Here is an 85,197-nt window from a genome sequence, read left to right on the forward strand (position 1 = left end):
ATACCCCGAGCCTGATTTGCGTTCGGTACGTGCCAGCGCATACTCTTCCCGGGTTTGCGGATGCAGAAACACGGGAAAATCGCGGCCTACCTGCTGGTAGCCCGCGTCGAGCATCTCTTGCGGCGTGGCGCCGACAACAACCCAATCTTTATCTTTAATCGGTAGCCCTAATAACGCATCCCGAACAGCACCACCGACCAGATAAATCTTCACGCCACTTTCCTTTTGAAATTATGATCCCTTAATCATATGTCAGTGCGGCGGAGAAGGCGATTCAGTTCATCCAGCGATCTTTGCGTTTACGGCTGGGGATCATGTGTGGCAGAACCAGGCCGAGCAACAAACCAAGACCTAGCACGCCGCCGCCGTACATAAACCACTGCATGATGATGGTGCGCTGTTTGTCATCAAGCTGAAGGTTGGCTGCGCTGACCTTCTTTTGCGCCACGATAAGCTCGTTCCTCAGCTTCTGGTTTTCTTGTTTCAGCCTGTCGATTACGCTGTCGCTTTGCGACACTTTTTGCTGCATATCGGCGGTGCGCTGATTCCACGTGGTGTCGATATTATTGAGCTTATCGGTCAAGGTCTTGACCTGGTTTTCCAGATCGGGAACGCGGGTACGCAGGCTCGGCGTACTGTTCAGCTCTTTCAGTGGGATCCAGGCGGTACGTCCGGTGCTGTCTTTCACCTGGGCGTAGTTAGTGTTGGCATCGGTCTGTAATAGCGTGACTTCCTCGCCGGCGTTAACCGTACCCACGAGGCGATAATTATCTCCCGGACCGCTGCGGACCCAGGTGTTCAGTTCGTCAGAAACATAGCGCTTTTCTTCGGCATGAGAGACTGCAGTGGCGCTAAGTGCGAGTAAAGTTAATCCAATCAGGCGTAATTTTGGCATCAGGCTGTCGTTATTGTCATAGAAAGTGGAACGATAGTAGTGGCATCAGTGTCTCTACGCAAAGCATTCGACATCAATCGGAATCATCTGTGTCCTTTTTGCCACCACTCGAAACTTTTACGCCCGTCAAATTGCTCGTTGCATGGCAATTTGGCGCAAAATACTATCTACTGACCATAAAGAACGAGCTTAGTTCGCAGTCAGTTTTCTCAACTGTGACATAACCCATAAGTACAAGACCATGGCCCAGGAAATCGAATTAAAATTTATCGTCAATAGTGACGCTGTAGATGCGCTACGTGAACGTCTGAATACGCTGGGGGGAGAGCATCATGCGCCCAGCCAGTTGCTGAATATCTACTACGAAACGCCGGATGCGTGGCTGCGTGGTCACGATATGGGGCTGCGTATTCGCGGTGAGAACGGTCATTACGAAATGACCATGAAAATTGCCGGACGAGTGACGGGTGGCCTGCATCAGCGGCCGGAGTTTAACGTTGCGCTAAACGCGCCAGAGTTGGATCTCTCCCTGTTTCCAACGGAAGTCTGGCCTGATGGCAAACTGCCCGCTGAACTTGCCTCTCAGGTACAGCCGCTCTTCAGCACCGATTTTTACCGTGAGAAATGGCACCTTGATATCGACGGTAGCCGCATTGAAATGGCCCTCGATCTCGGGGAAGTGAAAGCGGGCGAGTTGGCTGAACCTATCTGTGAGCTTGAACTGGAGCTGTTAAGCGGCGATACCCGTGCGGTATTGAAGCTGGCAAACCAGCTGGTATCGCAAACCGGTTTACGCCAGGGCAGCCTGAGTAAAGCGGCGCGCGGCTATCATCTGGCTCAGGGGAATGCACCGCGTGAACTCAAACCGACGCGCATTTTGAAGGTTCCGGCAAAAGCGAGTATTGAGCAAGGGTTGGAAGCGGCGCTGGAGCTGGCACTATCACAGTGGCAGTACCATGAAGAGCTGTGGGTGCGCGGCGTCAAAGGGGCGAAAGCCGAGGTGCTGGCTGCGATGGGCTTGGTGCGTCACATTCTGATGCTGTTTGGCGGTAATGTGCCGCGAAAAGCGAGTGCTCACTTACGTGATTTGCTGACCCAGTCGGAAGCGATCATTGCGTCTGACGTTTCTGCCGTTTCCGCGGTTTACAGCACGCAAACGGCGATGGCCAAGCTGGCGCTGACCGAATGGCTGGTGACCAAAGGGTGGCAGCCGTTCCTTGATGCGAAGGCGCAGGGTAAAATAGCCGACTCCTTTAAGCGTTTCTCAGATACCCATCTCTCGCGCCATGCCGCTGAACTGAAAACAGCTTTTGCTCAGCCGCTGGGCGATCAGTACGCCGATCAACTTCCGCGCCTGACGCGCAATATTGATAGCATGTTGATGCTGGCGGGATACTACGACGAAAAGGTCGCATCGGAATGGATCGCCACCTGGCAGGGTTTACGTCACGCCATTGCGGCTAACCAATACATTGAAATTGAACACTTCCGCAACGAGGCGATTGCTTTGGAACCGTTCTGGCTGCACAGCGGAAAACGATAATCAGGGTGAGGCCGGGATGCCTGATGGCGCTGCGCTTATCAGGCTTACGCGATGGGCGGAAGCGTCATGCAGGCTGGATAAGGCAACATGCCGCTGCCCGGTACTATTCAAAGGATAATCCATAAATGAAGCAGCTCTCTTCACCGTTACAGCAGTACTGGCCGACCGTTGTTGAGCGGCTGCCAGCAGCAATATCTGAGTCCTCGCTTAGCATTCAGGCGAAGTCAGTGCTTACATTCAGTGATTTTTTTCGCGACAGCATTATTGCCCATCCCGAATGGCTGGTCGAACTGGAAAGCACGCCACCCGAGGCGGATGAATGGCAACACTATGCTGATTGGTTACAGCAAGCATTGGTCGACGTTAGCGATGAAAACACGCTGATGCGTGAGCTGCGCCTGTTTCGCCGTCGCATCATGGTGCGTATCGCCTGGGCGCAGACGCTGTCGCTGGTGACGGAAGAGAGTATCTTGCAGCAGCTAAGCCATTTGGCTGAAACGTTGATCGTCGCCGCGCGTGACTGGTTATACGCCGCCTGCTGTCGTGAATGGGGTACGCCCTGTAATCCACAAGGTGTTGCGCAACCGCTGCTGATTTTAGGCATGGGGAAACTGGGTGGCGGCGAACTGAATTTTTCCTCTGATATCGATCTGATTTTTGCCTGGCCGGAGCACGGCAGTACGCAGGGTGGACGTCGCGAGCTGGATAACGCGCAGTTCTTTACCCGTATGGGCCAGCGGCTCATCAAAGTGCTGGATCAGCCCACAATGGATGGATTTGTCTATCGGGTGGATATGCGTTTACGCCCGTTTGGCGACAGCGGCCCGCTGGTGCTGAGCTTCTCCGCGCTGGAGGATTATTACCAGGAACAAGGGCGCGACTGGGAACGCTATGCGATGGTCAAGGCCCGCATTATGGGCGATTGCGACGGTACTTACGTCAGTGAGCTTCGCGCTATGCTGCGGCCTTTTGTCTTCCGCCGCTATATTGATTTCAGCGTGATCCAGTCTCTGCGTAACATGAAAGGAATGATTGCCCGCGAAGTGCGCCGCCGTGGTCTGAAAGACAACATTAAGTTGGGCGCGGGCGGTATTCGTGAAATCGAATTTATCGTGCAGGTATTCCAGCTTATTCGCGGTGGGCGCGAGCCGTCATTGCAATCCCGCTCGCTGTTACCCACGCTCAGCGCCATCAATGCGTTGCACCTGCTGTCAGACACCGACGCGGAACAACTGCGCGCAGCCTATCTCTATTTACGTCGTCTGGAGAACCTGCTGCAAAGTATCAATGATGAGCAGACCCAGACGTTGCCAGGCGATGAACTGAATCGCGCGCGGCTGGCGTGGGGGATGAACGTCGATGACTGGCAGCAGCTAACCGATGTGCTGGCCAGTCATATGGACAACGTGCGCCGGGTGTTTAACGAGTTGATTGGCGATGACGAAGCAGAAACCCAGGAAGAGTCGCTCTCAGAACAGTGGCGTGAACTGTGGCAGGACGCATTACAGGAAGATGACACCACGCCGGTGCTGACGCATCTGGCGGATGACGATCGCCGGCGCGTGCTGTCTCTGATTGCCGATTTTCGCAAAGAGCTGGATAAACGCACCATTGGCCCACGCGGACGCCAGGTGCTGGATCACTTAATGCCACATCTGCTGAGCGATGTCTGTTCGCGTGACGACGCCTCAGTCCCGCTGTCGCGCATCACACCGCTGCTGGTAGGCATAGTGACCCGTACGACCTATCTGGAGCTGCTGAGCGAATTCCCCGGAGCGCTTAAGCATCTGATTTCGTTATGTGCCGCCTCGCCGATGATCGCCAGCCAGCTGGCGCGGTATCCGCTGTTGCTCGATGAACTGCTGGATCCGAACACCTTGTATCAACCCACTGCGACGGATGCCTACCGTGATGAACTGCGTCAGTATTTGCTGCGCGTGCCGGAAGATGACGAAGAGCAGCAGTTGGAAGCGCTGCGTCAGTTTAAGCAAACGCAGTTGCTGCGCATTGCCGCGGCAGATATCGCTGGTACGCTGCCGGTGATGAAGGTGAGCGACCACTTAACCTGGCTGGCGGAAGCTATTATTGATGCGGTAGTCCAGCAGGCGTGGATGCAGATGGTCGCTCGCTACGGGCAACCCACTCATCTTGACGGGCGCGAGGGGCGCGGTTTTGCCGTCGTCGGGTATGGCAAACTGGGCGGCTGGGAGCTGGGCTACAGTTCGGATCTTGATTTGATCTTCCTGCATGACTGTCCTATGGACGTGATGACGGATGGTGAGCGTGAGATTGACGGGCGACAGTTCTATTTGCGTCTGTCGCAGCGCATTATGCACCTTTTCAGCACCCGCACCTCATCCGGTATTTTGTATGAAGTGGATGCGCGGTTGCGTCCGTCCGGCGCGGCGGGAATGCTGGTGACATCAACCGAGGCTTTCGCTGATTACCAGCGCAACGAAGCCTGGACGTGGGAGCATCAAGCGCTGGTGCGCGCTCGAGTGGTGTACGGCGACCCACGGTTGACCTCTCAGTTTGATGCGATTCGTCGCGATATCATGACCCTCGTCCGCGATGCGAAAACCTTGCAGACCGATGTGCGCGAAATGCGTGAGAAAATGCGTGCCCATTTGGGCAATAAGCATCGCGATCGTTTTGATATTAAAGCGGATGAAGGCGGCATCACCGACATTGAGTTTATTACGCAATACCTGGTGCTGCGCTATGCGCATGAAAAACCGAAGCTGACGCGCTGGTCGGATAACGTGCGCATTCTGGAGTTACTGGCGCAAAACGACATTATGGATGAGCAGGAAGCGCTGGCGCTTACCCGTGCTTATACGACGCTGCGCGATGAACTTCATCATCTTGCATTGCAGGAACTTCCGGGCCATGTGGCGCCGGAGCACTTCGACGCTGAACGTATGCTGGTGCGTGACAGCTGGCAGAAGTGGCTGGTTGCCGAGTGAAGTGTGCTATTATCGCGCGCAAATTTTAAGACCCTCAGAGAATCTCTCAGGAGACAGGAATGAAAGTAACGCTGCCAGAGTTTGAACGTGCAGGAGTCATGGTTGTCGGTGATGTGATGCTAGATCGCTACTGGTACGGTCCTACCAGCCGTATTTCACCTGAAGCGCCGGTTCCGGTGGTGAAGGTTGATACCATTGAAGAACGTCCCGGTGGCGCAGCAAACGTGGCGATGAACATTGCCTCTCTGGGAGCGAATTCGCGTCTGGTGGGCCTGACTGGGATTGACGACGCGGCGCGTGCGCTGAGCAAAACGCTGGCGGATGTGAACGTAAAATGTGACTTCGTTTCTGTGCCAACTCATCCGACGATCACCAAACTGCGCGTGCTTTCCCGCAACCAGCAACTGATTCGCCTGGATTTCGAAGAAGGTTTTGAAGGCGTGGATCCGCAGCCACTGCATGAGCGTATTAACCAGGCTCTGGGCTCCATTGGCGCTTTGGTGCTCTCCGATTACGCCAAAGGCGCGCTGGCAAGCGTGCAGCAGATGATTGCTCTGGCGCGTAAGGCTGGGGTGCCGGTGCTTATCGATCCGAAAGGGACCGATTTTGAACGCTATCGTGGCGCAACGCTGCTGACGCCGAATTTGTCTGAATTTGAAGCGGTGGCCGGTAAGTGCAAAAGCGAAGATGAACTGGTTGAGCGCGGCATGAAAGTGATTGCAGATTTCGACCTTTCCGCGCTGCTGATCACGCGTTCCGAACAGGGTATGACGCTGCTGCAACCGGGCAAATCGCCACTGCATATGCCGACGCAGGCGCAGGAAGTGTATGACGTGACGGGTGCGGGCGATACGGTGATCGGCGTGTTGGCAGCGACGCTGGCGGCGGGGAACACTCTGGAAGAGGCGTGCTATTTTGCTAATGCCGCAGCGGGTGTTGTCGTCGGTAAACTGGGGACTTCCACCGTTTCCCCGATTGAACTGGAAAACGCCGTGCGCGGTCGGGCCGACACTGGCTTTGGCGTGATGAGCGAGTCTGAGCTGAAACAGGCCGTAGCCAGCGCCCGCAAGCGCGGTGAGAAAGTGGTGATGACCAACGGCGTGTTCGACATCCTGCATGCGGGCCACGTTTCCTATCTGGCGAATGCGCGCAAGCTGGGCGATCGTCTGATCGTGGCGGTAAACAGCGATGCTTCGACCAAACGTCTGAAAGGCGAAACGCGCCCGGTCAACCCGCTGGAACAACGCATGATCGTGCTGGGCGCGCTGGAAGCCGTCGACTGGGTGGTCTCTTTTGAAGAAGACACACCACAGCGTCTGATTGCCGGCATCCTGCCGGATCTGCTGGTAAAAGGCGGCGACTATAAGCCGGAAGATATTGCGGGCAGCAAAGAAGTGTGGGCGAACGGCGGTGAAGTGCTGGTGCTAAACTTTGAAGATGGCTGCTCAACGACCAATATCATCAAGAAGATCCAAAAAGACAGCGATAAATAACAAATGCTGGAAACGTATCGAACTTTTGGATTCGATACGTTTCTTGCTATTGATGCTGCTGTTTTCTTCAACCTAAAGTAAAGGAATAAGGGGAGAAGGGATTTCTCCCCCCGATTTACTTTTACATGACGTTACAATCAGCGTGCGTCACGCTGACCTTAAATCCGACCCCTCTTAGATTTCGTGGGAAACTGTGAACCAGCGCAGTGGTTTTGCGCACAATATGTACAGAATAACTTCGCATCCAGGGAAATACTGAAATTAGAAAAAGCATATGGCCTTAACAGATATTCAATAACTGGAGGGTATGCTCATGAACAGCAATATGTATTCAATGAACAATTTCGATTTCCTGGCCCGTAGTTTTGCCAGGATGCAAGCTGAGGGCCATCCCGTAGATATCCAGGCGATAACTGGGAATATGGATGAAGAACATCGTAGCTGGTTTTGCAAACGCTATGCGCTGTACTGCCAGCAGGCGACGGAGGCCAGGAAGCTAGAGCTGGAACACTAACAGAAAAAACGGGCCTTGCGGCCCGTTGTCGTTTTTACTCTTGCGGATCGACTGACGGGATCGCGGGAGCAGGCTTAACTTCTGCCGTTTTTTCACGCGATTCCAGCTCAGTCAGACGTTGCTCAAGCAGCGCCAGCTTTTCACGGGTACGCAGCAAAACCTGAGTCTGTACATCAAACTCTTCACGGCTTACCAGATCCAGACGGGTCAGTTGTGACTGCAGCGTTTGACGAATTTTCTTCTCGACGTCTTCGCCAAACTCGCGGATCCCTTTCGGCATCGACTCGTGAACCTGACGAGCAATCTGCTCAATTTTTTTCGGGTCAATCATTGTGGTTTCCCTGAACTGGTACGTGTTGTTGCCTATTGTAGTGCGAACTGGCACAGGCATAAACCAGAATTGTGTGAAGCTAAGACGAGTAAAGGCGTTGATGAAGGTAATCAATAGCGTTATAGTTAACCCGCTTATTCTCAGGGCGGGGCGAAATTCCCCACCGGCGGTAAATCAACTCAGGTTGAAAGCCCGCGAGCGCTTTGGGTGCAAACTCAAAGGTCAGCAGATCCGGTGTAATTCCGGGGCCGACGGTTAGAGTCCGGATGGGAGAGAGTAACGATCCAGTCGGGCATGGACCCGCTCACGTTATTTTTTTGCCGCTTAGACGGTACTCCTAAGACTGCCCTGATTCTGGTAACCATAATTTTAGTGAGGTTTTTTTACCATGAATCAGACGCTACTTTCCTCTTTTGGTACGCCTTTCGAACGTGTTGAACTTGCGCTGTCTGCGCTGCGTGAAGGACGCGGTGTGATGGTGCTTGACGACGAAGATCGTGAAAACGAAGGCGATATGATTTTCCCGGCAGAAACCATGACCGTTGAACAGATGGCTCTGACCATTCGTCACGGCAGCGGTATTGTATGCCTGTGCATCACTGAAGACCGACGCAAACAGCTCGATCTGCCAATGATGGTGGAAAATAACACCAGCGCTTACGGTACCGGTTTTACCGTGACCATTGAAGCAGCAGAAGGCGTGACCACCGGCGTTTCCGCTGCGGACCGTGTTACTACGGTGCGTGCGGCAATTCAGGATGGCGCTAAACCTTCCGATCTTAACCGTCCGGGGCACGTTTTTCCGCTGCGTGCTCAGGCAGGTGGCGTGTTGACCCGCGGTGGTCACACTGAAGCAACCATCGACCTGATGACACTGGCAGGGTTTAAACCGGCAGGCGTGCTGTGCGAACTGACCAATGACGATGGCACCATGGCGCGTGCGCCAGAATGTATCGAATTTGCCGGCAAGCATAATATGGCGGTAGTTACTATCGAAGACCTGGTGGCTTACCGTCAGGCGCATGAGCGCAAAGCCAGCTAATCGCAAATTACCACGTTAGTCGCGGTAAGCATAAAAAACCGAAGCCATCTTCCAGGCTTCGGTTTTTTTGTTTCTTGCTCCGATTATTTGGTTCTCACCCGCTTTAATGCCCATGCGCCGCTCATAATGACGAGCAACAGTAAGCACAAACTAAAGGCCAACAAACAGGCCTGCGCCATGTTCATAAAATGCCAAGGCGGGATCAGATACCAGCCTTCTGACTGCTGGTACAGATCGACAAACCACTTTTGTGTACTGCTGAGCGCCACGCCGTCAGGAACAATGGGAGCGTCATAGCCGCAATCTCCTGTGGGTTTAAACCACTCCGGTGCCCAGTTGGCCAGAGGCAAATTAAAAGGGAATGTCGGATCGGTGGAACATCCCTGTACGCCAAACAGCGAATCCGGGTCCGGGTTATGTACAGCATAATGAATGCCGTTAAGTTTGATGGAGAACTTAATGCCCATGATGCTGCCGTAAAATGCCGCGATACAACCGATGAGCTTCAGAACAACATTTTTGGGGTTGATTGCCGCAATCAATCCGCCAAAAACCATCACCAGCATGGCAAAGCGAATATAGACACATTGCTCGCAGGGGGCCATGTAGAGATAGATTTGGAAGAACGAGTGCGCCAGAATAATCAATCCACCCATTGCGCAAGCCATCAACAGCCACAGAAAGCGCTGTTCCTGCCATCTCACCAGGGTATCAACCGGTGTATTGCGTAAGTCTCGCCACGATCCTTTTATGAAAGCCATAGCCGGGTCCCTGTTTATTTTTTCGCGAGCTCTCTGACAAGCTCAGCCATGGAATCAATAGATTTGATATTTTTGGTGTAGATCAGGTATTTACCATTGACGACGTAAGCCGGAACGCCCTGGATTTTGGCGACATCATATGCTGCTTTCCATTTCTCCAGCGTTTGCTGGACGGCAGGATCCTTCAATGCCGCGTCAAAATCAGCCTGGCCCATGCCCGCTGCATCCAACCCTGTTTTGATGAATGAGGTGGGATCTTTACCCTCTGACCAGCGCTCTTTCTTATCGTGGTAGGCGGCGTAATAAGCGAACTTGGCTTTTTTAAACTGTGATTTGGCGTCAAACAATGTAATACCTGCAGCCATGTCCCTGGCAATCATTACGGCAAAGATTTCACTGGCCTGCTTACCGTATTCCCCTTTGGTTTCCAGATGAAACGGAGTGAAAGTAACGACATCGGAGACTTTGTCTGACACGGGCCCTGTCACGGCTTTATCATATTTGTAGCAAAATGGGCAGGCGTAACTGAATACTTTGATCAACGTCTTATCAGCATTGGGAATTGGTTTTTCCAGAACCATATAGTCAGTGCCTTCAGTAAACGCTGATGCTGCAAACGGTGAGGCAAGCGCGGCGGTTAATACCACACTTTTAAATAATGAAGTGATCCATTTAGATGACATAATTAATCCTTAATCTAACGTAATTATTTAAACATTTGGCGTGGATGAACCAGCAATGCACGGTAGTGAGTTTGATTTGGCTTATCGGACAGGACATTAATTTCGACTTTGACTTCTTTTGTTTTGTAGTCAATTTCGTTGATTTTGCCGATGGTTGGCTGTCCAACGTCAAATAAATTAATCGAACCACCAAAGCCAAACATGGTGTCGCGATCCTTTTGATATTCGATAACCGAGGTGATAGGGCTATAAAAATCATAACCGCGCTCTTTTCCGTATTCCCAAATTTGCTGGACGGTCCCTTTTTTCTCGTCAATTTTATATTCGACGAAACGGGAGTATTTCATCGTTGGTAACGCCGGTTGTTCGAGTCCGCGGCCATCGCCGTTGTCAAAAATGGTGAGCGTTCCTTTGCTGGAGAGCCATGCGGTGTGTTGAGTGTAGGTAAAATCGAAATCGGTATTCTCGCACTTGCCATTTTCATCACATTTCAGTGCGTTGCCTTTATCATCAACCGGTTTTAACAGCTTGCTTGCCAGCGCCTTATTCCAGCCTTTAGACGGTGCAAGGATCCACTTAACCTGTTTATCGCGACCGATTTTGACAACCCCCTGATGGCGGGAAGAGATAATGATGGCGTCATCTTTGGCATCAAAGGCGATAGAGTTAACGTGCGCCCAGTTACGACCCGCACCCACGCCGAGGGCATCACCGTAGGGGGTATCTGGCTCCAGTTTTGCCTGCTGGCCGGCATGAGCGAGGTCCACGTTGACGCACACCGCGCCCGCATCTAACGCACCCAGCAGTGCATCACGCATCGGATCGAGAATTTTTGTCAGATCCCACACGTCGACAACACGACCGGATTTGTCGACTTCAATAATCTGGTCGCGAATAGTTTGTACGTGAATGCCATCTTCCTTGCGATAGTCGCGTTTACCCACGCGAAGCAGTACGGTGCCGTTCACCGTTTCGACGGACTCATGCGATGCGTCGAGGAATCCGCGCGGCAGCTTATGGTCGGCCAGAATCTGGCCCATCATATCGAACTCATACCAGTGCTGGCCCTGTACGGCGGTGAAGGTGCCGCGCGGTGTCTCCCGTATGCCCATCAGGTAACCGCGCTTATTGATATCCATGTCATGGCCGTCATAGAAAGTGTCCTGATCCAGCCACCAACGATATTCGCCTTCCGTATCAACGACAAAGGTAAAGGGTGCGATATCAAAGGGTAATGCGCCACCGGCCGGACCAGCATCCAGGATACCGGCATTTTTATCTTTTTCACCATGCCAGTGGAATTCTGCGCCCTGCGCGGTAAAGGTGTGGGTATTCACCAGATAGAGACGGTCTTCAAAGCCAGGTGCGACCTTAATAACGTTTGTTTGCTGTAAATCGGAAATAGAACGGTTATCCATGTAGTGATTAACGATGGCAGATGTTTGCACCACGTAATCTTCCTTGATGGCCTTGCCATTTTCTTTATATTCAACAGTGACCTTATTAGCGAACTTTTGATAAAGGCCAAAAATAGGAACCCCATCGTAGGTGGCGAGGGATTCTTTGCCGACGGTATAGGTAATTGGGACTCCTTTTTCACCTTTACCATGAACGGTAACTTTAACATCCGAAATAACGTGACTATCTAATTCAACCAGTGCGGTAAGAGGGGCGTTTCCGTATGGGTCAACGACTATCGCACCCAATTTTCCTGCGGGCTGGGCTGGTTGGAAACCTGCGGCAAATGAATTCCCTGCGGCAAAGCCAAACGTCAGTGCAAGCGTTCCGGCTAGAAGTGTTTTTCGGTACTGTGTAAACATGGATATATCTCCTTATATTATCTTTAAATATAACAGTGCTGAATATATTATGTTTTTACGATGTGAATATAATAAAAAATGGTATTGCTGATGCTACTTTTATGGTGAATATATTAATATTGATGAAATGTATTATTTTGCAGGTGCTAATTTTTATTATTTTTTGGATGGTATGAGTGCGTTATTTTAAGGGCAATATTTATTATTGCGCAGTGTGATCTTGTCGACATTGTTTTATTTTTTATAACGGTGTTAACTATTTGCATAGCTGCTGGTTTATATGATCGAAATCATATATTTGTTTCTGGAATATGCCACTATAGGAGTATGTCAGAATAAGGTTGTGTAAAATTTTAACGTTAAATGTTTAATGATGTTAAATTTTAAGGGTAAAAGAATGTTTATCGCCTGGTACTGGATTGTATTAATTGCACTCGTTGCAGTTGGTTATTATTGCCATATGAAGCGTTATTGTCGGGCATTTCGGCAAGACCGGGATGCATTACTCGAGGCGCGAAACAAACTCTTTCGTCATTCTGGCGAAGATAACAGCGCGGTTAAGGAACAGGAATAGTCCTTCACGTTCTGCTATGGATGAGCGGATGCTGTAAATTAGCAGGGTGGCATCCGCCCTCTGAATTAGCCGATCCCCATGGACTGGAGGATGACAAGACTTAACCCCATCACCGACATTCCACAAAGTACCCCATAGCTGGGATTATTATTCGGGTCGATCTCTTTTGCCAACGGCATTAGCTCATCGACGGACAGCGCCACCATAATTCCTGCGACTGCTGCCATTATTGCCGCCATCACTACCGGTGAGATCAGGCTCCCCAGAATTAACCACGCCAGTACGCCGCCCAGGATTTCCGCCATGCCCGAGATTCCGGCCCAGAATATCGCCGTACGTTTGGAGCCCGTGGCTGCATAGACTGGACCCGCAACGGCTAATCCTTCAGGAATATTGTGTAATGCGACGGCAAGGGCAATACCAAAGCCCAGCTCGAGGTTGCTGCTGGCGGTAACAAACGTCGCTATCCCTTCCGGGAAGTTGTGCAGGCTAATGCCGAGCGTTAATAAAATCGCGGTACGTTTAATGGAGCCGGGCAGAGGCCGCGTGGTTTTCTGTACCAGATCCTGAGGGTGCGCGTGCGGCAATAGGCGGTCCAGGCCAAAGTATCCCAGTAAGCCAACGATAAACATTCCGTAGCCCAATATCGGCGACATACCTTCAGCAGCCAGTGCGGCTGGGAGCATCTCCATCAGTGAGATCAGTAACATAATCCCTGCGGCGAAGCCTAACGAAAAGGCGAGCACGCGGTTGGAGGGTTTTTGCCCTAACACGCCGAGAAATGCGCCGATAAACGTGGCGGCGCCTGCCAGTAAAGTCAGAAGTAAAGGTACTGACATCGACAAATAAAACTCCTTATCAATCTGCTGTCCGGGTTGGATCGTCAAAATAACTGATGATCTTCATCATGGTTATCTGAGTTCTTCATCAGCCGAATAAGCGTATTGTGGTGGTATCAAAATGACTCCCTCAGTAAGGATATCATCATGTCTTCAACTCGTATGCCAGCATTGTTTTTGGGCCACGGTAGCCCGATGAATGTTCTGGAAGATAACGTTTATACCCGCGCCTGGCAGCAACTGGGGGAAACGTTGCCGCGCCCGAAAGCTATTGTGGTGGTCTCGGCGCATTGGTTCACTCGTGGCACGGGCGTGACGGCGATGGAAGCGCCTAAAACAATCCACGATTTTGGCGGTTTTCCACAGGCGCTGTATGACACCCATTACCCGGCTCCTGGATCACCGGAACTGGCGCAGCATCTGGTTGACTTGCTGGCCCCGGCGCCCGTTACCTTAGACAAAGAGGCGTGGGGTTTTGACCACGGTTCATGGGGCGTGCTGATCAAGATGTACCCGCATGCGGATATTCCGATGGTGCAGCTGAGCATTGACAGTACCAAACCTGCAGCCTGGCATTTTGAAATTGGCCGCAAGCTGGCGGCACTGCGTGATGAGGGCATTATGCTGGTAGCCAGCGGTAACGTGGTGCATAACCTGCGCACTGCGCGTTGGCACGGTGAGAACACGCCATATCCGTGGGCGACCTCATTCAACGAATATGTTAAAGCAAACCTGACATGGCAGGGACCGGTTGAACAGCACCCGCTGGTGAACTATCTCGATCATGAAGGGGGATCGTTATCGAACCCGACACCGGATCACTATCTGCCGCTGCTGTATGTATTAGGTGCCTGGGATGGCAAAGAGCCGGTGACTATTCCTGTTGACGGTATTGAGATGGGAAGTTTGAGTATGTTGTCGGTGCAGGTCGGATGATAAATGCGCCCGATGGCGCTGCGCTTATCGAGCCTACAGTTCATGCTGTAGGCCGGGTAAGACGCAGCCACCACCCGGCACTCTCAGTCATTCGACAAAAATATGCGGATAGAAACGCGAGAGATCCTGCGTGATCAACGCGCGGTCTTCGCGAATGCCGATGCCAGCTGGTTGATCGTTGATTAGCCAGCTGCCGATCAACATATAGCTGTCGCCAAACTTCGGTAGCTGATGGAATTGCTGCACGATCATACCTTCTTCGCCGTACGGCCCTTCCACTGCTTCGATCGTTTTACCGTTTTCGATAATGGAAACGTTCGCGCCTTCACGTGAGAAGATCGGCTTTACGACGAATTTATCCATCTGAGGATAGTCATCTTCGGCGAAATACGCAGGCAGCAGATTCGGATGATCCGGGAACATTTCCCACAACAGCGGTAATAACGCTTTGTTGGAGATGATGCTCTTCCAGGCTGGTTCCAGCCAGCGAACGCCAGCGTCTTCCAGCTTGGTGGAGAACATTTCGCGCAGCATGAATTCCCACGGATAGAGCTTGAACAGGTTAGCAATGACCTGATCTTGCATATCCGTGAACTGACCTTTTTCACCAAGACCAATATCTTCGACATAGAGGAATTCAGTGGCGATTTCAGCTTCGGCAGCGCAATCCTGCAGATACTGGATGGTTCCGCGGTCTTCCACCGTATCGCGACAACAGGTCAGATGTAGCAACTGAAAACCATACTGCTCACGCAGCTCGGCGAAACGCTCGATCAGCTTTTCCTGCAGACTGTTGAATTGATCGCTGCCTTCCGGCAGGTTGCCTGCATTGAGTTGGTCTTCCAGCCAGATCCACTGGAAAAACGCAGCTTCGTACAGAGAGGTTGGCGTATCGGCGTTGTTTTCTAACAGCTTAGGCTCGCCCGTGCCGTCCCACACCAGATCGAGACGCGAATAGAGCGACGGTTGCTGTGTCTGCCAGGACTGGCGGACAAAGCCCCAGGTATGCTTCGGAATGCGAAACTTGGTCATCAGCTCATCGCTGGCGATGACCCTTTCCACCACTTTGAGGCACATTTGATGCAGCTCTGCGGTGACCTCTTCCAGCTTTTCGACCTGAGCAAGCGTGAGCTTATAATACGCATCCTCACACCAGTACGGCTCGCCGTACATAGTGTGAAAGTTGAAACCGTATTCGGTGGCTTTATCGCGCCAGTCCGGGCGCTCAACAATACTGACTCTTTCCATGACGGTCAGCCGCCCATTGAACGTGTGGTAGTACCGCTTGCGCTACGCTGCATGGTGCTCTGTTTAGCCACAGATTCGCCAAATCCACCGCGGGTTACGGTAGAGGTGGTAGCCGGTTTCGGCGCCATGGCGGTTTTCGGTACGGTCATGGTGCGACCCGGCGTTGCGGCGCCGTAATTTTTGCCGCCAGCATCCGTATATTTGCCGTATGCCGGGCTGGCCGGATTTTTCGAGCTGAACAGCGGCTGCTGAGCGCCCATACCGCCACCCATCATGCGGCCCATCATATAGCCTGCCATCAGCGGCATCCAGAAGCTGCCGCTGCTTTGATTCTGCGCCTGAGCCTGGCCTTCACCGGTCGGCGCCATGCCCGCTTGTGCAGGTGCCTGTTGGCACTGGCCTTCGCCGAATTCAGCGATACAGTCTTCGCGAGTGGCGTATTTTGGCGCGGTGCGTTCAGCTTCTTTCAGCGCATTGTTAAACGCGGTGGTACATTCGGCGCTTTTACCCGGATTAGCTGCAGAGCAGTCGTCCGCGTTCTGATAAAGCGAAACCGTTTCGTCACTCTTTTCACAGCCCGCGAGCATAAAAACAGCGGTAACTGCCAGAGCGACAGGAGTCAGGTGGCGCGCGCTCCAGCTTTTGCGGAACGAGGCGTGATGTATAGATTTTGTCCGTTTCATTTATGTCTTCCAGGACCCAGTGGTAACTCTGCTCAGAATAGAGGATGACTGGTCGAAATTGAAGCGGGAAGAGGCGAGAATGCGGAGGAAGGGGCGGATCTTTACGTTGTCTTACGTTCAGACGGGGCCGAAGCCCCGTCATCAGCATCAGTTACGGAACGGGTTGTTACCGTTGCTGCTGGTTGAACGTGCAGCCGTTGGTTGAGCCGCAGGCATATTGCCGTTGCTGTTAAAGTCATTCACAGCGGCATCTTGCTGCGGATTTTGCGGCGCTACGTTATCCGGAGAAGTCGGAATCGGTTTACCCAGCGTATTATTCAGCGCCACCAGATCCTGCTCGTTCAGCGTACCGAGCGCAGATTTGACGTTAAGCTGGTTGATAAGATAGGTATAACGCGCATTCGCCAGTTGCTGCTTGGCGTTGTACAGCGTGGTGGTGGCATCCAACACATCCACGATGGTACGGGTACCTACGGAATAGCCTGCTTCCATCGCATCTAAAGAGCTTTGGGCAGAGACAACCGCTTGTTTGTACGCGTTAATGCTACTGATAGAAGCATTAATGTTGTTGAACGAAGAACGCACGGTTTGCACCACGCTGCGGTGTGCGCTTTCCAGTTGTTCGCTCGCGCCAACAAAGTTGTACTGCGCTTGTTTCACCTGCGAGTTAACCATCCCACCCTGGTACAGCGGCAGCGAGAAGTTCAGACCGATTTTGTTCTGGCCCATGTTGCTGTCGTCGTACTGGGAGGTGTTGGTTTTCGACCCGTTGTAGGAGGTGTCAGAAACGCCGGTAGAGGCGGTCAAACCCAGCGTCGGTAAGTGACCATCCTGCGCCAGACGAATCTGTTCACGCGCCAGATCCTGGCTCAAACGCGCCTGCAATAATGAGAGGTTGCGGTTTTCTGCTTCTTTCAGCAGCGCGTTCACCGCTTGCGGTTTGTTGGTTTTAAAGCCATCAATGTTCAGCGAAGCCAGTTCCGGGTAGTAGTTACCGGTCACCTGGCGCAGCTGTTCTACCGCGTTGTCGAGATTGTTACGCGCGGTAACTTCGTTCGCCAGTACGGTATCGTATTGTGAACGGGCGTTCTGTACGTCAGTGATGGCGACCAGGCCCACGTTAAAACGCTGTGTGGTCTGATCTAACTGACGATAGACCGCATCTTTCTGTGCCTGAGTGTAAGACAGCACGTCAATCGCGTTCAGTACGTTAAAATAAGCGGTAGCGGTATTCAGGATCAGCGTTTGCTGATCGGTCTGATACGTTACGTCCTGGATGCCTGCTGATTTTTCTTGCAGCGTCAGGGCACGCCATTTAGACATGTCGAACAACGTCTGAGTCAATTGTAATGACGCGCTGGTTGCGTTGGAGTTGACGCCATTTGCATCACGGTAGCCATTGCTGTAGGTGTAATCGGCACCTAAACCTAGTTGCGGCAGTAATGGGCTACGCGCTTCGTTAATTTTTTCGAATGCAGCATCGCGATCGGCGGCGGATTTACGCAATTCCGGGTTGCTCAGGCGTGCTTGCTGATAAACCTGCATCAGGTTTTCTGCCTGGCTCAAAGTAGTGAACCCCGACAGGCTCAGGCCGATAAGGATGGGGAGCAATTTCTTCATTTGCATTCCTTGTTGTGAAGCAGTATTTAGCGCTGATCAAATTGTAAAAATATTTGCTGATTCTAGCAGAATCCGCCACTTCAAAAAGTTGGCGTTACGTGCCATACGGCGTTAATTTGCATCAATTTAACACAAGGGCGTTCAAACATCAGTCAAACGACCTTGAAATTCACATTTTAATCACTATTGGTTTCAGGACAGCACAATGCGTAAACCAGACAACTTGCCAATGACTTTCACTAAAAATGATGTAGAAATTATTGCACGAGAAACGCTATACCGCGGTTTTTTTTCACTGGATCTTTATCGGTTCCGCCATCGCCTGTTTAACGGTGGTATGAGCGGTGAGGTAAAGCGCGAAATTTTTGAGCGCGGACACGCGGCAGTCTTGCTACCCTTTGACCCTGAGCGGGACGAAGTTGTTCTGGTCGAGCAGATCCGTATCGCGGCGTTTGATACCAGCGAAAGCCCGTGGCTCCTGGAAATGGTGGCCGGAATGATTGAAGAGGGCGAAACCGTTGAGGATGTGGCTCGTCGTGAAGCGATGGAGGAGGCTGGGCTGGAAGTTAAACGTACCAAGCCCGTTCTGAGCTATCTGGCAAGCCCTGGCGGCACCAGTGAGCGCCTGTCTATTTTAGTTGGCGAAGTGGACGCCACGACCGCGAGCGGGATCCACGGTCTGGCTGATGAAAACGAAGATATTCGTGTTCATGTGGTGAGCCGGGAGCAGGCTTATCAATGGGTTGAAGAGGGGAAAATCGACAACGCGGCTTCTGTCATCGCCTTGCAATGGTTACAGCTGCACTATCAAGAGTTAAAAACTGAGTGGAAAAAATGAAGCGTTACACACCTGACTTCCCTGAAATGATGCGCCTGTGCGAAACCAACTATTCGCAATTGCGCCGCCTGCTGCCACGTAATGATGCAGCCGGTGAAACAGTGAGCTATCAGGTAGCAAACGCACAATATCGGTTAACGATCGTTGAATCGACCCGATACACTACGCTTGTCGCGATCGAACAAACGGCACCCGCGGTCACTTACTGGAGCCTGCCGTCATTGACAGTCCGCCTGTATCATGACGCGAGGGTGGCCGAAGTGTGTTCGAGTCAGCAGATCTTTCGCTTCAAAGCGCGGTATGATTATCCAAATAAAAAGTTGCATCAACGCGACGAAAAGCATCAAATTAATCAGTTTCTGGCCGACTGGTTACGGTACTGTTTAGCACATGGAGCGATGGCGATTCCGGTTTATTAGCGTCGTGAAACCTAAGGACACCATTTGGAAAGCCTGTTAACCCTTCCTTTGGCTGGTGAGGCCAGAGTCAGGATCTTACAAATTACAGACACTCACCTGTTTGCCGAAAAGCATGAAACGCTGCTGGGTGTAAACACCTGGGATAGCTATCAATCCGTACTGGATGCAATACATGCAGAGTCGCCTGAATACGATCTGATCGTCGCGACTGGTGATTTGGCGCAGGATCAATCCGCTGCGGCCTATCAGCATTTTGCTGAGGGCATCGCAAGCTTTCGTGCGCCCTGCGTTTGGCTACCGGGCAATCACGATTTTCAGCCGGCAATGTACAGCGCGCTACAGGACGCGGGGATCTCACCCGCTAAACGCGTTTTTATTGGTGAACAGTGGCAAATCCTGTTGCTGGACAGCCAGGTATTCGGCGTTCCCCACGGTGAATTAAGCGAATTTCAGCTCGAATGGCTGGAACGTAAACTTGCCGATGCGCCTGAGCGCAATACTTTGCTGCTTCTGCATCATCATCCTCTGCCAGCAGGTTGTAGCTGGCTCGATCAGCATAGCCTGCGTAATGCCGCAGAGCTGGATAACGTGCTGGTGAATTATCCTCGTGCCAAGTATTTGTTGTGTGGGCATATTCATCAGGAACTGGATTTGGACTGGAACGGACGCCGCCTGCTGGCGACGCCGTCGACCTGTGTGCAGTTTAAGCCACACTGTTCCAACTTCACGTTAGATACCATCAGCCCCGGCTGGCGGACGCTGGAGCTTTTTGCTGACGGGACGTTGCAGACTCAGGTACGCCGTCTGCAGGGTAATCGGTTCCACCCTGATACCGCTTCAGAAGGCTACTGATGTCTACGCTTCTTTATCTTCACGGATTTAATAGTTCTCCTCGTTCGGCGAAGGCATGTTTGCTGAAAAACTGGCTGGCGGAGCATCATCCGCACGTTGAGATGATCGTACCCCAACTGCCACCGTATCCGGCCCAAGCCGCAGAGATGCTGGAATCGATCATTCTTGAACATGGCGGAGAGTCGCTGGGAATTGTCGGTTCCTCACTAGGAGGCTATTACGCCACCTGGCTGTCGCAATGTTTTATGCTGCCCGCGGTGGTGGTGAACCCTGCTGTCCGACCTTATGAACTGCTGGTCGACTATCTCGGTCAAAACGAGAACCCCTACACGGGGCAGCAATATGTGCTAGAGTCACGCCATATTTACGATCTTAAAGTCATGCAGATTGACCCGCTGGAAGCGCCGGATTTGATCTGGCTGCTTCAACAAACGGGCGATGAAGTGTTGGACTACCGCCAGGCGGTGGCGTATTACGCCTCCTGCCGCCAGACAGTTATTGAGGGCGGAAACCACGCATTCACGGGCTTCGAAGATTATTTCAACCCGATTGTCGATTTCCTTGGACTGCACAGTTTCTGACGATCAATTCGAATTGCTTATTTAAACCATGACGCAAACTTATAACGCTGATGCCATTGAGGTACTCACTGGGCTTGAGCCGGTACGCCGTCGCCCGGGGATGTACACCGATACAACCCGTCCGAACCATCTTGGACAGGAAGTGATTGATAACAGTGTGGATGAAGCACTGGCGGGCCACGCAAAACGCGTGGACGTGATTTTACATGCCGACCAGTCTCTGGAAGTTATTGATGATGGCCGCGGCATGCCGGTAGACATTCACCCTGAAGAGGGCGTTCCGGCGGTAGAGCTGATCCTCTGTCGTCTGCACGCAGGCGGTAAGTTCTCCAACAAAAACTATCAGTTCTCTGGTGGTTTACATGGGGTGGGGATCTCCGTGGTCAACGCCCTGTCGAAGCGTGTGGAAGTGAATGTGCGCCGCGACGGGCAGGTGTACAACATCGCGTTTGAGAACGGCGATAAGGTGCAAGATTTACAGGTTGTCGGTACCTGCGGTAAACGCAATACCGGAACCAGCGTGCACTTCTGGCCGGATGAAAGCTTCTTTGACAGCCCGCGTTTTTCCGTTTCGCGCTTAACGCACGTACTGAAAGCCAAAGCTGTGCTGTGCCCAGGCGTTGAGATCACCTTTAAGGATGAGGTCAATAACAGTGAACAGCGCTGGTGCTACCAGGATGGCCTGAATGACTATCTGAGCGAAGCGGTAAATGGCCTGCCGACGCTGCCGGAAAAACCGTTTATCGGTAATTTCAGCGGTGAAACAGAAACCGTGGACTGGGCGCTGCTCTGGCTGCCGGAAGGCGGCGAGCTGCTGACTGAAAGCTATGTGAACCTGATCCCAACCATGCAGGGCGGTACGCACGTTAACGGCCTGCGCCAGGGTTTGCTGGATGCAATGCGCGAGTTCTGTGAATACCGCAATATTCTGCCGCGCGGTGTGAAGCTGTCGGCGGAAGATATCTGGGATCGCTGTGCTTACGTGCTGTCAGTAAAAATGCAGGATCCGCAGTTTGCCGGACAAACCAAAGAGCGCCTCTCTTCGCGGCAGTGCGCGGCATTCGTCTCTGGCGTGGTGAAAGATGCTTTCAGCCTGTGGCTGAACCAGAACGTGCAATCAGCCGAACTGCTGGCTGAGATGGCGATTTCCAGCGCCCAGCGTCGTCTGCGGGCGGCGAAAAAAGTGGTGCGTAAAAAGTTGACCAGCGGTCCGGCGTTGCCGGGGAAACTGGCGGACTGTACCGCACAGGATCTTAATCGCACCGAACTGTTCCTCGTCGAAGGTGACTCGGCGGGCGGATCGGCTAAACAGGCGCGCGATCGTGAATATCAGGCGATCATGCCGCTGAAAGGTAAGATCCTCAACACCTGGGAAGTCTCTTCCGATGAAGTGTTGGCCTCGCAGGAAGTTCACGATATTTCGGTGGCGATCGGCATCGATCCGGACAGTGATGATCTGAGCCAGCTGCGCTACGGTAAGATCTGTATTCTGGCGGATGCGGACTCCGATGGTTTGCACATCGCCACGCTGCTGTGCGCGCTGTTTGTGAAACACTTCCGTACGCTGGTGAAACACGGTCACGTCTATGTGGCGCTGCCGCCGTTATACCGTATCGACCTCGGTAAAGAGGTGTATTACGCGCTGACGGAAGAAGAGAAAGCGGGCGTGCTGGAGCAGTTAAAGCGCAAGAAAGGCAAGCCGAACGTGCAGCGCTTTAAAGGTCTGGGTGAAATGAACCCGATGCAGCTGCGTGAAACCACGCTGGATCCGAATACCCGCCGCCTGGTGCAGCTCATCATCGATGACGAAGACGATCAGCGTACCAACGCAATGATGGATATGCTGCTGGCCAAGAAGCGTTCTGAAGATCGCCGTAACTGGTTGCAGGAGAAAGGCGACCTGGCGGATCTCGAAGGGTAATTGACCGTGAATGCCTGGTGGCGCTGGGCTTACCAGGCCTGAGGATTGCAATATAAGCCGGATACGTCTGTTTATGGCGTTATCCGGCAAATCGACAATCTTAAATGCCAGACTCCAGAATACGAATACTCATGTCCAGCACGTCGCCTTTCACGGCTTCGCTATAGGCTTTCATATGCGGTGTCTGCAAATGCGCTTCAAGATGCGCAATGCTTTCCCACTGTTCAACCATCACGATTGAGTCCGGGGCTGTGGTCTGAAAACTGACGCCAGCAGCATGATCGACCATCGGCGCGTAGCCGTGGCAGCCTTCTTCTTTCAATACGGTTGGAACGATTTTAGCGAATTGATCCAGTACCGCCTGGCGGTGATGTTGACCTGGACGTGTACGGATTTCTGCAATAACGGTAAGCATGGTTAACTCCTTCTAATTCCAGGTTACCAGTTAACCAAAAATTTCGTTCAGATGCTTGCGATATTCTGCGATATAACGCGGGACGTCCGGCATTTTAATCACGTCATTGGTGATAAAGGTCGGCAGCGCTTCCATTCCCAGGAACTGGTTTGCTTTATGGAACGGGAGATAAACGCCATCAACGCCAACGCCATGGAAGAACTGATCTTTTTCAGTAAAAGCTTCCATCGGTGCGTTCCAGGTCAGTGACAGCATGTATTTTTTGCCCTGAATCAGCCCACCGGAGCCGTATTTTTTAGACGCATCTGAACGCGTGCGACCATCGCTGGCGTACAGCGTACCGTGACCTTCGGTAAACACGTCATCAATGTATTTTTTCACGGTCCACGGCGCACCCATCCACCAGCCAGGCATTTGCCAGATAACCACATCGGCCCAGACGAAGTTCTGTACTTCATCAGGAATGTCATAGTCGCTGTCGGCGCGCACGATTTTAACATCATGCCCGAGGTCGCGCAGAAGGCCATCCGCGACCTCGGTCAGGGTGTCGTTTAACTGACCGTTGGAGTGGGCGAATTTTTTCGCACCATTGATAATCAGAATGTTGCTCATTTTGTGTCCTTAGGGAAATACGTTTGAAGACGATTTTACCCCTACCAGCGACGCGGTGAAATTAGCAAAATGTGCAAAGTCTTTTGCTATTTGAGCAATAATAACGCAATTACCAACTGACCTTCGCTTCAAAGCCACCTTGCGGAGCGTTGCCAAACGAGGCTGACATTCCATGCAATATTGCGATACGGCGGACAATCGATAGGCCGAGACCGCTGCCGGTCACGCTTTGTCCCGGTGGACGATAAAAGCGTTCCCCGATGTGCATAAGGACCTCTGGCGCAACGCCAGGACCATTATCCTTGACGCTAAAATTCCGGGCGTTGAGCGTCACTTCCACAATGCTACCCCGGGGGCTGTAGCGGATCGCATTATCCAGTAGATTTCGTACCATCAGGCTCAGCAACAGCGGCTGTCCTGTGCGCATGATGTTGTGCGCGTTAATCTGCAAACGCACGTCGATGTGCGCCTGCTGGGCTGGATGGTAGATATCCATCACCGCGGATTGCAAAAGCTCCTCCAGCGAGATTTTCGCCACATCCTGAAGATTGTCGAGGGAGTCGAGGCGTGAAAGCGTCAGTAACTGATCGACCAGTCGGGTGGCGCGTTCAATTCCCGCATGCAACTGTACCAGCGCTTTTTCCCGCGTTTGCGGGTCGTCGTCTGACAGTTGCACCACTTCCGTTTGTACTTTAAGCGCGGTCAACGGGCTGCGCAGCTCGTGGGCAGCATCAGAAGTGAAGCGCCGTTCGCGGACCATCATGGAATGGGTGCGGGTAAACAACTGATTGAGCGATTCAACCAACGGGCGCACTTCGCTAGGTACACCTTTCGGATCGAGCGGCTCTTCCGATTCCGGTGAGCGCCAGCGCAGAGCCTGCGCCAGTTTTTTCAGCGGCCTGAGTTCACGGCTAATCATGACCACCAGGATTAGCAACATCAGCGGCAGCGCAATCAACCACGGTGTTAACTGGGCGGTGACGATCGACAGCGCCATATCCTCTCGATACTCCCACTCCTGGCCTACCACAATGCGGTATTTGCCGTCAGCGGAATTCAGCCACAGAAAACGCCATGCGTCGTTGTCCCCCTTGAGTTGGCCATCGGTAAAGCCTTCGCGGGTGTAGCTGTAGGGAATGTCCTGGCCGTTGTCGCCATCGTGCAATACCATTTTGCCGTCGATGGTGAAGATGGCAAACGTCAGCGCGTCGTCATCAATATGGCCGTGCTTGAGCTTCTTCGGCGTGCGAGCCATATTGCTTGAGGTGGTGACGTCGCTGATATCCAACGTGCTAAGCCGCTTGGCGAACAACATCAGTTGGGTATCAAACAGCTCATCGACATTGTCGGTGGTCTGCTTCCAGGCTACAAAGCTCGAAACGGCCCAGGTTGCTGATGCCAGAATCAGAAAAATAAGCGTTAGCCTGACGCGCAGGCTGAGGCGTTGTGTGAGTTTCATGCGTCACCCAGGGTGTAGCCAATGCCATGCACGGTACGGATAAAGTCGCTGCCGAGCTTACGGCGTAAGTGATGGACGTGTACCTCAATCGCATTGCTGGAGACGGTTTCGTCCCAGGTATACAGTTTTTCTTCAATCAGTTTGCGGGGCAGGACGCGACCCTTATTGCGCATCAGCAGCTCCAGTAGAGCGAACTCTTTGGGTTTGAGAGACAAAGGCTCATCTGCCGCCGTGGCAACCAGCGCGCCGGGATCGAGCGTCACCTGACCATGGCGCAATATGTTGCTCGCCTGGCCGCTGGCACGGCGCACCAGCGCCTCCAGTCTGGCGGCAACTTCGATCAGCGCAAAGGGTTTGCACAGATAGTCATCCGCGCCGAGACGCAGACCCTCAACGCGTTCCGCCAGCGCGTCGCGAGCGGTCAGAATCAGCACTGGCTCCTGCTTCCCGTTGGCTCGCCATTCGCGCAAGATGTCCCGTCCGTCGATGCCTGGCAGCGTCAGGTCGAGGATCACCGCATCATAAGGGGCGCTGTAGAGCGCTTCTTTCCCCTGGCGACCCTCGGTAAACCAGTCGATGCTGAAACCCATTTTACTCAGACCTGTTTTCAGGCCGTCGCCGATCAATGTGTCATCTTCGATCAGTAAAATACGCATATGTTCTTCCCTGCAGCCGCGCTCATTAGCGTCAGTAAACCTTGTGACTACAGCCTCTGTACAGCAAAAAAAGTATCTTTTTTTGCCTTAAGAACTTGTTAAGGATTAACTTATTTAATAGTCGTAAACCAAAATGAAAGGGAGACATGACGATGAAAAAATTAGCTGCAATGGTTGCCGTAATGGCACTGTGTTCCGCACCTGTTCTGGCAGCGCAGCAGGGCGGTTTCTCTGGACCGACAACCACCACGCAAAGCCAAAATGGCGGATTTGTCGGCCCGAATGGTAGCAGCGCGACGGTAGAAAGCGCCAAATCACTGCGTGATGACACTTGGGTTACCCTGCGCGGGAACATCGTTGAGCGTATTTCCGACGACCTGTATGTGTTTAAAGATGCGACCGGCACAGTGAATGTGGATATCGACCACAAGCGCTGGAACGGCGTAACCGTCACACCGCAGGATGTGGTTGAAATCCAGGGGGAAGTGGATAAAGACTGGAACTCCGTTGAAATCGACGTGAAACAGATTACCAAAGTTGCCAAATAATCCCCATCAGGGCCGCACTCGTGGCCCTTTTCTTTGTGACTCAACACGCCAGATAGGGTAGTATCTGCGGCAATATTGCCCTTCAATAGAGGGGTACAAAGTTGAGGAACCACGATTAATGAGCGATATGGCAGAGCGCCTGGCGCTGCATGAATTCACGGAAACCGCCTATCTGAACTACTCCATGTACGTCATCATGGACAGGGCGTTGCCGTTTATTGGCGATGGTTTGAAACCCGTTCAGCGTCGCATCGTGTACGCGATGTCCGAACTGGGGCTGAATGCCAGCGCCAAATTTAAAAAATCCGCCCGTACCGTCGGTGACGTACTGGGTAAATACCACCCACACGGCGACAGCGCTTGTTATGAAGCGATGGTGCTGATGGCGCAGCCTTTCTCTTACCGCTATCCGCTGGTCGACGGGCAGGGGAACTGGGGGGCGCCGGACGATCCGAAATCCTTCGCGGCGATGCGTTATACCGAATCCCGCCTGTCTAAATATGCGGAAGTTCTGCTGGGTGAACTCGGCCAGGGAACGTCGGACTGGGTGCCAAACTTCGACGGCACCATGCAGGAACCGAAGATGCTGCCTGCGCGTCTGCCAAATATTCTGTTGAACGGCACGACCGGTATTGCCGTTGGTATGGCGACGGACATTCCGCCACACAACCTGCGTGAAGTGGCGAAAGCGGCGATTACCCTGATTGAGCAGCCGAAAACGACGCTGGATCAGTTGCTGGACATCGTGCAGGGGCCGGATTACCCGACCGAAGCGGAGATCATTACCTCGCGGGCAGAGATTCGTAAGATTTACGAAAACGGACGTGGCTCCGTACGTATGCGTGCGGTATGGACGAAAGAAGACGGCGCGGTGGTGATTTCCGCACTGCCGCATCAGGTTTCCGGGGCAAAAGTGCTGGAGCAGATCGCCGCTCAAATGCGCAATAAAAAGCTGCCGATGGTAGACGACCTGCGCGACGAATCGGATCACGAAAACCCGACCCGTCTGGTGATTGTCCCGCGCTCCAATCGTGTGGATATGGAGCAGGTGATGAACCACCTGTTTGCCACCACCGATCTGGAAAAAAGCTACCGCATCAATCTGAATATGATCGGTCTTGATGGTCGTCCGGCGGTGAAAAATCTGCTGGAGATCCTCACCGAATGGCTGGCGTTCCGCCGCGATACCGTACGTCGTCGCCTGAACTATCGTCTGGAAAAAGTGCTTAAACGCTTGCATATCCTTGAAGGTTTGCTGGTGGCGTTCCTCAACATTGACGAAGTGATCGAAATTATTCGTCATGAGGATGAACCTAAGCCCGAGCTGATGTCGCGGTTTGGCATTTCTGAAACCCAGGCTGAAGCCATTCTTGAGCTGAAATTGCGCCACCTTGCCAAACTCGAAGAGATGAAAATCCGCGGCGAGCAGGATGAGCTGGCGAAAGAGCGCGATCAGCTGCAAGGCATTCTGGCTTCCGAGCGTAAAATGAGTAACCTGCTGAAGAAAGAGCTGCAGGCTGATGCCGAGGCCTATGGCGACGAACGCCGCTCTCCGCTGCAGGAACGTGAAGAAGCGAAGGCGATGAGCGAGCACGACATGCTGCCGTCAGAGCCAGTGACCATTGTGCTGTCTCAGAGTGGTTGGGTGCGTAGCGCGAAAGGCCACGACATTGATGCGCCGGGATTAAGCTATAAAGCGGGCGACAGCTTTAAGTCTGCGGTGAAGGGTAAGAGCAACCAGCCGGTGGTGTTCGTGGACTCGACCGGACGCAGCTACGCCATCGACCCGATTACGCTGCCGTCGGCGCGTGGACAGGGTGAACCGCTGACCGGGAAGCTCACGCTGCCGCCGGGCGCGACGGTTGAGCACATGCTGATGGAAGGCGACGATCAGAAACTGCTGATGGCATCCGATGCGGGTTACGGTTTTGTCTGCACCTTCAACGACCTGGTAGCTCGTAACCGTGCTGGTAAAGCATTGATTACGCTGCCAGAAAATGCGCGCGTTATGCCGCCGGTTGTGATTGAAGATGAAACCGATATGCTGCTGGCAATCACCCAGGCCGGTCGCATGTTGATGTTCCCGGTAAGCGATTTGCCGCAATTGTCAAAAGGCAAAGGGAACAAGATTATCAATATCCCTTCAGCGGAAGCGGCGAAAGGCGAAGATGGCCTGGCGCAGCTCTACGTGCTGCCGCCACAAAGCACGCTGACTATCCACGTCGGTAAGCGCAAAATTAAACTGCGTCCTGAAGAGTTGCAGAAAGTGACCGGCGAGCGTGGCCGTCGCGGTACGCTAATGCGTGGTCTGCAGCGTATCGATCGCATTGACATTGACTCGCCTCGACGCGCCAGTCACGGCGACAGCGAAGAATAACGCTACCGTCCGGCTCTCCCTGTTTTAGCCCGGGGAGAGCCAACGTTAAAAATTCCCGTGAAACCGTTGTTTATTCGTGCGTTGCGATTAACAATACGCTTTTCCAGAGAGCCGCCCTTAACAAAGCCCTAACCTGATACTGCGTGATGAATCAGGTGACGTAAAATGCCAGGCTCTTAGGCCTCAGAGGTTGTTATGCTATATATTTTTCGTTTAATCATTACTGTTATTTACTGCGTTCTGGTCTGTATTTTCGGTTGCATATACTGTCTGTTCAGCCCACGAAATCCAAAACACGTCGCAACGTTCGGTCATATGTTTGGCCGCCTGGCTCCCCTTTATGGCCTGAAGGTTGAGTGCCGCATGCCGGCAGACGCGCAGAACTATGGTAATGCTATCTATATTTGTAATCATCAGAACAACTATGACATGGTTACCGCTGCGAATATTGTTCAGCCGCCGACGGTGACGGTAGGTAAAAAAAGCCTGTTGTGGATCCCATTCTTCGGGCTGCTGTACTGGTTAACCGGCAACCTGCTGATTGACAGAAACAACCGTACCAAAGCGCACAGCACCATTGCGGCGGTGGTGAATCATTTCAAAAAACGTCGTATTTCTATCTGGATGTTCCCGGAAGGAACGCGCAGCCGTGGTCGCGGTCTGCTGCCGTTTAAAACCGGCGCGTTTCATGCGGCGATTGCGGCGGGTGTCCCGGTTATTCCGGTGTGCGTTTCAACTACCTCGAACAAGATAAAACTCAACCGACTCAATAATGGTCTGGCGATTGTAGAGATGTTGCCACCGGTAGATATTAGCCATTTTGGGAAAGATCAGGTTCGTGAACTGGCAGCGCATTGTCGTACGCTGATGGAACAAAAAATCGCAGAACTCGATAAAGAAGTTGCTGAGCGGGAAGCCGCCGGTAAGGTTTAATCCGCGCAATTCGGGTTTGTTACAGGAAAAGATTTCCTGCGTGTTAATCGCCAGTTTTTCATGGAGTTTATATGTCATTCAGTCGGCGTCAGTTCATTCAGGCATCGGGGATCGCACTGTGTGCAGGTGCTGTTCCGCTGAAGGCTAATGCTGCCGGTCAGCAACAACCGTTACCCGTACCTCCGCTGCTGGAGTCCCGTCGGGGGCAGCCGTTATTTATGACGCTGCAACGCGCCCACTGGTCCTTCACGCAAGGCACGCGCGCACCTGTCTGGGGGATTAACGGTCGCTACCTGGGACCGACGATCCGCGTCTGGAAAGGGGATGACGTCAAACTTATCTACAGCAACCGTCTGACTGAAAATGTCTCGATGACTGTCGCTGGATTACAGGTGCCAGGCCCGCTGATGGGCGGCCCGGCGCGCATGATGTCCCCTAATGCAGACTGGGCACCAGTGCTGCCGATTCGTCAGAATGCCGCTACGCTGTGGTATCACGCCAATACGCCAAATCGTACTGCCCAGCAGGTTTATAACGGTCTTGCCGGGATGTGGCTGATTGAAGATGAAGTGAGTAAATCACTGTCTATTCCCAACCACTACGGCGTGGATGATTTTCCGATCATTATCCAGGACAAGCGTCTGGACAACTTTGGTACGCCGGAGTACAGCGAACCCGGCAGCGGTGGTTTTGTCGGTGATACGCTGCTGGTCAACGGGGCGCAAAGCCCGTATGTCGAAGTCTCTCGCGGCTGGGTGCGTTTGCGTTTGCTGAACGCTTCAAACTCGCGTCGTTACCAGTTGCAAATGAGCGATGGCCGCGCGCTGCATGTGATTTCCAGCGATCAGGGCTTTTTACCTGCGCCCGTTTCGGTGAAGCAGCTCTCGCTGGCGCCTGGCGAGCGCCGTGAGATCCTGGTGGATATGACTAACGGAAATGAGGTCTCTATCACCTGTGGTGAGGCGGCCAGCATTGTCGACAGGATCCGCGGATTCTTTGAGCCTTCCAGTATTCTCATCTCCACGCTGGTATTGACGCTGCGCCCGACCGGTCTCCTGCCGCTGGTGACCGACAGTCTGCCAATGCGCCTGCTGCCAACGGAAATCCTCAGTGGTTCACCGATTCGCAGCCGTGATATCAGTCTGGATGACGATCCCGGCATCAACGGTCAGCTGTGGGACGTCAACCGCATGGATATTACCGCTCAGCAGGGCTCCTGGGAGCGCTGGACGGTACGGGCGGATATGCCTCAGTCTTTCCATATCGAAGGCGTCTCGTTCCTGATCCGTAATGTGAATGGCGCAATGCCGTTCCCGGAAGACCGGGGCTGGAAAGATACCGTCTGGGTCGACGGCCAGGTTGAATTACTGGTCTACTATGGACAACCTTCCTGGGCTCATTTCCCGTTCTACTTTAACAGTCAGACGCTGGAAATGGCGGATCGTGGCTCGATCGGACAGATGTTGGTGAACCCGGCGCCGTAATGCGCCGGAGTTTCCGTTACGCCCGCCAGAACATGCGCGAGAACAGGATCAGAATGGGGTAAATCTCCAGACGCCCCATGATCATGGCCGCGCACATCAGAAGTTTTGCCTCCTCGTTTAAGGTGCCAAACGTCGTTGCGGTGATGCCAAATCCCAGCCCCATGTTATTGATGCAGGCGGCAACGGTGGCGAAAGAGGAGAAGAGATCGTAGCCCATCAGATTGAGCGCCCAGATAAAAAAGCTGGTAAATAAAACGTAGAGAAAGAAAAAGCTCCATACCGAACGCACTACTCGGTCACTTACCACGTTATTGCCCACTTTGATATTCAGCAGGGCGCGAGGATGCGCGAGCTGATGTAACTCCTGACGGCATTGCTTGAACATAATCAAAAAACGCAGCACCTTAATCCCCCCGCAGGTCGAGCCGACACAACCGCCGAAGAAACTGGCGCTGAGCAGCATGAATATCGTGTGCGAAGGCCACTGCGCATAATCCGCCGTCGACAGGCCATTATCTGTCAGCATGGAGCTGGCCAGAAAAAAGGCATGCACCAGGCTGTCCGTGATCCCGTACATACCCGCCCGCCAGACCTGCCAGGTAGCGATCAAGGTGACAACTAGCGCAATAAGCAGAAAGAAACGCAGCTCGGCATTACGACGAAAGGGCTTAAAGGTACGTTTCACAATAGCTACGTACCAGAGGGTGAAGTTAAACGCAGACAGCAGTGAAAACAGTCCGGCGACTAACTCAATAGCGTGGCTGTTATAAAAGCCGATGCTCTCACTACGGGTGGAAAATCCGCCGAGAGAGACCGTCGACAGCCCGTGGCATAAGGCATCGAAAAACGACATCCCGGCAATCCAGTAGGCCAGAGTACAAATAAGGCCGAGAATGACGTAGGTCAGCCACAGCGTACGTGCGGTATCAGCAAGCCTTGGCGTGAGGCGTTCTTCTTTAAAGGGACCTGGCATTTCAGACTGATACAGCTTCATACCACCAATACCCAGCAGGGGTAATACCGCCACGGCAAGGACAATAACCCCCAGACCGCCAATAAAATTGAGCTGAGCCCGATAGTACAGATACGATTTCGGCAAGGCGCTGACGTCGTCAATTACCGTAGCGCCAGTGGTGGTTATCCCGGAAACCCCTTCGAACAGGGCATCGGCAAAGGAGAGATTTAAGCCATCGTCCATCCACATCGGCATGGCGCTGATAAACGAAAACAGCAGCCAGAACAGGACGATAATGACGAAGCCATCCCGGGTTCGTAGTTGAATTCCTGCATGTTTGGTTGCCAGCCACGCTCCACCGCCGAGGGTAAAGAACGTCATAAATGTGCTGAAAAAGGCGAAAAAGCTCCGCTCTTTATTTAACAGAGCAATGGTCATCGGCGGCAGCATGGAGAAGCTGTAGAGAAGAACCAGAAATCCGCATAGGTGAACAACTACCCGTAACTGGGAAATATGCAGTGAATCGTTGAGTCGCAATGAAAAATCCCCCGCCGAAAAAGAGTTATCTCAGCTGGCCGGCATGGTGTTAATTATGAATGATAAAAATGGGCGTCGTAAAATTTAACAATTTAAATCACTTTCTACTTGTCTGACTCAGACTCCACTTCATTTCTTGCCGACATACAGCGTATAATCCCCGGCCTTTGATTATTTTTTTACCATTTTTGGAAGCACTATGAGCGCAATATCCCTGATCCAGCCGGACAGAGACCTTTTCTCCTGGCCGCAGTACTGGGCTGCCTGTTTTGGCCCGGCACCATTTTTGCCGATGTCACGCGACGAAATGGACCAACTTGGCTGGGATAGCTGCGACATCATTCTGGTTACCGGCGATGCATACGTCGATCATCCCAGCTTTGGCATGGCAATTTGCGGCCGTATGCTGGAAGCGCAGGGCTTTCGTGTTGGGATTATCGCCCAGCCGGAGTGGAACAACAAAGACGATTTTATGCGTTTGGGTAAACCGAACCTGTTCTTTGGTGTAACCGCAGGCAACATGGATTCGATGATCAACCGTTATACCGCCGATCGCCGACTGCGCCATGACGATGCATATACGCCAGACAACGTGGCGGGCAAACGCCCGGACCGCGCGACGCTGGTCTATACCCAGCGCTGTAAGGAAGCATGGAAAGATGTGCCGGTTATTCTCGGCGGTATTGAGGCCAGCCTGCGCCGTACCGCGCACTACGACTACTGGTCTGATACCGTTCGTCGCTCCGTGCTGGTGGATTCAAAAGCCGACATGCTGATGTTCGGTAACGGCGAACGTCCGTTGGTGGAAGTGGCGCATCGTCTGGCGATGGGTGAAACTATCGATCAGATCCGCGACGTGCGTAACACCGCGATTATGGTTAAAGAAGCGCTGCCGGGCTGGAGTGGGGTGGATTCCACGCGTCTCGACACGCCGGGCAAAATTGACCCGATCCCGCATCCGTACGGCGAGGATTTGCCGTGTGCCGACAACAAACCTGTCGCACCGAAAAAGCAGGAAGCGAAAGCGGTAACTGTACAGCCGCCGCGCCCGAAACCGTGGGAAAAAACCTACGTGCTGCTGCCGTCCTTCGAAAAAGTGAAGGGCGATAAAGTGCTGTATGCACATGCGTCGCGTATCCTGCACCACGAAACCAACCCAGGCTGTGCGCGCGCGCTGATGCAAAAGCATGGCGATCGCTACATCTGGATCAACCCGCCAGCCATTCCGCTCTCTACCGAAGAAATGGACAGCGTCTTTGCGCTGCCGTACAAGCGCGTGCCGCATCCGGCGTATGGCGACAGCCGCATTCCGGCCTACGAGATGATCCGTTTCTCGATCAACATTATGCGTGGCTGTTTTGGCGGCTGCTCGTTCTGTTCGATCACCGAGCACGAAGGCCGCATTATCCAGAGCCGCTCTGAAGACTCGATCATCAATGAAATCGAAGCTATTCGCGACACCGTTCCGGGCTTTACCGGCGTGATTTCCGATCTCGGCGGCCCAACGGCGAACATGTATATGCTGCGCTGTAAGTCACCGCGTGCGGAGCAAACCTGCCGTCGTTTGTCATGCGTCTACCCGGATATCTGTCCGCATATGGATACCAACCACGAGCCGACGATTAACCTCTATCGCCGTGCGCGTGATTTGAAAGGCATTAAAAAGATCCTTATCGCTTCAGGTGTGCGCTATGACATCGCGGTCGAAGATCCGCGCTATATCAAAGAGCTGGCGACCCACCACGTGGGCGGCTATCTGAAGATTGCGCCAGAGCATACTGAAGAAGGCCCGCTGTCGAAGATGATGAAGCCGGGGATGGGCAGCTACGATCGCTTTAAGGAATTGTTTGACACTTACTCTAAACAGGCCGGTAAAGAGCAGTACCTGATCCCGTACTTTATTTCTGCGCATCCTGGGACGCGTGACGAGGATATGGTGAATCTGGCGCTGTGGCTGAAGCAACGTCGTTTCCGTCTGGATCAGGTGCAGAACTTCTATCCATCACCATTGGCGAACTCCACAACCATGTATTACACCGGGAAAAACCCGCTGGGTAAAATTGGTTACAAGAGTGAAGACGTGGTGGTGCCGAAAGGTGATAAACAGCGTCGTCTGCATAAAGCGCTGCTGCGTTACCACGACCCAGCCAACTGGCCGTTAATCCGCCAGGCGCTGGAAGATATGGGGAAAAAGCATCTGATCGGTGGCCGTCGCGAATGTCTGGTTCCGGCGCCTACGCTGGAAGAGATGCGCGAAGCGCGTCGCCAGAACCGTCATACCCGTCCGGCGTTGACCAAGCACACGCCTGTGGCGCATCAGCGCCAGACGCCTGCCGCGAACAAAAAACGTGGGAAAGTAGCAGGGCGCTAATCTGTCATGCCCGGGAGTGAAATGTTTACCGGGCCTGAAAGACCGTCGGCCGGATAAGGTGCCATCTGGCAGAAGTGCTCAGTAATTATGCCTCACGAATTCTGGCCGCTAATGCGGCCAGTTTTGCATCATCCGCCCGTTCACGATCGTGTGACGACAAATATCCTTCATACTGCTCGAAAAATTGGTTCTGCTGCGATTCAATCGGCTTCCAGTGGGGCAGATCTGTGCACGTGGTCTACGTCGAAATTCAAATCAGTAAAGGCCCGACGAGAGGTCGGGCAGGAGAGAAGGGGTTAACCGCCGAACTGGTCCGGGTCTGGTCCCAGACGTTTGCCCTGATCGAGCTTTGCGATTTCGCCTAATTCATCTTTATCCAGGCGGAAGTCCCAGACGTTAAAGTTTTCTGCGATACGCGCAGGGGTGACTGATTTCGGAATAACCACCAGGCCGCTATCCAGATGCCAGCGGATGACAATCTGCGCCGGTGATTTGCCATATTTCTCTGCGAGATCGCGGATGATCTTTTGATCAAAGACGTCTTTGCCGCCCTGCGCCAGCGGGCTCCAGGATTCGGTCTGGATTTTATGCGTTGCGTTCCAGGCGTGCAGTTGGCGCTGTTGCATAAGCGGATGAAGTTCTATCTGGTTAATCACCGGTGGTACGCCGGTTTCATCCATCAGTCGCTGGAGATGATTGATCTGAAAGTTACACACGCCGATGCTCTTAATCAGCCCTTCTTTTTGCAGATCGATCATGCTTTCCCACGCTTCAACGTAGTGGTCGATCGCCGGAACCGGCCAGTGCATCAGATAAAGATCGAGGTAATCGAGCCGGAGTTTCTCCATGCTTTCGAGCAAGGCTTCCCGAGGGCGTTTCTGGTCATCATTCCATAGCTTGGTGGTGATGAATAACTCTTCCCGCGGTACGCCCGCATCGCGTATTGCTTTGCCGACACCTTCTTCGTTTTTGTACGCCGCAGCGGTATCAATTGAGCGATACCCCACTTCCAGCGCTTTATGAATGGCGGTGATGACCTCTTCATTACTTGCCTTCCAGACCCCCAGGCCCAGCTGCGGCATGACGTTACCATCCTGTAGTTTAATAATGGTTGGACCGGTCATAATTCCTCCCCTGAATTGAGTTTACCGAGGCAAGCCCCGGTAAGTTAGGTGTGACTTAAGTCTGGCCTATCCTCGTCATACTTCAAGCTGCATATGCGTTGGCTTTATTACGTGGCCCATCCATGGGCCTCGCCCTTTCAGGGCCGCTGCAAGCAGCGTTCAAATCTGCTCCCGGCAGGTTTGTCGTTTCACCCCCAGTCACTGACTTATGTAAGCTCCTGGGGATTCTCTCCTTTGCCGCCTTTATGCAACTCGAAATATTTAGAATATAAATACCCAAAAATGAAAGGCGGAGGTGAAAAAAACTTAGCGGGCAGCTTCGTAAATCCGACGGCTGACCTCGAGCGTAATGTCCTGATGTTCGCCCAGTTTCGTACCGCCGTGCGCTTGCAGTTTTTCCAGTAGCGCTGGGATGGAGCTACCGTCCAGGCCGTAGTCAGACAGACGAGTCGGTACGCCCATTTGTTCGAAGAAAGCGCGGGTTGCGGCAATAGCGGCGTCGATGCGTTGGTCATCGGAACCTTCGGTGATATTCCAGATACGCTCTGCGTATTGCAGCAGTTTGGCACGTTTGGTATCGCGTTTTTCATTCCACAGCGCTGGCAGAACGATAGCCAATGTTTGAGCATGATCCAGACCGTGCATTGCGGTCAGTTCGTGGCCCAGCATATGCGTTGCCCAGTCCTGTGGCACGCCTGCGCCAATCAGGCCGTTCAGCGCCTGGGTTGCCGCCCACATAACGTTCGCACGCACGTTGTAATTTTCCGGCTCCTGCAATGCTTTCGGGCCTTCTTCTACCAGCGTAAGCAGAATACCTTCAGCAAAGCGATCCTGAATTTTCCCGTCTACCGGATAAGTCACATACTGCTCAACGGTATGTACGAAGGCATCTACGACGCCGTTCGCAACCTGACGCGGCGGCAGGGTATAGGTGTAAACCGGATCCAGCACGGCGAATACCGGCTGCACAAATGGGGTCATAAAGGCCAGCTTATCGCCGGTGGTTTTACGCGAAATGACCGCGCCGGAGTTAGATTCAGAGCCGGTTGCTGGCAGGGTTAATACGGAGCCCATCGGGATAGCGCTTGTTACGTCGTTGCCGTGGGTTTCCAGAATGCGCCATGGATCGATGCCGTCAGCGTATTGTGCCGCAGCCGCGATGAATTTGGTGCCATCCAGCACCGAACCGCCGCCTACCGCCAGCAGGAACGTCACTTTCTCATCACGCACGATTTTTACCGCGTTCATCAGCGTTTCATAAGACGGGTTCGGCTCAATACCGCCAAACTCCAGCACGTCCAGGCCTTTCAGCGCATCCTGAACCTGTGCCAGGACACCGGTTTTTTTCACGCTACCGCCGCCATAGGTAACCAATACGCGAGCATCCTGAGGGATTTGATCGCGCAGCTCAGCAATCGCACCTTTACCAAACAGAATGCGGGTTGGGGTATGGAGATTAAAGTTGTTCATTGCTCGTTCCCTTATGTGGGTAAAAAAAGAGGGCAGGAGAGTGTCTGCCGGATGATGAACATTGTGGTCGTCAGCCGCGCTGCTCTCAATGCTCATTTCTGCCGATGTCTTGCCCATTTCTACAGACTGCTGGAGAAAACGGATAAATCTGCGCATTATGTCATGGTTGCAAACCGATGATGAAATGGTGCTCTATGAACCGTGATGAGATCTGCCTCCTGCTGACAGATAAAATTAAGCAGCTGAAAAACAATGAAAATAAACTCAGCGAACTGCTGCCAGATGTCCGCCTGCTGCACGGCACTGAGCCGGCAGCGCGTACACCGGTAATGTATCAGCCAGGAATCATATTTCTCTTTTCGGGACATAAAATTGGTTATATCAATGAACGTGTATTTCGTTATGACGCCAACGAATACCTGTTGCTAACCGTACCGTTACCCTTTGAATGTGAAACGTATGCAACGCCGGAGGTTCCCCTGGCCGGTATCTACCTGAATGTCGATATTCTGCAATTGCAGGAGCTGTTGATGGACATTGGGGAAGATGAGCTGTTCCAGCCCGCCATGGCGGCCAGCGGGATCAACTCCGCGACGCTTTCTGACGAAATTCTTTGCGCCGCTGAGCGCCTGCTGGATGTGATGGAGCGACCGCTGGATGCGCGTATTCTGGGGAAACAGATTATTCGCGAGATCCTCTACCATGTGCTGACCGGGCCGCGCGGCGGCGCATTACTGGCGCTGGTTAGCCGCCAGACGCATTTCAGTTTGATAAGCCGTGTGCTAAAGCGCATTGAAACCAAATACACCGAAAATCTCAATGTCGAACAGCTGGCGGCAGAAGCGAACATGAGCGTGTCGGCGTTTCATCATAATTTTAAAGCGGTGACCAGCACGTCGCCGCTGCAATACCTGAAGAGCTATCGTCTGCATAAAGCACGGATGATGATGATCCACGACGGGATGAAGGCCAGTGCGGCTGCCATGCGCGTCGGCTATGAGAGCGCATCGCAATTCAGTCGGGAATTCAAACGTTTCTTTGGCGTAACGCAGGGGGAGGATGCAGCCAGAATTCGAATGATGCAGGGGAGTTAAACTTGCTCAGCGCTGGCCTGATAAGCGAAACGTCATCAGGCGAAAATGCCGGGGGAACCCCGGCCTACGGTTAATACTCAGGCGCTACAGTATTTTTTTTTAATCACGACAAACAGGGTACCCAACAGACCCGCGGTTAACAGGGCAATCGGCAGGATCATTAAAAAGGTCATCACCTGATCTTCATGGCGTTTGACGAACGGGATCATGCTCAGCGCATAGCCAAAGCCGGTGACGACGGTGACCCACAGCAGACCGCTCAGCCAGTTAAAAAACTGGAACCGACGGTTTGGCAGGCCCGAAATTCCCGCCATTGTTGGCAGCAAGGTACGAACGAATGCCAGGAAACGCCCAGCCAGCAGTGCCATCAGCCCGTGTTGGTCAAACATGCAGGTAGCGCGCTGATGATATTTATCAGGTAATTGCGCCAGCCAGCCTTTTACCGTCCGTGTGTTGCCCAGCCAGCGTCCCTGAATGTAGCTCAGCCAGCAGCCCAGACTGGCTGCGGCAGTCAGAATAGCTATGGTAGGTATAAAACTCATCACGTCCTGAGCGATCAGCGCCCCTGCCAGCAATAACAGGCTGTCTCCGGGTAAAAAGGAGGCAGGCAGCAGGCCATTTTCTAAAAACAGTGTGGCGAACATTACGAAGTACACCACGCTCACAACGTGCGGATCCGCCAACGCGGCAAAATCGTGTTGCCAAAGCGCGGAGACAATATCTTGAATGACTACCATGGACTTTCCTGTGGAACAGCGTTTATGTGTGGATTGTACTCCTGAATTGTCCGGGATGCCTTGATCCCGGACGCAACAATTGCAGACTTTTCCACCAGAAGTGTCTGCATATATGTCCATCTATGGCAATTTTACTCGATTCGGGCAAATCCTGCGGCCAAATCGGCAATCAGATCGTCAACATTCTCTAAACCGATATGCAAACGGATGAGCGTTCCACTGAAGTCCACCTCGCCTTGGGGACGGATTGCCGCAATGTGTTCCGGCTGATTTGCGAGAATCAGCGACTCAAAACCGCCCCAGGAGTAGGCCATGCTGAACAGGCTGAAGTGGTCCAGATACGCGGCCAGCTCTTCATGATTTAGTTTCTTATTCAATACAAATGAGAACAGACCGCTGCTGCCGGTGAAATCACGCTTCCAGAATTCGTGGCCTTTACTGCCGGGCAGCGCGGGGTGGTTCACGCGGGCGACCTGCGGATGGCTGGCCAGCCACTCTGCGACCTTTAAGCTGCTTTCATGATGTTGGCGCAGGCGAACGCTTAGCGTACGCAGTCCGCGGCTGGTCATATAGGCGGTATCGGCGTCCAGCATTTGCCCCATCAGATAGGCATTTTCGCGCAGTTGATCCCAGCAACGGGCATTAGCCACCGCAGTGCCGACCATGGCGTCGGAATGGCCAATCAGATATTTGGTGCCAGCCTGAATAGAAATATCGATGCCAAAATCCAGCGCTTTGAACAACACCCCGGCAGCCCAGGTGTTATCAATTATGATGATCGCATCCGGCGCGACGCTTCTGACGGCGGCAACAATAGCAGGAACATCATGTACTTCCATGGTGACAGAGCCGGGAGATTCCAGAAATACGACTTTAGTGTTCGGCTGTATGTGCTTCACAATATCGGCACCAACCAGCGGATCGAACCATCCGGTGGACACGCCGAGTTTGCCGAGAATTTTGGTGCAGAAATCCTGGCTGGGTTCATAGGCGGTGTTGGTCATCAGCACATGATCCCCTTGTTCCACAAAGGCGAGGATGGTGTTGGCAACGGCCGCCGCGCCGCAGGGGAACAACGCGCAACCCGCGCCGCCTTCCAGTTCACACATTGCCTCCTGCAGGGAAAAATGCGTCAGGGTTCCGCGACGTCCATAGAAAAGCGCACCGTTAGCACGGTTGTGTGTAGCCTGCTTTTTGGCCTCTACGGTGTCAAACACTAGCGAAGAAGCGCGCTGGATCACGCTATTTACCGCGCCCAGCGTGTACTTTTTACTGCGTCCTGCGTGAACGAGTTTGGTTTCAAGTTGCTTATCTGCCATGTCGTCTTACCTGTTTTTATACGTCTGGATGTCTAAACTACCATGAATCAAAGATGACGCATCCTGCAGAACGGTCATACAGTAGAAAATAATCTCAAAATGCTTCTGGTGACTTTTTTACTGCGTAAGCGCAAGGAAAAGAAACCAAAGGTGCGGCAATATGTAAATAGTAATGAGAACGACTATCAATTCGACGTCGTTTTGATATCATTACGCTCAGATTTTGTGATTTGCGTCCTGGAGATACAGAGTGGGTAATAATTTGATGCAGACGGATCTTTCCGTCTGGGGTATGTATCAGCACGCCGATATCGTGGTTAAGTGCGTGATGATTGGGCTGATTTTGGCATCAGTGGTCACCTGGGCTATCTTCTTTAGTAAGAGCCTTGAGTTCTTTACTCAGAAACGCCGCCTTAAGCGTGAACAGCAACTGCTGGCGGACGCCCGCTCTTTAGACCAGGCAAATGAGATTGCTGCAGGATTTGATGGCAAAAGCCTGGGCGCACAGTTGATTTACGAAGCGCAGAACGAACTGGAATTGTCAGAAGGCAGCGACGACAACGAAGGTATTAAAGAGCGTACCGGCTTCCGTCTGGAGCGTCGTGTGGCGGCGGTAGGTCGTCATATGGGACGTGGTAACGGCTACCTGGCCACCATCGGGGCTATCTCTCCATTTGTGGGTCTGTTCGGTACTGTATGGGGCATCATGAATAGCTTCATCGGGATTGCACAAACCCAAACGACCAACCTGGCCGTTGTTGCGCCGGGTATCGCAGAAGCTCTGTTAGCGACGGCGATCGGTCTGGTCGCGGCAATTCCTGCGGTCGTTATCTACAACATTTTCGCACGTCAGATTGGCAGCTATAAAGCGATGCTGGGCGATGTCGCGGCACAGGTATTGTTGCTGCAAAGTCGCGATCTGGACCTGAACGCTAGCGCTTCTGCCCATCCGGTACGTGCTGCGCAGAAATTACGTGTAGGATAATGTTCCATGGCAATGAGCTTTAATGAAAACCTGGACGATAACGGTGAAATGCATGAAATCAACGTGACGCCGTTTATCGATGTTATGTTGGTTTTATTGATCATCTTTATGGTGGCCGCACCGTTGGCAACGGTGGATGTGAAGGTGAATCTCCCGGCTTCCACCAGTACGCCGCAGCCGCGTCCGGAAAAACCGGTTTACCTGTCTGTTAAAGCCGATAAGAGTATGTTTATTGGCAACAATCAGGTGACGGATGACACCATGATTAGCGAATTAAATACGCTGACCGATGGGAAGAAAGACACCACGATTTTCTTCCGTGCGGATAAAACCGTCGATTATGAAACCATGATGAAAGTTATGGATACGCTGCATCAGGCGGGTTTCCTGAAGATTGGTCTGGTCGGTGAAGAGACCGTGAAAGCGAAGTAATCCTGATTGCCGGGTAATGGTTGTTGCCTTACCCGGCCTTCCTCTCCTGATTTAACTCTCCCCACACGCCCTTATCTGTCCTCATCCAGTGCGACTGCCGTTATCCTGGTGGGTTCGTAGTTCCCTTCAGACAGTTTACGCGTCAGGCGTAAGGTGGCTGTTTCTCGCTTGAGTATATGCTGGTATGTGCTCTCCAGCCGGGCCATGATTTTGTCCCGTAGTTCTGGTTGCTGCTCCATAATGGCTTCAATCGCGGCGCCATAGATCTCTTCTTTAGCCTGTAGCGCATAAATTTCGCGACGATTTTGCCATTTCATCCGCACCAGCGCGGCGGGAATAGAGACCATCTCCTGGGCAACGCTTTCCAACGTCGCATTTTTATTGGCAATCAATACGGCCAAATTTTGCTTTAAGACAAACTCATCGCTTTTATGGTCATCTAAAGCCAAATAAACATTATTATCCTCAACATCTTTCATTTTATTTCTCTTCCAGAGAATAAAAAATAGGATCGCTGGTCTCACGCGTAATTAAATTAAGCCAAATTTTATTGCCCTGTTCATTTACGCTGGCTGTTTTTGTAGATAAAATTTTACTTAATTCTTGAGCGTTAATGTCGCCTTCCGCTTGTAGTGAATTGAGCAGGCGAGTGAAGGACTCAATTTTCGCGGCACGAAACAGGCGCTCTTTTAAATGGCGATCGCACTCTTCAAATAACATATTGCGCGCCTGGCCGTTAGCTGTAGAGCTAATCAAAATATCGGGTTCGTAATCGCTTAATGTTCTCTTTCCCTGAGTCAAATTTTCACTATTATCTGTGGGACTGGTATTAGTAGATGAGCTGGATAAGTGAAAACGCGAGGGAACAAGATGCTCGGGAAGCATGTTGAAATATCCTTTGATGCCAATGATATGTTGTTCTAAATAAACCAGGCTGCGTTGACAATAGCATGGCGTAATTTTAAAATCAAAAAAAATGGAGCCAGTATATGAACAGTATATTTTATTCTGTTATTACCCTGCTATTGCTTACCTGCGGGGTACTTTTGTTGATGCGCAGTGCAAATAAAAACCGATATGCAGAAAATGGGCACTCTGAAAACCAGCCGGAAATGCTGAGTAAAGAAGAGGGGGAAGATCATTTTTCGGTACTGATGAATTCGATTACCCCAGTATGGTATTGGCGCGTTAATCACGAATATATCGATTTTATCCACTCAACGATCAAGCGGATGACAATGGTGGAGCTAAATGAGACGCCAGGGCTATTTGATGCACAGCGGCGTTGTAGCGATCTCAACTCTGCGGTGTATAAATATTACGACAATATAAAAAAGCGCTGTCTGAGCGGTGAGAAAGTCCCGCATGCCGATCTGGATGTGCTTAACTTACGCCAGTGCTTCAGGGAGTTCAGTCTGGAGGCTTATCCTGCGCTTGTCGCGCTGGTGTGGCCGGAATTTCAACGTCCAGAGATCAAAGCGGAAGGGGTGTGAAGGGATTGGCTGGCCCTGTTACGTGCCGGGGAGGCTAACGCCGCTTCCCGGCACAGAGTTACAAACGGCTATTTGTCAGATGAGGCCTGCCACAGGTTCAGCTTACCATCCGCGACATGCTTATCGATCTGCGCCAGTTCTTCGGCGCTGAACGTCAGGTTAGACAACGCCTGAACGTTCTCCTCCAGTTGCTCCGGTCGGCTGGCGCCAATTAATACCGACGTCACCCGATTGTCTTTCAGCAGCCAGCTTAAGGCCATTTGCGCCATCGACTGTCCGCGCTGTTGCGCCATTTCATTGAGCAAACGCAGGCTGTTAAGGTTTTCTTCCGTCAGCATATTTTCCGTCAGCCCACGAACTTTTTTCCCTTCACGCTGCATGCGTGAACCTTCCGGAATGCCGTTGAGGTATTTCCCCGTCAGCAGCCCCTGGGCCAGCGGCGTAAATGCGATGCAGCCCATGCCGTTGGATTCCAGCGTATCCAGCAGACCGCTGCTGTCTACCCAACGGTTAAGCAGGTTGTAAGAAGGCTGGTGGATCAGCAGCGGAATTTTCCATTCCCGCATCAGCTCGGCCATTTTCTGCGTACGCTCCGGGGAATAGGATGAGATGCCGACATACAGCGCTTTACCGCTTTGCACCGCATGGGCCAGCGCTGAGGCGGTCTCTTCCATTGGCGTATTTTCGTCAACGCGGTGCGAGTAGAAGATATCGACATAGTCGAGGCCCATGCGTTTCAGGCTCTGGTCGAGGCTGGCGAGCAGGTATTTGCGCGAACCGCCAGAACCGTATGGCCCTGGCCACATGTCATAGCCTGCCTTGGTGGAGATGATCAGTTCATCACGATAGTGTGCAAAATCCTCGCGCAATAATCGGCCAAAATTCTCTTCTGCGCTGCCCGGAGGCGGCCCGTAGTTATTGGCTAAATCAAAATGCGTGATGCCTAAATCAAATGCTTTACGCAGCAGAGCGCGCTGTGAATCCAGCGCCTGAACGTGCCCAAAACTGTGCCACAAACCCAGTGATAGCGCGGGTAAACGTAAACCGCTGCGCCCGCAGTAGCGATAGAGCATCTGCTCGTAACGTTCAGGATTGGCAAACCAGTCCATGAGATCTCCTTAGTGCAGGTGAATTTCGAAACAACGTTTCTATTCTAGCGGGTTCATGGTGAATATCCCGTTCACCAGGTCACACTGGAATGAAAAACTGGGCAAAAACAGACCACTGTGCTTTGCTTAAAAAAACATCGATCTGGAGTGCTGCCATGCCGCGTCTAACTGCCAAAGACTTTCCGCAAGAATTGCTCGACTACTATGACTATTACGCTCATGGCAAAATAACGAAACGCGAGTTTCTCAATCTTGCTGCGAAATATGCAGTCGGTGGTATGACGGCGCTGGCATTATTCAATGTATTGAAACCCAATTATGCCCTCGCAACGCAGGTGGAGTTCACCGATCCTGATATCCTGGCGGAATACATGACTTATCCTTCACCTGAAGGGCATGGTGATGTGCGTGGGTATCTGGTTAAACCTGCGAAAGCGACGGGGAAAGTTCCGGCGGTAGTGGTGGTGCATGAGAATCGTGGGCTGAATCCGTATATTGAGGATGTGGCACGGCGGGTGGCGAAGGCGGGCTATATTGCACTCGCGCCTGATGGATTAAGTTCAGTGGGGGGCTATCCTGGCAATGATGATAAGGGTCGGGAGTTGCAGCAGCAGGTTGACCCCGTAAAGCTGATGAACGACTTCTTTGCCGCCATTGAATTTATGCAGCGTTATTCAGGCGCGACGGGAAAGGTGGGTATCACCGGATTTTGCTACGGTGGCGGCGTATCGAATGCCGCAGCCGTTGCTTTTCCTGAACTGGCCTGCGCAGTGCCTTTTTATGGGCGTCAGGTTCCTGCATCAGATGTCCCTAAAATCAAAGTGCCTTTATTACTGCACTATGCGCAATTAGATACCCGAATTAATGAGGGATGGCCTGCCTATGAAGCGGCGCTCAAAGCCAATAAGAAAGTCTATGAGGCATATATCTATCCCGGCGTTAATCATGGTTTTCATAATGACTCGACCCCGCGTTATGATAATGCTGCCGCTGATTTGGCCTGGGAGCGTACTCTTGCATGGTTTAACAAATATTTGCGATAGAAAACAAGGGATTATTTAATGCTTCAGGTTAATTATCTGAATAATAATGCTAGCTAATTTCATTAGCATTCATGTTGATATAGTGTAAATAATATTGGATGTACTTAAGAAAGTAAAAAAATAAAGAATGCATTATATCTTCTCTGTTGCCTGCCGATAACAAGGATAAGTATCGCCTGATGGCGAATTCCTCATCAACGGCAAGGAAATTATTATGCGTTTGCTGAAAAACTTCACTATTCGTATTGTCATGTTGGCAATACTGGGACTTTTTTGCCTGCTCTGGTCGGGCGTGGGTTTATTCAGTCTTCATTCTTTATCAAAAATATCTGAAGGCAATGATATTGACCGTCATCTTGTCCATCAGATGACGGTACTCAGTCAGGGGAACGATCAGTATTTTCGCTTCGTAACGCGCTTAAGTCGCGCCATGGATGTCAAAATGAGCGGCGGAACGCCTGATTTTGCACCAGCGCAGCAGTCCCTGGAGAATATGAGCAAAAAACTCCAGGAGATGAAAACGTTGTCTCCGGGGCCTATGGATCCGGACGTTGCCGCGGCGGTACTGACGAAGTGGCAGGCGCTGCTGGATAACGGGGTGATTCCGCAAATGCAACTGGCGCAGCAGGGCACGCTTACGGCCTTTGCGGAGCATGCCAGCACCGTTACGCCAGCGCTGAGCCGTGAATTTGGCGCCAGTGCCGAACGTTTTAACGCCACGGCAGGTGAGCGGCTTGATACCACGCGCGTCATGGTCGATGGCAAAACGTCTATCATCCGGACGCTAATTATTACCGCCGTGATCCTCGGTATTGCCCTCCTGTTCTTCACAGACCGTTACCTCGTCGCCATGATGGTGAAACCCTTGGGACGTATCCGCCAGCAGTTCCAGCAGATTGCTCAGGGCGATCTCAGCCATCCAATCGAAGATTTTGGCCGTAACTGCGTGGGCCAACTGGTGCCGTTATTGTGCGCGATGCAGGACAGCCTGCGCGAAGCCGTCAGTACAATTCGCTCAGGTAGTGACAACATCTGGCGAGGGGCTACGGAAATTTCCACCGGCAATAACGATCTCTCATCGCGTACTGAGGAGCAGGCTGCGGCGCTGGAAGAGACCGCTGCCAGCATGGAGCAACTGACCGCAACGGTAAAACTGAACGCCGAAAACGCGCGTGAAGCCAGCCAGCTTGCCGATACGGCGACAGAGACGGCAGGTAAAGGGAGCAGCCTGGTTTCAGAAGTGGTTGAGACGATGGACGGCATTGCCGCCAGCTCTAAACAGATCGCGGAAATTACGTCGGTTATTAATAGCATTGCCTTCCAGACCAATATTCTGGCGCTGAACGCGGCAGTTGAAGCTGCCAGAGCAGGTGAGCAGGGGCGTGGTTTTGCCGTTGTTGCCGGTGAGGTGCGTAACCTCGCCAGCCGTAGCGCCGGGGCGGCGAAAGAGATTGAGACGCTGATTGGCGAATCGTCGCGTCGCGTCGATCAGGGCGCTCGACTGGTTAAAGAGACGGGATTAACCATGGAGGCGATTTTGCGCGGAGCCACCGAAGTGACCGTTATCATGAAGCAAATTGCTTCTGCCTCAGAAGAACAGAATAAGGGCATCTCGCAGGTGAGCGTGGCGATCACGCAGATGGACAGCGTAACGCAACAGAACGCCGCGCTGGTAGAGCAAGTTTCCGCCGCGGCTGTGGCGCTTGAACGGCAAACGGAAGAGCTGCAACGCTCGGTACAACAGTTCCGCCTTTCAGCAAACGATGTGCAGTACGCCGCCGCCAGCACCGCTTCCCCTTCAGCAGACAGCAAAAGGTCTGCAGCCGCTAAAAAGGATGAATGGGTGTCCTTTTAAGCGGGCATAAAAAAGTACGTGATACCTCTGGTCTTTGCTTAAAAAATCGCTATATAATTTATTATATAGCGATTGGAGGTTATGCATGGACAACCATTTTGGAAAAGGTTTGATGGCCGGATTAAACGCGTCAAGTGCGGATAGCGCACGCACGGCGGCCAATTTTTGTGCTGATTATAAACGCGGTTTTGTGCTGGGATTTTCTCATCGAATGTTTGAAAAAACGGGCGATCGACAGCTCAGCGCGTGGGAAGCGGGGATCCTCACGCGTCGCTATGGGCTGGATAAAGAGATGGTTATGGATTTCTTTAAAGAGAACCAGTCCAGTACAACAATTCGTTTTTTCATGGCTGGCTATCGTCTCGAAGCTTGATCCGAAAGGGGTATTATCTTGCTTTAATTAATTACACTATTGACCTACGCCTTCGTTTTGTTGCTCCGCCGAAGTATTATAATGCACATAACCATATAAAAAGTGTGGTAAATGGCGCGCCGATCGCAATATGCAACATGCGAAAGGTGCAAAATAAAAGCCAGGTCTTCGCAACGGAATAACTATAAAATGACTGGAGATAACTCTCTCATCAATTCGAACGGCATCAATCGCCGTGATTTCATGAAGCTTTGTGCAGCACTGGCCGCTACCATGGGGCTCAGTAGCAAAGCCGCCGCAGAAATGGCCGAATCAGTTTCTCGTCCTCAGCGTCCACCGGTTATCTGGATTGGTGCGCAGGAGTGTACGGGTTGTACTGAATCGCTACTTCGCGCGACACACCCTACAGTGGAAAACCTCGTTCTGGAGACAATCTCTCTGGAATACCATGAGGTACTCTCTGCCGCCTTCGGCCACCAGGTCGAAGAGAATAAACATAACGCTCTGGAGAAGTACAAAGGGCAATATGTTTTGGTTGTAGATGGTTCTATCCCACTGAAAGACAATGGTATTTACTGCATGGTTGCCGGTGAGCCGATCGTAGATCACATCCGCCGGGCCGCAGAAGGCGCTGCCGCTATCATTGCCATCGGCTCTTGTGCCGCGTGGGGTGGTGTTGCTGCTGCTGGCGTTAACCCAACGGGTGCCGTCGGCTTGCAGGAAGTTCTGCCAGGCAAAACCATCATCAACATCCCCGGCTGTCCTCCGAACCCGCACAACTTCCTTGCAACGGTCGCGCATATCATCACTTACGGTAAGCCGCCGAAGCTGGATACCAAAAACCGTCCGACATTTGCCTATGGTCGTTTGATTCACGAACACTGCGAACGTCGCCCGCACTTCGATGCAGGTCGTTTTGCTAAAGAGTTTGGCGATGAAGGTCACCGTGAAGGCTGGTGCCTCTACCATCTAGGCTGTAAAGGACCAGAAACCTACGGCAACTGCTCAACGCTGCAATTCTGCGATGTTGGCGGCGTGTGGCCGGTGGCTATCGGTCACCCTTGCTACGGCTGTAACGAAGAAGGTGTCGGTTTCCATAAAGGTATTCACCAGCTTGCTCATGTGGAAAACCAAACACCGCGTTCCGAGAAACCTGACGTCAATATGAAAGAAGGCGGCAATATTTCTGCCGGGGCGATTGGGCTGCTTGGTGGCGTAGTAGGACTGGTTGCCGGTGTCAGCGTGATGGCGGTTCGTGAACTGGGGCGTCAGCAGAAGAAAGATAACGCTGACTCACGGGGAGAATAACCGTGAACAGACGTAACTTTATTAAAGCAGCCTCCAGCGGGGCATTGCTGTTGGGCGCTGCGCCGTCCATCAGCCATGCGGCTGCAGAAAACCGTCCGCCGATCCCTGGTTCTCTTGGGATGCTCTATGACTCGACGCTGTGCGTAGGCTGCCAGGCCTGTGTCACCAAGTGTCAGGATATCAACTTCCCGGCGCGTAATCCGGAAGGCGAGCAGACCTGGTCGAACAACGACAAACTGTCACCGTATACCAATAACATCATCCAGGTGTGGCGTAGCGGAACAGGCGTCAACAAAGACCAGGAAGAAAACGGCTACGCATACATTAAGAAGCAGTGCATGCACTGTGTCGATCCGAACTGTGTCTCCGTTTGCCCGGTCTCCGCGCTGAAGAAGGATCCGAAAACCGGCATCGTCCACTATGACAAAGATGTTTGCACGGGCTGTCGTTACTGCATGGTCGCCTGCCCGTACAATGTGCCTAAGTATGACTACAACAACCCGTTTGGTGCGCTTCACAAATGTGAACTGTGTAACCAGAAAGGTGTTGAGCGTCTGGATAAAGGCGGTTTACCGGGTTGTGTTGAAGTGTGCCCTGCCGGTGCGGTGATTTTTGGTACGCGTGAAGAGCTGATGGCTGAGGCGAAAAAACGTCTCGCGCTGAAGCCTGGCAGCGAATACCACTATCCGCGTCAGACGGTGAAAGCAGGCGATACCTATCTGCATACGGTACCGAAGTATTACCCCCATCTGTACGGCGAGAAAGAGGGTGGTGGTACACAGGTTATGGTACTGACGGGCGTTCCTTACGAGGATTTGGATCTGCCGAAACTGGATGATCTTTCAACCGGTGCGCGTTCCGAACATGTTCAACATTCCTTGTACAAGGGCATGATATTACCCCTGGCTGCGCTGGCGGGCTTAACCGTGCTGGTTCGTCGTAACACGAAAAACGACCATCACGATGGAGGAGACGATCATGAGTCATGATCCTAAACCGCTGGGCGGAAAAATAATCAGCAAACCGGTCATTATTTTTGGGCCGCTTATCGTCCTGTGTATGCTCCTGATCGTGAAACGTCTGGTCTTCGGATTGGGCTCAGTCTCCGATCTGAACGGCGGTTTCCCATGGGGTGTATGGATCGCGTTTGACCTGCTGATTGGTACCGGCTTCGCGTGCGGTGGCTGGGCGCTGGCGTGGGCGGTGTATGTTTTCAACAGAGGACAATACCATCCACTGGTACGTCCGGCGCTGTTGGCGAGCCTGTTTGGCTACTCGCTGGGTGGTCTGTCGATCACCATTGACGTCGGTCGTTACTGGAACCTGCCGTATTTCTACATTCCGGGCCACTTCAACGTGAACTCGGTACTGTTCGAAACGGCGGTCTGCATGACCATCTATATCGGCATCATGGCGCTGGAATTTGCTCCGGCTCTGTTTGAACGTCTGGGGTGGAAAGTCTCTCTCAAACGTTTGAATAAAGTGATGTTCTTTATTATTGCCCTTGGCGCTCTGCTGCCAACTATGCACCAGTCTTCAATGGGTTCATTGATGATTTCTGCGGGCTATAAAGTGCATCCGCTATGGCAAGCTTATGAAATGTTGCCGCTTTTCTCCGTATTAACCGCTTTTATTATGGGCTTCTCGATCGTCATCTTTGAAGGCTCGTTGGTACAAGCCGGGCTGAAAGGTAATGGTCCGGACGAGAAAAGTTTGTTCATCAAGCTGACGAATACCATCAGCGTGCTGTTGGCGATTTTCGTGGTCCTGCGCTTTGGCGAACTGATCTATCGCGACAAGCTGTCCTATGCGTTCTCAGGCGATCTTTACTCCCTGATGTTCTGGATTGAAGTCGTGCTGATGGTCTTCCCGCTGGTGGTGCTGCGCGTCACTAAGCTGCGTAACGACTCGCGCATGCTGTATCTGTCTGCGCTGAGCGCATTGCTGGGTTGTGCGACATGGCGTCTGTCCTATTCGCTGGTCGCGTTCAATCCTGGTGGTGGCTACCACTACTTCCCGACCTGGGAAGAACTGTTGATTTCTATTGGTTTTGTGGCTATTGAGATTTGTGCATACATCGTACTCATTCGTCTACTGCCGATACTTCCTCCTTTAAAACAAAACGATCAAAATCGTCATGAGGCGAGCAAAGCATGAGCCAGAGAATTACTATTGATCCGGTAACCCGTATTGAGGGTCATTTACGCATCGACTGCGAAATCGAAAATGGCGTGGTATCTAAAGCATGGGCTTCCGGTACCATGTGGCGCGGCATGGAAGAGATCGTGAAAAACCGCGATCCGCGCGATGCCTGGATGATTGTGCAGCGTATCTGTGGCGTTTGTACTACCACTCACGCTATCTCTTCCGTTCGTGCAGCAGAAAGCGCGCTGAATATTGATGTTCCGGTGAACGCACAGTATATCCGTAACATCATTCTGGCCGCGCACACCACGCATGACCACATTGTTCACTTCTATCAGCTCTCTGCGCTGGACTGGGTGGATATCACCTCTGCACTGAAAGCAGATCCAGCGAAAGCGTCTGCCATGCTGAACGGCGTGTCCTCCTGGCACCTGAACAGCGCAGAAGAGTTCACTAAGGTTCAGAACAAGATCAAAGACCTTGTTGCCAGCGGTCAGTTAGGCATTTTTGCCAACGGTTGCTGGGGTCACCCGGCGATGCAGCTGCCGCCAGAAGTGAACCTGATTGCGGTCGCTCACTACCTGCAGGCGCTGGAATGCCAGCGTGATGCTAACCGTGTTGTGGCGCTGTTGGGCGGTAAAACGCCGCACATTCAGAACCTGGCGGTAGGCGGGGTTGCTAACCCAATTAACCTCGACGGCCTTGGCGTGCTGAACCTTGAGCGCCTGATGTATATCAAGTCCTTTATCGATAAGCTGAGCGACTTCGTTGAGCAGGTTTACAAGGTTGATACCGCGGTGATTGCTGCGTTCTACCCTGAGTGGCTGGAACGTGGTCAAGGTGCGGTTAACTATCTGAGCGCACCGGAATTCCCGACTGACGGTAAAAACGGCAGCTTCCTGTTCCCGGGTGGTTACATCACCAATGAAGATCTGTCGACCTATCGTCCGATCACCTCTCACTCCGATGAGTACCTGATCAAAGGGATTCAGGAGAGTGCGAAACACGCGTGGTACAAAGACGAAGCGCCGCAGGCTCCGTGGGAAGGCACAACGGTTCCTGATTACACCGGTTGGTCAGATGACGGCAAGTACTCTTGGGTTAAAGCACCGACCTTCTACGGTAAAACGGTTGAAGTGGGTCCGCTGGCCAACATGCTGTGTAAACTGGCGGCCAAACGCGAGTCTACCCATGCCAAGCTGAATGAAATCATCGCGATTTACACCAAACTGACCGGTAAAACTATCGAAGTGTCACAGCTGCACTCTACGTTGGGCCGTATTATTGGCCGTACCGTTCACTGCTGTGAACTGCAGAACGTTCTGCAGGATCAGTACAACGCGCTGATTGTGAACATCGGTAAAGGTGACCACACCACCTTCGTGAAACCGGATATCCCGGCAACGGGTGAATTTAAAGGTGTCGGTTTCCTCGAAGCGCCGCGCGGTATGCTGTCTCACTGGATGGTGATCAAAGATGGCATTATCAGCAACTACCAGGCGGTAGTACCGTCAACCTGGAACTCTGGCCCACGTAACTTTAATGATGAAGTGGGACCGTATGAGCGCTCGCTGGTAGGTACGCCGATTGCCGATCCAAACAAACCGCTGGAAGTGGTTCGTACCATTCACTCCTTCGACCCTTGTATGTCATGTGCGGTGCATGTGGTGGACGTTGATGGGAACGAAGTGGTCTCAGTTAAGGTTCTGTAATGCGGATATTAGTCTTAGGGGTCGGCAATATTTTGCTGACCGACGAAGCCATCGGGGTACGTATCGTTGAAGCATTAGAACAACGGTACGTCCTGCCAGACTTTGTTGATGTTCTGGACGGTGGTACGGCTGGGATGGAGCTTCTCGGTGATATGGCGAACAGAGATCATCTGATCATTGCTGACGCCATTGTGTCGAAGAAAAACACGCCAGGAACGATGATGGTCCTGCGGGATGAAGAGATCCCGGCGCTGTTTACCAACAAAATCTCACCGCACCAGCTTGGTCTGGCCGACGTATTGTCGGCCCTGCGTTTCACCGGCGAGTTTCCGAAAAAGCTGACGTTAGTCGGTGTTATTCCGGAATCGCTGGAGCCGCATATCGGGCTAACGCCAACGGTTGAAGCGATGATTGAACCTGCGCTTGAGCAGGTTCTTGCCGCGCTTCGCGAATCAGGTGTTGAAGCGATCCCGCGGGAGGCGGCTCATGTCTGAGGAGTTTGTCGGTTTTCAGACGGCCCCGAAGATGCAAATTCAGGCAGCGTTTGAAGAGGTTGCCCGGCGTTCAATGCACGATCTCTCTTTCCTGCATCCGAACATGCCGGTATATGTCTCTGAATTTACGCTGTTTGAAGGACAGTGGACGGGGTGTGTTATCACGCCCTGGATGCTCAGCGCACTGATTTTCCCCGGACCGGACCAGATCTGGCCGGTGCGTAAAGTCAGCGAAAAAATCGGACTGCGTCTGCCGTATGGCGAGATGACCTTTACCGTTGGTGAACTGGAGGGCGTATCGCAATACCTTTCCTGCTCATTGATGTCGCCGCTTTCGCACAGTATGTCGGCGCAAGAAGGCATGCGTCTGACTGACGATTGCGCGCGAATGCTGTTATCGCTGCCGGTTAGCGATCCGAATGCGCCGCAGCTTAATCGCCGCGCGTTGCTGCTGGGTCGTCGGAACTGCGAAAATGCATGAGCTGTCCCTTTGTCAGAGCGCGGTTGAGATTGTTCAACAGCAGGCAGAGCAGCACGGTGTCAAACGTGTAACCGGTGTTTGGCTGGAAATCGGGGCGCTCTCCTGCGTTGAAGAGAGCGCCGTTCGTTTCAGTTTCGACATCGTCTGTCAGGGGACGCTGGCTCAGGGTTGTGAGCTGCATATTGATTACAAGCCAGCCCAGGCATGGTGCTGGGATTGCAGTCAGGTTGTGGAAATCACCCAGCATGATGCGCAGTGTCCACAATGTCAGGGCGATCGTCTGCGGGTTGATGCTGGCGATTCACTGAAAGTGAAAAGTATTGAAGTCGAATAACCCATAGGTTGCTATGGGGCGGAGTCAGATATGTGTATTGGAGTCCCTGGTCAGGTTCTGGCCGTTGGTGAAGATATTCACCAGCTTGCGCAGGTTGAAGTGTGCGGCATCAAACGTGATGTCAATATTGCCCTGATTTGTGAAGGTGATACAGCTGAGCTGGTCGGGCAATGGGTGCTGGTGCACGTAGGGTTCGCCATGAGCATCATTGATGAAGATGAAGCTAAAGCCACGTTAGACGCACTTCGCCGCATGGAGTACGACGTCACCAGCGCGTGACAAATCCTGAATGAAATTGCCGGATAGCGGTTGCCATCCGGCAATTTATTTTAGTTCTGGCGCTTATCTTCGGTCTGGGTATCGAAGTCGCTGGCGTCATGGCGTTCATGAAGCTGCTCGTTCAGCGGTCCGTTAGTGCGGTTTACAATACGACCACGCTCAACCGCCGGACGCGCTGCAATCTCTTTTGCCCAGCGTTGTACGTGCTTGTAGCTTCCTGCGTCAAGGAACTCTGCTGCGGCGTAGACGTTGCCCAGAACCACATTGCCAAACCATGGCCAGACCGCCATATCGGCAATGGTGTATTCATCTCCGGCCACAAACTGATGTTGCGCCAATTGCTTATCCAGCACGTCGAGTAAGCGCTTGGCTTCCATGGTGAAGCGATTGATAGCGTACTCAATTTTTACCGGAGCATAGTTATAGAAGTGGCCAAAGCCTCCGCCGAGGAACGGCGCTGCGCCTTGTAACCAGAACAACCAGTTCAGCGTTTCGGTGCGTTTTGCCAAATCCTGCGGCAGGAAATAACCATATTTTTCAGCCAGATAGAGCAGGATTGCGCCAGATTCGAATACGCGAACCGGTGGGTTTTGCGAGTGATCGCGTAGCGCCGGGATCTTCGAGTTCGGATTCACCTCAACAAAGCCGCTGGAAAACTGATCGCCATCGCCAATGCGGATAATCCAGGCATCGTATTCCGCGCCCTTCACCCCCTGCGCCAGCAACTCCTCCAGCATAATCGTCACTTTCTGCCCGTTTGGCGTACCCAGCGAATAGAGCTGCAGGGGATGTTTGCCAACCGGCAGCGTTTTCTCGTGGGTGGCTCCGGAAACCGGGCGGTTGATATTGGCGAATGCGCCTCCGTTCGATTTTTCCCACGTCCAGACTTTCGCGGGCTGATAGGTATTGTCTGACATATTGACCTGCCTTCTGAGTGGTTGTGTTGATGCAGTGTAGCAGTTAGGTAGAACTCAATTTAACAGATTGGAACTTTATGTCGCTTTGTGCTGAAAGGGGAAGATAAATCTAACCCGTTCATTGTACCCGCTCCGTACTCCATGAAGAGGAAATCAATGTTGGACGGAAATTGCTACCGTATTCGCCATTAAAAATTGGCGGTGAATAAGCAGTAATAATGAAAAATGGTGTTCCAGGAGTAAGCGGTTATCAGGGCCCGGCGGGTGGGTGGGGCGCGGTAAAAGCCGTCACTGCTTCGGTGTTTTCGCAAAAGGCTGTCGCCCGCGACATTATCGCGATGTTCAAAATGAACCAGGTGAAAGGGTTCGACTGTCCGGGCTGTGCGTGGCCGGACCCAGGGCACCGTGCGCCAATGGAGCTGTGCGAAAATGGCGTTAAGGCGGTCTCCTGGGAGACAACCAGTAAAAAAGCGTCACCGGAATTTTTCAGCCGTCACCCGGTTTCCACACTCTGGCACTACAGCGATTATGAGCTGGAAAATATCGGTCGTTTGACGCATCCGATGAAATACGATGCAGCATCAGATACCTGGCAGGCGGTGGATTGGGATATCGCCTTCCAGGAGATAGGCGAGCGTCTGCGCAGCTATGATTCACCCCAGCAGGTTGAGTTTTACACCTCCGGCAGAACGTCAAATGAAGCGGCGTTCCTGTATCAGCTTTTTGCCCGCGAATATGGCAGCAGCAACTTTCCTGATTGCTCAAACATGTGCCACGGACCGACCAGCGCAGGGCTAACGCCGGCCATTGGCCTTGGAAAAGGGACCGTTGAACTTGACGATTTTGACCATTGCGATCTGGTGATTTGTATCGGGCATAACCCTGGCACAAATCATCCACGTATGCTGACCACCTTACGCGACGTTGCCAAACGCGGGGCTAAAATAATCTCTATCAATCCGCTGAACGAAAGGGGGCTTGAGCGCTTTAGTTTCCCGCAAAGCCCGAAAGAGATGTTCACCGGCCAGTCGACGCAGCTGAGCAACGACTACTACCAGGTAAAAATGGGCGGTGACGCCTCGCTGCTCAAAGGCATCATGAAGGCGCTGATCGAAATGGATGAAGCGCGGATCTTACTGGATCAGCAACCGACACTCGATCATGCGTTTATCGATGAGCATACTGCTGGATATGCAGCGTTGTATGATGACTTACGTCAGCATAACTGGGCGGAGCTGGAACAGGACTCGGGCCTGACGCGCAGTCAGATGGAAGACCTGGCACACAGCTACAGTAAATCTCGTGCCACTATTATTTGTTATGGTCTGGGCATCACCCAGCATAAAAACGGTACTGAGAACGTCCAGCAACTGGTAAACCTGCTGCTGCTGAAAGGCAATATGGGTAAGCCGGGGGCGGGGATCTGCCCGTTGCGCGGTCATTCTAACGTGCAGGGCGACCGTTCCGTGGGGATCAACGAAGCGGCATCCGAAGACTTCCTGCAACGCCTTGAGACGCATTTTTCTATCCGTGTGCCGCGTACACATGGCCGCTCCAGCGTGGAGAGTATTCGGGCCATCGAACGGGGAGAGGCAAAAGCGCTCATTTGCATGGGTGGCAATCTGGCGGTGGCGATGCCGCAGCCGCAGCGTACCTTTGCGGCGATGAAAAATTTGGATCTGCAGGTCCATGTTGCGACCAAGCTGAACAGATCGCATTTGCTGCTGGCAAAGCATAATTATCTGCTGCCTGCATTAGGTCGAACGGAGCGCGACATTCAGGCGACGGGGATCCAGTCGGTGACCGTCGAAGACTCGATGTCGATGGTCCACGCTTCCTGCGGCGCGCTGAAGCCAGCTTCCCGCTGGTTAAAATCGGAACCCGCGATTGTGGCGGGCATGGCACACGCCACTCTGCCGCTTTCGCCGATCAACTGGGAAGCGTTAACCGGGGACTACGCGCTGATCCGTGACGCCATTGAAGCCGTGATCCCGGCGTTCCACGATTACAATGCCCGTATTGCCGAGCCGGGCGGATTTCGTATGGATACGCCCGCTTCGCGCCGTGAATGGCGAACGGCGAATGGTAAAGCCAACTTTATCGTCAGCCATCAGCGGGCGGTAGAGCGAGAAAATCAGCCTGCCGATGCACTGGTTCTGGCGACGCTGCGCAGCCACGATCAATACAACACCACTATTTATGGTATGAACGATCGCTACCGTGGCATTACCGGTCGTCGGGATGTGGTGTTTTTAAGCGCTGAAGAAGCGGCGACTCGCGGTCTGAACCAGGGAGATGTGGTCAACGTTCAGGCGCTGGACGACAGCGGCCAGCCCTGTGCGGATCGCATTATGTGCGGCTTGACGGTGGTGATTTACAACATGGCGGTGGGCTCAATAGGCGCTTATCTGCCAGAAGCGAATGTCCTGCTTTCGCTGGATGCGGTGGACACACAAAGTTTGACTCCGGCGTATAAAAGCGTACCGGTCACCGTGACAAAAGCGTAGTTCCTGCTGCGAATTTTTCGCCTCTGAGCGCCAGCCGCTGCGTTGAGGTGTATGATGATGTCGACCTCTGTCCGGTTAGTGTCGCAGAGCAGGCAATCAGAGCGAAAAATTCACGCCAACCTGCTCAGGCTGTATTGTTTTGAGGTAAGGTGCATGAGCAAAGGAACGACCAGTCAGGATGCCCCATTCGGGACATTATTGGGCTACGCCCCAGGCGGCGTAGCAATCTACTCTTCAGATTACAGCTCCCTCGACCCACGGGACTACGACGATGATGCGGCATTTCGCAGCTATATCGACGACGAATACATGGGCCACAAATGGCAGTGCGTAGAGTTCGCACGCCGCTTTCTCTTCCTTAATTATGGCGTGGTCTTCACCGATGTAGGCATGGCCTGGGAGATCTTTTCCTTACGCTTTCTACGCGAAGTGGTGAATGACAATATCCTGCCGTTACAGGCATTTCCGAATGGTTCACCCCGCGCGCCGGTAGCCGGTGCTCTGCTTATCTGGCAAAAAGGCGGTGAGTTTAACGATACCGGCCATGTGGCGGTCGTCACCCAGTTGCTGGAAAACAAAATCCGTATTGCCGAACAGAACGTGCTCCATACGCCGTTGCCTCCCGGACAGCAGTGGACCCGCGAACTGGAGATGGTGGTTGAAAACGGTTGTTACACCTTGCGTGATACCTTTGACGACACCACCATCCTTGGCTGGATGATCCAGACCGATGATACCCGTGACAGCCTGCCGCAGCCGGAGATCGCCAATGACTCGCTGAAAATTGGCGGCGCGCGACTGGAAGATAACGGGCAGTTTGACGGTAAATGGCTTGATGAACAGGATCCGCTGCAGAAAGCCTACGTGCTGGCGAACGGTCACGTGATTAATCAGGATCCGCATCAGTACTTCACCATTACCGAGAGTGCAGAGCAGGAGCTGATCAAAGCCACCAACGAGCTGCACCTGATGTATCTGCACGCGACCGACAAAGTGCTGAAAGATGACAACCTGTTGGCGCTGTTCGATATCCCGAAAATCCTCTGGCCGCGTCTGCGCCTTTCCTGGCAGCGTCGTCGGCATCATATGATTACAGGACGTATGGATTTCTGTATGGATGAACGCGGACTGAAGGTGTATGAGTACAACGCCGATTCCGCATCGTGCCATACCGAAGCTGGTTTGATCCTCGAAAGATGGGCCGAGCAGGGCTATACAGGACAGGGACACAACCCAGCTGAAGGATTGATCAACGAACTGGCGGGGGCCTGGAAGCACAGCCGCGCGCGTCCTTTTGTCCACATCATGCAGGATAAAGATATAGAGGAAAACTACCACGCTCAGTTTATGCAGCAGGCGCTACGTCAGGCCGGGTTTGACAGTAAAATTCTGCGTGGCCTCGATGAGCTACGTTGGGATGACGCTGGTCAGCTGATTGACGGGGACGGTCGTCTGGTGAACTGCGTCTGGAAAACCTGGGCGTGGGAAACCGCAATTGAGCAGGTGCGAGAGGTCAGTGAAACGGAGTACGCTGCGGTACCAATTCGTACCGGGCATACGAATCAGGAAGTGCGTTTAATCGACGTGTTGCTGCGCCCGGAAGTGCTGGTCTTTGAACCTCTGTGGACGGTGATCCCTGGTAATAAAGCGATTCTGCCGATCCTGTGGCAACTGTTCCCACACCACCGCTATCTGCTTGATACTGATTTCACTGTTAATGAAGAGCTGGCGCAAACCGGTTATGCAGTGAAACCTATTGCAGGACGTTGTGGCAGCAACATCGATCTGGTGAGCCATCAGGAAGAGTTACTGGATAAAACCAGCGGTAAGTTTGCCGAGCAGAAGAACATTTATCAGCAGCTTTGGTGTCTGCCAAAAATTGCCGGTAAATATATTCAGGTTTGTACCTTCACCGTAGGCGGTAACTATGGGGGGACCTGCCTGCGCGGCGATGAGTCGCTGGTGATTAAAAAAGAGAGCGATATCGAGCCGCTGATTGTAGTGAAGGAAGAGTAATCTTTTTGCGAGTTCTTGATTGAAATGCGAAAAGCCGGGGTATATCTCCGGCTTTTTTCTGTTTGTAGTTAAATTGACGCTGATTATATATTTAAATAAGTTACATGGAATATGGATATAATGACAATTATTACTTTAATTAATATTTTATAGCTCAAAAACATTCTTTTTATGAATGTTTTCAACGTTAATCAATTTCCTCCGTTTGTATTAGATAATATACTTTCTTGATTTTGTTTTTAGATGAATAATACTAATGTATTATTTGGTGTATTAGTGATATTGATCATATTTTATCTCAGGTAATATGTCGGATTACGTTAGCGTATTAATTATAATCGTTAATTGTCATTAACAGTTGTTGTTGACTGCCCGCAGAAATGACGTTGTAAGAAACACGTTGAGCGATTGGAAAATGCTCCGTTAGGAAATGTAAAATATCGGCAGGAACCGCCGGTCTGAGAGGGACGTATGGGTGACAGTTTTCAGAATGAAGTGCCGACGGCACGCGTTAATATTAAGTTAGATTTACATACCGGAGGCGTTCAGAAAAAGGTTGAATTGCCGTTAAAACTTTTGGCTGTAGGTGATTTCAGTAATGGTAGAGAACAACGACCATTATCCGAGCGCGAAAAGGTTGATATTAATAAAAATAATTTCAATGATGTGTTAGCTAAGTTCGCACCAGTAGTAAATATGAGTGTTAAAAATACGTTAGCTGGTGATGACAGAACTGACGATATTAACCTTACCTTTAAAAATATCCGCGATTTTGAACCTGAACAGGTCGCACGAAATATCCCACAATTACGCGTTCTGTTGGCTATGCGTAACTTACTGCGCGACCTGAAATCTAACTTACTCGATAACGCTGCTTTTCGTCGCGAGCTGGAAATCATCCTCAAAAATCCAGCCCTGAGTCAGGAACTGCGTGATGAACTGGCAACCATGATGCCAGAAGAGATTTAACGTTATACAGGGTTTCCTCCGCTTAATTGGCAGGAATAGTAAAGGATCATAAAAGGAATATGTTGATGTCTGTTCAGGAACATACCTCTTCAGTCGCGACCACCACGACCAGTGAACGCAGCGTTTATCAATCCCTCTTTGACAAAATTAATCTTTCCCCGGTTTCGACATTAAAAAATGTAGATGCATGGCAGAGCGATGAAGCGCTTTCTGATGCCGCTCCGGCTGAACGCGTGACCGCCGCTATTCAGGTTCTGGTCTCTTGCCTCGCGGATGCTGCGCAGCCAGTAGAGCGCCTGGATAAAACGCTGCTGGATGAGCAGATTGCTCGTCTGGATAAGCAGATTAGCGACCAGGTTAATGAAGTTATGCACCATGCTGAATTTCAAAAACAAGAATCGCTCTGGCGTGGTGTGCATTCGATGATCACCGGTATCGATTTTCGCCAAAATGTCCGTGTAGAAATGATGGATATCAGCAAGGATGCGCTGCGTGATGATTTTGACGACGCGCCGGAACTTATCCAAAGCGGGTTGTATCGCCATGTTTATATTGAAGAATATGATCAGCCTGGCGGCGAACCCATTGCGGCAATGATTTCAGCATACGAATTTGATAACAGCCCGCAGGATATTGCACTGCTGCGCAATATTTCGGGTGTGTCGGCTGCCTGTCATATGCCGTTCATTGGTTCCGTTGGGCCGAAATTCTTCCTGAAGGAAAATATGGAAGAAGTCGCGGCCATAAAAGATATCAATGATTATTTCGAACGAGCTGAATACATCAAGTGGAAAGCATTCCGTGATAGCGACGATTCACGCTATATCGGATTAACTATGCCGCGTGTTCTGGGTCGCCTGCCGTATGGTCCTGATACCGTGCCGGTACGTAGTTTTAACTATGTTGAAGAAGTTAAGGGCCCGGATCATGAAAAATATCTGTGGACCAGCGCCTCTTTCTCTTTCGCTGTGAACATGGTGAAAAGTTTTATCAAGAATGGCTGGTGCGTCCAGATCCGTGGACCACAGGCGGGTGGTGCGGTTAAAGACTTGCCTATCCATCTGTACGATCTGGGGACAGGTAATCAGGTGAAGATCCCGTCTGAGGTGATGATTCCAGAAACCCGGGAGTTTGAATTCGCCAACCTCGGCTTTATTCCGCTTTCTTATTATAAGAATCGTGATTACGCCTGCTTCTTTTCTGCTAACTCGGCTCAAAAACCTGCGCTGTTTGATACAGCGGAAGCGACGGCTAACAGCCGGATTAACTCACGTCTACCGTATATCTTCCTGCTTTCTCGTATCGCTCACTACCTGAAAATCCTGCAGCGAGAAAATATAGGTACGACCAAAGATCGCCGTCTGCTTGAACTTGAACTGAACAACTGGCTGCGCAGTCTGGTACCTGACCAAAATATTGCTGGCGTAGGTATCCCTGCTGATCAATTAACGTCAACGTAGGTGTACCGCGCATAGCGTAGGACAGCATGGTCTGGGGGACATCATTGTCAGGAGACGGCATATCCACCCCGACGGGGAAAGGGATGCGGTATTCTGATAGAAAGGTTTCCAGTGCCTGTGCGGTCATTACCTCATGATGTTCAAAAACCGTATGTAGGCCAATAACGGCCACCTTATCCTGTGGAAAAGTGGCATACACACGTGAAACCTGCGGCAGTCCATGGGAAACACAGCCAGGACACAGCATCTGAAATGATTCCATTACCACGACCTTGCCGCGTAATGATTCCAGGGTTATCGGCTGTGACGTATTAAACCAGCGTTCAATTGTCAATGCTGGTGCTCGCGGATGACGAATGATATTCATGTTAACTCCAGAACCCGCACTGTGGTGCGGGTTAATTTCCGTTACTGGTTTACTTTCCCCGGCAGCGTCAGCTTGCCAGAGGCCACTTTAAATACATCCTCGACGCAAAGTAGCGGCGCATGAACGGACGCATTAACTCGTAGCCCGGCAGTTACGCCATCAAACTGGCTGGCAGTGACCACCCCAATATTATCGAACGGAACTTTCACTTCTACAGTTTCACCTGTCAGCGTAGGATTCCAGCCCGGACTGTCCAACAGTACCGGCAAGCCAGGCCAGGTTTTAGGCAGCCTAGGTTTTTGTCCCTCAGGAATATCAACTACGGCCAGTGCGTCAGGCCCGCAGACCTCGTTAGGCTTCAGCACCACCCAGTGGGTATGCCACAGATCGCCATCATTGTTGCGGTTACCATCGCCATTTTCATCATACAGCGGCGTATCATCCAGATCAGGATGGGATGTTACCGCCAGTGCCAGGATACCGGCCTTATGTTCAAATCCCACTTCATACGGATCGATCGTTGTCGGCCAGACATAAGAGAAAATTTCCGTTCCCGCCAGCTTACCTGTTACTGCAGGCTTACTTTTACCTGCCTTGCCGGAAACTGCCATATGGAAGGTGGCAACATTCCCTTCGGTAGTGACTTTAGTGTGCACAATATCAAACTCAGCCAATACAGCCTTGTCGGCGCTGGTTTTAATTCCGCCCTGATGAGGCTCATTGCCATGTGCACCGGCAGAGGTGGCGACAGCCATTGCTAATACAATCGCAATACGTTTCATTTTTATCCTTAAAGCAGATCTTTAATAAACGCACCAAAGTTGATGTGAAGCGGGATACCGCCATCCAGTACCAGGGCCGGAACAGATTGCACACCAGCTTCGATGGCCTCATTCAGTCGGGTTTTATCATTTCCGAGATGAACGATTTCTACCGTGTATTGAGCGGGATCGAGTGCCAGTGCGATTTGGTGTTCTGCATCTACGCATACCGGGCAACCTGCATGAAAGAAAACGGCTGTTTTACTCATGATGACTTTCCTTGTGTAATATCAAATGGTATCGAATCGATACCATTTGATATTACACACACACTGAAAATATTGTCAATATGGTTTTGAATCGATACTATTGATGACAGTAAATCCCTATCGTTAGAAAGTCTGGACGTTTGTTTATCCAGCACGTATCCCGGCAAGCAGAGGCAGGTTACTGTGACACTCTTTGATATTCTTGAACGCCTGGTGAGCCTGCAAATGGGCAGCTTTTATCGCCATCCGCAACTGAAAGGACTTCCCACAACATGGGTTCAGATTCTTTTCTATTTAACGCGATGCAATGGTTATTCCAATACGCCCGCTGCAACCACGGAATACCTCGGGCTGACTAAAGGCACGGTATCGCAGTCCCTGAATAAACTAGAGCGTGAAGGTTGGATTAGAAGAGAAAATGACGGCAAGGATAAACGGGTTGTCCATCTGGTTCTGACATCCAAAGCGAGTGAAGTGATGCATAGCATCATGCAGGAGACACTGCAGGAGCCGTGGGATTCATTAGCTTTTTCTGAGGAACAACTGAAAACAGTTTTTCTGGCCCATCTGCGGAGTATGCAGAAAAATCAGGGGGCCAGAATGTTCGGTGAGTGCCATTTTTGCCGGTTTCATCAGTCGATAAATGGGCATCCCTGGTGTGGTCTAACAGAAGAGCCAATTCCCATGGAAAGCATCACATTAATTTGTCGTGAATTTGAGGAACCGGAAAATAGTTGCAGCGTTAGCGATCAGAACGAGAGAAAGGGCTAGATACTGGCTTTTGAACGGATAAAGTGCGGACATAAAAAAATCCAGAAAATGGTATGCGCATTCTCTGGATTTAAGTCCCGTTTTCAACTGATGTGGTAACACGAGTACCATCATCATGCCGTATGGGGACTGCTGTCTTACCCGTTAAGGATTTTATCTCTTAACGAACAAGCTCTGAATAAGTGGCGTCCTGACTCGGAATCGAACCAAGGACACGGGGATTTTCAATCCCTTTAAAACTGCTTATGAACTGCCTTTGAGAAGCGCGGTTTGACTGGATAGCCTTACAAAAAACTTTCATATCGAGCATTACATCGGAATACATCACAAAATGATCAAATAAAACCTACCAGAATTCTACCTTGTTATTAAGAAAATAGGGATGCCCTTTTCGAGGATTACCACTACGGTTGTCTTGTGTTGATGCTAATCAGGACTGTTCTCGATTTCCCTTGATTTCACCGAGCGCGACATTAAGGTACAGAACACCATTTTGTAACGAGTAAGACAATGAATGAGATACAGCTGCAGAATGCAGCGACGCTTCTGGAAAGTGTTGTACGATGGAATGAAGTGACGGCTCTGGCTAAATTACGCTATCAGGCCGAGCTGGCACCTGATTTCAGCCTTATGGACTGGCTGAAGAATGATGAACTGGCTCTTTCACGCTATCTACGATTTTTGCTTTCTCCTGATGGAACTCATGGGCAGTCAGCACTGTTTCTAAAGGGATTTCTTTCCCTCATCGAAAAGAGTGGACACGATAGCCCTGTAGCTACCGGAGATAAAGTCAGGGTTGATTATGAAGTCACTATCGAAAATGGAAGAAAGATAGACCTGTTACTGACCTCTTCAGAAGGTGTTATTGCTATCGAAAATAAACCATGGGCAGCAGATCAGGAAAACCAGTTACGGGATTATGCGCTATGGCTGAACAAACGTGAAAGGCCCTGGAAGTTAATTTATTTATGCAACCACGAGCCGAGTGAATGGTCTCTTCCCGACACTACTCAGGAAACAATAAGGCAACATATCCTTACAATATCATGGTATGACGTCGTCGAATGGCTAAATACGTGTTTATTACATGTTCGGGCTGGTGCAGTCAGAATATTTGTTGAATCATTGATTAAATATATCAACCAGTCGATTAATGGTGAGTTTATAATGGATAATAGTCGTGAGTTGTCAGAAATCATCCGCAAGGATGGTCATTCTATTGAATCGGCATTTATGATTTTTAACCAGATGAATAAAGTTCGCAGCGATTTACTCAAAGAGTTTGTCTATGATTTAAATGCAAGTTTCATCGATTATCGTTCTATTGAAGTCCTATCGGAAAATAGTACAGATTTTTATAGTCCATTAAGTGCGGATGGTAATTACTCTTTATGCTGGAAGTTTGAATATTCAAATTATAACGGTTTATTCTTTGGCATATCAGAGATTATTCATATAGAAGAGAGGGCTGCTAAAATAGGCTTTGTTGAATAAATCGAACTTTTGCTGAGTTGAAGGATCAGATCACGCATCTTCCCGACAACGCAGACCGTTCCGTGGCAAAGCAAAAGTTCAAAATCACCAACTGGCCCACCTACAATAAAGCCCTCATCAACCGTGGCTCCATAACTTTCTGGCTGGATGATGAAGCTATTCAGGCCTGGTATGAGTCGACAACGCCTTCATCACGGGGAAGACCTCAGCGCTATTCTGATCTCGCCATCACCACCGTTCTGGTCATTAAACGCGTGTTCAGGTTGACCCTGCGGGCTGCACAGGGTTTTATTGATTCCATTTTTACACTGATGAATGTTCCGTTGCGCTGCCCGAATTACACCAGTGTCAGCAAGCGCGCAAAGTCGGTTAATGTCAGTTTCAAAACGTTCACCCGGGGTGAAATCGCGCATCTGGTGATTGATTCCACCGGGCTGAAGGTCTTTGGTGAAGGCGAATGGAAAGTCAAAAAACACGGCAAAGAACGCCGTCGTATATGGCGAAAGTTGCATCTGGCAGTTGACAGCAACACACATGAAATCATCTGTGCAGACCTGTCGCTGAACAATGTGACGGACTCAGAAGCCTTCCCGGGTCTTATCCGGCAGACTCACAGAAAAATCAGGGCAGCATCGGCAGACGGCGCTTACGACACCCGGCTCTGTCACGATGAACTGCGGCGTAAGAAAATCAGCGCGCTTATCCCTCCCCGAAAAGGTGCGGGTTACTGGCCCGGTGAATATGCAGACCGTAACCGTGCAGTGGCTAATCAGCGAATGACCGGGAGTAATGCGCGGTGGAAATGGACAACAGATTACAACCGTCGCTCGATAGCGGAAACGGCGATGTACCGGGTAAAACAGCTGTTCGGGGGTTCACTGACGCTGCGTGACTACGATGGTCAGGTTGCGGAGGCTATGGCCCTGGTACGAGCGCTGAACAAAATGACGAAAGCAGGTATGCCTGAAAGCGTGCGTATTGCCTGAAAACACAACCCGCTACGGGGGAGACTTACCCGAAATCTGATTTATTCAACAAAGCCGCGTTACAGGTATGTTTATAACAGAGGAGGCTATATTTCAGCCCCCTCAAGGAGGATGCTGTGAATGCCGAATCGAGAAAAAATAAGGAGCAAATAAGAAGAAAGGTGGACTTATATATTTTATCCCTTGCTATTTTATTTGTGTTTTTTATCTTCATTACATGTAAGTTTCCGGTATGTTTTTCATCACAATGTAAGTTTATTGGGTGGGAGGTGCTATTAAAAAATAACATAGTGTCTGCTATATGTATTATCTTGTTGTTATATTCGCTTTTCGCCTATTACAGATTTAAATATGACACTAAAAAATCTGTTGAGCTTCCGGTTAAAATAGTCAAGTTAGAGAAAATAAACTACGAACATTTAACATTTCTGGCTACATATATTATTCCACTAATAACCTTTGATTTTGAGAAAGAAAGATATGTATTAGTTTTAGTCGCTTTATTGGTTATTATGGGTGTGATTTATATAAAAACAGATCTTTTTTATGCAAACCCATCTCTCGCATTATTAGGTTTTAATATTTATAAGGTCGATATCAATATCTCTGAAAATGTTATAAGGGAGGGTGTGATCGTTATAACTCGCAGAAAATTAGAAGCGGGTAAAATGTTCAGCTATATTGTACTGGATGACCGGGTTTATTATTCTGGCAATTGAGGTTTTTATGACTACACAGGCTGTGACAAAAGAACGTTTAGACGCTGATTTGCAGTATTATATTAATAATAAAGACGATGTTGCCGTTATAGTTTATGCTATCGTGAAAGGTAACAACGCCCCTCTGAGAATGGATATTGAATCTCCAGCCCAAAACGGACTGAAATCTCTTTTTTTGAATGTGATTAACAAGGATATTCTCAAAAATGAAGATTTGACCGTATTGCCTTTATCATCAGTTGATGAAAGAAGTAAGGTCCTGTATCACTATGACATTCCGGTACCGGATGAATTAAAATGTCTGAATCAGGCTTTGGGCCAGCCGGATGAGCCGGAGTTTGATTTCAACGTTCATAAACTTGAAGATATAAAAGTTCTGTTAATCTGCATAGGTAATGCGGAAAGAAAAATGACGTTGTATAAAACAATGGCACCCGTGAACATATTTTCACGGGACGGTTTTTTTCTTATGAAATCGGATACCAAGCTGAAGGAAATAAAAGAGGACTTCTTCAGGGTAAGTGGTAACTTCCAGATTATGAAAATTAGCGGAGAGTTGTTTGTTGTAGATTTGCTTCTGATAGAAAAAATGTTTGGTTTTCATGATGTGATAAAAAAAGAAGCAGCCAGAGGAATGCAGTCTGTCAGTGATATGAATATCCTTACTAATATGGACGTATTACATGAGTTAATTAACGATGTTAAATATGCAAGGAAGTTAACGCGTGTAGCGAAGGCTTCACCTGTAATTAATGCGGGGATTGATAACGTCAGTATTATTCAGTTCTGTAAAACGTATCCAACCCTGAAAGGCCGTATTCGTTTTAACGATGAGGAAACGAAGATCTCTTTAGATACCAAAGTATCAAAAGACTTATTTATTAAAGTATTAATGGATGATTTTCTGACTTCACAATTGACTAAATTTTATTACGACAGCATAGCAAAAGATACTCTGGTTACCGAAGTTGTCGGTGATTGAGAAAGCCATTGTGGTGATCCTGTCACCACAATGGTTTATCTGGTTAACATTACCGGATGGAGAGTTTTGACTTCAGTTTGTCTGTGGAAACATAATAGTTACTGCTGTGAATATGTTCTTCAAAACCAAAGTTTAAAGCAAATGCTCTGCTGTTTGAATTGACACTTTCGATGGCTATATAATTATACCGGTACTTCTTTGCGATTTCTGTAAGTACTTTTAATAAAGAAGTGCCATGACCATTGCGCTGATTTTCAAATCCAGTTCTTGCAATCACTATTGTTTTTTCTTCGTGCTTAACCCATGTCTGTCCGAATCTGAAGTAAAGATCGAATTTTTTCTTATTTGTTATAATACGAAAAGCGTTAACCGGGGTGATTGCCTGTTCACATAATTGTGCTGAAGGTCGTTTATAGGGAAATATCTGTTCGTGGAGCCAGCGATTTATTGTGTCAAGGATTTCTGTTCTTTCTTCCGGAGATACAATGTTTGTCTGAAACGTCATACTTTATACCGTCTGTAAAAAATGTGATGAACAGTAGACATGTTTAATGTGTATTACAGTCTTCCGCCATTTTTAGTTATGGCGGGTTTACCTCTGCTGCTTTTCAGAACCCTTGCAAGTTCTCTCTGTTCTCGTCGGGTTTTATAGGCGACAAGTTCTTTATGATTTTTATCTCCCTCTGTCTTTGTCAGATCAACAAGAAAATCATTTCTAATCATCCATTTAACAGTTTCTTTATTAATGCCTTTATACAGCGGTATCCTTTTATCGTTGTAAAATTTAACATCATGAATATCACTGACGTAGTTAAGCATCAACAAAATATCTTTATAATCTTCAATATAACTGTTGATGATGACGTGGTTTTTATTCAGCTGAATGCTGAACCCCAGTTCGTACAGGTCAAACAGAAAAAAAGCAGTCTGATAGTTACAGAAATCGACATGTAATGTTCTCTTCTGAAATTTATCAATATGGGAGAGAATGATTTCAAAAAACTCATCACTGCGGAAGTTTTCAATAATACCTTCTCCTGCATGGTTTATGATGTTAACGTCACATCCGGTGTCAATTGCCAGGGACAGTACTTCCGGGGACACGGGACAATGTAAAAGCGTGTTCCCTTTGTTATCGCTGTGGTTTATATCGCAACCCGCGCTCAGTAAGACTTTAAGGCTTTCAGGGTTTCTGATATGGCCATAAATACAGCTCCGTCCATAAATATCCGTTTGCTTCAAATCCAGACCCAGACTGATTAATTTCTCAAGCAGTACAGGATCTTTTTGATAGTGGAGTGCATTTTGCCCTGCATCATTAATATGATGAATATTAATGCCATTACTGATAAGAAATGCCATTGCTTCAGGTGTTCTGCATTCAAAAAGTGCATTATTCCCGTTGTTGTCAGTGATATTTATATCGTTACTCGGGCTCAAAAATCGCTCCACATCGCAGTGTGATGTGGCCTTAAAGAATGACTCCTGAATATAAAAATCAAATAATCGTTGTATGTTCATCGGTATTTCCATCAGTATCTCCCTTATTTTATGCCAGTCAGATACTACATATCAGATATTCCGTGGGATGCAAGAGGGAAAAGCTGGCATTTCTGCTGTACGGGAGACAACCATCAACAAACCACCCGTTAATACAACAGAAATGCCTGAGGTAAATTTACGACAGTCTGCGGATTTTGTGCAAATGATTCCTTTCGTTTTCTGTATAGAGGGGGGCATCCGGCTCCCCTGACAGATCGTTCTCACGGATGGTTATCATGACTGAATGATGACTTCCGGTGGCGGCATAAGTCACTTATGATGAAGCGGAACAGATTTTTTGCATGGGGATCATATGAAGAACTGGAACGCGACGCATACAAAAGAACTGAAAAAATGGTTTAACCTTGATAACTACAGGAAATTTGAAGAGCTGCCGTTGATCCTGTTGTACCACGAACTCCTGGCCAGGACCTTCTTTTTTAAAACGCCACCTGAAGGTAACGAAGAATTCTTTATCGGGATCAACCGTAACAAAATCTGTAACGGCAACCCTTTTCTGGTCCCTCCGGAGCGGTTGGGTGATCTGGACCCGTTCTATCGCCTCTTTCAGCCTCCTCATCTGGTATTGCCAACAGTAGACCGGATCGCGCTGTTGAGTATTGTCTTAATGCAGCGTGGGATCTTTTCCTGGCAGGGATACAATGAATATGGAATAAACGAATATTTTGAAGACACATCCGTTGGTGATGCTGTTCCGGATCTTTTTGACCGGACGGTCATGTTTGAAGTCGATTTAGCCAGCGGTACGGATGAGGAAATAGCGGAATCACTGAAATCAGTGTTACCACAGTGGCGCAGGGTGAAACATATTGCGCCGGATCCCCTCGAAGCCATCCGGTTCGGGTATGGCACGATCAAAAAAATCATCAACAACCGTATCATTCCGATGCTTGATATTCTTGCCTGGGCGAAGGAGCAGGATGTTCGTATCTCAGACGGCTGGCTGTCACGACTGCTGTACTCTCTGGATGATGAAGAGGTGCGGTATGATGACCAGATAAAGGACACGGATCGACCGCTGGCAATGAAAGCGACGACAACCGATTTTATCAGGCAGTTTCATTTTTTTATGAACAAAAACAGTCATCTGAAGGATATGGCCGTTTCGGATGTGCTTAAGCTGGCCGCGCGTGACCAGAATTAGTCTGCCAGTGATGCCATAACAGGGGAATTTCGGGGCCACGAAATTCCCTGATACTGACTGCGCCGGTTTTCCGGCAGGCCGGTTTATCCGGAAAACGGCCTGTCTGCCTGTCTGAAGCTCCCTCCTTTTTATTTTCGTTCTCCCGTATTGTTCTCCTCACTGACGCAACAATGAGGAAAACAATATGAAAAATCAAACTCTCCGCCTGCTCCGTCTTCCTGAAGTGCTGAATAAAACAGGCTATGGCAGGGCCTGGATTTATCGTCTTATCCGGGAAGGGCGTTTTCCCCGGCCGGTTAAAACAGGAAGCCGATCCATTGCTTTTATTGAAAGTGAAGTCGATGCGTGGATCCAGTCCGTCATTGACCGTTCACGTCAGCAGGCAGCCTGACTCCGGAGCATTTTTATGAAAAACGACAACTCAGATTATAAAAATAGCCGTTGCTATTCAGGGGAAGCAAGGGCACCACCTGAATGGCGACAACAGTCCTGAAAAATCAGAATATATACGCAGTCATGACACCCGTAAATAATAAATGAACCTGAAAACGATATAAATACTCAGGTTTAAAATAAATAAGTACAGGAGAATAAAAATGAATATTTCCATTTCCGTTTCACAAGGTAAAGAGTTTGTTTGTGCATTTGTTACTTCGCAGGAGAATCTCGATAAGGCTGCTGAGGAATATCGGGATTATTCAGTGTCGGATGGAGACGCCAGTTTCCTGCAGACCCTTATTTTTATATTGTTTTCTGTAGCGTATGAAGATGGTACAGAAATTACAACAGACACGGATGTGGCGAAATATATCGCACATCTGGTCAATGAAAAAAATGCTGGCGGAAAAAAGAAGTGATTTTTTCCTGAGAAAGACAGGGCGGCTACAGAGAAAAATGTCTGCTGCCCCTGTTTTACGACGTAGATGGTTCCGTCAGGACAAACCGATGTCAGCTATAAAGATATTCTTCGTCATTGCACTGTGCAGGCTGAATAGACTAGCCCCCTGGATCTCCAGACAGCTTGTATCATTTAAATAAGTGATAGCCTTAATACTGGTTTTTAGACTGGTCGTTGGAGGCTGGATGAATAAATATCTGATTTTGCCTGGTTTAAGCAGATGACTGTGATGCATACAGATAAAAATAACCTTACCCGACAGCAAAGGAGATTTAATATGGTTAACGAATTTACGGTTCCGGATGATAAAACTTATGTCTGCACCTTCATTGCCTCCCCGGATGATATGAAGGAAGCGATTGAATCCTGCCGGAAGTACTTAAACCGTGAAGAAGAAACTGAATTTTCGAATATTTTTATGTTTATGCTGTATGGTCTGTTGAAGTATAGCGATACGGAAATAACCATCAACGCAGAGCTGCAGGAATGTCTGGAATCCCTCGTCAATGAGAAACAGTCCCGGAGATGAAAACGTCATTGACGAGTCCTTCCCGGGCAGGACTGGCCTGGATTTTACCGAAGTTCTGTCAGTCGGCATCAGCAGACCGGATCATTCCTGAACAGGCAGTCCGGACGGGTCTTCCTGTCGTCGTAAAGTCTGACGGGGATTTGTTCTGCAGGAGACTCCCTTTCAGGGGGCAATCTGAAGAACAACGGGTTTTGGTTGATTTTTCGGTTCTGACTTTATGTATACGCTTTTTGCCCCGTAGATTTGGTACCGGATAAAGCAGAATGATGGCCAGGAAACTGCCGGAAGCGCCAACAACCTGATGGAACATTTCCTCAGATACCTGAAAAATGGATGGATGCCGGCACTGATGGTGCGGGAACTCCAGCAAAGCCGTCCCTCCGAATCATGGGTTGTATCACAGGTGCTGACAGAGACAGCAGATTCCACGGTTCTGTAACGGTGGATTACCCTCAAATAAGCCGGAAAACCAGCACTCATAACGCGGTGCGCTGGAGCAGCCACGGCAATGAAACCAGGATTAATCTTAATATATGAGAAATAACTTAAAAAATCCGGATAAGGACTTGCTCTGTGCTACAGGGCTGGTAGGGTCCACTAAGGGTAGTATGTAAGAACTGCGATAATAAGAACCGCCTCACTCTGAATTGCCCCCGGGCCGGGGGCTTTTTTTTCAGAATGCCTTCTCCTGAGGTGTTCTTCCGGTGTTGCAGGCATTATCCAGAGGGCTGAAATTTACACCGTACTCCAGATCTCATATTATGTTGCTCAGTAAAAAATAAATTTCAGAAATATATATCTGACAAGCGGAAACGAAAAGACGATTGTCCGGTAGTGCTGTCATTCCTGTCGCGTTCGCAGGAATATATACTGTGTAAAATGTTACAGTGATATCAGGCAGAAATACTGCAAAGTTGATCAGCAAAAATATCATCATTATGATTCCTGGCAACTGCCATGCTGAAAATCTTCATCCCAGGATTTTTCCTAAAAGGATATTGTAAGGGGTTGCCATATATTCCTCGTCTGGTAGGGTTTCTCCTCTTCAGGATATGCCAGACAGAAATATGAGATAATACTCGCTGAACAAGAATATATTTTCATGAATGGAGTAATGTATGACTGAAAATGAGAAGCGTCTGCGTGGCAAACGTATCCGGGTGGCAGCAGCAGAAATGCGTTATCAAAAAGCGTGCTCAATGCCGGCTGTTCCCGGGCGTCACCTGACAGTGATGCGGCTCGAAATTGAGCGGATGAAGACGGACCTGGATGATGCTGCCCGGGCCAGCAAACGCAGGGATGAGTACACGTAATACATCTGTATTATTATTTCCGGATGCCTTAATTAGTGGCTGTTTCAAATATAAAAATGCCCCGACTTTAGCTGTCTGAGTTTGTTTATCGTCATCCTGGTTCATCCGTCAGGATATTTCCTCGCTCCATCGCTGTCTGTAACTTTAAGGTTTAATGCACTATTCGATAAACATTCCACAGCATAGCACACCATAGCATGCCAGTTCTTGTCGCGATCATTTTGCTACCATACCGTGCTGTAAATTCTTTGTGGGCGAGTCTGCGGTGATAAGGGGTTATCACTGACGCAGGTGCGTCAGTCAGAATGGGATATCGTCTGCAGGTGCAATCTTTCTGGTTTTTCCGGTCGTCTTTGTTCTTCTTCCTGAATGATAAAGACTGAAGGCATTGTCAAAATCCTCAGTCTCTGCCCTGGATTTCCTGAACTTATCCATCTGCTCTGCATTAAAGCGGTGAGGAATACCTTTTACACATAAATTCGAATTCAGGTAAACATGACCATCAGGAGCATCCCTGAGCAGTATTTTTTTGTCAAAGAGCTCCCTGAATGCACGTGAAACATTGGATTTACACAGTCCAAGTTCTCCGGCAATTTTTGCCTGTGAAAAATTCACCAGAATGTTCCCGTAATCAAGGACTGAAAAGAGATAGATAACAATTTTAAACGACGTGGGAGTCAGTTTCATTCTGGCGAGTGTGGCAATGTTACCTTTGAATATCAGAGAAAAGTCGTCGCGAAAGGACGTCTTTTTGTGCGTGCTGGTTTTGACACTGATTTCTTCTAATTCTTCAGGGCTGACGTCAAGGGCTTTTGCGATAACGGCTTTTTGTTGTTTGGTTAAAATGATATTTGTGTCTGACATAATGCCTCCTTTTTATTATTGTGATATCACTTATGGCATATTAAAAATTATTGTCAATGGTATTTTTAATGAAATGTAATTATTTTTTTAAAGTTTTTATCTGACAGGGATATCAGGCTGAAACAGGACAGGTTATGAGAGTTATTACGAAGAGGGGTAAGTTTTACCATCACCTGTTATGAGATGAATAATTTTTGGTGGTGAACTTCATAATCATGGTGGTGTGATAATGCATTGATTTGGTTTGGTTATTTTCCATTTCGTTTTGCAAGATAAAAGAATAATAAAGAAACAAGAAACCACAGCTTCGCACCTGATTGCCATAAAGTTCACATGTGTACTCTATGATAAGCACGGTTATTGCTGGTTTGCTTCCTGTTTTATTCTTTCTTTTAATGAAGCCCGCGCCACCTGCATGTTGCGCCACCGGGCTTCAGTACGTTGCTGCTGTGTTTTACATACTGAATGTAATACGCTTCGCGCAGGTCGTCTGATATCAGTGATTTACCGGCAGTCAGAATACGGCTCACGCCGGAAACCCACCGGAAAAACACGGGTACCTTCAGCGGGTGAGTGCTGTGGGCACTCAGCGGCGCTGCATGTGATTTTTATCAGAAGGGCTTTGTCTTTGGGAGAAAAAGTTAAATGTCATGTCTGTCCGGAGTCATGGGCGGAAGCCGGTGCAAAGCACCCTGTTAAAAATATTCCTGAGGTTTTTTATCTGAACAAAGGAAATGACACTACAGGCGAAAGAAAATATCCATCTGTTTATTTTCCCTGAATTATCCTGACAGCGTCAGTTGCCGGAGTTTCTTTTGATAAAAAACATTTCTTTCTCAGGAGGATGAAATTATTTTCGCGGATGTATTGATTTTATATCCAGACCTGATAGTACTTAATTATAAAAACTAAAAAAGGAGTGAATTATGCGTAATGACGGCACCCTGTCGCAGGAAGAGAAATTTATACTGATTATTGATAAATATATTACCCGGCATCCTGAACAGGCTAAAAATAATGAATTCTACCGTAAATTCTATATGTTGTTCGTCGGTTATCACCTGAAGTATTTTTATGCACGGTCGCAGTACAGCAATTCGTGTTTTCACGTGGATAATATCATGCAGATGTTTATCGGTGTTGTATCCCGTCTCAACGGCAACCTGCTCAGACAGCTCGCCAACAGCGGCCCACTGCTTCAGTCCCTTAACTCGCTTGTGAGCTATATTTCAAAAGACCCTGATGAGGCTGAGCGCATCTATGCTGATTTACTGGCACAGTATGAGAGAGGGCGTATCTCGCGTTCGATGGCATACACACCACCACGTCCAGGCGGCAGGAAAAGACTGTGAGGCTTCGGGAGGGTTAAGGACAATACAGCGCGATGGCGACGTCGTATCATCCACAACTGTCAACATCTCACTGCGTTGTCCTGTTCGTGGCGCTGCGCCGGATCCGGGCACAAAAAAACAGGAGCCTGTCATCCGGCATCCTGCCCGGGACGGGTTTTTTTGCGGTCTTACCTGTCAACGACCTGCCAGCCATCATCTGTTCTGACCAGCGTGACAGCAGCGGTACGTTTCTCGTTGTCGACGACTGCAGTGACGTTGCACTTATAGCTTTTATCCGACTCTTTGACACAGTCGTGTTTTTTGACGGAGTTTAACGTCCGCAGTGCATCTTTCGGGACATCTTTACCTGCTATGGATTTAACGATGGCATTCGTCTGCTCCACGACCTTATTCATCGCAGTGTAAATATCCTGCTCAGACGGTTCACTGTTACACCCGCTGAGGAAAAAAATGGAAGCAACGAGTGTGGTAAAAGCATATGTTTTCATAAATTCATTCCTGGGTGTAAGGGGATTTACTGAATAAGACCGGTTTTCATCCTGGTGTTGTTTTCAGAGAATGTCCACTTACTAACCGTTCCGCCTTTAAATTCGATTTCCAGCGTTCTGGCCTGCGACTGTGAACCCCCCGTCAGCAGTCCAACAACGGGAATGAATGTGGTGGCATCAAACTGGTTGTTATTCATAAAATAAGTCCATTCTTCATTACCACTGTCCAGCGTGGTTCTGGTATCCGGTTCACCCAGTTCGGTAATGATTTCTGATTTGGTGGTTTTATTTTTGATGATTTTCGACTGCAGACTTTGTGATGTTTCGTTTTTGAGTCGCTGATTGCCTGATGTTGAGCAACCAGAAGTAAGAAAAACGGAAATAACAAATACAGAAGCAATGAGTCTGTTCATAAACGCTCTCATTTTAATGTGTTATAAAGTGTGAAATTAATTTCGTTGTATAAACACAACCCGGTCTGCATAGACCTTTTTTATTTTGTATATAAGAAAAATACAGCTTACGAAAAACGTAATGACTGCGACAGGCGTGCTTCCGGTCCATGAAAAGGCTAGCCAGCTGAGACCGAATGCGACGAAGGGAAACAGTAATGCCACGCTGGCCGGACTTTCACCGTAAACCACTTTTGAATGCCATCCGGTGCAAATTTTAACGCCGTAGGGACTTTCTTTAAAACAAAAGGGGCACTGAACGGTCTGGTTACTCATTGCGACTCCCTGGCCTGATTTAAGGTGATGTCTTTCAGAGGATTTTCGATGAATGAACCGCTTTAGTAAAATTGCTTGTACCGATCGATGGATCTTTTGCGATAGGTTATAACTATCATAACTATATTATCGATCTGTATAAACGATCAATATTTTATTGACTGTCACTGGTTTATGGACTAGCCCACCTGTGGTGGGCGACAGTGATTGTTTCTAACCGATTGTTCCTTAAGTGGATTGTTTGCCCTGAAATAATCCGGTGTCAGAAGGTGCAAATGCCAAATCTGGCGGAAAGGGTGTGCTGTGGCATGCAACAGAGACTGGCCCCGGCGCCTGAGAAGCGTCACAAGATGGTTGAGCACGACAAGCCAGGCATGCAGACGACGCTGGCGGGGTATCTGACGGGCTGTATTGTGCAGTTTGTTCCTGAGCTGAATGACATCCACTGTTTCCTGTTGCCTTTCCTGACGAATTTTTTCTTCAAGCTGAAGGATTTTCTCCAGAATGGTTTCCCGGTTTACCGCCTGTTCTTCAGGTTCGTATGCTGGCACTGGCACTGGCACTGGCACTGGCACTGATGCGGGAGCTGGCTTTTGCTCCCTTTCCAGCAGGAGCAGGTGTTCGGGTGAATAATCAATCAGCGTTTGCAGAGAAGACCAGCCATACTTTTTACCGAGCTGAGAGGCTTTAAAGGCAATGCCCTGGTACTGAAAAGAAAACCCGTTCATTTTTCCCGTCGACGCGATATTAGGTTTGCAGGTCACGCCAGCCTGTTGCAGCAGTCGGACAAAGGTCAGTAAATCGGGGCGGTCGGTTAAAACATTATCAATCAGACCCTGCAGGGCAGACCTGGGGCAGGGCGTTGCCGTTCGTTCCGCCATCTTCAGCTCATTGCGGGAAGGCTTACCTTTATCCCTGCGACGGCTGCCTGTGGCGGGTGTCGTTTCAGTGAGCCCGTGCACGCGTTCCAGCTCGCTGATAATCCGGGTACTGATAAGATTTTCATTTTTTCCCAGGTACAGCTTTCCAACGGCCAGGTTAATGCGACTGGCAATAATATGGATATGCTGCCCGTCGGTATCGTCATGCAGGATATAACAACGCAGGTGTGTTTCCGTGAACCCCATCCGGGCCATGTAATCGTCAGCAAATGCGGTCCATTTTCTGACGGAGAGTGTTTCTCCCTCTGGCAGGCGAAGTGAATTATGCCAGACGGGTCTGGCAACATCAGGTCGTAGCTGCCCGGCGTGTTCAAACTCACTGATGAGTTCTGCAGCTGTACTGCCGGTCATATTGCCACCAGTAACATAAGGCGTGACCTTGTGATGAGTGCCAGGCTTCAGACTGTAGAAAACCACGCCTGCGAACTGTTTACCCCTTTTTATTTTCTGCATGCCTTTCATCGGTCTGACTCCGGAAGGAGGAGGGGAGGAGATGCTCACGAAGCAGATGTATTTGTCTGCGGAGGGCAAAGAGTTCGGTACGTGTGAGTTCGCTGTCAGGGCTTTTGCTGCAGAGATGCTCTGACAGGTGATTTAAATCCTGCGAAAGCCTGCCGAGTTTAATCCATGCCTCACGGTTTATTTCAGGCAGTACCGGCGGGAGCTTGTTCAGGGAAGCCATTCTCAGCCATTCACCTTTCTTATACTGGCCTCTTTTACTGTCGAGAATAATTAATTCTTTTTTATTTAATCTGACGCTGACGCAGTGGGTTCGTCTCTCATTGTGTGGAAGTTTGTCCGTATAAAATTTTCCGCGCCTTGTCACCCTGGTTATGTCATCGTCATTATTTATGTTGTTATTCATGTTCATCCTTATTTCATATGCTGTATGATTACAGATAACGGATGAAATAAATAAGTCAAGCTGTTGCAGTGCAAATAATAAAATTAATCAGTAAATGATAAAATGAGTAAGCCATTTGTCAGAAAACTTACTCGTCAGGACTTATCCGGTTATTTATCATGAATGGAATCTTTCAGGCCGGACAGGGAATGATTAACGCAGAAATTTCATATTCTTTTTCTCTTCGGTACCGGGGTGAGTTCAGGTTTCATGACCCTGAATAAGTCCTTTTTCTCTCTTCCTGCTATATAATCAAAGACTTTATCAGAATCGGCACGTTTTCTCAGAATGTCGTCATCCATTCTGATACCATTCCGGATAAACCATTTGATGATTTCAAAACCGGTATAGCTGCAAATATGTTTATTTTTATCATTATAAAAATGAACATGACTGATGTCCGTGTATGTTTTTAATTTCCCGAAAAATTCTTTCATATCTTTTACATACAGAGAAAGGGTACAGTGTTCAGCAATGGTAAAGTTAAGTCCTTTCTGATGAAGTAAAGCTATCAGGGATAACCCTTCAGCAGAAAGATGCCTGAACAGAATGGGGGTGTTATCTGTCCTGTCGATATGACGAGTGACAGCGCTTAATTTATAATCATACACAATCCCTTTTCTGTCTGGCAGGTGCAGTGCAGTGTTACCGTCATTATCCCTGTGGTTAAGGTCACAACCCGCATTTACCCAGTAATCAAGACTGTCATGCCTGAACAACCGGTAAAGAAGCGTTTGTCCGTCATTATCTGTACTGTTAACATCCACCCCGGCTTTAATGAGAATGGCGGAACATTCTTCATTATGCCACTGATGGAAAAGGCAGGTCTCTCCCCGGTTATTTACATGGTGAATATTAATGCCGGAGTCGATTAACAGTCTGAGTATTTCCGGCGTTGTTCCACGAAACAGAACCGTATTGCCGTGACTGTCTGTATGGTTCAGGTTTATTCCCGCTTCAATCATGGCCTCAATCGCACTGAAGTGATAGTTATAAAATAACGCATTTTTACCTGACTGGTCCAGCGCGTTAATATCGATTCCTGCTGCAATGCAGTCCAGGACGTCTTTTTTTGTTTTACTGAAAAATAAACTGTTAACTGTATGATTATTCACAGGCGCTCTCCTTTCTTAAGCTGTATTTTTTATAAGTGTCAGGATTGTGTCCATAATCTTTTATCCTTACGATATCGTCACGGACGCCTGAAACATAATGAAGATAAAAATCCTGTACTTCATTGTGCTTTTCGGTGAATTCAGACAGGTAAGGATTATACAATCTGCAGAGTTCTGTATTATTTTTTGTTTTAACAGGATAACTGGTCAGTGTCGGGTGACAGTGTTTTTTCATTCTTATTCTCCTTTTTTGTTTTTATGAGAATAATATATATTATTAAGTTGATATAAATCAAATTTATTTTTAAATTAAAGCTTATATGATGGATTTGTATTTGTTATGTTGTTTTAATATAATGCCTTTCATAATAAATGGTTTAATTTAACAAAAGTAATGTATTTGCTGTGGAATAAAATGGTGTTGTTTTGCTTGAGTGTGCAAAAAATATACCGGTCAACATTGTCGTATTAAATAAAGATGCTCTTTTTAAAGACCGGATGTAGCGAAAAATGAATTGCCATGGCTGATTCAGACATCTCTGGAACGCTGATAATATTGATGTTTATATTCCCCTGGTGACAGCTGAACACCCGAACGATAATGCAGAGTGCACGCAGACCTTGTCCTCAGCCAACGAAACTGAACTGACTGTATTTCATCGAAGTTTTTATTCAGTACAGTGATACGGGCGAGGTAATCCTGAGACATCGCCACTTTTATGACGCGGCCATGATTTTTTCAACGTTGTTAGCGAGTTAAGGCGAGATGTTTTTGGCTGGCGTCACTCCAGTTTATCAGGCAGAATTACCAGCTGTGACAGAGTAATGGTCACCTTTCCATCGCGCACTGCAGGCCCGACGAACCACCATTCCTTAATGAGGGGGAGACCATCTCATCACTTACAAAAAGTCGGCGTTACGAATCGCATATTCAGTTTCGTAAAGTGGAGTCCGATGCCAGAAAAACATTGACCTTAAAGAGCATTGATGGGTTGAAGAGAGAATATATCGTTGGATGAACTTCTTCGATACTGATCCGTTGGGAGAAAAAGGTCGAAAACTATGAAGCGATGCTACATTTAACCTGCGGCATCATTGTCTGCAAAAAAATCCTGTTGGGACAGGATTTAAAATATATAGATTAAAATGGTATTAATTTATATATGGATTAATACCACATTTAATAAAGTTTGCACAAAAAACAAGATCCGACCAAAGAGGTAGCGGTGTTGGTTGCAGGAGCCCGGGACGACAGGAAATCGAAGAGCAGTAAAAGCAGACGTGATCATAGCATAAGCAGTGTCTCTATTATGAAAAATAAAGTGTCCCCGACTGTTGGCACAGTATGGAAAGTTATTGATCTGGCAATGAAAGATATCAACCGATGGAATTTAATTAGCAAAAACTGGAGAGTGCAGATAAGTTACATTTTCGAGTTCGGTGACCATATGAGTGATTAATACAGTGGCAGTTACACAGAATTGTTTACCTGTTCCTATAGGAACAGATCCCTTGAGCGTTTAACATTCATTTTTTTAAAGAATTAAGGATGTGACTGTGAATCGTCTTTGGGTCACGCCCCAGGTTCAGTGCAATCCTCTTTCTACTGATATTATTCAGGTATAATACTATAATTTTTGCTTCGAGAGGGGTAATAGTTGTGGATGTGTCATAGTGATTAATATCTGTTCTGGATATATAACGCAGTATCGCATTTTGGAATTCTATGATTTTAAAACCAATCTCATCATAAGTTCCTCCGATATATTCTACTGTCCGCTTGACAACATCAGATTGTTTGTTTAAGGAAATAAAATGTACGCCTGCATGATGGTATACCATACGAATTTTAAAAATGTAGCACAAAGAGGAGATAGTATTTCTTTCGGATAATATGGCGTAAATGTTACAGGATGATGCTATATATTGAGAGTCAGCAATGTTATTCACTTTTATAAATTTAAAAATACTATCTGGAGCAATGTGTTCAATGCATTCCCGGACGTAGTTATTTTCATAGATAATAATTATTTTATCGGGTTCTATTGTTATCATGAAGTTATCCTGTGTTTTTCTGATACTAAAATTATGAGTTCATCACTGAAAAATATCAAGTATGACAAACGTTATGCAGGACTGATAGATTCCTGATTGTAATGGATTGATATTGTTGTTTTTTTTGAATGAAAAGAGATGTTTCTGGTTATTGTATACAGCGAACACAATGTTGTTAAAAATACCGGTTATACAGAAAAATATGCATTAGCAGGCCGGTGTGAATAATTGGTATGCTACCAGATAATCAGTAACCTGATACTCATTCCATGAACCTTCTAGATTAGCCCCTTGAATCTCCAGACACATCGTGTCACTTATTAAGGGATAGTTTTAATACTAGTTTTTAGACTGGTTGTTGGAGATACTGTGAACACCTGCAACTATCTCAGTAACTGATATTTTTTCTTGCTGCAGGATTACAGACATAACAACCACAGCACCATCCGGCACTGTGGTTTTTCTTCAGACCTGCAGTTACGCTATTCACGTCTCATGCTGTGACGCATCAAACATCTTTCTGTAGCGGTTTACTGAATTTGGCCACCTGAACAGAGGTGATATGCTCATCTCAGAACAACACATGTGCTCCAATGAAAAGAAGAAATTTTAGTCCTGAATTCAAACGCGAATCTGCTCAGTTGGTTGTCGATCAAAACTACACCGTCTCTGATGCCGCTAAGGCTATGGATGTCGGTCTTTCCACGATGACAAAATGGGTCAAGCAACTTCGTGAAGAGCGTCAGGGCAAAACATCAAAAGCCTCTCCGATAACACCGGAACAAATCGAAATTCGTGAACTGAAGAAAAAGCTACAACGTATTGAAATGGAAAACGAAATATTAAAAAAGGCTACTGTAGATTCAATTGGTCAACGCAACAGTCATGTGAAAACATGTAGTTGCGGAGGATTGTTGGATGAGACGGACATTTACAGCAAAGGAAAAAACATCTGTTTTTGAACTGTGGAAGAACGGAAAAGGCTTCAGTGAGATAGCTAATATCCTGGGCTCGAAACCAGGAACCATCTTCACGATGTTAAGAGATACTGGTGGCATAAAACCCAATGAGCGCAAGCGAGCTGTTGCTCACCTGACGCTGTCTGAGCGCGAGGAAATACGAGCCGGTCTGTCAGCTAAAATGAGCATTCGAGCCATCGCTACAATGCTGAATCGTAGCCCTTCGACAATCTCACGTGAAGTTCAGCGTAATCGTGGCAGGCGCTATTACAAAGCCGTTGATGCGAATAACCGGGCCAACAGAATGGCTAAAAGACCAAAACCATGCTTACTGGATCAGAATATGCCGTTGCGAGAGCTTGTTCTGGAAAAGCTTGAGATGAAGTGGTCCCCAGAGCAAATATCAGGATGGTTAAGGCGAGCGAAGCCGCGTCAAAAAACACTACGAATATCACCTGAGACAATTTATAAGACGCTTTACTTTCGTAGTCGTGAAGCGCTACACCACCTGAACGTACAGCATCTGCGCCGATCGCACAGCCTCCGTCATGGCCGGCGCCATACTCGCAAAGGTGAAAGAGGCACTATCAACATAGTGAACGGAACGCCAATCCACGAACGTTCCCGGCATATCGATAACAGACGCTCTCTGGGACACTGGGAAGGCGATTTAGTCTCGGGTACAAAAAACTCCCATATAGCCACACTTGTAGACCGAAAATCACGTTATACGATCATCCTGAGACTCAGGGGCAAAGACGCTTTATCAGTGAATCAGGCTCTTACAGATAAATTCCTGAGCTTACCTCCTGAACTCCGGCGATCACTGACATGGGACAGAGGAATGGAACTGGCCAGACATCTGGAATTTACTGGCAGCACAGGAGTTAAAGTTTACTTCTGCGATCCTCAGAGCCCCTGGCAGCGGGGAACAAACGAGAACACTAATGGGCTAATCCGACAGTACTTTCCCAAAAAGACATGCCTTGCCCAATATACTCAACATGAGCTGGATCAGGTTGCAGCTCAGCTAAACAACAGACCGAGAAAGACACTGAAGTTCAAAACACCTAAAGAGATAATTGAAAGGGGTGTTGCGTTGACAGATTGAATCTACAGCGGCTTTTTTTAATATGTCCCGTTCGTCGGTAACCCGCTTCAGCTCTTTCTGGAGACGGCGGATCTCGGCCTGAGCATCTGACTGTTCTTTATTAGTGGAAGAATCCGGACCGTACTTCTTTATCCAGGAGTAAAGGCTGTGGGTGGTGATATCGAGACGTGTTGCAACGCTGGCAACAGAATAACCGCGATCAACAACCTGTTTGACTGCTTCAATTTTAAACTCTTCGGGATAACGCTTACCGCTCATGGGCACCTCTCTTTAAGTCATCTTAAATGACTCTGAGGTGTCTGTTAAACCTGTGGCGATTCAC

At 49.8% G+C, this 85,197-nt stretch carries 84 protein-coding genes, 6 pseudogenes and 1 riboswitch (1 of these 91 running past the window's edge); of the genes and pseudogenes, 50 read left to right on the top strand and 40 right to left on the bottom strand.

Annotated elements, in window-relative coordinates:
* On the bottom strand, positions 1-213 hold the 5' portion of the coding sequence (locus OGV65_RS24925; protein WP_049283284.1) for a multifunctional CCA addition/repair protein. 1,023 nt of this gene lie to the left of the window's left edge; the window shows 213 of its 1,236 coding nt (coding positions 1-213); it begins with the start codon at positions 211-213; its stop codon lies beyond the left edge, outside the window.
* Positions 214-274: 61 nt separating this feature from the next.
* A complete protein-coding gene (locus tag OGV65_RS24930) occupies positions 275-895 on the bottom strand; it encodes a TIGR04211 family SH3 domain-containing protein (protein ID WP_286455562.1) in 621 nt (206 codons plus the stop codon).
* Between the two features lie 241 nt (positions 896-1,136).
* Here OGV65_RS24930 and OGV65_RS24935 point away from each other — a divergent pair, with 241 nt between their 5' ends.
* The 4 genes from OGV65_RS24935 to glgS all read left to right on the top strand — a co-directional run bounded on the left by OGV65_RS24935 (position 1,137) and on the right by glgS (position 7,411).
* Positions 1,137-2,438, top strand: a complete 1,302-nt coding sequence (locus tag OGV65_RS24935; protein ID WP_046276260.1) for a CYTH domain-containing protein — start codon at positions 1,137-1,139, stop codon at positions 2,436-2,438.
* A gap of 125 nt (positions 2,439-2,563) precedes the next feature.
* Positions 2,564-5,404: a bifunctional [glutamate--ammonia ligase]-adenylyl-L-tyrosine phosphorylase/[glutamate--ammonia-ligase] adenylyltransferase gene (gene glnE, locus OGV65_RS24940; RefSeq protein WP_286455563.1), complete on the top strand. Its 2,841-nt coding sequence runs from the start codon at positions 2,564-2,566 to the stop codon at positions 5,402-5,404.
* Positions 5,405-5,463: 59 nt separating this feature from the next.
* Positions 5,464-6,897, top strand: coding sequence for a bifunctional D-glycero-beta-D-manno-heptose-7-phosphate kinase/D-glycero-beta-D-manno-heptose 1-phosphate adenylyltransferase HldE (hldE, locus tag OGV65_RS24945; RefSeq protein WP_016154530.1), 1,434 nt, complete (start codon positions 5,464-5,466; stop codon positions 6,895-6,897).
* 307 nt (positions 6,898-7,204) lie between these two features.
* Positions 7,205-7,411: a cell surface composition regulator GlgS gene (gene glgS / locus OGV65_RS24950; protein ID WP_019077704.1), complete on the top strand. Its 207-nt coding sequence runs from the start codon at positions 7,205-7,207 to the stop codon at positions 7,409-7,411.
* Between the two features lie 34 nt (positions 7,412-7,445).
* Here glgS and ubiK read toward each other — a convergent pair whose 3' ends face one another.
* Positions 7,446-7,742, bottom strand: coding sequence for a ubiquinone biosynthesis accessory factor UbiK (gene ubiK / locus OGV65_RS24955; RefSeq protein WP_003024618.1), 297 nt, complete (start codon positions 7,740-7,742; stop codon positions 7,446-7,448).
* A gap of 132 nt (positions 7,743-7,874) precedes the next feature.
* Positions 7,875-8,024, top strand: a riboswitch (FMN riboswitch).
* A 106-nt stretch (positions 8,025-8,130) separates the two neighbouring features.
* Between ubiK and ribB the strand changes: the two genes are divergently transcribed.
* Complete coding sequence (gene ribB / locus OGV65_RS24960; protein WP_016154529.1) at positions 8,131-8,784, top strand: 3,4-dihydroxy-2-butanone-4-phosphate synthase; 654 nt, start codon at positions 8,131-8,133, stop codon at positions 8,782-8,784.
* 83 nt (positions 8,785-8,867) lie between these two features.
* On the opposite strand, the gene dsbI is transcribed toward ribB, so the two are convergent.
* The 3 genes from dsbI to assT are packed head-to-tail and all read right to left on the bottom strand — an operon-like array spanning position 8,868 to position 12,048.
* Positions 8,868-9,545 carry a protein-disulfide oxidoreductase DsbI gene (gene dsbI, locus OGV65_RS24965; protein ID WP_049041403.1) on the bottom strand — a complete coding sequence of 226 codons (678 nt, stop codon included), beginning with the start codon at positions 9,543-9,545 and terminating at the stop codon, positions 8,868-8,870.
* A 14-nt stretch (positions 9,546-9,559) separates the two neighbouring features.
* On the bottom strand, positions 9,560-10,228 hold the full coding sequence (locus OGV65_RS24970; protein WP_047499222.1) for a thiol:disulfide interchange protein DsbA/DsbL: 669 nt from the start codon (positions 10,226-10,228) through the stop codon (positions 9,560-9,562).
* Between the two features lie 23 nt (positions 10,229-10,251).
* A complete protein-coding gene (gene assT / locus OGV65_RS24975; protein ID WP_016157489.1) occupies positions 10,252-12,048 on the bottom strand; it encodes an arylsulfate sulfotransferase AssT in 1,797 nt (598 codons plus the stop codon).
* Positions 12,049-12,445: 397 nt separating this feature from the next.
* On the opposite strand from assT, the gene OGV65_RS24980 reads away from it, so the two are divergent.
* A complete protein-coding gene (locus OGV65_RS24980; protein WP_072033368.1) occupies positions 12,446-12,622 on the top strand; it encodes a hypothetical protein in 177 nt (58 codons plus the stop codon).
* A gap of 65 nt (positions 12,623-12,687) precedes the next feature.
* Here the strand turns inward: OGV65_RS24980 and zupT are convergent, their stop codons facing one another.
* Positions 12,688-13,461 (bottom strand): zinc transporter ZupT, encoded by a 774-nt coding sequence (gene zupT, locus OGV65_RS24985; RefSeq protein ID WP_047499224.1) that lies wholly within the window; start codon positions 13,459-13,461, stop codon positions 12,688-12,690.
* Positions 13,462-13,608: 147 nt separating this feature from the next.
* Between zupT and ygiD the strand changes: the two genes are divergently transcribed.
* Positions 13,609-14,397, top strand: coding sequence for a 4,5-DOPA-extradiol-dioxygenase (gene ygiD, locus OGV65_RS24990; protein WP_131380106.1), 789 nt, complete (start codon positions 13,609-13,611; stop codon positions 14,395-14,397).
* 87 nt (positions 14,398-14,484) lie between these two features.
* On the opposite strand, the gene OGV65_RS24995 is transcribed toward ygiD, so the two are convergent.
* The 3 genes from OGV65_RS24995 to tolC form a co-directional block, all read right to left on the bottom strand.
* On the bottom strand, positions 14,485-15,645 hold the full coding sequence (locus tag OGV65_RS24995) for a glutathionylspermidine synthase family protein (RefSeq protein ID WP_286455564.1): 1,161 nt from the start codon (positions 15,643-15,645) through the stop codon (positions 14,485-14,487).
* 5 nt (positions 15,646-15,650) lie between these two features.
* Positions 15,651-16,328: a DUF1190 family protein gene (locus OGV65_RS25000; RefSeq protein ID WP_016154521.1), complete on the bottom strand. Its 678-nt coding sequence runs from the start codon at positions 16,326-16,328 to the stop codon at positions 15,651-15,653.
* A gap of 147 nt (positions 16,329-16,475) precedes the next feature.
* The gene (gene tolC, locus OGV65_RS25005; protein ID WP_286455565.1) at positions 16,476-17,954 is read right to left on the bottom strand and encodes an outer membrane channel protein TolC; all 1,479 of its coding nucleotides are present in this window, start codon (positions 17,952-17,954) and stop codon (positions 16,476-16,478) included.
* Positions 17,955-18,153: 199 nt separating this feature from the next.
* Between tolC and nudF the strand changes: the two genes are divergently transcribed.
* The 5 genes from nudF to parE are packed head-to-tail and all read left to right on the top strand — an operon-like array spanning position 18,154 to position 22,559.
* Positions 18,154-18,786 carry an ADP-ribose diphosphatase gene (nudF, locus tag OGV65_RS25010; protein WP_016154519.1) on the top strand — a complete coding sequence of 211 codons (633 nt, stop codon included), beginning with the start codon at positions 18,154-18,156 and terminating at the stop codon, positions 18,784-18,786.
* Positions 18,783-19,205 carry a DUF1249 family protein gene (locus OGV65_RS25015; RefSeq protein ID WP_003024582.1) on the top strand — a complete coding sequence of 141 codons (423 nt, stop codon included), beginning with the start codon at positions 18,783-18,785 and terminating at the stop codon, positions 19,203-19,205. The genes nudF and OGV65_RS25015 overlap by 4 nt, the downstream gene beginning before the upstream one ends.
* Before the next feature lie 24 nt (positions 19,206-19,229).
* A complete protein-coding gene (gene cpdA / locus OGV65_RS25020; protein WP_016154517.1) occupies positions 19,230-20,057 on the top strand; it encodes a 3',5'-cyclic-AMP phosphodiesterase in 828 nt (275 codons plus the stop codon).
* Positions 20,057-20,638 carry an esterase YqiA gene (gene yqiA / locus OGV65_RS25025; protein ID WP_003024575.1) on the top strand — a complete coding sequence of 194 codons (582 nt, stop codon included), beginning with the start codon at positions 20,057-20,059 and terminating at the stop codon, positions 20,636-20,638. Before cpdA ends, yqiA begins: the two co-directional genes overlap by 1 nt.
* Before the next feature lie 28 nt (positions 20,639-20,666).
* Positions 20,667-22,559 carry a DNA topoisomerase IV subunit B gene (gene parE / locus OGV65_RS25030; RefSeq protein WP_003024571.1) on the top strand — a complete coding sequence of 631 codons (1,893 nt, stop codon included), beginning with the start codon at positions 20,667-20,669 and terminating at the stop codon, positions 22,557-22,559.
* A 100-nt stretch (positions 22,560-22,659) separates the two neighbouring features.
* On the opposite strand, the gene OGV65_RS25035 is transcribed toward parE, so the two are convergent.
* From OGV65_RS25035 to qseB, 4 genes are all read right to left on the bottom strand, one after another.
* A complete protein-coding gene (locus tag OGV65_RS25035) occupies positions 22,660-22,974 on the bottom strand; it encodes a putative quinol monooxygenase (protein ID WP_016154515.1) in 315 nt (104 codons plus the stop codon).
* A gap of 30 nt (positions 22,975-23,004) precedes the next feature.
* The gene (locus tag OGV65_RS25040) at positions 23,005-23,586 is read right to left on the bottom strand and encodes an NAD(P)H-dependent oxidoreductase (RefSeq protein WP_019077693.1); all 582 of its coding nucleotides are present in this window, start codon (positions 23,584-23,586) and stop codon (positions 23,005-23,007) included.
* A 109-nt stretch (positions 23,587-23,695) separates the two neighbouring features.
* Entirely contained in the window at positions 23,696-25,045 is a 1,350-nt protein-coding gene (gene qseC, locus OGV65_RS25045) for a quorum sensing histidine kinase QseC (RefSeq protein WP_049283276.1), read from the bottom strand.
* Complete coding sequence (gene qseB / locus OGV65_RS25050; protein WP_047499228.1) at positions 25,042-25,701, bottom strand: quorum sensing response regulator transcription factor QseB; 660 nt, start codon at positions 25,699-25,701, stop codon at positions 25,042-25,044. Before qseB ends, qseC begins: the two co-directional genes overlap by 4 nt.
* A 152-nt stretch (positions 25,702-25,853) precedes the next feature.
* Here qseB and OGV65_RS25055 point away from each other — a divergent pair, with 152 nt between their 5' ends.
* The 4 genes from OGV65_RS25055 (at position 25,854) to ftsP (ending at position 31,043) form a co-directional block, all read left to right on the top strand.
* A complete protein-coding gene (locus OGV65_RS25055; protein ID WP_016154511.1) occupies positions 25,854-26,249 on the top strand; it encodes a YgiW/YdeI family stress tolerance OB fold protein in 396 nt (131 codons plus the stop codon).
* A gap of 118 nt (positions 26,250-26,367) precedes the next feature.
* On the top strand, positions 26,368-28,626 hold the full coding sequence (parC, locus tag OGV65_RS25060) for a DNA topoisomerase IV subunit A (RefSeq protein WP_049283274.1): 2,259 nt from the start codon (positions 26,368-26,370) through the stop codon (positions 28,624-28,626).
* 195 nt (positions 28,627-28,821) lie between these two features.
* Entirely contained in the window at positions 28,822-29,559 is a 738-nt protein-coding gene (gene plsC / locus OGV65_RS25065) for a 1-acylglycerol-3-phosphate O-acyltransferase (protein WP_016154509.1), read from the top strand.
* A 71-nt stretch (positions 29,560-29,630) separates the two neighbouring features.
* Positions 29,631-31,043, top strand: a complete 1,413-nt coding sequence (ftsP, locus tag OGV65_RS25070; RefSeq protein ID WP_016154508.1) for a cell division protein FtsP — start codon at positions 29,631-29,633, stop codon at positions 31,041-31,043.
* Positions 31,044-31,059: 16 nt separating this feature from the next.
* On the opposite strand, the gene OGV65_RS25075 is transcribed toward ftsP, so the two are convergent.
* Positions 31,060-32,535, bottom strand: coding sequence for a TrkH family potassium uptake protein (locus OGV65_RS25075; RefSeq protein ID WP_047358642.1), 1,476 nt, complete (start codon positions 32,533-32,535; stop codon positions 31,060-31,062).
* 199 nt (positions 32,536-32,734) lie between these two features.
* On the opposite strand from OGV65_RS25075, the gene OGV65_RS25080 reads away from it, so the two are divergent.
* Positions 32,735-34,906 carry a YgiQ family radical SAM protein gene (locus tag OGV65_RS25080; protein WP_003024532.1) on the top strand — a complete coding sequence of 724 codons (2,172 nt, stop codon included), beginning with the start codon at positions 32,735-32,737 and terminating at the stop codon, positions 34,904-34,906.
* 85 nt (positions 34,907-34,991) lie between these two features.
* Here OGV65_RS25080 and OGV65_RS25085 read toward each other — a convergent pair.
* The 3 genes and pseudogenes from OGV65_RS25085 to yqhD all read right to left on the bottom strand — a co-directional run.
* Positions 34,992-35,132 (bottom strand): annotated as a pseudogene (locus OGV65_RS25085) (hypothetical protein); the annotation flags it as partial.
* A 70-nt stretch (positions 35,133-35,202) separates the two neighbouring features.
* A complete protein-coding gene (dkgA, locus tag OGV65_RS25090) occupies positions 35,203-36,030 on the bottom strand; it encodes a 2,5-didehydrogluconate reductase DkgA (RefSeq protein WP_047499230.1) in 828 nt (275 codons plus the stop codon).
* Between the two features lie 306 nt (positions 36,031-36,336).
* The gene (gene yqhD, locus OGV65_RS25095) at positions 36,337-37,500 is read right to left on the bottom strand and encodes an alcohol dehydrogenase (protein WP_003838168.1); all 1,164 of its coding nucleotides are present in this window, start codon (positions 37,498-37,500) and stop codon (positions 36,337-36,339) included.
* A gap of 194 nt (positions 37,501-37,694) precedes the next feature.
* On the opposite strand from yqhD, the gene OGV65_RS25100 reads away from it, so the two are divergent.
* Positions 37,695-38,594, top strand: coding sequence for an AraC family transcriptional regulator (locus OGV65_RS25100; RefSeq protein WP_286455566.1), 900 nt, complete (start codon positions 37,695-37,697; stop codon positions 38,592-38,594).
* A gap of 77 nt (positions 38,595-38,671) precedes the next feature.
* On the opposite strand, the gene yghB is transcribed toward OGV65_RS25100, so the two are convergent.
* Both yghB and metC read right to left on the bottom strand, forming a co-directional pair.
* The gene (yghB, locus tag OGV65_RS25105) at positions 38,672-39,331 is read right to left on the bottom strand and encodes a DedA family general envelope maintenance protein YghB (protein WP_016154504.1); all 660 of its coding nucleotides are present in this window, start codon (positions 39,329-39,331) and stop codon (positions 38,672-38,674) included.
* A gap of 131 nt (positions 39,332-39,462) precedes the next feature.
* Positions 39,463-40,650: a cystathionine beta-lyase gene (gene metC / locus OGV65_RS25110; protein WP_016157474.1), complete on the bottom strand. Its 1,188-nt coding sequence runs from the start codon at positions 40,648-40,650 to the stop codon at positions 39,463-39,465.
* Positions 40,651-40,900: 250 nt separating this feature from the next.
* Between metC and exbB the strand changes: the two genes are divergently transcribed.
* Positions 40,901-41,635, top strand: coding sequence for a tol-pal system-associated acyl-CoA thioesterase (gene exbB / locus OGV65_RS25115; protein ID WP_016154502.1), 735 nt, complete (start codon positions 40,901-40,903; stop codon positions 41,633-41,635).
* A gap of 6 nt (positions 41,636-41,641) precedes the next feature.
* Complete coding sequence (gene exbD, locus OGV65_RS25120; RefSeq protein ID WP_016154501.1) at positions 41,642-42,067, top strand: TonB system transport protein ExbD; 426 nt, start codon at positions 41,642-41,644, stop codon at positions 42,065-42,067.
* 71 nt (positions 42,068-42,138) lie between these two features.
* Here exbD and OGV65_RS25125 read toward each other — a convergent pair whose 3' ends face one another.
* Together OGV65_RS25125 and OGV65_RS25130 are read right to left on the bottom strand one after the other, a co-directional pair.
* Positions 42,139-42,546, bottom strand: a complete 408-nt coding sequence (locus OGV65_RS25125; protein ID WP_016154500.1) for a hypothetical protein — start codon at positions 42,544-42,546, stop codon at positions 42,139-42,141.
* Position 42,547: 1 nt separating this feature from the next.
* Positions 42,548-42,952, bottom strand: coding sequence for a hypothetical protein (locus OGV65_RS25130; RefSeq protein WP_046276175.1), 405 nt, complete (start codon positions 42,950-42,952; stop codon positions 42,548-42,550).
* Positions 42,953-43,056: 104 nt separating this feature from the next.
* On the opposite strand from OGV65_RS25130, the gene OGV65_RS25135 reads away from it, so the two are divergent.
* On the top strand, positions 43,057-43,560 hold the full coding sequence (locus OGV65_RS25135) for an ESA_00282 family adhesion-associated protein (protein ID WP_103767111.1): 504 nt from the start codon (positions 43,057-43,059) through the stop codon (positions 43,558-43,560).
* Positions 43,561-43,628: 68 nt separating this feature from the next.
* Here the strand turns inward: OGV65_RS25135 and OGV65_RS25140 are convergent, their stop codons facing one another.
* Entirely contained in the window at positions 43,629-44,669 is a 1,041-nt protein-coding gene (locus OGV65_RS25140) for an aldo/keto reductase (RefSeq protein WP_046276176.1), read from the bottom strand.
* Positions 44,670-44,824: 155 nt separating this feature from the next.
* Between OGV65_RS25140 and yghX the strand changes: the two genes are divergently transcribed.
* The 11 genes from yghX (at position 44,825) to hybG (ending at position 54,693) form a co-directional block, all read left to right on the top strand.
* On the top strand, positions 44,825-45,712 hold the full coding sequence (gene yghX, locus OGV65_RS25145) for a YghX family hydrolase (RefSeq protein WP_286455594.1): 888 nt from the start codon (positions 44,825-44,827) through the stop codon (positions 45,710-45,712).
* 214 nt (positions 45,713-45,926) lie between these two features.
* The gene (locus OGV65_RS25150; protein WP_286455567.1) at positions 45,927-47,567 is read left to right on the top strand and encodes a methyl-accepting chemotaxis protein; all 1,641 of its coding nucleotides are present in this window, start codon (positions 45,927-45,929) and stop codon (positions 47,565-47,567) included.
* 85 nt (positions 47,568-47,652) lie between these two features.
* Positions 47,653-47,940: a DUF2623 family protein gene (locus OGV65_RS25155; RefSeq protein ID WP_016154494.1), complete on the top strand. Its 288-nt coding sequence runs from the start codon at positions 47,653-47,655 to the stop codon at positions 47,938-47,940.
* A 189-nt stretch (positions 47,941-48,129) separates the two neighbouring features.
* Entirely contained in the window at positions 48,130-49,248 is a 1,119-nt protein-coding gene (gene hybO, locus OGV65_RS25160; RefSeq protein ID WP_016154493.1) for a hydrogenase 2 small subunit, read from the top strand.
* A gap of 2 nt (positions 49,249-49,250) precedes the next feature.
* Complete coding sequence (gene hybA / locus OGV65_RS25165; protein WP_003828357.1) at positions 49,251-50,237, top strand: hydrogenase 2 operon protein HybA; 987 nt, start codon at positions 49,251-49,253, stop codon at positions 50,235-50,237.
* Positions 50,227-51,405, top strand: coding sequence for a Ni/Fe-hydrogenase cytochrome b subunit (gene hybB / locus OGV65_RS25170; protein WP_016154492.1), 1,179 nt, complete (start codon positions 50,227-50,229; stop codon positions 51,403-51,405). Before hybA ends, hybB begins: the two co-directional genes overlap by 11 nt.
* On the top strand, positions 51,402-53,105 hold the full coding sequence (hybC, locus tag OGV65_RS25175) for a hydrogenase 2 large subunit (RefSeq protein WP_003024476.1): 1,704 nt from the start codon (positions 51,402-51,404) through the stop codon (positions 53,103-53,105). The genes hybB and hybC overlap by 4 nt, the downstream gene beginning before the upstream one ends.
* Positions 53,105-53,599 (top strand): HyaD/HybD family hydrogenase maturation endopeptidase, encoded by a 495-nt coding sequence (locus OGV65_RS25180; protein ID WP_016157468.1) that lies wholly within the window; start codon positions 53,105-53,107, stop codon positions 53,597-53,599. The genes hybC and OGV65_RS25180 overlap by 1 nt, the downstream gene beginning before the upstream one ends.
* On the top strand, positions 53,592-54,080 hold the full coding sequence (hybE, locus tag OGV65_RS25185; RefSeq protein WP_016154490.1) for a hydrogenase-2 assembly chaperone: 489 nt from the start codon (positions 53,592-53,594) through the stop codon (positions 54,078-54,080). The genes OGV65_RS25180 and hybE overlap by 8 nt, the downstream gene beginning before the upstream one ends.
* A complete protein-coding gene (gene hypA, locus OGV65_RS25190; RefSeq protein ID WP_016157467.1) occupies positions 54,073-54,414 on the top strand; it encodes a hydrogenase maturation nickel metallochaperone HypA in 342 nt (113 codons plus the stop codon). Before hybE ends, hypA begins: the two co-directional genes overlap by 8 nt.
* A gap of 30 nt (positions 54,415-54,444) precedes the next feature.
* Complete coding sequence (gene hybG / locus OGV65_RS25195) at positions 54,445-54,693, top strand: hydrogenase maturation factor HybG (protein ID WP_003024459.1); 249 nt, start codon at positions 54,445-54,447, stop codon at positions 54,691-54,693.
* A gap of 50 nt (positions 54,694-54,743) precedes the next feature.
* On the opposite strand, the gene yghU is transcribed toward hybG, so the two are convergent.
* Positions 54,744-55,610, bottom strand: coding sequence for a glutathione-dependent disulfide-bond oxidoreductase (yghU, locus tag OGV65_RS25200; RefSeq protein ID WP_286455568.1), 867 nt, complete (start codon positions 55,608-55,610; stop codon positions 54,744-54,746).
* Positions 55,611-55,828: 218 nt separating this feature from the next.
* Here yghU and OGV65_RS25205 point away from each other — a divergent pair, with 218 nt between their 5' ends.
* From OGV65_RS25205 to tssC, 4 genes and pseudogenes are all read left to right on the top strand, one after another.
* Complete coding sequence (locus OGV65_RS25205) at positions 55,829-58,117, top strand: FdhF/YdeP family oxidoreductase (RefSeq protein ID WP_200079838.1); 2,289 nt, start codon at positions 55,829-55,831, stop codon at positions 58,115-58,117.
* Between the two features lie 153 nt (positions 58,118-58,270).
* Positions 58,271-60,133, top strand: a complete 1,863-nt coding sequence (gss, locus tag OGV65_RS25210; protein WP_016154486.1) for a bifunctional glutathionylspermidine amidase/synthase — start codon at positions 58,271-58,273, stop codon at positions 60,131-60,133.
* Between the two features lie 471 nt (positions 60,134-60,604).
* Positions 60,605-61,102 (top strand): type VI secretion system contractile sheath small subunit, encoded by a 498-nt coding sequence (tssB, locus tag OGV65_RS25215; RefSeq protein WP_016157465.1) that lies wholly within the window; start codon positions 60,605-60,607, stop codon positions 61,100-61,102.
* Positions 61,103-61,167: 65 nt separating this feature from the next.
* Positions 61,168-62,526 (top strand): annotated as a pseudogene (gene tssC, locus OGV65_RS25220) (type VI secretion system contractile sheath large subunit); the annotation flags it as partial.
* A 55-nt stretch (positions 62,527-62,581) separates the two neighbouring features.
* Here tssC and OGV65_RS25225 read toward each other — a convergent pair.
* From OGV65_RS25225 to OGV65_RS25235, 3 genes and pseudogenes are all read right to left on the bottom strand, one after another.
* Positions 62,582-62,929 (bottom strand): annotated as a pseudogene (locus OGV65_RS25225) (redoxin domain-containing protein); the annotation flags it as partial.
* Positions 62,930-62,970: 41 nt separating this feature from the next.
* Entirely contained in the window at positions 62,971-63,711 is a 741-nt protein-coding gene (locus tag OGV65_RS25230; RefSeq protein WP_049282737.1) for a hypothetical protein, read from the bottom strand.
* Positions 63,712-63,719: 8 nt separating this feature from the next.
* A complete protein-coding gene (locus OGV65_RS25235) occupies positions 63,720-63,959 on the bottom strand; it encodes a thioredoxin domain-containing protein (protein WP_016154483.1) in 240 nt (79 codons plus the stop codon).
* Positions 63,960-64,142: 183 nt separating this feature from the next.
* On the opposite strand from OGV65_RS25235, the gene OGV65_RS25240 reads away from it, so the two are divergent.
* From OGV65_RS25240 to kwaB, 5 genes are all read left to right on the top strand, one after another.
* On the top strand, positions 64,143-64,730 hold the full coding sequence (locus tag OGV65_RS25240; RefSeq protein ID WP_286455569.1) for a MarR family winged helix-turn-helix transcriptional regulator: 588 nt from the start codon (positions 64,143-64,145) through the stop codon (positions 64,728-64,730).
* A 510-nt stretch (positions 64,731-65,240) separates the two neighbouring features.
* Positions 65,241-66,224, top strand: coding sequence for a PDDEXK-like family protein (locus OGV65_RS25245; protein ID WP_286455570.1), 984 nt, complete (start codon positions 65,241-65,243; stop codon positions 66,222-66,224).
* 17 nt (positions 66,225-66,241) lie between these two features.
* Positions 66,242-67,210 (top strand): IS5 family transposase, encoded by a 969-nt coding sequence (locus tag OGV65_RS25250; protein ID WP_077483231.1) that lies wholly within the window; start codon positions 66,242-66,244, stop codon positions 67,208-67,210.
* Positions 67,211-67,326: 116 nt separating this feature from the next.
* Positions 67,327-67,929 (top strand): anti-phage protein KwaA, encoded by a 603-nt coding sequence (gene kwaA, locus OGV65_RS25255; RefSeq protein ID WP_286455571.1) that lies wholly within the window; start codon positions 67,327-67,329, stop codon positions 67,927-67,929.
* 7 nt (positions 67,930-67,936) lie between these two features.
* Complete coding sequence (gene kwaB / locus OGV65_RS25260; RefSeq protein WP_286455572.1) at positions 67,937-68,911, top strand: anti-phage protein KwaB; 975 nt, start codon at positions 67,937-67,939, stop codon at positions 68,909-68,911.
* 49 nt (positions 68,912-68,960) lie between these two features.
* Here the strand turns inward: kwaB and OGV65_RS25265 are convergent, their stop codons facing one another.
* A complete protein-coding gene (locus tag OGV65_RS25265; RefSeq protein ID WP_286455573.1) occupies positions 68,961-69,416 on the bottom strand; it encodes an N-acetyltransferase in 456 nt (151 codons plus the stop codon).
* 53 nt (positions 69,417-69,469) lie between these two features.
* A complete protein-coding gene (locus OGV65_RS25270) occupies positions 69,470-70,444 on the bottom strand; it encodes an ankyrin repeat domain-containing protein (RefSeq protein WP_286455574.1) in 975 nt (324 codons plus the stop codon).
* 322 nt (positions 70,445-70,766) lie between these two features.
* On the opposite strand from OGV65_RS25270, the gene OGV65_RS25275 reads away from it, so the two are divergent.
* The 5 genes from OGV65_RS25275 to OGV65_RS25295 all read left to right on the top strand — a co-directional run bounded on the left by OGV65_RS25275 (position 70,767) and on the right by OGV65_RS25295 (position 74,358).
* Entirely contained in the window at positions 70,767-71,618 is an 852-nt protein-coding gene (locus OGV65_RS25275) for a DUF6387 family protein (protein WP_286455575.1), read from the top strand.
* Positions 71,619-71,802: 184 nt separating this feature from the next.
* Positions 71,803-72,009, top strand: a complete 207-nt coding sequence (locus OGV65_RS25280; protein WP_286455576.1) for a helix-turn-helix transcriptional regulator — start codon at positions 71,803-71,805, stop codon at positions 72,007-72,009.
* Positions 72,010-72,214: 205 nt separating this feature from the next.
* The gene (locus OGV65_RS25285; RefSeq protein ID WP_286455577.1) at positions 72,215-72,475 is read left to right on the top strand and encodes a hypothetical protein; all 261 of its coding nucleotides are present in this window, start codon (positions 72,215-72,217) and stop codon (positions 72,473-72,475) included.
* 318 nt (positions 72,476-72,793) lie between these two features.
* On the top strand, positions 72,794-73,045 hold the full coding sequence (locus tag OGV65_RS25290; RefSeq protein WP_286455578.1) for a hypothetical protein: 252 nt from the start codon (positions 72,794-72,796) through the stop codon (positions 73,043-73,045).
* Between the two features lie 1,118 nt (positions 73,046-74,163).
* Positions 74,164-74,358 (top strand): hypothetical protein, encoded by a 195-nt coding sequence (locus tag OGV65_RS25295; RefSeq protein WP_286455579.1) that lies wholly within the window; start codon positions 74,164-74,166, stop codon positions 74,356-74,358.
* Between the two features lie 300 nt (positions 74,359-74,658).
* Here OGV65_RS25295 and OGV65_RS25300 read toward each other — a convergent pair whose 3' ends face one another.
* Positions 74,659-75,222 (bottom strand): helix-turn-helix domain-containing protein, encoded by a 564-nt coding sequence (locus tag OGV65_RS25300; protein WP_286455580.1) that lies wholly within the window; start codon positions 75,220-75,222, stop codon positions 74,659-74,661.
* A 244-nt stretch (positions 75,223-75,466) separates the two neighbouring features.
* Between OGV65_RS25300 and OGV65_RS25305 the strand changes: the two genes are divergently transcribed.
* Entirely contained in the window at positions 75,467-76,003 is a 537-nt protein-coding gene (locus tag OGV65_RS25305) for a hypothetical protein (protein WP_286455581.1), read from the top strand.
* A gap of 145 nt (positions 76,004-76,148) precedes the next feature.
* Entirely contained in the window at positions 76,149-76,574 is a 426-nt protein-coding gene (locus OGV65_RS25310) for a hypothetical protein (RefSeq protein WP_286455582.1), read from the top strand.
* Between the two features lie 167 nt (positions 76,575-76,741).
* On the opposite strand, the gene OGV65_RS25315 is transcribed toward OGV65_RS25310, so the two are convergent.
* The 9 genes and pseudogenes from OGV65_RS25315 to OGV65_RS25355 all read right to left on the bottom strand — a co-directional run bounded on the left by OGV65_RS25315 (position 76,742) and on the right by OGV65_RS25355 (position 82,805).
* Positions 76,742-77,062: a cell wall-binding protein gene (locus tag OGV65_RS25315; RefSeq protein ID WP_286455583.1), complete on the bottom strand. Its 321-nt coding sequence runs from the start codon at positions 77,060-77,062 to the stop codon at positions 76,742-76,744.
* 26 nt (positions 77,063-77,088) lie between these two features.
* Positions 77,089-77,475 (bottom strand): SEN1984 family lipoprotein, encoded by a 387-nt coding sequence (locus OGV65_RS25320; protein WP_286455584.1) that lies wholly within the window; start codon positions 77,473-77,475, stop codon positions 77,089-77,091.
* 36 nt (positions 77,476-77,511) lie between these two features.
* Positions 77,512-77,790, bottom strand: a complete 279-nt coding sequence (locus tag OGV65_RS25325; RefSeq protein WP_286455585.1) for a hypothetical protein — start codon at positions 77,788-77,790, stop codon at positions 77,512-77,514.
* Positions 77,791-77,969: 179 nt separating this feature from the next.
* A complete protein-coding gene (locus tag OGV65_RS25330; protein ID WP_286455586.1) occupies positions 77,970-79,193 on the bottom strand; it encodes a relaxase/mobilization nuclease domain-containing protein in 1,224 nt (407 codons plus the stop codon).
* Positions 79,162-79,596 carry an ATP-binding protein gene (locus OGV65_RS25335; RefSeq protein ID WP_286455587.1) on the bottom strand — a complete coding sequence of 145 codons (435 nt, stop codon included), beginning with the start codon at positions 79,594-79,596 and terminating at the stop codon, positions 79,162-79,164. Before OGV65_RS25335 ends, OGV65_RS25330 begins: the two co-directional genes overlap by 32 nt.
* 206 nt (positions 79,597-79,802) lie before the next feature.
* Positions 79,803-80,750 carry an ankyrin repeat domain-containing protein gene (locus OGV65_RS25340; protein WP_286455588.1) on the bottom strand — a complete coding sequence of 316 codons (948 nt, stop codon included), beginning with the start codon at positions 80,748-80,750 and terminating at the stop codon, positions 79,803-79,805.
* Positions 80,743-80,985, bottom strand: coding sequence for a hypothetical protein (locus OGV65_RS25345; protein WP_286455589.1), 243 nt, complete (start codon positions 80,983-80,985; stop codon positions 80,743-80,745). The genes OGV65_RS25340 and OGV65_RS25345 overlap by 8 nt, the downstream gene beginning before the upstream one ends.
* 547 nt (positions 80,986-81,532) lie before the next feature.
* Positions 81,533-81,643: pseudogene (locus OGV65_RS25350) on the bottom strand (IS66 family insertion sequence element accessory protein TnpB); the annotation flags it as partial.
* A gap of 634 nt (positions 81,644-82,277) precedes the next feature.
* Entirely contained in the window at positions 82,278-82,805 is a 528-nt protein-coding gene (locus OGV65_RS25355) for a helix-turn-helix transcriptional regulator (protein ID WP_286455590.1), read from the bottom strand.
* A gap of 593 nt (positions 82,806-83,398) precedes the next feature.
* On the opposite strand from OGV65_RS25355, the pseudogene OGV65_RS25360 reads away from it, so the two are divergent.
* A pseudogene (locus tag OGV65_RS25360) lies at positions 83,399-83,656 on the top strand (transposase); the annotation flags it as partial.
* Between the two features lie 67 nt (positions 83,657-83,723).
* A complete protein-coding gene (locus OGV65_RS25365; RefSeq protein WP_191249251.1) occupies positions 83,724-84,875 on the top strand; it encodes an IS30-like element IS30H family transposase in 1,152 nt (383 codons plus the stop codon).
* A gap of 9 nt (positions 84,876-84,884) precedes the next feature.
* Here OGV65_RS25365 and OGV65_RS25370 read toward each other — a convergent pair.
* Positions 84,885-85,133 (bottom strand): annotated as a pseudogene (locus OGV65_RS25370) (transposase); the annotation flags it as partial.
* Between the last annotated feature and the right edge of the window lie 64 nt (positions 85,134-85,197).

Source organism: Citrobacter sp. Cb004 (assembly GCF_030337065.1).
In the GTDB taxonomy this organism is placed as follows: domain Bacteria; phylum Pseudomonadota; class Gammaproteobacteria; order Enterobacterales; family Enterobacteriaceae; genus Citrobacter; species Citrobacter braakii.

Bases quoted from the DNA above. Each gene is read 5' to 3' on its own strand.
- OGV65_RS24930 (WP_286455562.1), bottom strand. From the start codon at position 895: ATGCCAAAATTACGCCTGATTGGATTAACTTTACTCGCACTTAGCGCC.
- OGV65_RS24935 (WP_046276260.1), top strand. From the start codon at position 1,137: ATGGCCCAGGAAATCGAATTAAAATTTATCGTCAATAGTGACGCTGTA.
- glnE (WP_286455563.1), top strand. From the start codon at position 2,564: ATGAAGCAGCTCTCTTCACCGTTACAGCAGTACTGGCCGACCGTTGTT.
- hldE (WP_016154530.1), top strand. From the start codon at position 5,464: ATGAAAGTAACGCTGCCAGAGTTTGAACGTGCAGGAGTCATGGTTGTC.
- glgS (WP_019077704.1), top strand. From the start codon at position 7,205: ATGCTCATGAACAGCAATATGTATTCAATGAACAATTTCGATTTCCTG.
- ubiK (WP_003024618.1), bottom strand. From the start codon at position 7,742: ATGATTGACCCGAAAAAAATTGAGCAGATTGCTCGTCAGGTTCACGAG.
- ribB (WP_016154529.1), top strand. From the start codon at position 8,131: ATGAATCAGACGCTACTTTCCTCTTTTGGTACGCCTTTCGAACGTGTT.
- dsbI (WP_049041403.1), bottom strand. From the start codon at position 9,545: ATGGCTTTCATAAAAGGATCGTGGCGAGACTTACGCAATACACCGGTT.
- OGV65_RS24970 (WP_047499222.1), bottom strand. From the start codon at position 10,228: ATGTCATCTAAATGGATCACTTCATTATTTAAAAGTGTGGTATTAACC.
- assT (WP_016157489.1), bottom strand. From the start codon at position 12,048: ATGTTTACACAGTACCGAAAAACACTTCTAGCCGGAACGCTTGCACTG.
- OGV65_RS24980 (WP_072033368.1), top strand. From the start codon at position 12,446: ATGTTTATCGCCTGGTACTGGATTGTATTAATTGCACTCGTTGCAGTT.
- zupT (WP_047499224.1), bottom strand. From the start codon at position 13,461: ATGTCAGTACCTTTACTTCTGACTTTACTGGCAGGCGCCGCCACGTTT.
- ygiD (WP_131380106.1), top strand. From the start codon at position 13,609: ATGTCTTCAACTCGTATGCCAGCATTGTTTTTGGGCCACGGTAGCCCG.
- OGV65_RS24995 (WP_286455564.1), bottom strand. From the start codon at position 15,645: ATGGAAAGAGTCAGTATTGTTGAGCGCCCGGACTGGCGCGATAAAGCC.
- OGV65_RS25000 (WP_016154521.1), bottom strand. From the start codon at position 16,328: ATGAAACGGACAAAATCTATACATCACGCCTCGTTCCGCAAAAGCTGG.
- tolC (WP_286455565.1), bottom strand. From the start codon at position 17,954: ATGCAAATGAAGAAATTGCTCCCCATCCTTATCGGCCTGAGCCTGTCG.
- nudF (WP_016154519.1), top strand. From the start codon at position 18,154: ATGCGTAAACCAGACAACTTGCCAATGACTTTCACTAAAAATGATGTA.
- OGV65_RS25015 (WP_003024582.1), top strand. From the start codon at position 18,783: ATGAAGCGTTACACACCTGACTTCCCTGAAATGATGCGCCTGTGCGAA.
- yqiA (WP_003024575.1), top strand. From the start codon at position 20,057: ATGTCTACGCTTCTTTATCTTCACGGATTTAATAGTTCTCCTCGTTCG.
- parE (WP_003024571.1), top strand. From the start codon at position 20,667: ATGACGCAAACTTATAACGCTGATGCCATTGAGGTACTCACTGGGCTT.
- OGV65_RS25035 (WP_016154515.1), bottom strand. From the start codon at position 22,974: ATGCTTACCGTTATTGCAGAAATCCGTACACGTCCAGGTCAACATCAC.
- OGV65_RS25040 (WP_019077693.1), bottom strand. From the start codon at position 23,586: ATGAGCAACATTCTGATTATCAATGGTGCGAAAAAATTCGCCCACTCC.
- qseC (WP_049283276.1), bottom strand. From the start codon at position 25,045: ATGAAACTCACACAACGCCTCAGCCTGCGCGTCAGGCTAACGCTTATT.
- qseB (WP_047499228.1), bottom strand. From the start codon at position 25,701: ATGCGTATTTTACTGATCGAAGATGACACATTGATCGGCGACGGCCTG.
- OGV65_RS25055 (WP_016154511.1), top strand. From the start codon at position 25,854: ATGAAAAAATTAGCTGCAATGGTTGCCGTAATGGCACTGTGTTCCGCA.
- parC (WP_049283274.1), top strand. From the start codon at position 26,368: ATGAGCGATATGGCAGAGCGCCTGGCGCTGCATGAATTCACGGAAACC.
- plsC (WP_016154509.1), top strand. From the start codon at position 28,822: ATGCTATATATTTTTCGTTTAATCATTACTGTTATTTACTGCGTTCTG.
- ftsP (WP_016154508.1), top strand. From the start codon at position 29,631: ATGTCATTCAGTCGGCGTCAGTTCATTCAGGCATCGGGGATCGCACTG.
- OGV65_RS25080 (WP_003024532.1), top strand. From the start codon at position 32,735: ATGAGCGCAATATCCCTGATCCAGCCGGACAGAGACCTTTTCTCCTGG.
- dkgA (WP_047499230.1), bottom strand. From the start codon at position 36,030: ATGACCGGTCCAACCATTATTAAACTACAGGATGGTAACGTCATGCCG.
- yqhD (WP_003838168.1), bottom strand. From the start codon at position 37,500: ATGAACAACTTTAATCTCCATACCCCAACCCGCATTCTGTTTGGTAAA.
- OGV65_RS25100 (WP_286455566.1), top strand. From the start codon at position 37,695: ATGAACCGTGATGAGATCTGCCTCCTGCTGACAGATAAAATTAAGCAG.
- yghB (WP_016154504.1), bottom strand. From the start codon at position 39,331: ATGGTAGTCATTCAAGATATTGTCTCCGCGCTTTGGCAACACGATTTT.
- metC (WP_016157474.1), bottom strand. From the start codon at position 40,650: ATGGCAGATAAGCAACTTGAAACCAAACTCGTTCACGCAGGACGCAGT.
- exbD (WP_016154501.1), top strand. From the start codon at position 41,642: ATGGCAATGAGCTTTAATGAAAACCTGGACGATAACGGTGAAATGCAT.
- OGV65_RS25125 (WP_016154500.1), bottom strand. From the start codon at position 42,546: ATGAAAGATGTTGAGGATAATAATGTTTATTTGGCTTTAGATGACCAT.
- OGV65_RS25130 (WP_046276175.1), bottom strand. From the start codon at position 42,952: ATGCTTCCCGAGCATCTTGTTCCCTCGCGTTTTCACTTATCCAGCTCA.
- OGV65_RS25135 (WP_103767111.1), top strand. From the start codon at position 43,057: ATGAACAGTATATTTTATTCTGTTATTACCCTGCTATTGCTTACCTGC.
- OGV65_RS25140 (WP_046276176.1), bottom strand. From the start codon at position 44,669: ATGGACTGGTTTGCCAATCCTGAACGTTACGAGCAGATGCTCTATCGC.
- yghX (WP_286455594.1), top strand. From the start codon at position 44,825: ATGCCGCGTCTAACTGCCAAAGACTTTCCGCAAGAATTGCTCGACTAC.
- OGV65_RS25150 (WP_286455567.1), top strand. From the start codon at position 45,927: ATGCGTTTGCTGAAAAACTTCACTATTCGTATTGTCATGTTGGCAATA.
- OGV65_RS25155 (WP_016154494.1), top strand. From the start codon at position 47,653: ATGGACAACCATTTTGGAAAAGGTTTGATGGCCGGATTAAACGCGTCA.
- hybO (WP_016154493.1), top strand. From the start codon at position 48,130: ATGACTGGAGATAACTCTCTCATCAATTCGAACGGCATCAATCGCCGT.
- hybB (WP_016154492.1), top strand. From the start codon at position 50,227: ATGAGTCATGATCCTAAACCGCTGGGCGGAAAAATAATCAGCAAACCG.
- hybC (WP_003024476.1), top strand. From the start codon at position 51,402: ATGAGCCAGAGAATTACTATTGATCCGGTAACCCGTATTGAGGGTCAT.
- OGV65_RS25180 (WP_016157468.1), top strand. From the start codon at position 53,105: ATGCGGATATTAGTCTTAGGGGTCGGCAATATTTTGCTGACCGACGAA.
- hybE (WP_016154490.1), top strand. From the start codon at position 53,592: ATGTCTGAGGAGTTTGTCGGTTTTCAGACGGCCCCGAAGATGCAAATT.
- hypA (WP_016157467.1), top strand. From the start codon at position 54,073: ATGCATGAGCTGTCCCTTTGTCAGAGCGCGGTTGAGATTGTTCAACAG.
- hybG (WP_003024459.1), top strand. From the start codon at position 54,445: ATGTGTATTGGAGTCCCTGGTCAGGTTCTGGCCGTTGGTGAAGATATT.
- yghU (WP_286455568.1), bottom strand. From the start codon at position 55,610: ATGTCAGACAATACCTATCAGCCCGCGAAAGTCTGGACGTGGGAAAAA.
- OGV65_RS25205 (WP_200079838.1), top strand. From the start codon at position 55,829: ATGAAAAATGGTGTTCCAGGAGTAAGCGGTTATCAGGGCCCGGCGGGT.
- gss (WP_016154486.1), top strand. From the start codon at position 58,271: ATGAGCAAAGGAACGACCAGTCAGGATGCCCCATTCGGGACATTATTG.
- tssB (WP_016157465.1), top strand. From the start codon at position 60,605: ATGGGTGACAGTTTTCAGAATGAAGTGCCGACGGCACGCGTTAATATT.
- OGV65_RS25230 (WP_049282737.1), bottom strand. From the start codon at position 63,711: ATGAAACGTATTGCGATTGTATTAGCAATGGCTGTCGCCACCTCTGCC.
- OGV65_RS25235 (WP_016154483.1), bottom strand. From the start codon at position 63,959: ATGAGTAAAACAGCCGTTTTCTTTCATGCAGGTTGCCCGGTATGCGTA.
- OGV65_RS25245 (WP_286455570.1), top strand. From the start codon at position 65,241: ATGAATGAGATACAGCTGCAGAATGCAGCGACGCTTCTGGAAAGTGTT.
- kwaB (WP_286455572.1), top strand. From the start codon at position 67,937: ATGACTACACAGGCTGTGACAAAAGAACGTTTAGACGCTGATTTGCAG.
- OGV65_RS25265 (WP_286455573.1), bottom strand. From the start codon at position 69,416: ATGACGTTTCAGACAAACATTGTATCTCCGGAAGAAAGAACAGAAATC.
- OGV65_RS25270 (WP_286455574.1), bottom strand. From the start codon at position 70,444: ATGGAAATACCGATGAACATACAACGATTATTTGATTTTTATATTCAG.
- OGV65_RS25275 (WP_286455575.1), top strand. From the start codon at position 70,767: ATGAAGAACTGGAACGCGACGCATACAAAAGAACTGAAAAAATGGTTT.
- OGV65_RS25280 (WP_286455576.1), top strand. From the start codon at position 71,803: ATGAAAAATCAAACTCTCCGCCTGCTCCGTCTTCCTGAAGTGCTGAAT.
- OGV65_RS25285 (WP_286455577.1), top strand. From the start codon at position 72,215: ATGAATATTTCCATTTCCGTTTCACAAGGTAAAGAGTTTGTTTGTGCA.
- OGV65_RS25290 (WP_286455578.1), top strand. From the start codon at position 72,794: ATGGTTAACGAATTTACGGTTCCGGATGATAAAACTTATGTCTGCACC.
- OGV65_RS25295 (WP_286455579.1), top strand. From the start codon at position 74,164: ATGACTGAAAATGAGAAGCGTCTGCGTGGCAAACGTATCCGGGTGGCA.
- OGV65_RS25300 (WP_286455580.1), bottom strand. From the start codon at position 75,222: ATGTCAGACACAAATATCATTTTAACCAAACAACAAAAAGCCGTTATC.
- OGV65_RS25310 (WP_286455582.1), top strand. From the start codon at position 76,149: ATGCGTAATGACGGCACCCTGTCGCAGGAAGAGAAATTTATACTGATT.
- OGV65_RS25315 (WP_286455583.1), bottom strand. From the start codon at position 77,062: ATGAAAACATATGCTTTTACCACACTCGTTGCTTCCATTTTTTTCCTC.
- OGV65_RS25320 (WP_286455584.1), bottom strand. From the start codon at position 77,475: ATGAACAGACTCATTGCTTCTGTATTTGTTATTTCCGTTTTTCTTACT.
- OGV65_RS25325 (WP_286455585.1), bottom strand. From the start codon at position 77,790: ATGAGTAACCAGACCGTTCAGTGCCCCTTTTGTTTTAAAGAAAGTCCC.
- OGV65_RS25330 (WP_286455586.1), bottom strand. From the start codon at position 79,193: ATGAAAGGCATGCAGAAAATAAAAAGGGGTAAACAGTTCGCAGGCGTG.
- OGV65_RS25335 (WP_286455587.1), bottom strand. From the start codon at position 79,596: ATGAATAACAACATAAATAATGACGATGACATAACCAGGGTGACAAGG.
- OGV65_RS25345 (WP_286455589.1), bottom strand. From the start codon at position 80,985: ATGAAAAAACACTGTCACCCGACACTGACCAGTTATCCTGTTAAAACA.
- OGV65_RS25355 (WP_286455590.1), bottom strand. From the start codon at position 82,805: ATGATAACAATAGAACCCGATAAAATAATTATTATCTATGAAAATAAC.
- OGV65_RS25365 (WP_191249251.1), top strand. From the start codon at position 83,724: ATGAGACGGACATTTACAGCAAAGGAAAAAACATCTGTTTTTGAACTG.